Genomic DNA, 115,343 nt, shown 5'->3' on the forward strand with positions numbered 1-115,343 from the left:
AGAATCTTTCCGTAATAGATACAGAAGATTATATTGAAAAGATTATTAAGGAAGTGGCAGTATACTGTTTATCTGTTCAGAAATCAATATCGTTTGTAAAGATCTTTGATGACTTGTTCGAAGTTCTTCGATTAGGATCGGATCTAATTAAAATGGATGAAGGAAATAGACACGAAGAAAAGCGACATTTAGATTTGATAAGAGAACGTATTGCAAAGTCGAATGCATCTAGTATTTCAAATTTGTTAGCAGAGATAGATTTACAGGATGATTCAAACCATATTGATCAGCTTTCAAATAAGGTAGGAGTTTCAACGTTTCACACTGCGAAAGGCCTTGAATACAAAGCAGTCTTTATAGTTGCGTTAGAAGATCATTTTATTCCTGGGAGAAATACTGGTGCAGCAAAAGAAGAACAGGAAGAACGAAGAGGGCTATACGTAGCAATCACGAGATCCGAAAGTAAATTGTATTTAACATGTTCTAAAAAACGAGAAAATTGGAATGGTATTGTTGAAAATGTTAAATTTTCTAGATTTTTTAAAGACATGGATACAAAATAGTGAAATCTTGGTCGAAAGCAAACTCAAATAGAATATGATTGGTCCACCTAAATATCTAATTGAAGTTGCTTTTCGCGAAGATCATTTTATTATGGAAAACCTCTATGAGAATTAGATTAAATTCTTTTGGAAATACACACTTATTATTGTGGTTATATTGTGATTAATTACTGAAATGAAAATATCAATTATGAATAATAAGGAGTGAAAGTGTTGCTATTTAAAGTGCTTCCTGTTGATGCAGATGTTAATAAAGAGCCTAATGGTTATATGTATCTAGTAACCGATAACTGGAATGATTGGTGGCAATACAGGGTTTTGTATCAATTGTATTATAAAGATCTGAGAGATGAAGTTACTTATATAGGCTCTGTGAAGTTTGGGGAAGTGGGGATGAAAGAAGATCAAGATAGGGTTAGTATACCAACTGAATTTGAATATCTTGAAGATAAATTTTTCTCTTTAGGGCAAGATTTCTATTATTATGAGAATCTAAATCGCCTTGGTGATGAAATTAGAGATGAACTCTTGAAAAGGATCAATGACATAGCATTGGATCTAGTATCGTTTGAACGGGTGAAGGAGCTTAATGTTACATCAGTAGCTGTCCTAAGAGATGTGAAGCAAAGAATGATTAGAGAAAAATTTCATTCTCTGGCAAAAGGGGAATCTTCATTATCTAATTATGATTTTAAATATGTTGTACCGAAACCAGCCGATGATAATATTAATTACGAATTATCATTTCTAACTGACCCGGATTCTAATCCACCAACTAATCTATATGCCATCATTGGTCGTAATGGAGTTGGTAAGACCCACTTACTTAATCAAATGGTTGAATCGCTAATAGAACCGAATGAAAATAATCCAAGGAAAAGTAGATTTTATAACAACATTTCTGATGAAAAGTTATTCAATAATATTATTTATGTTTCTTTTAGTGCATTTGATGAATCAAAATACTTAAAAAATCAACGTGGTAATAAAAAAAACATTAGGTATTCATATATTGGATTGAAGAAAAACTCTTCAGTTTCTAAAAAAAATTCAATTGAAGAAGTAAATAATGAAAGGGTAATAACAAAAAGCACTCAAAGGCTTCGAAAAGAACTTACATTAAGTTTATGGACGTGTAGAAAATTACCATCAAAGAGAGCTCGTCTTTTGCAAGCGATTGAGATGCTAAATACGGATCCGGTTTTTTCTGCCTCAGGAGTTATCGAGTTACTTAAGACTACAGAATTAGAAACTAATACTTATGGTAGAGCCAGGTTTGAAATGAGAGATTTATTGTTAGATGAATTAATCCTACTTGAAGAGGACTTTAAAGAACGGGCTATGTTATTTGCCAAAAAGTTAAGTTCAGGACATAGTATTGTACTCCTGACAATATCAAAGTTAATAGAAGAATTAGAAGAATCAACCTTAGTGCTACTAGATGAACCTGAATCTCACTTACATCCACCTCTATTATCAACGTTGACGCGAGTCCTGTCTAGACTACTAATTAAACGTAATGGGCTTGGTATAATTGCAACTCATTCACCAGTGGTATTGCAAGAAATACCTAAAAAGTGTGTTTGGATTTATCATCGAAGTGGTAATAATTTGAGTTTTGATAAACCAGAAGTCGAAACTTTTGGAGAGAATATAAATATTTTAACTAAAGAAGTATTTTCATTTGAACTTACTAACTCTGGATTTCATAAATTACTATACGATGTAGCTGAAAAGACAGATAGTTACGAAGAAGCGTTGGAGTACTTTAATAATGAACTAGGGATGCAAGCTCGCGCGATACTAAGGGCATTGATGACGGGGGAGAAAAGGAAGAAATGAGGAGGGTGAAAAAACCGAGCTATACTACAACTGATGTTTTTAATAAATGCATAAGTAGAGTAAGGAAGCGGAGTCTAAAAAAGAAGTTTAATGATGTTTTACCATACATAGAAGATGCAGCAGTTAAATATGAAGTTATGGCAGAAAATCAAGAACTTCATTTATTTTCAGATGATCTTTGTAACAATCATGATGTCACTATTAAAGAAATGGAAACTATATATACTGAACGTATGGTGGATAAAGCTTCAGCAGGTCGAGGTATCTATGATGAGATTATGAGTTTGTCTATTAATTGGACCTGTCCTGCCTGTGGTCAAAGAAAAGTATCGTCATTAGATCATTATCTACCTAAAGCATTTTATCCTTCCTTAGTAGTTACACCTTTTAATCTAATACCTTCGTGTGATCAATGTAATAAAAAGAAATTGGATCGGGTACCTGAATCGGTTGAAGAGTCGACTCTACATCCATACTATGATGAAATTGGGAATGATCGATTTTTATTTTCAAGAGTTATCAAATCTACTCCACCGGTAATCGATTTTTACATCAAACCTCCAGAAACATGGGATGAAATAAAAGCTAAAAGAGTTCAATTTCACTTTGAAACTTTTGAACTCAATTTTCTTTATAGAGTACACGCCGTTGACGAGATAATGGGGCAAATAGAATATTGGAACGATTTAAGTAAGTCAGAACTAAGTGAAGAATTGAGTAAACAGGCGAGAAGCAGATCAAAGTTTCAAGCAAATTCATGGCAAACAGCATTTTATGAAGGAATGTCAAAAAGTCCATGGTTCTGTGATAAAGGATTTAATCAATTTCTGATTTGAGTATAATTTGGAATCATCCCATAATTACTAAATTCTGGAATGATTAAGTGTAAGCGTAGTTGGAGAAAAAAATGAGGTTATTTAAATGCCTTGGTACTACTTTGTGACAGCAGTAAGTACTACACATTCTGATCGCAAAAGAATTATACTAATTATAGTAAGGTTTAAAGGGAAAAGATATAAATCTTGTTGAATACATAAACACCGGCAAACTATTACTGAAAAATAAATCCTAGACTGCCGGTGTTTAATTAATTTAACCACGTTTATGCTATGAAAAGTAACTTATAAGATTTGTGACTTTGTTCTTCTTATTTTTCGATATTTTCTACAATTGGCCGCAAATCATTTTTAATAAAGTTCCTTAATTTATCTGGCTGATCATGTATGATTGTTTTAAAGTTCCCTGTAACTAGAGAAGCTGATGTAACAACCATTGACGTAACTATATCTTGAGATAACAATCCTAGTATTGATAAAGCATTACTAATTGCCCATAAAGGCTTTTCAAATATACTTTTATGGACTCCTGTTTTTAATAACATATCATTATATTCCCTGATTAACTCATCTGTGTTTTCAAAGTTCTTCTCTTTAAATATTAATTCTCTTAATACACTTAATCCACTCTTATCACGTAATTGTAAAAATTTTTCGATATTAAAATCTCCATTTTGATAATGTTCTTTGAGATCTGGTAATCTATTGATCTCAAATATTTTTGTGCTTTGCCCTTTATCAAAATACACTTGTAAATGATCTATCTTTTCAAGAGTTTGAAGTTGGGGTGCAGAGGCATTAAAAAAATTACAATTTAAGACTCTAATTGCATCGTGTAAATCTATGAAACCACTAGTTACCTGATTACTAATTAGTTTAAGAATTAATTTTTCGTCGGTTACCCGTGTATATATATGTATCTTAGATATCAATTTTTTGGCAAAAATATCAAACTCTAGATTGGTATAATCAAAACGATCATATCTGAAGTATGGTTTCATTTCAGAAAATATGAATGATTCATCAACGTAATAAGCTATTAATTCTAACTCAGGTAGGTCTAATAATAGTTGATGATATTTTTTTGGGGTGTTCGGAAGTACTTGAGTGATAAAAGTGAAATAATCTAAACAAACCCTGTCGTAAATAAGCAAAGAAATAATAAAATGATTAAAGGCTCCTACTTTTTCCAGATTTTTTGCGAAATAAATATCTCGATTACTTTGTTCGTTCATGTTTTGTTCACTCCCTCTTATAATTGTTCATTTTATCATTTAACTCAGAGTAACATTTCTATCATAATTCCAGTAATTCGAAAAGGACAGATATTAATAAACATACATTCCTTTTCGAAGTGAAATCTAGTAATACAAATAAGAAGGATTATAGTAATTAACCGAGAATCTTGACAAAGAACATGTTATAGCCGAGGCATCAAAGGGATTTCCGCATCACTTTTGCTTGCTCATCAAATTGAATTAACTGATCAATTATTAATTGAGCAGGCAGTGCTATATGTTTAACTATTTCTAAACTGGAAATAGCTAGTCCGATTGAGTCTTCTAGTTCAATTATAGCATTGTTCATCAGATCGATTAGTATATCTTGTTCAGACTTGGAAATGAGATATCCTGTTATTTGGGAGTGGGTTTTTATGATATTTGTAATAAAAGAATGTAGTTCGTCCTTATATTCTTCAAGAAGTTCTTTTTTTAAATGACTGTGTCCCTTGAAAATCTGCTTCATACCTCGTAATAATTGTGCTATCTGTGCATTTAGTCCAAGCATATTTTGAGATAGCTTCACTAAATCCTTTGCAAAATCATCAAATACCATAGCACGATCTACTTGAACTGACGGTGGCAATGTGTCCGAGAGTGTCCATAACAACGTTTCTAATTTTCCACCTAGTGAGGGCTCAGCTACAAACAATAACTGATAGGGACCTTCATATTCATTCGATAAAATTATCCAACGATTTATTTGACCAAGAATCACAAGCCTGGCTATAATTTGCTTTGATTTAGGTAAATAGTGCACTTCTACCGCATTATAATCAAGGGTTTGTTTAGAATAGGCTGCGCAAACATCAATGACGATATTATGAGTGAGTACAGCAAAAAAGTTCCAATCTCCAATTCCATATCGACTAAAGTTTAGCACTACTTCGGAGACAGACTTTTTAAAGTTAGTGTCATAAAGGGCCATGCACTTCAAGATTGTATGAATTGTAGAACGTGTTTCTAATAGAGGGTCAATAGATGCTTGTAGTTTGACCGAGCCTGCTGGTTTTGTATGAATTTTTACTTGGCGTATATCATAATTTAATTGATTGATCTCATCTTCTCTTAGGTTTCTATCTAACTTTTTAGGAAGTTGCTCATTCAACAATCGTCTTAAAGAAGCTTTATTTGGAGCTGTACCGCTGAAGTAGAGTTTGCCATCCTCAACATATGAACTAAATGAAGGTGTTTCTTCTGGTTTGGCTCCCGGTCGAAGAACTAAATTGTCATCAGTATTAATAGTAGGTGGTTCTTTGTGTCGTTCGCCTCTTAAAGACCAAACATTCATTGGGAATATCGTATAGGGGAGAAATGCTTTATCAACTTCTAAACCAAATGCAGCATTACAATCGTCGCAGATCAAAGAACCCGTCTTATGTTTACCAGTCCAATTGGAATTGAAAATATGCTCTTTACTTCCAGCTGGAAGATGACCTTCACAATAAAAACATGCTGTCCATCTCTGTGAAGTTGGAATAGATACCTTAAGATCGTTCACTTAAAAATCCTCCTACCCTCATGACCTTCAGGGAATATTTTATATTTATATTTACATAAATCAACTCGCAGTAGCAAGTATTTTAAAATCCTATTAGTACAAAAAGATGCCAATTACTCCGTATCTGTAACTATATAGAATAGCACCAAGCCAACCTACAACTTCACTCTACGAATCTACTACTAGATTTTTGTGTAAAACGATAGATTCTTTCAAGTATGTTCATTTAATATAATCTCGACTTGGAATTTATCTGGATTTTAAGATAGACATTTTTCTCATCGTTTCAAAATTAAGATGAGAAATTTTTGTATACTCTATATGATTACTAAGAAAAATTAAATATCTCAAAAAAAACTTGCATATAACAAGGAGATGCAAGTTATATTCGAACACCGTCAGGAAAACATATATTAATTGATGGTGGAGGAACGGTACAATTTGGAAAACAGAAAGATCAATGGAAGTTAAGACAAGATCCATTTGAAGTAGGTAAAGATGTTTTAGTCCCCCTCTTAATGAAGCGGGGCGTGCATCGACTAGATGTACTTGTTATTTCCCATCTAGATTCAGATCATATCGGTGGTTTAATTGAAGTGTTAAGGACGATACCTGTTGAAGAAATATGGTGGAATGGCAGTTACAAAGAATCGGAGGATATTAAGGATTTATTTAAGCTTATTATCGATAAAAAAATTACATTACGAAGTCCAATTATGGGAGAAAAGATTGAACTTGATAAAGCAACTACATTTGAAATTTTATGGCCTTTAGTAGAAGCTACGACAGAAATTCAAATGATTTCTGAGCAAAATGAGCAAAGTCTAGTTTTTACCATGCATCTATTCGACCAGACCTTTTTGTACACTGGCGATATTGGTGAACGTGCAGAAGAAAATATTGTTAATTACTTGTATAGTAATAATGAAGAGATTAACAATATAGCAGTGATGAAAGTTGCACATCATGGAAGTCGTTATTCGACGAGCTACTCATGGCTTTCCTATTTTGAGCCAAGAACCTCAATAATATCGGTAGGTCGCTATAATGTATATGGTCATCCACATCCATTAGTCTTATCTCGATTAGAACAATATAATTCTATCATTTGGCGCACTGATCAACTCGGAGAAGTGAAGCTTCGAGTTACAAATGACGATATCTATTTTATGAACTGGAAATAAGAAGTGTACGTACGTGATATAATTTGATATGCTTTTAATGAAAGTTTCTGAGATCAAACTGAAAATGAACTGAAAATTATAAATTCAAAAAATAAAATTGAAAATAGTTGCAACCTTCTTTTATATTATTCCGTCAATAAGGTTGCATGAGAGGGGGAGCTTTCGCGTGGTAGAGCCTTCACTGATTAAAGCTGCTCAATCCGGAGATCGAGAAGCATTAGTCACTCTTTTGCGAGAGATAGAAAACCATGTGTATAGAACCGCATATTATATATTGAACAATGAGCAAGATGCTCTTGATGCTTCACAAGAAGCGTTAATTCGCATATATACCAAAATTGAAACATACGAAGAAAAAGCTCAGTTCAAAACATGGGTTCAACGCATTGTTACAAATATTTGTATTGATAAGTTCCGCAAAACTAAGCCTACAATTTCTATCGATGAACATGAAATTGTATTTCAGGATAAGAGTTGTGTTGAGCATGATGTAATGGCAGGTTTTGCAATAGAAGAAATTAAACATGCAATTGATCAATTACCTGAGCATCATCGCACAGTAGTGATTTTAAGGTATTTGCAAGATTTCTCATACAATGAGATTGCTGTATCACTTGATCTACCTTTGAACACTGTAAAATCTTATTTATTCCGAGCACGGCAACAGCTGCAACATTTACTTCAAGATTATCAGAAAGGTGGTGTAAGAGGATGAATTGCACAGAGGTTGGTGAATTGATGCAACGAAATTTAGATTACGATTTGAGTGAGTTAGAATTAGAAACATTAATGACTCATTTAAGCGACTGTGCCCAATGTACAGTTTTGTTCGAAAAATTAACGTTATTATCAGGAAGTTTAGAGCAATTGCCTCGTGTAACCCCTTCCATCAGCATTGTTGATGCTATATTGCCAGAACTTGAAAGAATTGATAAAGAGAAACGTAATTCATTAATCGTAGCTAAGCAAAGACGTACTAGATGGTTCACTTCTGTTGGTAGTATAGCTACAGCTGCAGCGATTGTTGTACTTATGGTTAATTTGAATGGCATACCGGCTACCAATAACTCGTCGGCAACTGATCTGGCGATGAAACTTAATGTTGAAAATAGTACTGCGAGCGAACCAACTACAGATCTCTTTATTGCAAGTCAAGAGGACGCAGAAAGTGAAGATGCCTTATCACCTAGGTTGAGAGCATCAGATTCTGTGGAACAATATGCTCTTGAATCGGGCTCAACCCATAACTATGCTCAAAGTGATGATGTTTCAGATAAGAATCAAGGTGTAGAAAGCACCGCTGTAGCTCCTACATTACCTAGCATTAAAAAAGATTCTTCTACAGAAAGACCAAAGGATACTTTATCTACTGCTTTTGTCCCTACATTAACAGGATCCTTAACGGAAAAAGTAGATAAATTAGGAGTATTGAATGAACTTGCTACTACAATTCAAGCTCAATCTGGGGAAGCTGAAGAAGTAAATGTGCAACAATATTTAAGTAATGATGAAAAGGTCTATTTAAAGTTTGAAGAGCATACAATATCGGTGTATGAGACAAGTTCAAATCAAATAATGAAGCAATGGGATCTACCACAACAAGGTTTATTTGAATTTATTGAATGGGATAATGAAGGCAAAAACTTTACTTTTCAAGTAACTGATGAAGCGGGACAAATTACTAGTTATACTTGGAAATTAATTGAACAACAATAGTCACACAAATGAGCTACTATGCGTATACTACACTATGTCAAAGTCTACGACAGGGTCTACCGTCGTATGACCATTCTAAAGCTAGTACCATGGATCTAGCTAAGAATGTTAACATAATAACAAAGGGATGTTTTCATTATTATGAAACATCCCTTTGTTTTGTATGTCATGCTTACTGCAACACATTGTTGCTATGGATGTGAGGAAGTTGTCCCAGCAACAACAAGTTTTAATTAGCAAGTTTAAGATATAATAAACACTGGAGCTGTGATATGAAATTAGATCGTTTATTATCAATTGTGACCATGCTTTTAAATCGCAATATTATCCAGGCAAAGGAACTGGCTGATCGTTTTGAAGTTTCTGTGCGTACAATCTACCGGGACATCGAAGCGATTAATCAGGCAGGTATCCCCATTGTCACTTTTCAAGGAATGAACGGGGGAATCGGACTTGCCAAAGGATACCGGCTTGATCGCAATGTATTAACAAATGATGAATTAGCGGCTATAATCACAGCGCTTCGGGGCATGTCCAATTCGTACATTAGCCAAAGTAATGAACAGCTTGTTGAGAAAATAAATAGTATCATCTCTCCAGCTCGAGCAGCAGAATTTCACTTGAAGTCGAATCATTTAATTATCGACCTTACTCCTTGGGGTAGCTCCGGGAGTCTTGAATTTAAGTTGCAGTTAATCAAGCAAGCAATTGAACAGCAAACACGTATGAGATTTAATTATTCCAACGCCAATGGGGAGCTGACGTTTCGAATTGTCGAACCTTATACTCTCATATTGAAGGGAAGGCATTGGTATCTTGAAGCCTTCTGCCTCAAACGAGGTGAATTTCGCTTGTTCAAGCTACTTCGAATAAAAGACCCAATTCTTTTGGAGCAAGTCTTCACAAGAGACTCAATGCCCATACGAGAGAATAGTGTAGGTGAGGAGTGGGTTTCATCGCAAAACTCAATCGAAATTACACTTTGTTTTCAAAAAAATAGGCAGCATCTTGCTGAGGAGTGGTTTAGTATTGAGGAAATTCTCATCCAGGAAGATAGAAGCATCCTTGTTCGACCAATTTTCCCTGAGAATGAATGGTTGTATGGATTTATTCTTAGTTTAGGTCCTGATGTCGAGGTGCTTGAGCCACTACATTTACGTCAAATTATTGAGAGTAGAGCTAGGAAAATAGCAAATATATATGGATCGTTAGAACAAACCTGACAGATAGTTGTCAGGTTTGTTCTTTTATAATTGCAATATAACTAAGAAGGAGTGATACAATGACTACTGAGATTCAATATGGAGGACATCAAGATCCGAAATCGACCCATCTCCAGCCATTAAAAATTGAAGAAAAGGATAGCATAATATTAGCAGGTATTAGTGTCATAACGACTAATGCAGAAGAAGTTAGTGGAAAAGGACAGCTTGGGGCGTTATGGACAAAATTCTATACGGATGATGTTAGCTCACTTATAGCGGAGAAAGCAAGTGATGGCGCTATTTATGGATGTTACACTGATTATGAGAATGGTGCTGAGGGACGGTATCGGCTGCTCATTGGTATGAGAGTTCAGAATATAGATAACAAGCCAGCTGGGCTGGACTTTGTCATAACTCCAGCAGCAAAATATGCTGTGTTTACAACATCACGTGGTCCGATTCAAGAGGTAGTATTTCAAGCGTGGAATGCTATTTGGCAATGGTCGGAAACATCCAGTATGAAGCGGACCTTCACAGGTGACTTCGAATATTATGATGAGCGCAGCGCAGATCCGGCTAATGCACAGGTCGATATCTATATTGCGATTGAATAAAATAAGAAGGTCGTCGTAAATAAAGAAGTGCTATCGCGCAAGGTAATAGACCGTACGGGATAGCACTTTAATTTTAAATATCCAGTATTGCTTTCCTCATACTTTCAAAGCTTATTGCACCTACTTGCTGTTTTTGAATGATTCCCTTTTCATTCAAAATAAATGTGGTTGGATAAGCAGATACTTTATACTTCTTACTGACCGTGCCTGTTTTATCAAGAATAACAGGAAAACTTAGTGATCTCTCATCCACATATTGTTCAACGTCACGTGTATTATTTTCTTGACTCGTTACATTTACAGATAGTATCGCAACATCCCCGCCTTGATAATGCTCGTATAGCTTCTCAATATGTGGCATTTCTGCTTTACATACACGACACCACGTAGTCCAGAAGTTAATGATGACTTTTTTCCCTCGATAATCGGCCAAATTCACAGAATTTCCTTGTACGTCTATAAGCTGGAAGTTTGGAGCACTCTGTCCATTACGAATACCGATAACTGCATGGTTCTCCTCATCTACAAGTTGAGTGGATGTTCGATCTGAGAATATTCCATCTTGTATCTGATCATGCACCATACTACCAATGAGCCCTATGACAAAGGCTAGAGAAAGTAGCTGAACTGTGTAACGAGCTGTTATTTCTCTAGAAGGATTATGCAATAATAGCAACAGCAAGATAGAAAGAAGCAGAATTACATAATGTAAGAGCTGTGAAGAGCTAGCTAATAAAAGCTGTGCCGCACTAAATAGCAAGGTCCAGCCCGATATCATGATTACTGTGAACGCAGCAGCATGACGATGCCCTAGTTTAAACTTGAAACGATAGCCGATATAAATAACGGCTACTACAGTAGCTAGCCAGAAGCCTTTAGAACCTCCGTCAAAGAAAAGAAGTGCCTGCGGATTACGAATAAAGCTCAACGGGTCGAAGAGAAGTAGACTGCCCTTCCAGATGATCATCCATATGAAAACGGAATTCCATGCATATGACTGTAATATTTCCTTTTCTGAATGTCCCCTGCTTCTAATACGAACTGCCAGAACACCCATTATTCCAGCCATTAAATAGATAAGCAAATCCATATTTAATACTAAAGGACCAAGTTGAAGGTTTTGCATCTCATATTCTCCTTTCTTAGCCTTTGCGTTTGATTAATAATCTTTAAGTGGTAAAGGTAAACTGATGTTCTTCGTTGTTATTGGTTGCTATTTAATCTTGTAGAGGTTCGTTATCTGAAAATAAATCTGGATTTTGCAGTAGCATATCGGTCAGTATATGTGTTAATTTCACAGTGTCGCATACCCACATATCTGCATCGCCAAATGGTGCTTTGTAAATTGCACCTTGCTGCTCAAGTAGACTTTCTACCTTCCAAAAATGCTCTGACCAAGATAACCCGTGGTGTCTTCGAGATGGAACCTCTATTTCCGTTCCATCAGGTAGAATCGTATATAGGTTCTCATGACCAACTGTCATCCTTCCTGGTATGTCGATCCATTCCTCTATTCCGTGAATGAATGTATTCCTCCGTTGGTCAACACCTACTAACAATATCTGTGCTTTTCGATCAAGTAGTTTTCCCCAAGCTGATTCGCGGTGGCAAGGTGTATCGAACCTCTCCGCACCAGTTATAAATGACTCTGCATCCTGGCCTAAAGCAGCGACGGAATGAGTCGGATGGAGTGAGCGTAGCACACCTTCTCGTTGGCGAAACAGTTCAGGTAAAATACCTACACATACTGGAGACGATTCAACATAGAACTTAGGGCTATCTGCATTGACGTAGGACCATGTATGTGTCGGCAAGACTAGTAGCCCCTCTTGCATATATTGTGACAGGGCATCCAAGACGGTATCTGCTCCGCCTGCAACGTCGCCGATGCGTTTCATCGAGGAGTGCATTAGGATGGTACCATATTTATCAATTGCTGCATTTTCAAGTTGTTTCATTAGACTATGTTTAGTGTGCAAATCAATTCCTCCAATGTATATAATGAATGGTTAACTTCCATTATACCTAAATGTATTGGAACAAACGACCTTTAGCTTATGTGCTAGAACAAAAATGAAGTTGCTATTATATCTAAACCGAACAATTATTGCACTTTTAGTAAGACAGTGTTACACTTTGTGTCGTTAAAACCAATTAGATAGGTTTTAGTTAAAGATAATGATAAAATTATTAATATAAGTATAAGTTCAAAAAGCGGGATTTTTGAACAACCTCTATATAACATGAGATAATTTAGGTGGTGGTAAGGTGGATGCAAAAGATGTGATCAAAGATGTTCAAAATGGTAATTTCAAACCATTTTATGTCGTATACGGAAAAGATCGTTATCGAATGGAACAATTTATAGATCTAGTCAAGAACAAAGTATTTACTGATGAAGAACAAGGTATGGGAATTATTAAGTTTGATACGTCTGAAACGCCATTGGAAGAAATTGTACTTGAAGCGGAGTCTCCTTCATTTTTTCTTGATAAAAAATTAATTATTGTTAGAGATAGTTCAATTATGTGTGCTGCTATTAAGGAGAGTAACAAGATAGAACATCATGCTGACTCCCTTTTGAAGTATATGGAATATCCACTTGAGAGTTCGATCATTGTTTTTGCAGTGTATGCAGAAAAATTAGATGAACGTAAAAAACTTGTAAAGCAGATGAAGGAAAGAAGATGTGTTGTTCATTTCCCAGAGTTAGATCATAATCAGTTGAAACAGTGGCTAACTAAACTAGCAGGTGATCAAGGCAGATCAATGCAAGTTGAAGGAGCAGAGCTACTTATTAGTCGTGTTGGTGTATCTATGCAACAGCTCTCACAAGAGTTGAACAAGCTTTGTTTGCATGTTGGTGATGGTGGGAAGATCACTGAGGAATTAGTGGCACAGTTGACAACGACTACTGTAGAAGAGGATGTATTCGCTCTAGTAGATGCTATCGTCAATATTAAATTAACTCCGGCACTTTCTATGTATCGTCAACTATTAATTCGCAAAGAAGAGCCAATTAAGCTAGTAGCGCTAATAGCTCGCCAATTGCGGATGATGCTACAGATTAAAGAATTAGAACAGCATCATTATAGCCCCCAGCAAATGGCTGGTATTCTTGGTGCACATCCGTATAGTGTGAAGCTTGCTGCAGAAAAGGCAAGACATTATGAGATAAAGCAGCTAGCCCTACTATTAAGTTCTTTAGCAGATCTAGATTATGGTATGAAAACAGGTCAAGTTGATAAAGCACTTGGGTTGGAGTTGTATATACTATCACTAGGGAGTACATATCGAATGCAATTCTCTCATAGATGAAGTTCAAAACAGTCACTTGTGATCACGATGATAATGCTTACGTAGCTTAGTCTGCGTCGAATATGCCCCCCATCGAAAGCCTGCGTGTGCTCACGTACCAATAACGTACGCTGTGCTACTCGTTTTCGCTGTGGGGCATCTTCTTGGTGCTGACAAGCAAATGTTTTGAACCTTTATTTTAAGATAAACGTCAAATAGCGGACTTTGATAATGATGATTGACTTCGTCGTATATTCAACATGGAATATGAAGCGAAAAAACTAAAAATAAACATAAAAAAATCCTCTCCTTGAATAAGGTGAGGATTTTATCGTTCATCAGCTATTATGCTTGAGCGCTAAGAGCGTTAAGTTTTTTAGCAAGACGAGATTTTTTACGAGCAGCAGCATTTTTATGAATTAGGCCTTTAGTAACAGCCTTGTCCAATTTTTTTGAAGCATTGATCAAAGCAGATTTAGCTACTTCAACATCAGTGCCTGCGATTGCTACATCAGCAACTTTAACTGCAGAACGAAGAGCAGAACGTTGAGAAGCGTTCAAAGCACGACGTTTTTCATTCGTTTTAACACGTTTGATAGCGGATTTAATGTTTGGCATGGAATTCACCTCCTAGACTAGTCAAGCGTTTCTTTCCAGAAACCTTATCAACACAACTTAAAATATATTATCATGATGGATACTAAAAAGCAATAGCAGAGCGGTTCTTAATCAATAAAATCAATATTGCATGAAATGGATATATATCGCTAACAATATGCTTACAACGTAATGAGAAGGTGGGAAAATAATGACTTCAATTGATATGCAACAATATAATGTGAGAACTGATCTTGCCTTGGAAGCCGTTGAAATGGCAGTGGAACTAAGTGGCGATGCAATAGCAGGCGTTGCAATGGAAACTGATGAGGATAATGGAATTAAAATCACTAGACTTCATGTTCAAGATCAAATAGGTTCTAATGCAATTGGAAAAATGATCGGCCACTATGTCACTCTTGAAGTTCCTGAACTACGTAATGGTGATACAACCTTGCAGGATAGAGTTGCAACAGCTATGGCCAAAGAATTTGAGCAATTCCTTGTTCGCTTAGAAATTCCCAAAGATGCAAAAGTACTTATTGTAGGACTGGGCAACTGGAATGTAACGCCAGATGCACTTGGTCCTATCGTTGTAGAAAATGTGATGGTGACGAGACATTTCTTTGAACTAATGCCCAATGATGTTGCTCCTGGTTATCGTCCGGTAAGTGCTGTCTCCCCTGGTGTGTTAGGCATAACAGGAATTGAATCCAGTGAAATCGTAAAAGGTATTGTGGATCAGTCGAAACCTGATCTAATTATAGCAATCGATGCCCTCGCTTCTAAGTCAATTGAACGAGTAAATACAACGATACAAATCGCAGATACTGGTATTCACCCTGGATCTGGTATCGGAAATAAACGTAAAGGACTTACACTTGAAAGTCTAGGGGTTAAGACGATTGCGATTGGAGTACCAACAGTACTCTATGCAGCAACGATTGTGAACAATACTATTGATCTAATGCGCAATCATCTATCTAAAGAAGATGGAGACAATGATCGGATTTTTGGATTGTTGAACAAGATGAGTGAACAGGAACGTTTAACGTTTGTAAAAGAAGTATTAGACCCAATTGGGCATAATATGCTCGTGACACCGAAAGAAATTGATGAATTTATTGAAGATGTAGGTAATATTATTGCAAGTGGATTGAATGCTGCATTACATGATGCGATTGATACAAGTAATGTAGCAGCCTATACACACTAATGATTCGCATGTTGGCCACTAGAAAGTAGCGATTTGCTATTACTCTAGTGGCTTTTTCATTATAAATGAGGATGTTTGTAAATAAGTAATATCGTCTACCGAAGTTATATCTATAAAAATGTAAATATCTGTTCTACTATAATCTGAAAATTCATAGAGTATTAATAGATTACTAGACTAGTGGTAGAGAGAAAGGGGAGACCCGCATTGGAAAGAAGAATGACAATTCCACATAATGAACAAGATTGGAACGAATTGAATGAAATATGGAAGTTTGCAAAACGATTTTTAATAATGGTACTTGTTACTATGGTTGCGGTAGTAGTTATCGGAGCTGGAGCATTAATACGAGTTAATTTGGCAGATACTAATACGACAACAGAGTCAGGACTTACCCTCCAAGTCGAAAATAAATATGTGCAAGGAATGTTAGCTGAAGAATTGCCCATATATGCTTCATACCAACCAACGCAATCATTTTCAATGAGTCAACTAGGTATATGGCTATTTAAACAAATAACTGGTGTCAGTAAGACTAATACTAATGTTGCAGCTATTGATAATAGTCTTGATCAACAACAGATGAATGATTTACTTGATGAATGGAATGAACCAAAAGATGGTGTAGATTCTAATGGAATAGTACCTGTAGAACCAACAGCGAAACCTAGTGATGTTACTTCAGTAAAAGGGGATGATAGTGTAGTTTTTATCTATCACACTCACAATAGAGAATCATGGAATAGCGAGATTCAAGAAGGAGAAAGCAATGCTAGCTCCAAATCGAAAAATATTACATTAGTCGGAAAACGTATAGCGCAACAACTTGAAGACAAAGGTATTGGCGCAATGGTATCAGATACAGATTATCCAACAGTGATACCTAATTATGAATGGAGTTATAGTTACAAATATTCAAAAAAGACAGTAAAAGAAGCTATTGCCAGCAATGATAATCTCAAATATTTCTTTGATATACATCGTGATTCGCAAGCGCGTAAATATACAACTGCAGAAATTGATGGAGTCAGTTATGCACAAGTGTTTTTTATTATCGGACAACGCAATACTAATTGGAAAGAAAATGAAGCATTTGCTAAGAAGATAAATGAAAAGATAGAAGAGAAGTATCCAGGTTTATCACGAGGTATATTAGGGAAAACTGCTGCTACTGGTAATGCAGAGTACAATCAATCTCTAGCTGAACAAAATGTACTCATTGAAGTGGGTGGAATAGAGAATACGCTAGAGGAATCATACCGTACGGCAGATGTGCTTGCTGAAATTATATCTGAAATATATGAAGAAAGTAAAAAATAGGTACATATTACATTGGTAATGAGAGGGAGCGTGAACGAGATGTTTCGAGGTAAAGCTTGGAAATGGCTATTAGTAGGAAGTGCAATGACGATCATTGTGCTTTATATGTTGGAGATGACCACGACTGGAATTGAGCGAGTATATGGTCCACTATCTCCTCAACAATCTGTTGCTCTTCAACAAAATGAAGCATATGAAGCTCCTGATACAACCAATCCATCCTCAGAAACAGTAACGATAGATCCTTCACTTTCGCCAATTGAACAGGAGATTGCGGCACTTGAACAAGAGGTTGCTCGCTTGAAGAAGCAAACTTTGGAAAATGAAAAGACACATCTACAATCGCAATTGTTACTTAATGAAGCTGCAGAGCAACCTGCTGTGAATCGTTTAGCGGATACAACTTCTGGTGTTCTTCAAAATGCTTCTAGTTCAGGGATGCAGTACATCGCTCAATTGTTCAGCAAGGTCATAAATTAATAGGGGTAGTTCAAAAAGCGAACTTTGATAACGAGTATGCTAAAGTAGCCTATTCGACATCGAATATGAAGCGAACTTGGGAAGTCCGGGCCGCGTGTACCAATAACGTACACCGGCGCTTCCTCCTTCTTCAAGAAGCTCTTCATCTTCTCGACTTGCGAAAGCCCCCTTTTTGAACTCTCATTGGAAGATGTAGTTCAAAAAATCATATTTTTACGCAAGCGACGCTCTATTTGTGTGTCGCTTGAAAAGTTTTCACCTTCTCCATTGATGTACCCAACGCTTACTGTTATAATAGGTTGATTGATTTCATTCAAGGATTGTGTGGGGGTTTGGCATGACCGACGTTCGTGAAAGACAGAAGAAAATTAGAAATTTTTCTATTATTGCTCATATTGACCATGGTAAGTCAACATTAGCAGACCGCTTATTAGAAGTAACGGGCTCGTTAACTTCCCGTGAAATGCAAGCTCAGTTTCTAGATAATATGGATCTTGAGCGTGAGCGTGGGATAACAATTAAATTGCAATCCGTTCGATTATCGTATCGTGCAAAAGATGGAGAAGATTACATTCTTAATCTCATTGATACGCCAGGGCATGTCGATTTTACATATGAGGTTTCACGAAGCTTAGCAGCTTGTGAAGGGGCATTGTTAGTCGTGGATGCGGCACAAGGTATTGAAGCACAGACTTTGGCGAATGTATATTTGGCATTAGACAATAACCTTGAGATTCTTCCGGTTATTAACAAGATTGATTTGCCAAGTGCAGAGCCTGAGCGTGTTAGGCAAGAGGTAGAGGATGTTATCGGGATTGATGCTAGTGAGGCAGTACTCGCTTCAGCAAAAGCAGGTATCGGAATTGTTGAGATACTTGAACAAGTTGTTGAAAAAGTACCAGCACCTACGGGTGACCCTGACCAACCATTGAAGGCACTAATCTTTGACTCGCATTATGATGCATATAAAGGCGTTATCGTATATGTTCGGGTAATGGATGGTGGAATTAAAGCAGGTCAGAAAATTCGGTTTATGGCAACTAAAGCGGAATTTGAAGTTATCGAAGTAGGAGTATTCTCACCTCGAGCTACTGTAATCGATGAATTACGCGTTGGTGATGTAGGTTTTGTTGTGGCAGGTATTAAAAATGTGAAAGATACTCGTGTCGGTGATACGATTACTGACGCAATTAAACCGGCCCCAGAAGCATTGCCTGGTTACCGTCGTATTAATCCTATGGTATACTGTGGTCTTTATCCAATTGATTCTCAAGATTACAACGATCTTCGTGATGCTCTAGAGAAACTTGAACTTAATGATGCATCTTTACGTTACGAACCAGAATCTTCAACAGCATTAGGATTTGGCTTCCGTTGTGGTTTCCTAGGTCTATTGCATATGGAGATTATTCAAGAACGTATTGAGCGTGAGTTCAATATTCCACTAATTACAACAGCACCAAGCGTAATTTACAAAATTACTTTAACAAACGGTGAGACGTATAATATCGACAATCCATCTAACTATCCAGAAATCGGTAAATTAGATTTTGTTGAAGAGCCATTCGTTAAAGCAAGTATAATTGTTCCAAATGATTATGTTGGAGCTATTATGGAACTTTGTCAGAACAAACGCGGTGAATTCGTTAATATGGAATACTTAGATGAAAATCGAGTAACGATTATTTACGAAATGCCTTTAGCAGAAATAGTATATGATTTCTTTGATCAATTGAAATCTAGCACAAAAGGATATGCATCATTCGATTATGAGATTTCTGGCTACCGCCGCTCTAATCTAGTGAAGATGGACATTATGTTGAATGGAGAACAAGTCGATGCTTTATCTGTCATTGTTCACCGTGATCGTGCATTCCATCGTGGTCGCATCATTTGTGGTAAACTTAAAGGTCTTATTCCTAGACAAATGTTTGAAGTTCCAATTCAAGCTTCGATCGGAACGAAAATTATCGCTCGTGAAACAGTAAAAGCGATGCGTAAAAACGTTCTAGCAAAATGTTACGGTGGTGATATTAGCCGTAAACGTAAATTGTTAGAGAAGCAAAAAGAAGGTAAGAAACGTATGAAGCAAGTAGGTAGCGTTGAAGTGCCTCAAGAAGCTTTCATGGCGGTTCTGAAGATCGACGAAGATTAATGGAATAACATACACTTCATGCAAAGATGAAGTATCTATTGAGGGTTGCCCAATCGTCGTTTCGAGGAGCGATAATGGGCAGCCCTTTTTATATAGTATATTGAATGCTTACGAAGTAACTTTTCATTCTCTTGAGAGTTACAAGAAGTATCATGAAAAGTAAAGTCAATGCTTACGATGTTACTTTTCATTCGATTCAAGAATTACAAGAAGTATCATGAAAAGTTTTAGGAGGTTAGCAAATGCAACCGATACCACAAGCTTTATATATTCACATCCCGTTTTGTACGAATAAATGTCATTATTGTGACTTTACTTCTTATATATTGAAGGGACAACCAGTTGATGCTTACTTAGATGCACTTGAGCTTGAGATGCAACGAACAGTGGAGATATGGAAGCCAGAAACGATCAAAACCGTATTTGTTGGCGGTGGAACACCAACTGTTTTAACGCCTCCTCAGATGGAGAAGTTTCTTGCGTCTGTTAGACGTTGGTTCCCACTTGCTGATGATGTTGAATTTTCGATGGAAGCTAATCCTGGCACAACAGATAAGGATAAGTTACAAGCAATGTTCGATGGTGGTGTCAATCGATTGAGTTTTGGCGTGCAGTCGTTTGATAATGAATTATTGAAACGAATTGGACGTATACATGAAGTAGAAGATGTGTATCGTAGTCTTGAAAATGCGAGAGCAATTGGTTTTACGAATATGTCGATCGACTTAATGTTCGGCTTGCCTGGTCAAACTGTCGAATTATTAGAAGATAGTGTACGTAAAGCATTAGAACTTGATTTGCCACATTACTCACTTTATAGCTTGAAAATTGAAGAGAATACATTGTTCCACAAACTTTATGAAAGTAACCAATTAGTACTTCCTCATGAAGATGATGAATATGCAATGTTTCTCCTATTAATGGAGAGAATTAAAGAGCGTGGCTATAAACATTATGAGATCAGCAACTTCGCTAAGCCTGGTTTTGAGAGTAAGCATAATTCTACCTATTGGCGTAATGAGCCGTATTATGGACTAGGAACTGGTGCGCATGGTTATGTCAATCGAGAGCGACATGTCAATATTAAAGGTGTTCAACCTTATATTGAGGCCTGCAAAACAAAGTTACCTCGTCTAGATCAATTTGAGGTATCTGAACAAGAAGCGATGGAAGACTTTATGATGGTTGGTTTACGTCTCGCAGATGGTGTTAAATCATCCGTATTCCATGCTCAATTCCCTAATGAAACGCTAGATTATCATTTTGGAACGATAATTAACGATCAAATGGACAAAGGCTTGTTAGAACGTGTAGAAATACAAGATGATATCATCTACCGATTAACCGATAAAGGGCTGCTACTGGGCAACGAAGTGTTTGCAGCATTTCTTGAAGATAGGGAATAAATAGGATTGCATAATCCTCCGAAATGATGTATATTCATTCATATTGACTGTATAATTATGAATGAGTACTTTTCGGAGGTGAAGGCAGCTATGCAAACACTACATGTTTTATGTAGAAATGCTACGTCAGATGATGTAGAATCTTTGTATCAATTAATTAAAGGTTACGCTGAGAAAGGAATCATGCTGCCTCGATCGAAGGAAGCACTTATTCGCAGCATAGACACTTTTGTTGTTGCCGAAGTGGATGGAAAATTCGTTGGATGCGGAGCATTAACGAGACTAGGTGATGATTTAGTAGAAATTCGTTCACTTGGTATGACCGAGGGTTATAAAGGTTATGGCATTGGTGGGAAAATTGTAGATCGCCTTATTGAAAATGCGCAAGCACAAGGCATTAGTAAAATAATGGCGTTAACATATGCGGTATCATTTTTTTTGAGAAATGACTTTACGGTTGTTGAAAAAGAGATTTTTCCTGAGAAAGTGTGGACAGATTGTATTAGCTGTCCAAAACGTCATGCATGCGATGAAATCGCAGTTATGAAAAAAATCCTATAAATTATTAATATAAATACCAAATCGACTTGACAATAATCAGACCGATTTGGTATTTTTGTATTAACGATTAGCACTCGGGGTTGATGAGTGCTAACGAAATAGATTATAATAAGTTTTACACCTTAAGAATGGAGGAATGAGAAATGCTAACAGAACGACAAAGGTTGATTTTAAAAGCGATAGTGGATGATTATATCCGATCAGCAGAACCGGTCGGATCAAGGAGCATTTCTAAGCGTGATGATATTGGTTATAGTCCAGCTACTATTCGTAATGAAATGGCGGACTTAGAAGAACTTGGATTTCTTGAACAACCACATACATCTGCAGGTCGAATTCCTTCAACAAGAGGTTATCGTTACTATGTAGATCATTTAATTAATAAAACCGAGACTTCTGAAATTGATCATTCCGTCATTCGCTCATTTGTAACAGATGAGATGAATCGTATGGAACAAGTTATCCAACATGCTGCACTTGTACTATCGAACTTAACCAATTACACATCTATTTTATTAGGACCTGAATTATTTACTAATTCATTACAGCATTTTGGTTTAATCCCATTAACTGATACGAGTGCCGTTGCGATAATTGTTACGAATACAGGGCATGTTGAAAATCGTACAATACAATTGCCTCAAGGATTATCCATGGACCAATTACAGCAAGTGACGAATATTTTGAATGCGAAGCTTGCAGGTGTGCCACTGTTCCATTTGAAAGCAAAACTGTACGCTGAGGTAGGCCAGGAACTTGAACGCTATGTCGGTCATTTTGAAGGTCTTCTTAACGTTATCGATGATGCGTTGAAACAAGGGGACGAGCATCGCGTATTTATGAGTGGTGCAACCAATATGTTGATACAACCTGAGTTCAAAGATGTTGATAAGGTTAAGACGATTCTGGATATGCTAGAGGAGACGCCTACAGTGATGAAGTTGTTTTCTGCATCTCCACAAGGGATACAAGTTCGTATTGGATCGGAAAATGATCATATAGCCATCACAGATTGCAGTATAATTACAGCAACTTATGCGCTAGATGGAAATGTGCTTGGTACGATTGGAATTCTCGGCCCAACTCGGATGGAATATGAAAAAGTAATCCGTTACTTAGATCTAATCTCCAAAGATGTGGGTACAGCAATGAGTCGTTGGTATAAATGAGTAAGTTCTAACTAATTCAAGGAGGTGATAGGGTGAGTACTAAGAAGCAAAATAATGAATTCGTTGATACTGCGACTGAGCAGGTCGATTCAGATATGAATCACGATGAAGTGAATGAGACTACCCAACAAGCTGCCCAAGAGCCGCAAGTTAATGAGGTGACTGAGGAAAATTCGCAAACAGTTGAATTGTTAGCACAATTAGACGAGGCACAGCAAAAATTACTTAGAGTTCAAGCAGACTTTGATAATTTCCGTCGTAGAACTCAGAAAGAAAAAGAAGAGCTTGCGAAATATGCATCAGCTAAACTAGTCGAAAATCTACTTCCAACTGTTGATAATTTTGATCGTGCTATCGCAGCTTCAGCTGCTAATCAAGACTATGACGCATTGGCAAAAGGTGTAGACATGATCTTCCGTCTACTTATGAGTACGGTGGAAGCTGAAGGTTTAATAACGATGGATACGATTGGTCAACCATTCAATCCTGAATATCATCAAGCGGTTATGACTGTTGAAACTGATGAATATGAAGAAGGTATTATCGTTGAGGAACTTCAAAAAGGTTACTTGATTAAGGATAAAGTAATAAGACCAGCGATGGTTAAAGTTAGTGGCTAACAGTAGATGTAGTTCAAAAAGCGGACTTTGATAACGAAGATTAGGCTAACGTAGCATATTCGACATCGAATATGAAGCGAACTTGGAAAGTGCGGTTCGCGTGTACCAAAAACGTACACTTGCGCTTCCGCCTTTCTCAAGTAGCGCTTCATCTTCTCGATTCTGAAAGCCCGCTTTTTGAACCTCTATTTTAAGGGTAGTTCAAAAAGCAAACCTGAACACCTATAGAAACAATGCTTCAAAAACAATATAAAAAGTTTAGATTATGGTTACGTAGTAACTTTTTGTTACATGGAAGTTACGTCGTGAAGCCACAAAAAGTTTAATTAATGCTTTTGAAGTGCTTTATATTAAAGGAAGCATTTCAAGAAAAATATAAAAAGTTTTAGGAGGAAATTAAAATGAGTAAAGTTATTGGTATTGACTTAGGTACAACAAACTCTTGCGTTGCTGTTATGGAAGGCGGAGAAGCAGTCGTAATTCCTAACCCAGAAGGTAGTCGTACGACTGCATCTGTTGTAGGTTTCAAAAAAGATGGTGAGCGTATTGTAGGTGAAACTGCAAAACGTCAAGCGATTACTAACCCAGATCGTACAATTATGTCTATCAAGCGTCACATGGGTAGTAACCATAAAGAAACGATTGATGGAAAAGAATATTCTCCTCAAGAAATTTCTGCAATTATTTTACAAAAACTAAAAGCTGATGCAGAAGCTTATCTTGGCCAAACTGTAACTCAAGCAGTAATTACAGTTCCTGCATACTTCAATGATAGCCAACGTCAAGCAACTAAAGATGCTGGTAAAATCGCTGGACTAGAAGTTCTACGTATTGTCAACGAGCCTACTGCTGCAGCACTTGCATACGGTATGGAGAAATCAGAAGATCAAACAATTCTAGTATATGACCTTGGTGGCGGTACGTTTGACGTATCTATTCTTGAACTTGGTGATGGTTTCTTCGAAGTTAAAGCAACAAGTGGTGATAACATGCTTGGTGGCGATGACTTTGACCAAGTGATCATTGATTACATCGTTGCAGAATTCAAAAAAGAACAAGGCGTAGACCTTTCAAAAGATAAATCAGCTGTACAACGTCTAAAAGACGCTGCTGAAAAAGCTAAAAAAGAACTTTCTGGCGTATTAACAACGACAATTTCATTGCCGTTCATTACTATGGTAGATAGCGTACCTCAACATTTAGAGTTAAACTTAACTCGTGCGAAATTCGATGAGATTTCTGCTGCTCTTGTTGAGCGTACAATGGTTCCTGCTCGTCAAGCATTGAAAGATGCTGGTCTTTCTACAAGTGAGATCGATCGTGTTGTACTAGTTGGTGGTTCTACTCGTATTCCAGCTGTACAAGATGCAGTTAAAAAACTTATCGGTAAAGACCCACATAAAGGCGTTAACCCGGATGAAGTTGTTGCTCTAGGTGCTGCTGTTCAAGCAGGTGTCTTAACTGGTGATGTTAAAGATGTTGTTCTTCTAGACGTAACTCCACTATCTCTTGGTATTGAAACAGCAGGTGGCGTATTTACTAAAATGATCGATCGTAATACGACGATTCCAACTAGTAAATCTCAAGTTTATTCCACATATGCTGACAACCAACCTGGTGTAGAAATTCATGTTCTACAAGGTGAGCGTTCTATGGCAGCTGGTAACAAAACATTAGGTCGGTTCCAATTAAACGATATTCCACCAGCACCACGTGGAGTACCTCAAATCGAAGTAACGTTTGATATCGATGCGAACGGTATTGTTAATGTTTCTGCACTTGATAAAGGTACAGGTAAGAGCCAAAATATTACAATTACATCTTCTGGCGGCTTAAGCGACGCTGATATCGAAGCTATGATGAAAGAAGCAGAACTTCATGCTGAAGAAGATAACAAACGTAAAGAGTTAGTTGAGGCGAAAAACAGTGCTGACCAACTTGTATACCAAACAGAGAAAACATTGAAAGATCTAGAAGGTAAAGTTGATGAAGCTGAAGTTGCTAAAGCTAACGAAGCAAAAGAAAAAGTTACAGCAGCTATTGCTACTGATGATCTTGAAGCAATCAAATCAGCTACTGATGCATTGATGGAAATCGTACAACAACTGTCTACTAAACTTTATGAACAAGCGGCGCAAGCTGAAGGTCAAGGCGAACCAACTCAAGCAGAAGGTTCTGCAAAAGGTAAAGACAATGTTGTAGATGCTGATTATGAAGTAGTAGATGACAACAAGTAATATGTAACGGGTGAGAGGTCAAAGACAGGCTACCCCTGCCTTTGACCTCTTTTTACCTGTGATCACGGTGTTACCTATTATCACGAAGATTAGGCTAGCGTAGCTTCTTCGGCGGCGAAGATGCCATTCATCGTTTGTTCCGGTGCTCATGTACCAATAACGTACATTCCGCTCCTCACTGCTCTAGCTTCATAGCATCTTCTTCGTGCTGACAGGTAACGATGTTACCTTGTGCTCCTAGCTTGATGGCAATTTCTTTGTACTGACAAATAACAATATTGCACTTATATTAATAAAATAGATGGAGGTGAGATCAATTGGCAAATAAACGTGATTATTATGAAGTGCTAGGTGTTGGTAAAGACTCCTCGGCAGAAGATGTGAAGAAGGCGTACCGTAAATTAGCGCGTCAATATCATCCAGACGTTAATAAGGAAGCAGATGCAGAGACGAAGTTCAAAGAAGTGAAAGAAGCTTACGATGTACTAAGTGATGATAGCAAACGCGATACTTATGATCGTTTTGGTCATGTTGATCCAAACCAAGGCATGGGCGGCGCTGGTGGCGCTGACTTCGGAGGCGGTTTTGGAGATATATTTGATATGTTCTTTGGTGGTGGCGGAGGTAGACAACGTGATCCTAATGCCCCGCAACGTGGTAATGACTTACAATATACGATGACAATTGAATTCAAGGAAGCGGTATTCGGTAAAGAAACTGAAATTACGATTCCTCGAACAGAAAATTGCGATACATGTTCTGGTTCAGGTGCGAAACCTGGAACGACACCAAAAACATGTTCAACTTGTCATGGTTCAGGACAACAAGAAGTGGTTCAGAATACACCATTTGGTCGTATTGCTAATCGTCGTGTATGTCAAACTTGTCGTGGTACTGGTAAAATCATTCCAGAAAAATGTACAACTTGCCAAGGCGAAGGTCGCGTGAAGAAACAACGCCGTATTAAAGTTAATATTCCTGCAGGTGTTGATGAAGGCTCTCAAATTCGCATTAGTGGTGAAGGTGAGGGTGGATCAAAAGGTGGCCCAGCGGGTGATCTTTACATCGTTCTGCGCGTGAAGAGTCATGAATTCTTTGATCGTGAAGGAGATGACATCTATTGTGAAGTACCGATTAACTTCGTGCAAGCTGCATTAGGTGCTGAGATCGAAATTCCGACACTGAATGAACGTGTGAAACTGAAAATTCCAGCGGGGACACAAACAGGCACATACTTCCGCCTGAAAGGCAAAGGTGTACCTAAGCTTCGTGGGATTGGTGCTGGTGATCAACATGTGAAAGTTACTGTTGTAACGCCAACTAAGCTATCAGATGAGCAAAAGGAATTACTTCGTCAATTCGGTGGTTCGAGTGAACCTGCTACTGTAACTGAAGAACACCATGAATCGATTTTTGATAAAATGAAAAGAGCTTTTCGTGGAGAGTAATCAATCCAAATAAGGGAGAGGATTCTGTACCTATACGTAGGTAGAGGTCCTCTTTTTGTTATTTAATACAAGATGTCTAGCCTATGGAGATGAATAGTTCTCGACAGTATGTTCATACTAAAGTTGATGAAATAATTTGCTTCTGATGAAACTAATCAAACGGAGAAGTTTACTAGTGGATTAAGGGAGGGCATCATTATGTATAACGAGAAAAATGAAATAAAAAAGGTTAACTTCGGTGATTTACCAGTCAATTGGGATGAAGAGGAATTTGCGGAAGAATTGACGGTAGATGATCAAGAAGACCGTCGATCATTAGATGTGAATAGTAGGGCAAGTGATACAGAGCGAAAGTCTAATAAGTTCTAGAAATATAACGAGCAATAAAAAGATAGGGTTCTTAGAATTATCCTCTTATGGTAGACAGTGGTAAAAGGGTTCAGATATGATGGACTTAACATTGTTAACGATAGGGGGATTTTTTAATGGATAAACAGAAAGTAATCATTGTTTTATTAGTTTTGAATTTAATAGTAATGTTGTATTTCGGAAATTCTCTCGGAAAGAAAATCAATAATTACGAAGTACAAACTAATGAGATAATGAACTCCATACAAAATAATATGATCTCATTAGAAAATGGAATTATTAACGGAGTGGGTAATGAGCTGAGAGCTCAGGCTGACAAGATTGCCCGGGTTGACTATACTTTGATTGATGTTGATCCCGTGCAGAAAAAAGCACAGATCGGGATAGTGATTACCTTAAAAGAGGTATCTCCATTAGCCGAAATTTCTATCTCCTATAGTGCTCAGGATGACGAAGAATCAAAGGAGGCAGTTCTAGTTAACCAAAGTGGGTTGATCTACGGTAGTAAGTTAGAAATGTCACTTGATCATAATTATCGATTTGATGTATGGGAGAAAAGCGCCTCTACAGGGCAAAAAAAATTGAATGTATCCGAGCAACTGCTTCCGCTTTTTGACGATATTTATGCAAACCGTGTTACCATGAACGGCAGCGGAACTGGAATTTCACAGGATCAGCTTGATGTGGACTTTTCATTTTCTATTAAGGATTTGGGATTTACAGGAATGGAAATGGAACAGGTGCTTATGCAAATATTGAAAGACAACGAGCAGTACGATGAAATCGATGTGACAGGACAAATAGAGCAGCATGCGGGCAATTACGCTCAAATAGAAAATAAATACAAGGTTTCAATTGCTGCTGGGCAAATTGATCAATCCGTCACTTTGGAGCAATTCGCGATCGACAATGGGTATGAACCTGAACAAGGTGAGCAAGACGTTAACTTGCAATACTCATATAAGCATCACATTGTGTTAGCAAATGACTACCCGGAACTTAAACTAGATGCTGCATCAGCTAAACAATTAAGCTTCAAATTAATCATCAAGTTCAAGGACGGGTATACTTATACAATGTAAACACGACACAACGATACTAATAAAACAGGCAGTGCAAAAGTCAGTTTCCTCGATGACTTTTGCACTGCCTTAATTCATTTATTCTTCCGTATATTGTCAAGGCAGATGGGCTTTAACATCATACATTTGCACAGAACTACTGATGATGTAGCTAGGCTGTTCTTGACCACGTTTTTCACGATGTCCTGCAATATGTTCAGGTGATTTCTCCCAACTTTTCCAATCCTCTGTAAACTCCTAACGAATCAATACGACGACTTCCTCTTGTTCCTAAGAACGGCGGTTAACCATAACAGTACGATCAATGAAGCCTTTCATTTTATCGACTAATCCTTGACTACTTTTCAGTGCAATCATAATCTTTCTATAGTAACGATAATCATTCTCAACGACAAATAAAAAAAGCCAAGTAACTCTTTCAAGATTTCTAGCTAGCCTTTGTCAATAGCATCTAGCTGTTGTACAATAGACATTAGGCTTAATGTAAATGTGCCGTAAAGAGATGGAGGGTATACATAATGAAATGGTATGAACTTACGATTGCAACAACAGAGGTTGCAACTGAAATGATATCGAATTTTTTGCATGAGAATGGTGCAGGTGGCGTATCGATCGAGGAGTCAGAGAATATGAACAAACCTCGTGATACGAAGTATGGTGAATGGTATGATCGTGCACTTAATGATATTCCTGAAGGTGTTGCGATTATTAAAGGTTACTTCACCGAAGAAGTAAATATGGATCAGCTAATTGCTGACATAACACCTCGTGTAGAAGAACTTAGAGAATTTGGCATCGACCCTGGTAATGTCGAGTATACTTACGTGGAAGTTGATGACGATGATTGGGCTAATGCATGGAAAGAGTTTTTCCATCCGATTAAAATTACTGATCGTATAACTATTAAACCAACTTGGGAGCACTATGAATCATCTGAAGGTGAAATCATTATTGAGCTTGACCCGGGAATGGCTTTCGGAACGGGTACACATCCGACGACATCACTTTGCTTGAAAACACTTGAAGCAGTCATTCAAGGCGGAGAGGAAATGATCGATGTAGGTACAGGTTCAGGAGTGCTAGCTATTGGAGCGTTGAAGCTTGGTGTGAAAAATGTATTAGCTCTTGATCTTGATCCAGTTGCCGTGTCTAGTGCGATCGAAAATATTAACTTAAACAATTTATCTAATCGTGCAGAAGTGAAACTAAGTGATCTGTTAGGCGTACTTAGAAGTAATGATGATACAGATGGTTTAACTGTCAAACCGCCAGTAGATCTTGTTGTCGCGAATATTTTGGCAGAAATTATTATGCTATTTGTTGATGATGTATTCGAAGCGTTGAAACCAGGTGGTACTTATATCGCTTCTGGTATTTGGAAAAACAAAGAAGAATTAGTAGAACAAGGACTAATTGCAGCAGGATTTGAAATTGCGGACAAACATCGTGATGAGGATTGGCTTGCTTTCGTTGCTCGTAAGCCACAGGTGAACTAATGAACTTTAGTAATTTTCCATTTGACGAACTGCCGTTTATCGTATTGGTTTTACTTATTGCATTTACTGTGCATGAGTTTGCTCATGCGTATAGTGCTTATAAATTTGGTGATGACACGGCTTATCGTGAAGGACGTGTCTCACTGAACCCAATGGTTCATTTGGATTGGTTAGGTTTTATTCTAATCATTATTGCTGGATTTGGATGGGCAAAGCCCGTACCAGTTAGGGCTAGTCGGTTTAAAAATCCTCGCGTCATGAGTGTTATAGTGTCACTAGTTGGACCACTGAGTAACTTAATTTTAGGTATTATTTCGATTATTGGATTTGTAATATTAGCTAAAACAGGGGTGCTTTATGCAGGTTCTGAAGGTGTAACGAATGCACTTATTTTGTTTTTTGGATTAATGATTCAATATAACTTCTTGTTATTCGTGTTTAACTTAATTCCATTGCCACCACTTGATGGCTATCGCATCGTAGCGGAATTCCTTCCATTACGTACACGCTACAAAGTGGAACAAAATGCTCATTGGGGTTCAATTATATTTTTGTTAATTGTATTTATTCCACCATTGAGAGCAGTTACCATTAGTCCAGTGTTACAGCTTGGGGAGAACATGAGTGCAAGTATTCTTACTTTCTTTATGTCAATTTTATAGAATCAATTTAGAAGTAATTAAATTCAATAACGGCTAGTTATATTGGTTAAAGGATGAATGGAATGCAAAGATATTTTGTAAGCAAAGAGCAATTTATACAGAATGGTATTGTCATTCAAGATGAAGATGCTCATCATATGATTCGAGTGATGCGTATGAAGGAAGGCGATCAAGTTATTGTAAGCGACGGACAAGAGCGAACGGTTCTAGCAGAAATTACAGAACTTGAGTCCAAGCAGGTTCAACTTACGATCGTTGAGCAATTGCCACTAGATGCCGAGTCGAAGTGGAAAGTTTCCATTGCACAAGGGCTACCTAAAGGTGACAAGATGGAACTTATCGTACAGAAATGTACAGAGATAGGAGCAGCTTCATTTATTCCATTTGAGTCTGAGCGAGTCATTGTTCAATATGATCGGAAGAAAGAAGCCAAACGGATTGAACGCTGGAGTAAAATTGCTAAAGAGGCAGCGGAGCAAGCGCATCGAAATAGTATCCCAACGATAGCTGAGCCGCATAGTTGGAAGCAGTTGCTCAATAGTTTTGAACAATATGATCTTGTTCTTTTCTGTTATGAGAAAGTAGATGGAGAAGGTCAAGGTATTCATCTTAAGAATGTACTGTCACCATTCAAAGAACAATGTACAGCTGAGGGAATTAGTTCTCCGACGATATTGCTTATAGCGGGTCCGGAAGGTGGATTTGCAGAGCGAGAGGCAGAGCAAGCCGAAAGTGCAGGAGCTAAGCTAGTTGGGTTAGGGAAAAGAATATTGCGTGCTGAAACAGCGGGAATAGTGGGTCTATCCTGTGTACTATATGAATCGGGTGAGATGGGAGGCGTGTGACCTATGTCAACGGTCGCATTTTATACGCTAGGCTGTAAAGTAAACTTTTACGATACAGAGGCAATTTGGCAAGTTTTTAAGGACAATAACTATGAGCAAGTTGATTTTGAATCAACCGCTGATGTATATCTTATTAATACTTGTACTGTAACGAATACTGGTGACAAAAAAAGTCGCCAAATCATTCGTCGTGCAGTTCGTCGTAATCCTGATGCAATTATTGCTGTTACAGGTTGCTATGCTCAAACTTCTCCAGCGGAAATAATGGCGATCGAAGGCGTTGATCTTGTTATTGGTACACAAGATCGCGACAAAATAATGACATATGTACAACAAATCCAAGAAGAACGTCAACCAGTTAATGCTGTACGCAACATTATGAAAACTCGTCATTTTGAGGAACTTGATGTGCCAAGTTTTACGGAACGCACTAGAGCATTTCTGAAAATACAAGAAGGCTGTAATAATTTCTGTACATTTTGCATTATTCCATGGTCACGTGGCCTGTCTCGCTCTCGTGAGGCACACATTGTTATCGAGCAAGCGAAGCAATTAGTTGCTTCTGATTATAAAGAAATCGTACTTACTGGCATTCATACAGGTGGTTACGGAGACGATATAGAAGATTACAATCTAACCCGTCTACTATGGGATTTAGATAAAGTAGACGGTTTGGAACGTATTCGTATTAGCTCTATCGAAGCTAGTCAGATAGACGATGAGATGATAGAGGTATTGAACAAATCTTCAAAAATGTGCCGTCATTTACATATTCCACTTCAAGCAGGTGAGAATAGTGTCTTAAAGCGAATGCGCAGGAAATATACAACGGAGCAATTTGCAGAGAAAGTAAGACGTTTGAAAGAAGCGATGCCTGGCGTAGCCATTACAACTGATATTATCGTTGGATTCCCTGGCGAAACGGATGAATCATTTGAAGCGGGATATCGCTTTATGGAAGAACTAGGTTTTTCTGAGATGCATGTATTTCCATATTCCAAACGTACAGGTACTCCTGCTGCACGTATGGTTGATCAAGTTGATGAAGAAGTGAAAAATGAACGTGTTCATCGTCTCATTGAACTATCTGAAAAAATGCAATTGCAATATGCTCGGAATTTCGTTGGGGAACTATTAGACGTCATTCCAGAACGAGAGCATAAAGGTTATGAAGGTAGTGGTCTAATTAGTGGGCATTCTGATAACTATATTACCGTTGTATTTGAGGGATCTGAAGATCTTATTGGTCAGATTTGCCGAGTGAAAATTACCGAGGCGGGCGTGAACGAATGTAAAGGTCAGCTTGTTCGTGTGTTACAGAGTTATTCCGATGTAATTGACACACCTCATATTGCAATACAGGCCTAATATTAAATTAATCCTTCAGTGAATACAGATTAAGGATTTCTTATACTTCTTTCTTAAGAAGAGGATAGGGAATCCTTTCTTGCTTATTTTTAGAGGTAGTTTTTTTTTTTTGAACTTCCTCAAATACAATGAGAGTTCAAAAAGTGGGATTTCAGGATCGAGAAGATGGAGCGCTACTTGAGAAAGGTGGAAGCGCAAGTGTACATGTCTAGTACACGCGAACCTACAATGTTTCTGCAAGAAACATACATCGGAAGCGTATGCTAGACTGCCCAAGTTCACTTCATATTCGATGTCGACTAAACTACATAGCCGATCATCGTTATCAAAGCCTACTTATTGAACTACCTCTATTTCAATCTAATCGTTTGAACCATTTCATATAACATATAGGCAGCGCAATGAAAGAACAGATGATGTTGAATAGAGTTTGAGCATGTGCGATGGCTGTTGCGATAGATGACGTAGTCCACATAACTGCTGTTGCAAGCATATCGATAAATGGGAAGAATAGTAATGCTCCTCCTATATTAAGGACTAGATGTGCCATGGCTACGTATCGTCCTCCTTTTGAACCTCCAAGTGAGGCGATGATCGCAGTTACACATGTACCAATATTACAACCTAGAACTATAGCAATACTAAGATCAAGTGGGAGTACACCAAGTGCGGCAATACCCATAATCATGCCGATTACAGCAGCTCCACTATGGATAAGTGCTGTTAGGACAGCACCTGAGAGTATGCCCCACCAAAGGGTAGTTTGCGCTTGAGCTAGAAACCATTGAAACATCTCAGTATTTTGAATGAATGGACCAATTCCTTGCATAACAGTTAATCCAAGCAGTAGCGTGCCAAATCCGAATATTACAATGGACAGCGAACGGATATACTCGCTACCTTTCCATTGATATAGTGCTGGTATAATGCGATACTCGACGAGTAGGACGGTTATTCCCCATAAAATTAGAGCGCTGAACATTAACGGTTTTGCAAGGTGATTAATATCTAATCCGATTAATTCAGTGGTAAGGCATGTACCGATATTAGTGCCGAGAATGATACCTAATGTACGTGAAAATGGCAGTAATCGACTATTAACGAAACCAATAGATAATACTGTAACAGCAGTACTGCTTTGTAAAAAGGCACTACTAGCTGTACCAAGTACTAGACCGTGAAGTGGAGTCCGAGTAGAACGTTCTAATAGACGTATAAAAGTTGGTCCACCTAGGCGGAATAACGCTAATTCCATTAATTTCATGCCGCACATAAAGATTGAAAACCCTAAAATACTATGAAAGATTATTGCACTTATCATGTCTCTTTTCCTTTCAACGTCATAATGTCTTTCGTTTAACCTATGCGCTGAAGGAGACAAGCATGACAAGCATTCCTTTAAATGGAAGTTCAAACAGCGGACTTTGATAATGATGATTATGCAAATGTAGCTTACTCAACATCGAATATGTAGCGAACTTGGGAATGTAGCATACGCTTCCGATGTATGTTTCTTGCAGAAACATTGTAGCATACGCTTCCGATGTATGTTTCTTGCAGAAACATTGTAGCATACGCTTCCGATGTATGTTTCTTGCAGAAACATTGTAGGTACGCGTGTACCAAAAACGTACACTTGCGTTTCCTCCTCCCTCAAGTAACGCTCCATCTTCTCGGTTCTGAAAGCCCACCTTATGAACTTTTATTGTAAGGGGAAATTCAAAAAGCAGACTTTGATAACGTACGATATACCAAATTGAGAACAAGAGAGGAATGTTTAGAATGGCGAATGCAATAGTAAAACTAATAAAAGCACGTAAGAAGAGAGTAGAGGAAGCTCATCCTTGGGTATATGCAAGTGAGATAGAACATGTAGCGCAGGAAGGTCTTGAACCTGGTAGCTTGGTAGACGTCGTCGCCCACAATGGGAAATATTTGGCGACAGGATATTGGAACCCTGCTTCTCAAATAACAGTACGAATCGTTTCTTATGAACCAATTGAAACAATGGATCAACTATTTTTTGTAGAACGCCTTACACGTTGTAAAGTTCATCGTGCACGTTTTGTGAAAGATCAGGATTGTCGATTAGTGTATGGTGAGGCTGATTTCTTACCAGGCTTAATAGTCGACCGTTTTGAAAATGTATTAGTGTTACAAATTTTATCACTAGGTATGGAAAAACATAAGGAAGCTTTAATCGCAGCTCTTATTGAAGTATTTCAACCAAAAGGTATTTACGAGCGCAGTGATGTAAGTGTTCGTAAACTTGAAGGGTTAGAAGAACGCACTGGTGTTATTTATGGTGAATGTCCTTCCATTGTTGAAATAAGTGAAAATGGGTTATTGATGGAAGTAGATATCGTTCAAGGTCAGAAAACGGGATACTTCTTCGATCAACGCGAAAACCGTGCATCTCTTGAACCTTTAATGAAAGGTTGGGGAGACCGAAGTGGAATTGCATTATCTTCATTGGAAGATGGTCGTATTGCGCCTGTTAATCGCAATGGCAAAGAAGTTACATTCCCTTATTGGGATGGAGCAACCGTATTAGAATGTTTTGCACATACAGGTAGCTTCACATTGCATGCTTGCAAATATGGTGCTAAGCAAGTCACTTGTTTAGATGTATCTGCACATGCTATTGATACGGCAAAACGTAATGTAGAGCGCAATGGTTTTACTGATCGTGTAGAATTTGTAGTTGCTGATGCTTTCGAATATTTGCGTACACAAGTGAAAGGTCTAGATGATCGCAAACAACGTGCTAACGGCGGCGTTGATACATCTAAAAAACTTGAAAATGAAGGTCGTTCATGGGATGTTGTTATACTTGACCCTCCAGCATTTGCAAAAACTCGTTCTGCAGTTGAAGGAGCAAAGCGAGGATATAAAGATATTAACTTACAAGGACTGAAGCTAGTCAATGAAGGTGGTTATCTTGTAACGGCTAGTTGTTCATACCATATGAGACCTGAATTGTTCCTTGAAGCGATTCAAGAAGCAGCCAAAGATGCTGGTAAAGTGCTACGCCTTGTAGAATGGCGTGCAGCAGGCAAAGATCACCCACAAATTTTAGGGGTCAATGAAAGTCATTATTTAAAATTTGCAATCTTCGAAGTGACTTCAAAACGAAATTAATATAACTATCTATTTAATAAAAGTTCAAAGAGCGGGCTTTCGCAAATTGAGCAGGTGAAGCGTTACTTGAGGAAGGCGGAAGCGTAAGTGTACATGTTTGATACATGCGGACCTACAATGTTTCTGCAAGGAACATACATCGAAAGCTTATGCTATTACTTTCCCAGTTCGCTTCAGATGTGATGCCGAGTAATGTACGTTAGAACAATCATCGTTATCAAAGTCCGTTTTTTGAACTACCTATAAAGGAAGGGGAGAGAGAATGGCGATTAGATTTGTACTTGGTCGAGCAGGAAGCGGTAAAACACATTACTGTTTAGAACAAATAAGAAATGAATTAAAGAGCGATCCACTCGGTTCTCCCCTCATTTTACTGACACCAGAGCAAGCTTCATTCCAAATGGAATATGAATTAATAGATCAGGGTGAACCGCGAGGGATGCTACGAGCGCAAGCTCTTAGCTTTCGTCGACTAGCATTTCGAGTTATGCAAGAAACAGGTGGCACTGCGCTTGTTCCGATTACGGAGACTGGGAAGCATATGCTTCTATACAAACTAGTTAATCGTTATGCCTCTCAGCTTCAATTATTCAAAAATAGTGAAGATCAAGCAGGCTTTATCGAGCGACTCGTTAATATGATTACAGAATGGAAACGGTATGGTGTTTCCGCGGAGCAAGTGCAGCAATTAATCCAAACGGATAAGTCTGATTATTCTCAGCTACTCCAGAAGAAACTTCATGATATGGGATTGCTCTATCAATATATGGAGCAAGAACTACATCACAAGTACGTTGACTCGGAAGATTACTTATCTTACATGGTACAGGGACTTCCACATGCTAGTTCGTTAAAGGGTTGTAAAGTATGGGTCGATGGTTTCCATGGTCTAACACCGACTGAATATGAAGCGCTAGGTGCTCTTATGGCTAATAGTGAGCATATGACAATCGCATTAACTCTGGATCGAGAGTACGGAATAGATGAACCACTTGATGAATTGAATTTATTCCATCAAACAGCAGAGACTTATCAAAGAATTACACAATTAGCTGAGCAGTTTGGGGTTGAGGTGGAAGAGTCGATCATTCTAGAATCCACTGCTGTTTCTAGATTTGGAAATGTAGAGGCACTTGCTTTTTTGGAGAATAACTACGGTAGACGCAAAGTATACGAACCGTCGAATACGCAATGGAGCGAGGATTCAGTCATACAATTAGCAGCATCGGCAAATCGTCGTGCTGAAATTGAGGAAATAGCTAGACAATTGTTAATGCAAGTTCATGAACATGGTTATCGTTGGCGTGACATGGCAGTGTTAGTTCGAAACTTAGATGGTTATTCTGACTATATTGAGCTTGTTTTCCGTCGCTATCAAATTCCATTCTTTATGGATCAGAAGCAGAAAACATTATATCATCCCTTTGTAGAATTTATTTCTTCTGCTTTGGAAAGTATTGTTCATGGATGGCAATACGATGCGATGTTCCGCTGCATTAAGACGGAAATACTATTCCCCCAGGATGAGACAATACCTAGAGAATGGTTTGACATCCTAGAAAACTATGTGCTCGCTTCCGGAATTAATGGTTGGAAGTGGAACGATACCAACTACTGGAAAGCGCTAGCTACCGTATCGCTCGACGAAGAAGAAGAGACTGCTTATCATATTTCGGATAAAGCGCAACGTGAATTAGACATTTCCTTAGCGGCTAGAGGGAGTATTATTCCACCACTAGAACAGTTATCGGAAAAGTTAACGAAAGCAAGTAATGTACGTCAGATGTGTCAAGCGTTATATGAGCTACTTGATCACGCACAAGTTGCACAGCGGTTAGAGCGATGGAGTGATGAAGAGCAAGCACGAGGTAACTTGATGATGGCTCGTACTCATCGACAGCTCTGGGGTAATGTTATGAGTCTATTAGATGAACTGGTTGAATTGGCTGGTGATGAGCAAGTTTCAACTGAGTTATTTGCGGGCATGATTCAAGCTGGATTAGACAGTTTGCAATTAGCATCTATTCCGCCAGCGATGGATCAAGTTGTAATAGGAACGATGGAGAGAACACGGTTGTCCAATGTGAAGGCTTGTTACATTATTGGAGCATCAGATGGCGTATTGCCGATGCGATTACAAGAAGATGGTTTATTGTCTGAAGCAGATCGGGAACAATTAGCTACGGATGGTCTTGCAATGGCACCAAGTTCACGCCGCAAATTACTAGATGAGCGCTTTTTAATCTATCAAATATTAACGAGGGCCTCTTCTAAGTTATGGATTAGCTATCCACGTGCTGATGAAGAAGGGAAAAGTATTTTACCATCAGAAATTATTCGCCAAATACGTAATCAGTTTCCGATGATTAATGTTCATCATATCGCTATTGAGCCTCATTTGCGGATGAGTGAACAGGAGCAACTTAATTTTCTTGCTCACCCAGACGCTGCAATGACATATCTAATTGTTATGCTTCGTGAATGGAAACAAGGAAAGAAACTGCCTTCGTTATGGTGGGATTTATATAATTGGTATGCTATCAGGCCGCAATATGGTCATAAATTAACAGCGTTGCTTCGTTCATTACAATTTAATAATATTGAAATGCCATTGCAAATTGAGACAGCTAGAGGGTTATACGGCGCGCAAATGAGGATGAGTGTATCGCGAGTAGAACGTTTCGTATCTTGCCCATTCCAACATTTCTCAATCTATGGACTGCGACTGAAAGAACGGAAGCAGTATCGGTTAGAAGCGCCTGATATGGGGCAATTATTCCATGCAGCACTCGGAAAGCTCGCCAATGAACTAGGAAGTAGTTGGGGAAGAATGTCTCATGATAAGGTTAAGCAAGAAGTTAGTCTTATCGTTGATCAACTTGTACCTAGACTTCAATCTCAAATATTACTAAGTAGTGAGCGATTCCGCTACATTGCTCGTAAATTGAAAGAGATCGTGATGCAAGCTGCAATTATGCTTGGAGAACATTCTGGAAGAGCTGAATTTATCCCTGTTGGTACAGAAGTTGATTTTGGTCCTAATGGCAGTATGCCTGCACTGCAAGTACAGCTTGATAACGGCAATATTGTAGAAATTGTAGGTCGCATTGACAGAATAGATGCTGCTGAAAGTGATCAGGGTCTCTTACTTCGTGTATTAGATTATAAATCCAGCAGTAAAGCACTGAAGTTGGATGAAGTTATTCACGGGTTATCGCTTCAGATGTTAACCTATCTTGATGTATTGATGACGCATGGAGAAGGTTGGTTGAAACAGAAAGTATCTCCTGCTGGGGTTCTCTATTTCCATGTGCATAATCCATTATTGCAAGTGAAAAATAGAATTAGTAGCGAAGAAGCTGATGAGCTTATGTTGAAACGCTATAAAATGAAGGGTTTATTAACTGCTGATACAACAGTCGTACGAATGATGGATAGTGAATTAGAAACAGGTTATTCTCAAATTCTTCCAGTTGCCGTGAAAAAGGATGATAGCTTCTACAGCAGTGCATCCGTTGTCAGTCATGATCAATGGGATATGTTGCGTGGATTTGTAAAAACGAAAATTAAGAACATAGGTCAAGAGATCCAAGATGGAGTCGTTTCTGTTGAGCCATATCAGTTAGCAGATCGCACACCTTGTCAATTTTGCGACTATAAAGCAGTATGTCAATTTGATCCAATCATTGAAGGTAATCATTATCGTAAATTAGCTAAAACATCGGAGCCTGAGATTTGGCGTGAGTTAGGGGAGTGACTGTATTGAGTGGGCAATCATCAGCAAATGCACCTCGTTGGACAGATGAACAGTATGAAGCGATCGTATCTGATGGATCTAATATATTAGTAGCTGCGGCTGCTGGTTCTGGAAAAACAGCTGTATTAGTTGAACGGATAATTCGTAAAGTCGCTTCTAACACTGACGTTGATCGATTACTCGTAGCGACGTTCACACATGCGGCAGCAGCAGAGATGAAAGATCGACTGAAAATTGCTTTAGAGAAGAAACTTGAAGAAGAGCCAGATTCCGATCATTTGCGTAAGCAGTTAGCGTTAATGGGTAAATCATCGATTACAACGCTTCACTCCTTCTGTATGGAAGTTATTCGCAAATATTATTCACTCATTGATCTTGATCCGGGCTTTCGTATTGCAAATGAGACGGAGATTGAGTTAATTCGTGCTGATGTTATGAATGAACTGTTTGAGCAGCGTTACAGTGGTGTGGATGAACCGGGAGGCGGAGATTTTCTTAAACTAGTCAATAGTTACGGTGGTGAAAAAGGTGATGATCCATTATTTCAACTCGTTGAACGGCTATATCTCTTCTCACGATCTCATCCTTGGCCAGCCCAGTGGCTTAATGATACATTGAAGCCTTATCTCATCTCAAGTATCGATGAGCTAGAACGCAGTAAGTGGGTACAACAAATTATTGATGATGTTCATTTGAAGCTTGAAGGCGCGATAAGTGCTTTCGAGCAAGCTTTATCATTAACTAAACTACCAGCTGGTCCGTTTGCGTATGCATCAACTTTTGAAGCTGATATTACAGTGATTACAACACTGCAGCATCAATTACTACAATCGCCTTGGCGAGAGTGGCCAGATATTTTTGCTAATGTGCAATTTGATAAATTAGCACCATTACGCGGAAAAGACCATGATAAAGATCTGCAAGATCGCGCCAAAAACTATCGTGAGCAAGGAAAAGATACGATTCAATCGATTGCGAATGATTACTTTGGAAGAAGTGCAGAGCAATTTTTAGAAGAGTTACATGAACTTGCCCCACTGATGAAAGCGTTGATAGCTCTAATTCACGATTTTAGTTCGGCATTTGATGCGACAAAACGTGCAAAAGGATTACTTGATTTTGGTGATTTAGAACATTATAGTCTAGCTATTTTACTAGATAAAGATTCAAATGCTGAACAACTTATTCCATCAGAAGCAGCGAAAGACTATCAGCAACAATTTGATGAAATATTGTTAGACGAATATCAAGACACGAATATGGTGCAGGAAACGATTGTACGATTAATAGCTAATCAAAACATTGGTAATCGATTTATGGTCGGCGATGTGAAGCAAAGTATATATCGTTTTCGCTTGGCAGAGCCGAAGTTGTTTCTAGAGAAATATAAAAAATATAGTTCGGAGTCAGCCTCCACTATTGAAGGTGGAAAACGTATTGATCTTGCTCGTAATTTCCGTAGTCGATCTCAAGTTGTAGATGCAGTTAACGAGGTTTTTCGGGCAATTATGAAAGAGAAAGTAGCTGAGATGGAATATGACGGGCGTGCAGAGCTTGTTCACGGTGCAACTTATTATGAAGCCCCAATTTCTTTGGATCAATGTAAAGTTCAGTTAACGATCATTGATCGTGGAGAACGTGTTGCAGAGGAGCAATCGAGTGAGCAAGAAGAGCAAGTTGAACCATCTGCAGATGATCAGTTAGAAGAATTGAATGTTGCACAACTAGAAGCTCGCTATATCGCACAGCAATTGTTAAAGTTGTCTGAAGATAATAGTATGGTTTTCGATAGTAAATTAGATACGTATCGTCCTATGAAGTGGAGAGATACCGTCATTTTATTACGTGCAACTTCAGCATGGGCTCCTATTTTTCTTGAAGAGTTACAATTAGCAGGAATACCTGCCTATTCTAGCATTGGAAGTGGTTATTTCGATGCTGTTGAAGTACAGACGATGTTATCCTGTTTACAAGTTATTGATAATCCATATCAAGATATACCGTTAGCAGCGACGTTGCGGTCGCCGTTATTCAGTTTAACTGCTGAGCAATTATCTGGTATTCGGATTCTATCAATGGATAGTAATTTTTATGATGCGATCATACATGCAGCTGGTAGTGAAGATTATGAACTAGATGGTCGTCAGAAATTGTCATTCTTTTTACATAAGCTAGACCAATGGCGTAATCTAGCTCGCGAAGGTTCATTGTCTGATCTATTGTGGTTGATCTATGAAGAAACGGGCTATTATGACTTTGTAGGTGGTCTACCTGCTGGAATTCAGCGTCAAGCTAATTTACGCGCGTTACATGATAGAGCTAGACAATATGAGGCTACTTCATTCCGCGGGCTGTTTCGTTTCTTAAAATTTATTGAACGTATGCGTGCAAACGGTAATGACCTTGGTACTGCACTAGCTATCGGTGAACAAGAAGATGTCGTAAAGATTATGACGACACATGCAAGCAAAGGGCTGGAATTTCCAATTGTTTTCGTTGCAGGTCTAGGTAAAAAGTTCAATGAGCAAGATTTGAATGCATCATTTCTTTACCATAAAGAATTAGGTTTTGGTCCGAAATATGTGGATGCAACAATGAGAATTAGTTATCCATCATTGCCTTATTATGCGATTCGTCGTTCTATGAAAATGGAGCTGTTAGCAGAAGAAATGCGCATATTATATGTTGCATTAACAAGACCTAAAGAAAAGTTATATTTGCTAGGGACTAGCGGAAGATTACTGAAACAACTACCCAAATGGAACTCTTCACTAGAACTTGATGGTACATTACAGCAATCTAGTATCGCTGCAGCATCTTGTTACTTAGATTGGATTGCACCACTTGTTGCGACTCAATTGCAGTTGTCTATGGAAGAGCCAGACAAAGGGCATGTCATTAGTCCGCACGATTGGATAATCTCAGTTGTGGCAGCCGAGTCACTTTCAGTAATCGACGAAAATCAAGTAGAAGTAACTGCTGAAGATGAGCTAGTAAAAATTGAAAGAATGACCGCATTACAAGCATTAGCGCTATTAGAAGATGTTGCTGAAGATCAACAATTACGGAATAATCTGGAACGTAATTATCCGTTTATGGGGGCAACAACGATTGGTTCAAAAGCTTCTATTACGGAGATGAAACGGATTCAAGCTGCCTTTGAAGAGGAAACGGAAACATTCTATCAAGGGGGGAGCAATGAAGCTGGAACTGATACCGATGTAATGGACACTGTTGTAACGAAAGAGTACACATTACATCTGGAACGGCCTTCTTTTATGGAAGAGAAGAAGATAACAGCTACTGAAAAAGGTTCAATTAATCATCTAATGATGCAACATATTCCTTTGACGCTTAATATAGATGAGCAGACGATTGAACAAAGTATAGAGCGGATGAAGCAGCTGCAAATTATTACGCTAGCACAAGCCGAGGTCATTAATATAAAAGCAATTGTAGAGCTGTTTCGATCGGAACTAGGCTATCGTATGCAGCATGCAACTTGGCTGAAACGCGAGCTTCCATTCAGTTTTATGTTACCTGCACACGAAGTTCATCGTAATATTGATGAAGTAACAGGTAGCGAAAAAGTATTCATCCAAGGTATTATTGACTGCATATTTGAAGATGAGCGTGGTCTCGTATTAGTCGATTATAAGACGGATCGAATATTTAATGGCAACTGGGCGCAGAAGGCAGAGGAACATCGATTCCAATTAGAGATGTATGCTAGAGGCTTAGAGATGATTTTGCATCGTAAAGTTGATGAGATTTATGTATTTTTCTTCGACGGAGGTCGAGCAATTCAATTATAATAATATTATTCTTAATCATCGGAGGGAAGAAAGTGAGTCAACAGGTATCAGAAAAGCAAGTTGAACCAACAGGGAAAAAGTCGATTGCATTTGCAGTAACGTTAGTTCTATTAGTAGCAAGTATTATGCTCAATGTGTTATTTTCAACAAAGAATATGAGCTATGGACAAGATCAAAAAGCAGATTCAGGAGAACATATTTTTCAACATTTAGCGTCGTTTAATGAGAAAAATACGCTGTTAATAAAGTATGTATACGACATTGTAGACTTTTCACCAGAAAATAGTAAGCTCGCAAGATTAACAGCAGCTCATGCTCTTCCTCTAGTCGGTGAAATGAAAAAAGAACTGTCTGAATTAATTACAATAGCTCAAGATTTTGATGAAGTAGCTTTCTCTACACAAGACAAAGACAACCATGAATGGTACAAATTGATAGAAGAGCAACTTCAATTAATTGCTAATCAAGAAGGGGAACTCTCTCAAGCAGAGCTTGATGAGTTAAACGCGATGATTGAAGGTTCTGAATATTTGGCTCAGACCGTGAATAGCTTTAACTTCAAAGTTGAAGGCAACAAAAATGCGATGATCAGACTTGGTAACGGATTTGATTGGATTGAGCAAGTGCAAGCGATCGAGCTATATGTAAATATTGAAGGCGTGCAATAAAATCAACTAGAATAGATGTATAGGTTACATAATGATAACCGACAATAAGGAGGAAAAAGAATGGATTGCTTATTTTGCAAAATAATCGAAGGTACGATTCCTTCAACTAAAGTATTCGAGAATGAGCATGTACTTGCGTTCAGAGACATTACGCCGGCGGCACCTACGCATATTTTAATTATTCCGAAGAAGCATATTGCTACGATGAATGATGTAACTCGCGAGGATGATTTGGTTGTTGCTGAAATCTTTGCAGCAGCTCGTCATATTGCAGAAGAAGAGGGTTATGCTGAAGCGGGGTATCGTCTCATTAACAATATTAATGCTGATGGTGGGCAAGTAATATACCACCTACACTTCCATCTGTTAGCAGGAAAAATGATGGGTCCATTATTAGCGGAATAAGTTCTTATTAAGAAGTTGACATAGACTTATTTTTTAACGTATAATTAAGGTTGATGAACCGTGTAATAAACTCTGGACGGTCTGTTTCGGAGGGAGGGATAACTGGTGTCTGAAATTAAAGTTCGTAAAAACGAAACTATTGATGCTGCGCTTCGTCGCTTTAAGCGTTCCACTGCAAAAGATGGTATCTTGGCAGAGGTTAAGAAACGTAAGCACTATGAAAAGCCAAGCGTAAAGCGTAAGAAGAAGTCTGAGGCTGCGCGCAAGAGAAAGTTTTAGGAGGATCCTTCCATAATGAACCTGAGCGATAGATTGACCGATGATATGAAACAAGCAATGAAAAGTCAGGACAAGTTTAAACTCAGCACAATTCGTATGATGCGTGCATCGATTAAAAACTTGGAAATTGATCTAAAACGTCCATTGGACGATAGCGAAGTGCTTGATATATTGAGTCGTGAAATCAAACAACGTAAAGATTCCCTCCAAGAATTTGAGAAAGCTGGTCGTAATGACCTTGTCGTAAATCTTGCAACAGAAATTGATATTATTAGTAAATACCTTCCCGAACAGCTAACTGAAGAAGAGATTCAAGAGATAGTAAGGCAGACCATCCAAGAACTCGGTGCTTCTTCGAAAGCCGACATGGGGAAAGTGATGGGCGCCCTTATGCCAAAAACTAAAGGACGCGCTGACGGTAGACTAGTAAATAATGCAGTGCAACAATTTCTGCAATAGAATACGTGCGGACTCAAAAACACCCCTAACGGGGTGTTTTTTTTATTGTTGTAATTAACGAACAATATGTGAACATTATGTTATAATAGATGAAACATTTCACTAAGATATACGTATATAGAGGAGTAGCAAAAGAGGAGGGATAGCATGTATAGCAAATTCTCGATTCATCGCTTTCGTGAAATGCTTACTGTTTTTGTTATAAGTTTATTTGCGATATTACTTGTTACTGGATTAATAGCTCCATCATTCGTTCAGGCAGAGTCCAAGTCAGTGGGTCCAGCAGTATATGAAATTCCTCTAAAGGGAACAGTTGACCAGAGTATGGTTACCTTTCTTGAAAGAGCTTTCAGCGAAGCTGAAGAGGCACATGCAAGTCATATCGTTATCGTCCTTAATACATATGGGGGCCGAGTAGATTCAGCTAATGAAATAGGTGAATTAGTACGGGCTCAAGAAATTCCTGTTACGGTATTCGTCGAAGGGAAAGCAGTATCTGCGGGTACTTATATTGCTCTGAATGCTGATTATATTGCGATGCAATCAGGAAGTACGATTGGGTCAGCTGCAGTTGTGGACTCCAATGGAACTCTAAGTGATAATCCGAAAACAATTAGTTTCTGGGTAGATCAGATGCAAGAGGTGGCAAGGCTTCATGGGAGAGATACGAATGTTGCAGCAGCGATGGTTGATCCTCGCGTAGAGATTGATCTTACGGACACTTTGGGGAAAGTTAAGTCTGTAGGTGATGTTATAGCAATCTCAGCAAGTGAAGCATTACGAATTGGTTATTCTGATTTCAATGTTGAAACGGTTGTTGATGTATTGAATTTTCACCAACTTGGTGGTCGAGATGTTATAACGATAACACCTAGTGCAGCTGAAAATGTAGCAAGTTTTCTTGTTAATCCAATTGTATCCACTATATTATTAATATTGGGTTTTGCAGGTCTAGCGATTGAATTGTTTGTACCTGGCCTTGGATTACCTGGTATTCTAGGAGGGATTAGTATGGGCTTGTTCTTCTTTGGTTCTTTTGTTTCAGGGCTTGCTGGTATGGAAACAGTCGTACTCTTTATCGTTGGACTTATTTTGATTGTATTAGAATTAATAGTTCCGGCTTTTGGTATACTGGGATTATTGGGAGGAGGAGCTATAATTACTGGAATATTACTTGCCTCACCAGATTGGGAATCTGGACTAACGTCCATTGGTATTGCATTAGTCATTGCTATCATCTTAGTCGTCATCGTTTCACGTACGAAAAAAGGTCGAAGTGTTTGGAACAAACTTGTTCTACGTGAGAACCTTACAACTGAAGAAGGATTTATCTCTGCTGAATCGAAAGATTCGCTATTAGGTTTACAAGGGGTTACAGTAACACCGCTACGACCAGCAGGAGCAGCGCTCATTGACAATAAACGCGTTGATGTTGTAACTGAAGGTGGATTCATAGAGTTAAATCGCCCAGTCGTTGTCATTAAGGCTGAAGGCACGTGGGTAGTAGTTAGAGAAGTGAAGGAAAACGTTTAATTTGATTACAAATTGAGAGGAATGATTAGATGTCAGGTTTTAACTCTGGATTGATGGCAGTATTTGGTTTAGACCCAGGTTTGGTAGCAGTAATTTTTGTAATATTGGCAGTTATCGTAATTAGCGTGTTATTAAGTTTCTTCCCAATAATGTTGTGGATATCAGCACTTGCTTCAGGAGTTAGAGTAGGGATTATAACACTATTCGCGATGAGATTACGTCGCGTAGTACCTAGTCGTATCGTAAATCCATTAATTAAAGCTACAAAAGCAGGACTTGGCTTATCTATTAATCAGTTAGAAAGTCATTTTCTAGCAGGTGGTAATGTTGACAGAGTAGTTAATGCATTGATTGCAGCACAACGTGCTAATATTCCATTGCCATTTGAGCGTGCAGCAGCTATTGATTTGGCTGGTCGTGATGTTCTACAAGCAGTACAAATGAGCGTTAATCCAAAAGTTATTGAAACACCAATTGTTTCAGCTGTAGCAAAAGATGGTATCGAAGTTAAAGTAAGAGCACGAGTTACTGTTCGTGCAAACATTGATCGTCTAGTCGGTGGTGCTGGTGAAGATACAATTATCGCACGTATTGGTGAAGGTATTGTATCAACAGTAGGTAGCTCGAATTCACATAAAGACGTTCTAGAAAACCCTGACAAAATTTCTCGTACTGTTCTTGAAAAAGGACTTGATGCAGGTACCGCATTCGAAATTCTATCAATTGATATCGCTGACGTAGATGTAGGTAAAAACATTGGTGCACACCTTCAAACTGAACAAGCGGAAGCTGACAAGAAAATTGCACAAGCTAAGGCAGAAGAACGTCGTGCAATGGCTGTTGCTCAAGAGCAAGAAAACAAAGCTAAAGTTGTTGAGATGGAAGCTCGTGTAGTTGAATCTGAATCTCAAGTACCTCTAGCAATGGCAGAAGCACTACGCAGTGGAAAACTTGGTGTTATGGATTATTTGAATATGAAAAATATTGAAGCTGATACATCTATGCGTTCATCACTTGGTGATTCAACAGATCCGAAAAATAAATAAGGCTAATTCTTATCTCAATCGTTAACAAAGTGTGTAACACATTTGAGGTAGATAGGAGGTGCTAGCCTTGAACATTATTGAATTTATACAAAACAATATTATTTTTGTAATCGGTGCTGTTTTTTTCATCTATAAGCTGTTCTCTAGATCGTCACCTGAAAAGGGTAATTCGATGCCTACTTTTGGTGGTGGAACGAATCAGACGAATCGTCATCAGAATGAACGTGATGATGACGACGAGGAAGATGATTATTCTCGCCCGCAATATGACGATTATAATAGTGAAGAGCAGAGACGTAGAGCGGAATTACAACGTCTGCAAGAAGAGGAAATGCATAGGGAACGACAAATGCAACGTGCCGATCAGTTGCGTGAAGAGCAAAGATTACGTTATGAGCAACAACAGCGACTTCAACAAGCCGCTACAATGCTTCAGACGCGACGCGACGATTCGTCGGTTGATTACTTCGCACAGAATGAATTAGGTCGTGAATCAACGGCTAAGCAGCCTGTGGACCCGTTTGCAACCCGAGAGGATAGACATCATGCCGCAACACTATCAGCTGAAGAGCTACGTAAAGCGGTATTATGGTCAGAGGTATTGAGTTCTCCTAGAGCAAAACGACCATTTAGACGATAGATAACGTTAATAGGGTTTGGATCAACATGTAAAACGTCGTAGGTTGAAGGTATTCCTTCTCCTACGACGTTTTTTGTTGTGTTTTATCTATATCATTTCACTTAGCGAGATTTTCGACGATTTAATTGTCGAAGATCTCGCTATTTTTATTTATTTATGTGTACCCAATGATTAGTGGTACCCCAAACGTTTTCGTCATGAAGTTGAAACTATTACATTTTCTCATATTTATAATGATTGCTGCATATTTTGGTATAGTACCGATGTGTCTCTTGGCAGGTAACAAATCGAAGTTTTAGAAAGGGGAACCTTCATCAATGAGACAAATTAAAAGGAAATTACATAGATTAACAGCGACTTTGCTTGATATGCCAGAGGACGTTGTTTTTGAATTGCCTAGAATGACATTGATCGGAGATCGTCAGCTATATATTGAAAATCATAGAGGAGTTATCCATTTTAGTGAAGATTTATTACGGCTTTCACTAAGTAAGGGCGAATTAGAAGTTACAGGTGAAGGGTTAATCATTCGTACAATATGGACGGATGAAGTATTTGTTGAAGGTGTTATTAAAGGAATTAAATTGCTCCCGTAAATTTAAGATGCTTATGAATTTTCATTCCAAATTAAGTAGAAGGATCAAACAGTCATGTAAAGTTGAAGGAGGGTTTGTAATGAAAGGTACAATGGTAGAATGGTTGAAAGGTCGAGTTGAGATTGAATTGCACGGAGGAGACGTTGCACGTTTCCTCAACGAGGTACTGTCTGCAAAATTATCGCTTGCTAATATTCGTTGGACAAGCTCTGAAAAAGTCAGATTTGAAGTGAGTTTGGCTCAATACTTCAGTCTCAAAAAATATATTCGAGCGGCTGGAAGTACAATGCGCATTGTACGTAAAGAAGGATTCCCATTTTTATTAAGTCGCATGGAGAAACGGATTTGGTTTTCTGTAGGAATCGCTTTGTTCTTCACAATAATCTTTCTTCTTTCTTCGTTGGTGTGGACTGTTGATGTTGAAGGGAATGAGCGAATACCGAAAGACGAGATCATTGCAGCTGCGAAAGCAGAAGGGCTCTATCCATTACAGTGGTCTTTCCGTCTACAAGATACTGATATCATCTCGAAAAAATTAGTGAATGCAATACCAGGAACGAATTGGATTGGTGTAGTGAAAAATGGTACAAAAGTAAAAATTCAAGTTGTTGAAATGACAATTCCAGAAGAACGTGAAAAGTATAGCCCTCGTCATCTAGTTGCAACAAATGATGCAGTCATAACGTACATTATAGCAGAAGCAGGAAAACCGCTTGTTCGTAAAAACATGCGTGTAAAAAAGGGACAAACATTAATATCAGGTATTATTGGAACAGAGGCACATTCAGAGGTTGTTGTTGCCCAAGGAAAAGTTAAAGGTCTTGTGTGGTATGAATATAATGTCTCTACACCGTTAATACAGAAATATAGAGCGTATACTGGTGAGAAGCAAGAGCGAAACTACTTTGTCATTGGTAATCGTGCTATGCAGATTTCAGGATATGGTCAAACACCATATGAGAAATCAGAAATACTGACAACGAGAGATCAACTTCATCTTTGGAATTTTGAATTACCGTTTGGCACGATGAAAGAAAGTGAACAAGAATCACGATTTGAACAAATAGAAATATCGGTTGATCAAGCGAAACAAACAAGTTTAGAACAAGCTAGGATCAATGTTCGATCAGTTGCAGGTGAAGATGCACGTATTGTTAGTGAAATTGTTTTGCATGAAGAGTCGGACAATGGTAAAGTTGTAATGAAGGTGCTTTTTGAAGTGAATCAGTCAATTACGAAGGAATTACCAATAGTCCAAATGCAGGGAGATTGAGTATAGTTGCAAACTGAAGCGAAAACAGTCAAAATTCCAGTCCAAAATGCGGAAGAGGCTTTAGCTATCTTTGGTCCGCAAGATAAATATTTACGTCTAATTGAACAACGAGTTAGTGCGAAAATATCTTCAAGAGATGCAGAAATCACGATTAGTGGCCCTAGTAATGAAGTAGATTCTTTGGAGCAGTTGTATCAAGTACTTTTACAATTAGTTCGAGAAGGATATTCACCCTCTGAACGAGATATAACGTATGCACTTGATCTTGCCATGAAAATGCAAGCCGAAGAACTGTTAGATTTGTTCAAAAAACCGTTAGCTACGACTTATCGCGGGAAAAAGATTATGGTCAAAACAATTGGCCAACGTCATTATGCGAAATTAATTCGTAAGCTTGACATTGTTTTTGGAATCGGTCCAGCAGGAACAGGTAAAACATATTTAGCTGTTGTACTAGCAGTTGCCGCTCTGAAAGAGAATTTAGTAAAGCGTATAATATTAACTCGTCCAGCGGTAGAAGCAGGTGAAAATCTAGGTTTCTTACCCGGTGATCTGCAAGAAAAAGTAGATCCATATTTACGTCCACTATATGACGCACTGCATGATGTATTAGGAGCAGAACAAACGGTTAAAGCGATTGAACGTGGTATGATTGAGATTGCACCACTTGCATATATGCGTGGTCGAACACTAGATGATGCGTTTATTATTTTAGATGAAGCACAGAATACAACGCCTGAACAGATGAAAATGTTCCTTACTCGTCTTGGCTTTGGTGCTAAAATGGTTATTAACGGTGACGTTACGCAAATTGACTTACCAAGAGGGAAAAACTCTGGATTAATCGAGGCAAGACGTATTCTTTCAAATATCGATGAAATAGGCATGATGATTTTTACGGAACAAGATGTTGTTCGTCATACTCTTGTCCAAAAAATTATTATGGCATATGATCGTGATGCTGAGTCCCAATCGTAATCGACATAAATCTAGATTTTTAAGGAGAGGATGATCGTGAATGACACATCAGAATAATAGCCGAAATGTTAAGGAAAGCCATTTGAATTTCACTGGCTGGAGACAAAGTAATCTAGTTAAGTGGTTGTTGATGGCGTTGTTCGTCATCCTTTTCTATTTCAATCTAGCGCCTCATATTATCCCTGAGACGTATAATATTACTGAGGGATCAGTGAGTGACAAAGATATAAAAGCACCAATACAAATTAGAGATGAAAAAGCAACGAGAGAAGCAGAAGAAGCAGCTGCTAATGAGATTGAAGATTCTTATTCTATCGTTGCACTACGTAATGATTCATTAGTAGAGTCTATCTTTCTAAGAATTGAACAATTGAATGCGGACGATCAAGTTAGTAAAGAGGATAAAATAGACATATATCGTTCAGAAATTCCTAACCGATATGATCAACATATTCAAACTTTTGTAAAATCAAGTAGTGCTACTACTACTTATAATGCTTTGTTGCTAGAAGAAATGAGCAATGTAGCAAAGGATCAACGTTATACAATTCCTGAGGAGACATTCTACAAATTGCCACAGCTAACCCAGGAACAACTTACAGAAATGAGAATGGTGGCAAAAGAGATCGTTAGAAAGTTAACTAGCGACCCAATTCGTAATGCAGAAACTGTTCGAACTCAAGTAGCTGAAATGGTAAATTCTAGTACAATTTCTAATCGTACAGCTCGTGAAATTGTTCAAGAAATTGCTCGTTTCTCCATCATGCCTAATAAGTTTTTCGATAAAACTATGACAGATGAGGCAAGGGAAGTAGCTCGAAATAATACGGCCCCTATCATTTACAAAGAGAATGAAGTGATCGTGCAAAAAAATCAGGTAATAACACCAGATCTCTATGCGCTGTTATCGGAAGCGAATGTTTTACAAGGTACTAATCATAATTGGTCACGAGTTGGCGTAGTTTTATTGTCATTTATACTGTCTGCGTTTCTATACGTGTATTTATCTCAGTCATCAGGTGTAGGTTTGAAACGTGCTAGATACAACAATACACAACTACTTATGCTGTTACTTATTTTTCTAATTAATTGTGGAGTTATTCAAATTACTTCACTAATACAGTCGGAAACAGCTAATATTGCAGGTTATTTTGCTCCTGCAGCACTTGGTATCATGTTGATTACATTACTTATTGATGAACATTTAGCAATGGCGAGTACTTTTATTTTCAGTATTGTTGGTTCGGTCATCTTAAACACGAGTACTTCGATGTTGCTTGATTTCAAATTCGGAGTATATATTATTGTTATTTCATTAGCGGCGATCTATTCCATTAAGCATGCAAGTCAACGATCTGCAATATTAAAAGCAGGAATAATGGTTAGTTTATTTGGCTCTTTCACTGTACTCACTATGTTATTAATGTCGGAGCAATTAGAACGTATGCCTATGTTATACTCACTAGGTTTAGCTTTTGGTGGTGGATTAGTTACTTCCATTCTTGTTGTAGGTCTTATGCCATTCTTCGAAATTTCATTTGGCATATTATCTGCTTTAAAACTTGTGGAATTATCAAGTCCGAATCATCCATTACTACGTAAATTACTTACTGAGACACCTGGTACTTATCATCATAGCGTAATGGTTGGTAATCTAGCAGAGGCTGCAGCAGAATCGATAGGTGCAAATGGATTATTATGTAGAGTAGGTTCCTTCTATCATGATTTAGGTAAGACTAAGCGTCCTAGTTATTTCATAGAGAACCAAACTAATATGAGTAATCCACATGATACGATTGATCCAATGTTGAGTAAGTCAATTATAGTTGCGCATGCTAAAGATGGTGCTGAAATGTTGAAAGCCTATAATATTCCTAAACAATTACGTGATATTGCTGAGCAGCATCACGGTACTACTTCTTTGAAATTCTTCTATTATAAAGCATTGAAAGAAGCAGAGGAACAAGGTATTGAGCCTGATTTCAAAGAGGAAGATTTCCGTTATCCTGGCCCTAAGGCTCAGTCTAAAGAAGCGGCAGTTGTTGGAATCGCAGATTGTGTAGAGGCTGCGGTCCGAAGTTTACGTAATCCTACGATTGCACAAGTTGAAGATATGATTCACAAAATTATTAAAAATAGAGTAGATGATAATCAGTACAATGAATGTGATCTTACAATGAAAGAGCTAGACAAAATAGCTCAATCTTTGAAAGAAAGCCTTATGGGCATATTCCATTCGCGTATTGAATATCCAGATGATGTAAAGCTGAAAGCTAACGAGAAGGAGTAGATCTAATGAGCATAGTATTAGATTGGAACAATAATCAAAGTGAATTCGAAATTTCTGATGAATGGATAGAGAAATTAACAAACATCTTACAAATAGCTGCTGAAAATGAAGGATTAACTTCAGGTGAAGTTACATTAACATTTACAAATAATGAAGAAATTCATGAATTGAACAAGCAGTACCGTAATATCGATCGTCCAACTGATGTTCTATCTTTTGCGCTAAATGATGACGGTGTAGATGAATTAAACATCATTTTTGAAGTTGACAGTGAAGATGAGATCGATCCTATATCAGGTATGCTAGGAGATATTATCATTTCTGTGGAGCGTGCAGAAGAGCAACGGATTGAATATGGGCATTCTCTTGAACGTGAAATTGGTTTCCTGTTTGTTCATGGTTTTCTGCATTTATTAGGCTACGATCATCAAGACGATGAAGCTGAAGAAGTTATGACTCAAAAACAAGAAGCTGTCCTACAACAAGTTGGTTTAACACGCTAATGTTTAAGGTTTTTCGTAGTATAGGATACGCAGTTGAAGGAATTTGGTATGGAGTTTCTACACAACGTAATATGAAAATCCATTTGACAGTGGCACCAATTGTTCTTATACTTGGTGCCATTGTTTCACTTAAATGGGTAGAATGGTGTATTATTATTTTGGTTATCGCAGCAGTCATGAGCTTAGAATTAGTAAACACTGCCATTGAAGCTTTAGTAGATATAGAAAGTCCACAGTACCAACCATTAGCCAAAATAGCGAAAGATGTAGCCGCAGGAGCGGTACTATTAATGGCTATTGGCTCTGTATGTATTGGAAGTATTATCATTGTACCTAAACTTTGGGAACTGTTATTCTAGTTGGTACGAAAGCACTGGAGCAAATGATGAATGACATATTCGCCGTCCAGTAAGCGGCGAAGTAACAGATCCTAATCACAATCGATAAGGAGCATAATTATGGAACTTTCTGAACAAAAGAATCTCCTCTCTCAAGCAAAAGAAGCGATGAAGCATGCTTATGTACCTTACTCACAGTTTCGAGTAGGAGCTGCCCTTTTAGATCAAGATGGACATGTCCATCTTGGATGTAATATTGAAAATGCTGCTTACGGTCCTACGAATTGTGCTGAACGTACAGCACTTTTTAGTGCTCTTGCTTCAGGGGTTGCTCCAAGAACATTTACAGCGATTGCAGTCATAGGTGATACCATTGATCCTATATCACCCTGTGGTGTTTGTCGTCAAGTGATGATAGAGTTATGTGAACCAGATACATTGGTCATTATGGGGAATTTAGCAGGGGATTGTAAAGTGATGACGGTGGGGGAACTATTGCCAGGAGCATTCACACCATCCTCCCTACTTTAGTTGTAGTTCAAAAAGCGGACTTTGATAACGATGAGTATGCTGACGTAGCGTATTCGACATCGAATATGCCACCCATCGAATGCCTGCGTGTGCTCACGTACACAAAACGTACGCTGTGCTACTCGTTTCCGCTGTGGGTCATCTTCTCGATTCTGAAAGCCCGCTTTTTGAACTTTCATTAAAAGAGCAGTTCAAAAAGCGGACTTTGATAATGATGAGTCTGCTAAAGTAGTGTATGCGACATCGAATGTGCCACCCATCGATTAATTAATAGTTTTAAGCGTATGCTTACGATGCAACTTTTTATTTGCAAGAAAGGCATATCTGGTAGTTAATAAAAAGTTTTAGAAGGAGCAATAATTAATGAGTCAACAAACAACAAACAACAAGAATAAATTTCGCTCAGGTTTTGTAGCCATTATCGGTAGACCGAATGTAGGTAAATCTACACTAATGAATAATCTTATCGGTCAAAAAATTGCAATTATGTCTGACAAGCCGCAAACTACACGTAACAAAATACATGGTGTGTATACGAAGGATGATATGCAAATCGTTTTTCTTGATACACCTGGTATTCATAAACCGAACTCAAAACTTGGAAATTACATGATGAAATCAGCGGAAAGTGCATTGCGTGAAGTTGAAGCAGTAATGTTTCTAATTGATGCATCTGAACCAATTGGTGGCGGTGATCGATATATTATTGAACAATTACAAAAGGTTAAGACACCAGTCTTTTTAGTTATCAATAAATTAGATAAAGTTGATCCAGAATCTTTAATGAAAACAATTATGAAATATAAAGATCTATATAACTTCGCAGAAATCGTGCCGATCTCTGCATTGAACGGTAATAATATAACAACGTTGATGGAACAATTAGGTAGATATTTACCTGAAGGTCCTCAGTATTATCCAGCAGATCAAGTTACGGATCATCCTGAACAATTTGTCTGTGCAGAAATGGTTCGTGAGAAAATTTTACATCTAACTCGTGATGAGATCCCGCATTCAATTGCAGTAAATATTGAAGATATGCGTGTTCAAGATAACGGAGTTGTCTATATCGGTGCAGTTGTGTTTGTTGAACGCGATTCACAAAAAGGGATCATTATTGGTAAACGTGGTGCGCTTCTGAAAGAAGTCGGAAAAAACGCGCGTATCGATATTGAGAATTTACTTGGATCAAAAGTTTTCCTTGAAATTTGGGTAAAAGTTAAAAAAGATTGGCGTAATCAAGACCGGGTGCTAAATGATCTTGGTTTCAAACATGATTAGTAAATGACGTAATTTACTAAGGATAGTTTTCGCTAATGTGTTCATCCTAATACCATCTGGAGTAGCAATTCCAAGGGCGGAAAGGATGGATACGAATGAGAGAATTTTCGTGGAAATATTTTGCGTTAACCGGGGATGTCGAGTCTTACTTGCTGTTCAAAGCAATGGAGGAACAAAAAGATTCGATCGATACCGATGCAATTGGCATTCAGGATGATTTGGAAGAATTACCGCTTGAAGAAGGGAAACTATAGTATTCGAGTGTGTTAACTTTTGGTTGTCCGTGGTTGGGGGAAGCAATACAATGCTGTATCGAGTTGAAGGTATCGTGTTAAGAACGATGGACTATGGTGAGACACATAAAATAATAACACTCATTACGAATAATTCTGGTAAGGTAGGCGTGCTTGTGCGCGGTGCCAAAAAGGTCCGTAGCAAGCATGCTTCGCTTGCTCAGCCTTTTACATATGGAGAGTTCTCATTTGTACGAAATACAGGATTAGGCACGTTACAAACTGCTGAAATTATTTCTTCAAATCATTCTCTGCGGTCAGATCTTGATCTGTCCGCCCATGCATCCTACATTGCAGAATTAACCGATCGAGGTATTCTTGAAGATGAAGTGAACGTTCAACATTTTGAACAATTGAAAGCATGTTTTGCTGCACTCTCAGATGGTAAAGACTTCGAAGTAATTACTCAACTGTATGAATTGAAAGTGTTGCAAATGACGGGCTACAGTCCCGTTGTTGAGGAGTGCATTCATTGTGGTAATCATGTTGGCCCATTCAAAATGTCATTTTATTCAGGTGGGATTATGTGCTCCAGATGCTCTTCTAATGATGCTTCCCTAGTACTGATTAGTGATTCTGCCTTGAAACTGCTAAGGTTTTTCAAAGGGATTGATATGCGTCGAATCGGAAATATTACGATTTCAGCGGAGACTAAAAAGGAATTAACGTTTCTTATTCGTGGATTAATAGATGCTCAATTAGGTTTAAAGTTGAAATCTCGTCAGTTCTTGGATAACTTAGGCAAATTAGTTTGACAATTGCCCGATAGTTGAATAGAATATGAGAATATCAATATGAGGCAGAGAAAGAGAAACGTATAGATGTGTTCGCTCGAATAGCGAGTTAGGGGTGGTGAAAGCCTAACAGGTCGAACTCAATACGTGGCGCTCTGGAGCCGTTCGAATGAAAGTGGATTATTCAGTAGAATAGTCAAGTAGGGTGGAACCGCGGGAATATAACTCTCGTCCCTATGTCTGGTAACAGGCGTAGAGGCGAGAGTTTTTTTGTTTGCCAAGATGACCTGAACCAAAGAAAATGAAAAGATTAAGGGGTTGAACGTGAATGAACTTTCAAAACATGATTTTAACACTACAACAATTTTGGGCTGAGCAAAACTGTATTCTAGTACAGCCGTATGACGTTGAAAAAGGTGCTGGAACGATGAATCCAATGACGTTTCTACGCTCGATTGGTCCAGAGCCTTGGAATGTAGCCTATGTTGAGCCTTCCCGTCGTCCTGCTGATGGTCGTTATGGCGAAAACCCTAATAGACTTTATCAACATCATCAATTCCAAGTAATCTTGAAACCTTCTCCAGACAATATTCAGGAGTTATATCTTGAAAGCTTGAAACGTCTTGGTATCGATGCAAGAGAGCATGATATCCGTTTCGTAGAAGATAACTGGGAATCTCCGACACTAGGTGCTTGGGGACTTGGATGGGAAGTATGGCTTGATGGTATGGAAATTACGCAATTTACGTATTTCCAACAAGTTGGCGGTATCGATATGAGTCCGATCGCAGTTGAGATTACTTATGGTATGGAGCGTCTAGCTTCATATATTCAACAAAAAGATAATGTGTTTGATCTTGAGTGGGTAGATGGTGTTACTTATGGTGATGTATTCCACCAACCTGAGTTTGAACATTCCAAATATACATTTGAAACTTCAGATACAGCGATGTTATTCTCTCTATTCAATATGTATGAAGAGGAAGCCAAAAAAACAATGGAACAAAGTCTTGTGTTCCCTGCCTATGATTACGTATTGAAATGTTCCCATACATTTAACTTGTTAGATGCACGTGGTGCTATTAGTGTTACCGAAAGAACGGGATACATTGGTCGTGTGCGTAATTTGGCGAGAACAATTGCAGCAACTTACCTAGAGGAACGTGAACGTCTAGGATTCCCGTTATTGAAGAAAGGAGAGAAATAAGATGGCTAAAGACTTATTATTAGAGCTTGGTTTGGAAGAAGTTCCAGCTCGTTTTGTACGAGGGGCAATGGAACAATTACAACAAAAATTCGAAAAATGGTTAATTGACCATCGGATTTCTTTTACTGCAGTTAATAGTTATGCGACACCTCGTCGATTATCTTTAATTGTTACGGACGTAGCTGACAAGCAAAGCGACATAGAAGAAGAAGCAAAAGGACCAGCTCGTAAAATCGCAAAAGATGATGCTGGAAATTGGAGTAAAGCAGCGCTTGGTTTCGCTCGAAGTCAAGGTGTTGAGCCTGAAGCATTGTATTTCCAAGAGCTTGCTGGTGTGGAATATGTATATGCGAAGAAAAGTAGCATTGGCGTGGAAACATCTAGTTTACTATCTCAAGGCTTCGTAGATGTGATTACGTCTATGTCTTTTCCCAAAAATATGCGTTGGGGTAATCATGAGATGCGTTTCGTTCGTCCGATTCGTTGGATGATAGCGTTGTTCGGTAATGATATTGTTGATTTTGAACTTGCTGGTGTAGCAACTGGCCGTGTTTCTCGTGGACATCGTTTCCTAGGAGAAGAAACGACGATCGATAATGCTAGTGATTATATCGCTAAGCTTCGTCAACAATCCGTTATTGTAGATGTAGAGGAGCGTCAACAATTAATCGTTAAGCAAATTGATACTCTTGCATCAGAAAAAAATTGGAAAATCGCAATTAAGGAAGATCTTCTCGAAGAAGTGTTATTCCTTGTAGAATATCCAAGTACATTGTTTGGAACGTATGAAGAATCGTTCTTGCACATTCCGCAAGAAGTTCTAATTACTTCAATGCGTGAACATCAACGATACTTCCCAGTGCTAGATCAATCAGGCAAGTTACTTCCTTTCTTTGTAACTGTACGTAATGGTGATACTCATTCCATTGATGTAGTTGCTAAAGGTAATGAAAAAGTGCTTCGCGCACGTCTATCTGATGCGAAATTCTTCTATGAAGAAGACCATAAATTAAGTATCGAAGCTGCATTAGCGAAGCTTGAAAATATTGTATACCATGAAGAACTAGGTTCAGTTGGCGATAAAGTTCGTCGTACAGTAACAACAGCTAATCTTATTGCTCAGCAATTACAAGTTGAGAAGTCTACGCAAACGAAAGTGGAACGTGCGGCAGCTATTTGTAAATTCGACCTAGTGTCACAAATGGTTTACGAGTTCCCTGAACTACAAGGCATTATGGGCGAAGATTATGCGAATCGCCTTGGTGAAGACGCTGAAGTAGCTAAAGCAATTAATGAGCATTATCAACCACGTTTCTCAGGTGATGCAGTTCCTTCCCAAACGGTAGGAGCAATTGTCAGTCTAGCGGATAAAATTGATACTATTGTCGGATGCTTCTCAATTGGAATTGTACCTACAGGATCTCAAGATCCGTATGCTCTTCGTCGTCAAGCTACCGGTATTGTACAAATATTATTAGCACATGATCTTCAATTATCTTTGAAGCAGCTATTCGAGCTTAGTCTATCCGTTCATGAAACACGTGGAATGAAACGTGCGATTGAAGAAATTGCAAAAGACTTGCAAGATTTCTTCGGATTACGTGTAAAAAATTGGTTGTCTGAGCAAGGTGCCAAATATGATGTAATCGATGCAGTTATGGTTGCTGGTTTCAGTGACTTGCTACTTACGAAGAAACGTGCGAAAATTTTAATGACTCAACTAGAAGAAACGAATAAAGCGAGTTTCAAAACAAATGTAGAAGCATTTAATCGAGTATGTAATTTGGCTTCCAAAGCAGAAACAAAACAAGTCGATGAGTCACTGTTCCAAGAAGCTTCTGAACAAGCGCTATTTACTGCTTGGAATAATGCACATCCGCAATTTGTTACAGCAATGTCTGAACGTAATGTTGAAGCAGCTTATGATCTACTTACATCTTTACGTGAAGCAATAGTTGCTTACTTCGATTCTGTAATGGTTATGGCAGAAGATGCTGCAGTAAAACGCAATCGTCTAGCTACTTTAGCTTTAATCGCTGATGATATTCATCAAATTGCCGATCTTTCTAAATTAGTTTGGTAGAGGAAGTTCAAAAAGCAGACTTTGATAACGAAGGTACTCTGTGAGAATAATCGGCACCGAATATGAAGCGAACTTGGGAAGTATTTGCATAAGCTTCCGATGTATGTTTCTTGCAGAAACATTGTTGGTACTCGTGTACCAACAACGTACACTTGCATTTCCTCTTTCCGCAAGTAGCACTCCATCTTCTCGATTCTGAAATCCTACTTTTTGAACCTTTATTTGAAGAAGTAGTTAAATAGCAAGCAATAAAAAGTTTGGCTTATACTTACGATGCAACTTTTCATTGCAATGAAGTAGTTTAAGAAGTTATGAAAAGTTTTAGGAGGGAATATCAATGCCAGATTCACAATCTGATGTCATTGTCTATGTCGTATCTGATGCAGCAGGTGATACGGGCGAGCTTGTAGTTAGGGCGGCAATCGCACAATTTCATCCTATTCATGCGGATATTCGCCGAGCGCCATTCGTTACGAATGAAGCAGCTATTGATCAAGTAGCATTAAAGGTGAAGCAGTTAGATGCTATTGTCATGTATACGCTAGTCATTCCGCATTTGCGTGAGCGAATGAAAATGTTAGCTGAACAATTAGACATTCAAGCGATTGATCTGCTTGGTCCCTTTATTGAGACGTTAGAAACTCGAACGGGTAAAAAATCTCGTCAAGAACCTGGGCTTAACCACGTTCTTGACGCTGATTATTTCAAAAAAGTCGAAGCGGTAGAATTTGCAGTGAAGTACGATGATGCGAGAGATACTTCTGGTGTAAGGAAGGCTGATATCGTTCTTGTTGGTGTTTCGCGTACGTCGAAAACTCCTTTATCTATGTATCTAGCACATCAAAAGTATAAAGTAGCAAATGTTCCGCTTGTACCTGAAATCAAACCTCCTGATGAATTGTTTCAAGTGAATAGATCCAAAATAATTGGTCTTACGATCGATTTAAATTATTTGAACGTTATCCGCAAAGAGCGCCTAAAGGCATTAGGTTTGCCTGATACAGCATCTTACGCTACTACTGAACGGATACAATATGAACTTAATTATGCATCAGCTATTATGGAACGATTGCAATGTACCATTATTGATGTATCACATCGTGCCGTAGAAGAAACGGCAAGTCTTATTATGGAAAAGATCAGAAAAGGCTAATTAATAATAAAAGGATTTTTTGCTGACGTAGCGTATATAATATTAAATACATTGTATTTGAGTCTGATAGATCTAAGAAGGTGAATGAGATGAAAATCATCGTTGATGGTGATGCATGTCCTGTCAAAAATGAAATTATTGAAACTGCTCGTAAATTTCAGACTTCAGTGTGTATGGTCGCATCATTTGATCATCGCTTACCTGATGTGGAAGATGTCGAAATGATTCAAGTAGATCGAAGTGATCAATCAGCTGATATGTACATTGCCAACTATGTAAAGCGAGGAGATCTTGTAATAACACAAGATTTTGGGCTGGCATGTATTGTCATGGCAAAACATGCGATTACGATCTCATTTCGTGGAGAACAATATACTGACGACAATATCGACTACTTATTAGAGCGCAGAGCAGAATCAGCTAAAAGACGCAGACAAGGCTTGCGTAGCAAGGGTCCGAAGCCATTTTCAGATGAAGATCGAAAAAGATTTCAACAAAAGTTGACAAAACTTTTAGGAAATTAGCAGGAGAACTGTGAAGTTTAGCGAATATTATTATGGTGTTAATAAGTGAAGGTGATGAACTATGGCTGGAGACTTAATACCAGATGAAGTCATTGATGCAGTAAGAAGTCATCATGACATTGTAGAAGTGGTCGGGAAATACGTTCATTTAACTAAAAACGGTAAATACATGAAGGGGTTATGCCCATTTCATTCTGAAAAGACTCCTTCATTCACTGTTACCCCAGAGTTACAAATTTATCATTGCTATGGCTGTGGTAAAGGAGGTAACGTGATTCGATTCGTCGAAGAAATGGAGGGATATACTTTTCCGGAAGCGGTACGGATGCTTGCGGAAGATGCTGGACTACCAGTCACGTGGTCTTCTAACACTAGTGCTCACTCTCATGAACAAGATAGTATTCGCAATAAAATTATTGAGGCTCATGAACTAGCAGTTAAGTTCTATCATTACTTGTTGAATAATACTCAACAAGGTGCCGAGGCCAAGAAATATTTAATAGCGCGAGGAATGAGTGATAAGCTGATTGATCAATTTATGATCGGCTTTGCACCAAGTGATTGGGACGTTTTGACGCGTTTTTTGACAGGTCGTGGTTTTGATCATGCATTGTTGGAAAAAGCAGGATTAATTTCTGCCAAAAATGACGGTGATAGTTATTTTGATCGTTTTCGTAATCGGATCATGTTTCCGATATGGGACAAGAATGGCAAATCAATCGCATTTGGCGGCAGGATAATCGGAGAAGGACAACCCAAATATTTGAATTCTCCAGAAACGATGTTGTTCACCAAAAGTAAAATGCTCTATAACCTTAATCTAGCAAGACCCGCCATCAAAAAGTCGAAGCAAATAGTGCTATTCGAAGGATATATGGATGTCATAAAGGCTTGGTCTGCTGGAGTAATTAATGGAGTTGCTACACTCGGTACAGCATTGACAGATGAACATACATTGTTGTTGAAGCGTCATGCAGATGAGGTTATTGTTTGTTACGATGGCGATTCAGCTGGACAAGCGGCTGCCTACAAGTCCATTCCCTCACTAGAAGCGGCGGGAATTGTAGTAAAAGTGGCTTTACTTCCGAAAGGAATGGATCCAGATGAATATATAGAAGCATATGGAGCAGAAAACTTCCTCTATCAAGTTATAGAAGAACCTGTCTCAGTTACAAAATTTAAGCTTATATATTCCAGAAAGAACCATATACTTTCTAAAGAAGAAGGCAAACGGCAATATATCGTTGATGCAATAAAAATCGTTGCTGAGTTAGATTCATCTACTGAGCGAGAAATTCATCTTAAGGAACTGTCAAAAGAATTTGAACTTTCATTAGATGTTTTGAAGCAAGATTGTAATGAATATCGAATTCAACAGCAAAATTTAAAGCCTCAAAGGGATAATAACCAATTTTCGTGGAATAATGGTAGGAATGAAAAGCGGAAAACAGAGATACTTTCAACTGTATTGCCTGCTTACGTGAATGCAGAGCGTCGTTTATTGCATATCATGATGCGAAATCGTGATGTTGCAATGGCGGTCCATGATAAATTAGGTGATTCCTTTAATGTATACAATCATGCTGCCATAGCTGCATATTTATATGTGTACTATGCTTCAGGCTATGATGCAGATGCTTCACGCTTTATAGCTACATTGGAAGATGAGCAATTAGAGCGAAAAGCCTCTGAGTTATTGATGATGGACGGCGGATTTCCTTTCGACGATGATATTATGAATGCTTGGATACAAGATATACGAAAAATCCCGAGGCAGCAAGAGCTAGAACAGAAAAAAGAGTTGATGGTACGTGCCGAACGTGCTGGTGATTCTAGGTTAGCAGCACAATTAGGTATTGAGATTATATCCCTAGAAAGAGATCTAAAGAACTATCTTAGTTAATCTCTAGGGAGGAGGGAGTCGCAAAATGGCGAATGATCAGCATACTGAATTAGATACTGAGCAAAAGTTGGATCATGCGAAGGATCAACTGATTGAAATAGGTAAGAAGAGATCTTCTTTAACTTATAAAGAGATAATGGAGAAGCTTTCTCCCTTTGATCAGGAACCAGAGCAAATCGATGAATTTTTCGAACAATTAGATGACCTTGGTATTGAGGTGTTGAACGAAAAAGAAGAAGAAAATCCACTTGCGCCTGCTGGAGAAGATCAGGAGCGTGAAGGGGATGACTTTAATTTTGATGATGATCTAGCGTTGCCGCCAGGTATCAAAATTAATGACCCTGTACGTATGTATCTTAAGGAGATTGGTCGAGTTCCATTGCTATCTTCAGAAGATGAGATTGAGTTAGCTATTCGTATTGAGAATGGTGATGAAGAAGCGAAGAAACGCTTAGCTGAGGCTAACTTACGACTTGTTGTAAGTATAGCAAAACGTTATGTTGGGCGTGGAATGCTATTCCTTGACTTAATTCAAGAAGGTAATATGGGTCTTCTTAAGGCAGTTGAGAAATTTGACTACGAGAAGGGCTTTAAGTTTAGTACGTATGCTACATGGTGGATTCGTCAAGCCATTACGCGTGCGATAGCTGACCAAGCACGTACGATTCGTATCCCTGTTCATATGGTGGAAACAATCAATAAACTAATTCGTGTTTCTCGTCAATTACTACAAGAACTTGGACGCGAACCAACTCCAGAAGAAATTGCTGCTGAGATGGAATTAAGCACTGAAAAAGTTCGTGAAATAATGAAGATCGCTCAAGAGCCGGTTTCTCTTGAAACACCTATCGGTGAAGAAGATGATTCCCATCTTGGAGACTTTATTGAAGATCAGGAAGCACTTGCACCCGCAGATGCCGCTGCTTACGAATTATTAAAAGAACAGCTTGAAGATGTTCTAGATACTTTAACTGAACGTGAAGAGAATGTACTTCGCTTACGTTTTGGTCTAGATGACGGTCGTACGCGTACGCTAGAAGAAGTAGGTAAAGTCTTCGGTGTTACACGTGAACGTATTCGTCAAATCGAAGCGAAAGCACTTAGAAAGCTTCGTCATCCAAGCCGTAGCAAACGTCTTAAAGATTTCCTTGAATAGATGATTTATGATGAGATGACCTTTCTGCGCTGCAGTTAGGTCATTTTCTCAATAAACCTAAGGAAAGGATCATGCGAATGAAAGCTGAACGCAGAACGATAATTGTTCGAGAAATTGAACATTGGCGAAGATCAAAACTATTGCCTGATCATTATTGCGATTTTTTAATTAATTTGTATGCTGATCCAGTAGCCGCTCCAAAATCGGAAGTTCCAGATCATATTGTAGGAAAAGCAATTATGGCTGTTTCTAAAGCTACAGGAAAACAATGGTTTCTAACTTTTGGAATTTTCACCTTGATTTCGTTTGTTGTGCTTTATTTTAGCGTTTTTCACATTGCATTGCAAATCGCTCTAATCTTGGTTGGAACAGGGCTGTTATTATGGCTCGGAGAAAGAATCCGAGTGAACAATCCACCTATCGGATTTTTAACGATAACGTTAGGTCATCTATTGTTTTTATGCGGCGGATTATTTATCATTCATGATCAGGAGTTTACAGAATGGTATTGGAATGGCGGATTAATAGTCATTTGTGCATTGATATGGATTGTATATGGAATTAAACAAAAATTAAGTGCATTGCACTTTTGCGGATGGCTTACATTTCTCTTGGCATATTCTTTGTTGCTACATCAACTTACAACAGGACAAGAGTGGTATGAGGTTCAATTGTACTGGGTTCCACTAGCAATTCTGTATGGTTGGGTGAGTTGGTTTATTCATCGCTTCAGTAAGCCTGTAGCGGGCGTAATGTTATTAACAGCAATTTGCACTTGGTTTATGCCAGAAATATTCCAATTTATGTTCATTGATCAAACGGACTTTATTCATCTTCAACTTATTGCTAAAATGATTATTGGTGGATTAACTTTATTTTTACTTCGAAAACAATGGATGGTGTGGGTAATTTAATGATTCAACTTTCTAAAAGACTTCAAACAGTCGCAGATTACATAACAGCAGGAAATAAAGTAGCAGATATAGGTTCTGATCATGCTTTATTACCAGTTTATCTTATTCAGTCAACTAAATGCCCTTCTGCTATTGCAGGTGAATTGAATGAAGGACCATGGCAAGCGGCGCGTAAACAAATCGCAAATGCAGGTTTATCGGTAAAAATTGATGCTAGACGCGGAAACGGCTTAGCTGTCATTACTCCCAATGAAGTTGATACGATTACCATTTGTGGCATGGGTGGCGTATTAATGTCGGATATTCTTGAAGAAGGTCTTCAAACGGGCAAATTAGAAGGTGTTAAGGAATTAGTACTTCAACCGAATGTAGGTGAAGATACAGTTCGTAGATGGTTAGTTCAAAATCATTGGGCTCTTATTGATGAGATTATTATTGAAGAAGATGGAAAAATTTACGAAGTTCTTCATGCCATCAGATCAGATGAAGCAGACCAACATAATAAGCAGCTATTTAGCGGTAAGCATATATCTTTTCCTTTTAGCGAATCACAGAATGAAACAATTATGTTCCGAATGGGGCCACATCTATTGCCAAAACGTAATAATGTGTTACTCAAAAAATGGCAATCAGAAATACAGAAACTTGAATATATCATGACTTCGCTGCAACAATCTACACTCGATTCAGCTAAGGCGAAGCTTGAGGCAACCGAGCAAGAGAAAAATCAAATTTCGGAGGTGCTGAAATGGCTGTTCACGGACAAACAATAATACAATATATGGAACAGTTCGCACCGAAATATTATGCAGTTGAACATGATACTATCGGTTTACAATTAGGAACACTAGATAAGAAAATCGATACTGTACTTATTACACTTGATGTTACATTAGCGGTTGTTGAAGAAGCGATTTCTATTGAAGCACAATTAATTATCGCTCATCATGCGATCATTTTCAGACCTATTGCCAAAATTGATACATCTACGCCTGCGGGAAAATTGTATGAGCTACTAATTAAAAATGATATTGCTGTATATATATCACATACCAATCTTGATGTTGCAATAGGTGGCGTGAATGACTTATTAGCAGATGCTGCAGGGATGATATCAGAAGGGCGTAAAAACCTAGAAACAACTTATGTGGACCCAATGTATAAGCTAGTCGTGTTCATTCCTGAGAAGTCAGTAGAGAGCGTTCAACAAGCGATATGGCGCGCAGGTGGGGGACATATCGGTAACTACAGTCATTGCAGTTATCAATCAGCGGGCGTAGGTACTTTTATGGCTGAAGAAAATAGTAACCCCTTTGTAGGGAAAAAACATGAGATACATCATGAACAGGAAGTAAGGTTTGAATGTATTGTTCAGGGCAGCAATCAACGTAAAGTAATTCAAACAATGATTAAGGCACATCCATATGAAGAAGTAGCGTATGATCTGATTCCCATTCACAATCAAGGAACTAATTATGGGTTGGGAAGAAGTGGTGCTCTTGCAGAACCAACAACACTTGGTCAGTTAGCTGAGAAGTTGAAAAAGGTCTATGATGTGCCTTCACTTCGTGTTGTAGGTGATCTTAACACTCCAATAAAAAAAATTGCTGTGCTTGGTGGTATGGGCGCTAAATATGTGAAATCCGCAAAATTTTCAGGTGCTGATGTACTAATTACTGGAGATATAGATTTCCATACTGCTCATGATGCGCTTGCAGACGGAATGACCATTATTGATCCAGGTCATCATATCGAGAAGGTTATGATTCAAGGTGTCACTATTTGGCTTACGAACAAATGTGGTAAAGAAAAAGTTGATGTGAAAATTATTGCATCTTCAGTTCATACTGAACCTTTTACTTTTGTTTAGATATAGTTATTGTAAAATAGATATTACTTAAAGTGAAAGTTCAAAAAGTGGGCTTTCGAGAACCGAGAAGATGAAGAGCTACTTGAGGAAGGAGGAAACGCAAGTGTACATGTTTCGTACACGCGTACCGGACTTCCCAAGTTCGCTTCATATTCGATGCCGAATAAGCTACATTAGTATATTCATCGTTATCAAAGTCCGCTTTTTGAACAACCTCTAAAATAATTTCCAACCTTTTCTCTTGAGTTATTGCTAAGAAATAGGTATACTGTAATCTGCATCGGAAAGTTTGACAGACAATCGCTGGTAGCCTAGATGCTACGAGAGGAAAGTCCGGGCTCCGCATGGCAGGATGCTGGATAACGTCCAGTCGGCGCAAGCTGAAGGATAGTGCCACAGAAATGGACCGCCGATGACTGACTTATGTCAGAACAGGTAAGGGTGGAACCGTGGTGTAAGAGACCACGAGGTGCGTAGGTGACTACGTTCCTGGTAAACCCCATCTGGAGCAAAACCGAGAGAATGCAGTAGCTTCGTGCTACAGCCTTAGCCTGAGGCGCGTTCGGGTGAGTTGCTTGAGCCATATAGCAATGTATGGCCTAGATAGATGATTGTCGCTTGTAGTGGGAGGGTCGTTCCCGTTATTACCACTTATAGTACAGAACCCGGCTTAAGGCAAACTTTCCGCACGACTAATGCTAACAACAAAGAGCCATCCACATACCAATTTCGCTAACGCGAAATGGTATGTGGATGGCTCTTATTGCTTTACTGATTAATAAGTTTATCTAATTTATTCTTAACAGACTGAGGATAAGTTTGTAATGTTCCTTCAAATCCAGCTGCCATCGTTAATGCGCGATAGACGTCGATTTCACCGTAGCCAAAGTAATCATCTTTACCAGTATCGCCTAGATCAGTTGCACTTTGTCGCATAATTTCCATCACTTGAACATTAGTAAGTGATGGATTAAGTGTACGAATTAGTCCTGCTAACGCAGCGACATGAGGAGATGCCATGGAAGTTCCAGATAAAGAAGCATACTGGCCGCCAATATATGTGCTTGCTATAGAATCACCAGGGGCAACTACATCGATATAATCACCATAATTGGAAAATGATGCTCGTTCTCGGTTATTTGTCGTAGCTCCAACCGCGAAAACTTCTGAGTATGCTGCGGGATAACCTGGGCGGCTCGTATTGTCATTACCGCTTGCTGCGACAAGAACGACATCATGATTATATGCATATTGGATTGCTTCGTGCAAGAAATCAGCTGATGCATAATTACCAAGACTCATATTAATAACTTTCGCACCATGATCAGTAGCCCATATAATCCCTTGAGCAACACTATACGTAGAACCAGAACCACTACTATTGAGTACTTTAACTGGCAAAATTTTATTGTACCAAGAAACTCCTGCTACACCTTCATCGTTATCTACTGTTGCACCAATAATTCCTGCTACATGTGTACCGTGACCAAAGTCATCGTTGGAATTAGTAGAAGAATCATTCACATTATACCCTTCAAGCAGTCGATTAGTTAGATCAGGATGATCTGATTGAACTCCAGTATCTAGAACAGCGATAATAACATCTTCACTACCCTTTGAAATGTTCCAACCCGTCACAGCTTGTATATCTGGAATATTCCATTGATATTTCTCGAATAATACATCGTTAGGAATAGTTTCAACATTAGTCTCTTCGTTTGTCATATACAAATAGTGAGGTTCGATAAATTTAAGCTCATAGTTTTCTTTGAAATATGCGATTAATTGTTCTGTACTTAATTCATTCGATTTAAATATAAAAGTGGTCCCTATTTGCAGAACTTGCTCACAATGAATTTCTTCCTTTAACTTATCAAGCTGTGGTTGATCAATCTCTTTCATGAATTGTACAACAACCTCATTTTTGAAGTAATGACTTGCATCGCCATTATCTTCACCATCAATAACAGTTGTATCAACGGTGGAATTAGGTTTTACTGATTCAATTTTCATTTGTCCTTCTGCAGGATAAGGAATTAATCGCAAATTGTTTCTTTGATGTTGTTCAACTTGCGGTAAAATGGATTCTTTAACAACGGCAATGACTTTTGTATGATCTTTAATTAGACCCAGCACACGATATTTTTCATGGTCTAAGCCATAGAAACTATCAGAGTCGTATAGATCACCGTTGACATAAAGTTGATCTGCTTGCTTCATATATGAATTTGCAAGGGATTGTTCGGATGAAGGGATGTCTCCTCTCTGTATTTTTGCTTTATCGTTTTCCCACCGAATATATACATAATGAGGATGTTCACTTTGGAAGCGGGTGATGATATTAGTCGCTTCTTTTGCTTGTTTTTCTTTAGCTAGTTGCTCCAAATCAGATTGCATTTCAGTTATGACAAGTTGCAAACTATTGTCCATGTTCTTTTGTAATATACTCAATTTTTGTTCCTTCTCAATTGCCGCATGCTCGGAATCATTCTTCACATTTAGTTGAGGTAACTGTGCTATTTCATTACTCTGTTTCTCTTTATTAGGTAAAAGCTGCATCACTAAAATGACAGCTACAATTACACCAATAATGGTATACCATTTTTTGGACATCATTAACACTCCCTATTGTTCTGTTTTAACGTATCCTTATTTTTAGTAAAAGACAGTATTTTATACAGAACAGCGAGTTAAATAGTACCGTTTTGTAACAATTTGTGATAGGATATAAATGTTATAGTTTTGTTTGGAATATGAAAGGGGATCTACCAACATGCCTTCGACTAATGTTAAGGGGCTGAGTGAATCAGCTCGTGAGAAACTAAAGGAAGCGATTGCTCAACTTGAACCTTTCCTTAACAATTTCTCACTCGATCATCTAATAAGTGAAGAGAAAACAGAAGAAGAACAATTATTTTACAGAGGTTTTCTAGCTGATCTTCGCCATTTGCTTGTATATTCTGAAGTTTCGTTTGAGAAGCTAGGAGTTCTACTTAGAAGACCGAATTTTGATACTGATTTTGCTGAACGCGCATTGTATGAAGTTTATCATAATTGTGTAAATGCCTTTTTCTATCCTAAGAATGAATGTTATTCCGAGGATGGTCGTTATGCTTATACTGGACAAGATGCTATTCGCTTCCGTTACAAACCGAAGCGTGAAGCTAGAAATGTTATTATGAATATTACAAAATATTATGAAGACCTTCGCGACGAGTTGGCGTATTACGAAAGTGATTACATGACTCAACGTCGTATGATGGGGAAAAAATAGGATCGAATAAATCATCTCGTTATCAGGGCAAACTGATAGTGGAGGTGATTTTTTATGCCAAAAGGCGTAGCTTGTAGTGTAGCAAACTGTAACTATTGGGAAGAAAATAATCAATGTGGTGCAGCATCTATTCAGATTGAAATTGACGCTCATGCTAATCGGAATTTTATGAATGAGTTTGCGAGTGAATTTGTATCTGATGAACACCAGGATACTGCAAATCAATCAGCAGAGACTTGTTGCCTTACATTCAGTCCGAAGGGGTGATTGTGAATGGCAAGAAACCGTAAATATGGTGGTATGAGTCGTAATTATCGAAATCTGCCGATAACTCATCGCAGTAATATTCCTAATGACGATACGTCAGTTCTTCAACACGAACCAATTCCTCCATTAGAACACGGTGGAATTTATGAAGAGATGGGAGCTGACTTCACGTATGAAGAGATGATTGCTCATGATCATGCACCTCGAACGATTATGAGTTTTAATGATTCAGATCAACGTGTAGGTGCTATCGGCTGGTACGTCGGAACATTAGCTTTAGTCATTGCGATAAGTGCATTATTCATCTGGCCATTTTGGACAGGCTTATCAGCATTAGCATTATCTTCAATGTCTTACTCACAAGGAACTAAAGCAATCGCGTGGCTTTCAGGTACGATCGCTGTGGTTGCAATTGCATCATCGATTTTTGAATATTTCATCTTATTATAGTCAATTGATTAATTCAGCAGGCAGAAGTTCACTAAATAAAGTGAACTTCTGCCTATTTTTGTGCAATGAACAGGAGATTTTCTATTGTTCGCAGATACATTCTCCTGTAATCTTTGTTTAGAATACTTTGGTAATTTATGAGCTAATTTGTTAGGTATTTATTATTTATTATTATGGAGGAAAACTAATGTCATTCAATCAACTGAAAGATCAACCTTATGAAGCTTATCTTTTTGTATATTTTACTGTCGAGGATGAAGGTGGAGAACAAGTCTATTTTTCATTGAGCGAAGATGGACTACATTGGAAGGACTTGAATAATGGTAAGCCGGTATTAAGTTCTGCAATAGGGGAATGTGGAGTGCGTGACCCTTTCATTATAAGATCACCTTTGGATCAGAAATTTTACATTATTGCGACGGATTTGCGGATTGCGAGTAGAAAAGGCTGGGATGTCGCTCAACATAGCGGTAGCCGCTCAATCGTAGTATGGGAATCTAATGACCTTGTGCATTGGTCAAAGGAAAGAAGCGTTACTATAGATATTCCTAATGCAGGGTGTGTATGGGCACCAGAATCGATATATGACGAGGACACAGAGGAGCATCTAATATTTTGGGCTTCGATGGTCAAAAGAGACGAAAACTCTCCGAAACAAATCATCTACAGCTTTAGAACGAAAGATTTTAAAAATTTCACAAAGCCAGAAATATATATCGAACGAGAAAATCATATTATCGATACAACAATTATTAAGGATGGTAACTTTTATTATCGCTACTCTAAAGATGAAACGAAGAAATGCATTACAGTTGAAAGAAGTAGTTCTTTGTCACCTTCATCGTACATTGATATGAAATCTCCTGTTCTTGATAACATTCTCGGAGTAGAGGGACCTGCAATATTCAAATTCAATGATCGGGACGAGTGGTGTTTGATGATAGATCAATTTGCGACGCAGAAAGGTTATTTACCTTTAGTTACTGATGACCTTACCAGCGGTCATTTCCGTATTTTGAGTGAAGCTGAATATTGTTTAGGAGATAGTCTTAAAAGACACGGATCTATCTTGAATATTACTCGAAACGAATATGAATCGTTAGTCCGAACTTACAGCGTGTGAGGCTTGTAAGAAAGGGCAAAAGTATAAGGGGTGAAATCTAATTGAAATCGATTCGGTTTAAGTTGGAAGACTATATTAATAGCTACATGGAATTATGGGATTTTTTCGGAGTAGTTCAAGTCATAAAGAGAGGCGAAGTGCTTTTCGAGAAGGCGTACGGGTCTGCAAGCATCGAATTTGGTATTAAAAACGAAATTAATTCATGCTTCTCAATTGCTTCCATCTCAAAACAGTTTACAGCCTTTGCGATTATGCTCTTACATGACAAGGAAATGCTAGACATCGATAAATCTGCACAATTATATCTCCCTTCAAATATGAAGATTGATGAGTCGATCACTGTTCATCATTTACTATCGCATACTTCTGGTTTATATAATTTTTATAATTTTGATAATGATTTTTTTGCTGGATACAATAGAATGAATTATTCGAGAAGTTATTTCTTCCAGCATTATATCAGTAAAAAGCCTGCAAATCGCTCAGGTATGGAATATGATTACAATAATTCAAATTATAATTTGCTTGCATGGATTATTGAACATGTTTCAGGTCAGAAATATGCAGATTATATTCGAAATAACATCTTTCTACCACTGAATATGATGCACAGCGATGTTGATGACGGAAGTAAACCAATAAAAAATAGGTCATGTAATTATTCAAAAGATTATGATGCAAACATCAAGAGTCCATATCATAATGAGAAATTTAGCATAGGTGCAGGAGCCATAGTTTCAAACTGCGATGATTTGTACAAATGGTATGTTTGTTTGCGAGATCGTAACATGTTGTCGCTAAAAACATATACAAGGTTTTTCAAAGAGAACAACAATAATTACTGCTATGGACTGGAACATCATCATGTTTACGACACAGATAGGTACTCCCATGGGGGAGATCATCTTGGGGTCAGCGCATATGTGCAGCATTATTATGATGAAGATATATGTATTAACATTCTTTCAAATAATGAAGCTATCGATCAATACAGACTGGGTAATGCAATGTCAAATATTTTGCATCAAGTTGATGTTGATGTTCCGACTAAATATGAAGAATTGTCCATCAACGAAAACAAGCTTAAAGAATATTGCGGAACATACTTAAAAGATAAGATCGAAGTAGAGTTTATTAATGGAAAATTATACTTCACGAGATTTGCTGGAAATCTTCATATTGAGATCTATCCAATAGGTGAAGGAAGATTTGTTCGAAGACATTCTGATCAGATCCATCCTTACATAATTACAGAGAACGACAATGGAAAAATGACGTTTTTTGGTTATCAAAAAGATGATCCTGAAATATTCATCAAATAATTGAAATAACACCTAAATTAAGATTAGAAAAATAATTCAGTTTAGTTAGTGAGTATTTTAGATCTAAAATTGAGTAAACGGGAGTTCAATAAAACAGCAGCAGTCAGTGACTTTATTTATTAGTCGCTAGCTGCTGTTATTTCTATAATGGTAGGACTAGTTCTATATGCTCATTGAGCTTCAGTGTGTTCAATTAGCTTATGGATTTGAGAGCAAAGACAGATATATCGTGGTAGAATGAATATTATATAACAGCTGATATTGGAGGAATAGTCGTGATTGTACAAATAGATAATGTAACTTGGGAACGAGAAGATAAAGTAATATTACAAAATGTGAACTGGTCAATTCAGCAAGGTGAACATTGGTGTTTACTAGGATTGAACGGATCTGGGAAGACTACACTACTCAATATGATCAATGGCTATCAGTGGCCTACATCTGGTGTTATTAGCGTATTGGGTCATCGATTTGGTACCTACGATTTACGTGAGCTTCGCAAAGAAATTGGTTGGGTAAGTACTGCACTTCAACAAAAACTTTATGGCAGTGATGATGCTTTGAATATCGTATTAAGTGGAAGAGAAGCATCTATAGGAGTATACGACCAACCTTCTGCAGAAGATATAGAGAAAGCGATGGATTTATTGGTAGCATTGCGTTGCGAGTATCTCGCACACCGTGCATATCGTACGTTGTCTCAAGGAGAGAAGCAAAGAGTACTAATTGCTAGAGCATTAATGAATGAACCCAAATTATTAATATTAGATGAGCCATGTACTGGACTAGATATTATAGCAAGAGAGCAATTGCTTGATATGATTAATAATATTTCTAATCAGCCTAATTGTCCGACATTAATCTATGTAACACATCATGTAGAAGAAATATTACCGTGTTTTAGTCATACGTTGTTATTAAAGTCAGGTGAAATATTCGCACAGGGTGAAACCTCTGAAGTATTAACACCTCAGACTATGAGTCAATTTTATGAAGTTCCTGTACATTTAGAAAAGGAGAATGATCGGTTTTGGTTAACGATTTCGAAGAGATAACGGAAGAACCAATTGTTCGAAAATCACTAAAAGTTAGATTGTACGAGTGGATGAAAAGAAGATGGCAATTCATGCTTATGAAGGAGTCTGCTTTCGTTTATTCTTTTTCGTTGATCTTCCTGCTAGCACTTTGTATAGAATGGGTAGTAGTTATACCGGGAATACCAACAGGACTAGGAATTATTATTGATTACTTAATATTTGGAAGCTTATATGTAATTTTATTAATTATCGCTTTCACTTTATTGAAGTCTATATTGGCTTTTTTCTATTTGCATAAATGTGCAAGTATGATCGCTAGTATAGCCATATTGGTTTCACAAAGTTATATATTAATGCTGAAATCGAATTGGGGATGGAAAGTATCCTTGTTCATGACAACGATAATTATAATCATTACGACTTTGGTCGCATTATATGCATCATATTTATTTGCATACCGCAAAAAAACATTCACTTATATTACGTGCAATCTGGTTATCCTATTTCTAGTTATTGCGTTAGGAAATGAGGCTCGCGAAAATTTTTTCGGTGATGATAAGGATCTAATTACTCAGTTATATGAAGATGTTTTGTTAAGTCCAGACATGTCATCAGATGATAAAGATAGTAGTGCGGATGTGAATCATGATGGAAGTACACAACAAGTACTTTTATCGCTGGACCGATTTAGTAACGACCCTTCCGAAGTTGGAAGCTTCGAAGTTAGACATTACGATTACGAAAGTTATGCGGACGATACTGATTTTATGACTGGAGAAGTAGAAAATATTATCTATACTGCACCGATGGATGGATCAGATGTATTAAAGGATTGGAAATGGACGAAAGAATTATATTGGGGTTTTTCAGAAAATCAGATTCCGATTAACGGTCAAGTATGGACTCCTGTTGGAGAAGGCGAATTTCCAATCGTATTCATAATGCATGGTAATCATGTAGGTGAAGAAGATTCCTCAGATGGTTATGCTTATCTAGGTGAATTACTAGCTTCACAAGGGATGATTGTTTGTTCAATTGATGCAAACTTTCTGAATTACTCCGTTTGGTCTGGAATCGTTGATGATGACCAATTGTTGCGCTCTTGGTTGATGCTAGCCCATATAACTTCATTTTACGAGCATCAATACGATCAACTTTCGATTGATTGGGATCAAGTAGCTTTAATAGGTCATTCGCGTGGTGGTCAAGCAGCAGCGATGGCTGTAGATGCGAAAAAATGGTTAGTAGACAATGAGATGACAAGTATATTAGATGAAGTATCTATTAAAGCTGTCGTTGGCATAGCCCCTACAGATTATCGAGTCGATAGTAAGCAAGCAAACTTGCACAATGTAAACTATCTAACTTTACATGGGACGATGGATTCAGATCTTACGGAATCATTTGGTGATAGACAATATGAACGAACCAAATTCAATGAAGAGGGTCACTTCAAGGCTACAGTTGAATTGTATCATGCCAATCATGGTCAATTTAATACCATATGGGGAAAATATGATGAGCAGTTTCCTGGAGCGATATTACTTAATACTGCTGACCTAATGTCAGGTATTGACCAACGAAAGGCTGCTCAAATCTTTATTAGTAGTTTCCTACAGGCAAGCTTATTGCAACAAGATCAGTATAAAGCGATATTTCAAGATTTTCGAACAGTAGGACAATATTTGCCCCCAACAGGATATGTTACTCGTTATAGTAGTTCGAATGAGTCGTTGTTATTCAATTTTGAACAAGACTATACTGATTCTCCATGGAGTACATCACCTGATCTAGAGGCAGAAGTTATTGAACTTAAAGGTAGAAGTGATGGAGTGAAGCAGAACAGTGCTTTATGGTTGCAATGGTTTGGGGAGCAACAACATATTACGTTTAACCTGACAAATCAGCAGCAAATTATATTGAATAAGAACATCGAGGCGATCACGATTTCGTTTGCCCGAACAGATTATCGTCAAGTCGCTGTTACAAGTGAAGAGAATGACTTAGAAGCGACGACGACTGATCAAAGTACAGATCCCATATTAGAAATCGATAAACTGGACGTAACGTTACCTATTGAGTTAGAATTGTATTCCGACATATTTGGAACAATTCAGTTAGATCTAGCTTCTTACTTCAGTTTATTAGCGCCTGCGGAAGATGATTTCACAAAATCGAGCATACTTGAAGAGCGCATTAAAAAGGGGAAGTATGATGTTAAGGTGGAACCATTATTACAAACCTATATCATTCCAATGAATTTATTTGGCGAAAATATAAATTTATCCGACATGCAACAAATCTCGTTATATTTCAACCAACCATCAGGAAGTTTAATTGTTGATAACATAGGAGTTATTACAGAGGGAGGAACATATGTCCAGTATAACAGATGATCGAAACAGTGAAGAGCGGCGTGTACGAGATATTATACAATTAGTTCGCAAGCGCTTAGAGCATATAGAGGATGAGAAAGGTGATGTCAAATCAGAAATAGTAGATATTAAAACCAATTTCTGGGACGATGTTACTTTAAACTTTGAGGATTCTGCGGAATCTGCCGAAAGTCATGCGAGTATGAAACAACAAGCAGAATTGCTTTCAGAACGAGAACGTAGTTATAGACTACTGTCTGAACAAATTCGATTGCTGCATAAATTTGAGCAGAGTCCTTATTTTGGAAGAATTGATGTTTCAGAAGCTGGCGGACCTGTGGAGGCTATATATCTCGGAGTAGGCTCACTGCTCGATGATAATAATGAGAACTACTTGATCTACGATTGGCGGGCTCCGATAAGCAGCGTCTATTATGATTATGGACCTGGACCGATTACTTACCGTACGCCTAGTGGTGACATTGATGGCGAAATGACATTGAAGCGTCAATATAATATTCGTTATGGCAATTTAGTAAGTATGTTCGATACTGGAGTAACGATCGGAGACGAGATTTTACAAGAAGTTCTTGGCAAACATTCCGATGCTCAGATGAAAAGTATTGTTGCTACAATTCAACAAGAACAAAACGCCATTATTCGCAATGAACAAGCGAAATTGTTAGTTGTTCAAGGTTCAGCGGGAAGCGGGAAAACTTCAGCTGCACTGCAACGTGTAGCGTATTTACTATATCGTTACCGTGAAAGTTTGAACGCAGATCAGATTGTCCTTTTCAGTCCCAATCCAATGTTCAATAGCTATGTCTCAACGGTGTTACCTGAACTCGGCGAGCAAAATATGCAACAAACAACATATCAACAATATTTAGAACATAGATTAGGTCGTAAAATTCATCTAGAAGATCCTTTTACACAAATGGAATACAGCTTAACTCAGTATGAGGATGAGCATTATGAAGCTCGTATGGCAAGTATTCATTTGAAATCCTCTACTGAGTTTATGAATGTCATTAATGATTACGTCAAGTATCTAAGTGAGCAAGGTATGAAGTTTAAAAATATCGTATTCCGTGATAAAGTACTCATCTCACATGAGCAAATAACGGAACAATTTTATCGATTAGATCCAACGCAATCGATACCACTGCGCCTGAAGGAATTAACAGATTGGTTGCTCAAGGAATTATATGCATTAGGGAAAGTAGAGCAACAAGAAGCTTGGGTTGATGAAGAAATAGAGTTACTTGATACTGAGCAATATGCCGAAGCATTCCAACATCTAATAAAAAAGAAGAAGTTCAATGAAAACTCATTCGATGATTTTCAAGCTGAGCGAGATTACTTAGCGACTAAAATTGTTCAACAGCAGTTCAAAAAACTTAGAAGCCATGTGAAGCAGCTTAGATATGTAGACGTAAAAGGTGTCTACAAAAAAATGTTTATTCAGAAGCAATGGGGTAATGCTTCCAACCCGCTTTGGTCTGACATTGCAAAATTAACATTAGATGCTTTATCGCGAAACATTATGTTGTATGAAGATGCGACACCATATTTGTATCTAAAAGAAAAATTAGAAGGATTCCAAACGAATACGAGTGTAAAATATGTATTTATTGATGAAGGTCAAGATTATTCAGCTTTTCAACTGCAATACATGAGGAAAATATTCCCTAGAAGCAAGATGACTATTGTAGGAGATTTGAATCAATCGATATTTGTTCACTCTTCTTTGCAGGAGAAGTTCACTCCTTTCGAGAATTTATTCTCAGAGGAAGAAACGGAACGTATGACATTGCTTCGTAGCTATCGCTCTACTCATGAGATTATCGAATTCACAGCATCGATGATTGAAGGTGGTGACCAGATTATCCCGTTCAATCGCCATGGCGAAGTTCCAGAAGTTACTGTACTTGATTCAGTCGATCAGTATGATCAACAAATCGATGACAAATTACATCATTGGATTCGTGAAGGCTATACCTCTATTGCAATTATTTGCAAGACGGCTCATGAAAGTAAGTTGGTCTTTGAACGATTACAAGATAGGTGGAAAGTATTACGCTTAGTCGATCAAGAAACAGTTACATTCCAGCAAGGTATTATGGTCATTCCTGCTTACTTAGCTAAAGGTGTAGAATTTGATGCTGTTATGATCTATGACGCGAGTTCCAAACAATATCATTTGGAACGTGAACGGAAATTGTTCTATACAGCCTGTACAAGAGCAATGCATGAATTACATCTATTTTCACTTGGAAAACCATCGCCATTTATTCCAAACAAATAACTTCAATGTTATGTTTGCAAGCTATACGATATTTATTTTATGTAAATCGTATAGCTTGTTTTAATTCTATGTTGTAATAAATGGGGATTTTCTCTTTAATATGATGTATAGTGCAAATGAATGGGCTAGTGGTTCATGTTCTAATGATTATGTAAATAATATAATAGATTTATAGCCAAACCTACTGGGGGTGAAGTGATGGATACTGCAATGTTCGGTATTACAGAGCAGGATCTCTATTTATTCAATCGTGGTTCATCGCATCATAGCTATAGGTTTATGGGGGCACATCCTGTCTACTGGGAAGGCGAAGATGGTATTCGATTTGCTGTATGGGCACCTAATGCAATAGAAGTCTCGGTTGTTGGTGATTTCAATCAATGGAATGGTCATCATCATAAATTGAGTAGAGTAGCGAGATCTGGTGTTTTTGTAACATTTATTCCCCATTTGAAAGTTGGCACACTCTATAAGTATGAAATCTTAACTAATTACAATGAACGAAAAGTGAAAAGTGATCCTTACGCTTTTTATAGTGAGCGACGACCTAATACAGCATCTATTGTAGAAGGTTTACCAGCCTTTAATTGGACCGATCAGAACTGGTATCGTGAGCAATCTATAAAGCCATCTTATGAAAAACCGATGTTAATTTATGAGGTTCATGCAGGATCATGGAAAATAAAAGGTAAAGAAGATTACTATACGTACACCGAGTTAGCAGAACATCTCGTTCCGTATGCAGCAGATTGGGGATATACTCATATTGAGTTATTGCCAATTACAGAGCATCCACTCGATCAGTCTTGGGGGTATCAAGTTGTTGGATTTTATAGTCCAACGAGTAGATTTGGATCTCCGGAACAACTGAAGCAATTGATTAATGAATGTCATAGACATCATATTGGTGTTATCTTGGATTGGGTTCCTGGTCATTTCTGTAAAGACGATCATGGCTTAAGATCATTCGATGGTACACCAATTTTTGAAGGTGCAGATTGGAAGCGAGCTGAGCTACCGTTATGGGGCACATTAAGCTTCGATTACAGTAAACATGAAGTTCAAAGTTTTCTTGTTTCAAACGCTATTTATTGGTTAGATCAATTTCATTTTGATGGCTTACGTGTTGATGCCGTTGCTTCTATGCTCGACCTTCACATGGATAAGCCACCTGAATTGCATACATTAAATGCTGATGGCGGTCATATTAATTTACACGCTATCGCATTCCTCCACAAATTAAATGAAACTATATTTCATTATTACCCCGACGTATTGATGTTAGCGGAGGATTCCTCATCCTACGCATCCGTAACAAAGCCAACTTATATGGGAGGCTTAGGATTTAACTACAAATGGAATATGGGCTGGATGAACGATATGCTCAAATACATGTCTCTCCCGCCGTCAACCCGCACAGAACGTCATCAACTCATAACTTTTTCTATATGGTACGCTTTCAACGAAAATTATGTATTACCACTTTCTCATGATGAAGTTGTTCATGGGAAACGTTCCCTACTTAATAAAATGTGGGGGAATTACGATCAAAAATTCGCGCAATTGCGATTATTTTATGGATACTGGATGACTCATCCTGGTAAAAAATTGCTCTTTATGGGTAGTGAATGGGGCCAATTCGATGAGTGGAAAGATCAAGATATGCTTGATTGGATTGTTCTGCAATACGATGCACATCAAAAAATGCATCATTATTCTAAACAATTGAATTGGTTATACCGTAACACACCTATTCTTTGGGAAAATGAGTTTAATCCGAGCACATTTGACTGGATTGATGTAAATAATGCAGAGCAATCTGTCATCTCTTTCAGCAGGAAAAGTCAATCTGGAGTGCTTGTAGTTGTCGTAAATTTCTCTCCGCATTATTACGCTCCTTATCGTATTGGAGTGCCACAAAAAGGCATATATACGATCCTGTTGCATAGTAATGAACTGGAGTACGGTGGTACAACCGAACATGTTCAGCGAGAGGTACATAGCGAATCGATCGGTATTCATGGTCGTGAGCAAAGTATTTCTATTGAACTCCCCCCATTTACATTCATGCTATACACACTTCATTCGGGGGACACCATTTAACAAGGAGATGATGTCCATGGTTCGAAAAGAAATGATAGCAATGTTATTAGCCGGTGGTGAAGGTAAAAGATTAGGTGTATTAACGAAAGATTTAGCAAAACCCGCTGTTTTTTTTGGTGGGAAATATAGAATTATAGATTTTACACTTAGTAATTGTGCACATTCAGGGATAGATACTGTTGGTGTCCTTACACAGTATCAACCTTTAGAACTTAATCGGTATCTCGGAATTGGCACACCATGGGGACTTGATCGTCGTGATGGTGGGATGACAATTCTACCTCCTTATATGCAAAAAGAAGGCGGCGTCTGGTACAAGGGAACAGCCAATGCCATTTATCAAAACATTTCATTTATTGAACGATATGATCCGGAGTATGTGCTAATCATTTCAGGTGATCACATCTATAAGATGGATTATGATCTTATGTTGCAAAATCATAAAAAAACAGGTGCAGCAGTTACGATCGCTGGTTTTGAGGTTGATTGGAAAGATGCTAGCCGATTTGGATTGATGCATATTGATGATGATTCCGTCATTACTGGTTTTGAAGAGAAGCCGAAAAATCCAACTAGTAATTTAGCGTCGATGGGCGTTTATATATTTAATTGGAATGATTTGAAACAGTATTTGGTTAACGATGAAGACAATGTCTTATCGAGCAACGATTTTGGTAAAGATATCATTCCGGCAATGATGGATGATAGTTTATTATGTTCTTGCTATATTTTTGATGGATATTGGAAAGATGTAGGAACGATTGATAGTTTATGGGAAGGTAATATGGACTTGTTAGAAGATGAACCTTCGCTTGATCTTGGTGACCCTAACTGGCGTATTTACTCAGTAAATCCTAATCAACCTGCACAATTTGTAACTGCAACTGCAAAAGTAACTTCTAGTCTTATTACAGAAGGATGTTTTGTCGAAGGTGATGTTGACCGTTCTATATTGTTCTATGGTGTAACGGTTTCTGAAGGTAGTGTTGTGAAGGAATCTGTCATTATGCCTAAAGTAAAGGTGGGAAAAAACGTTCAAATCTATCGAGCGATTATCGGTGATGGGGCAATTATTGAAGATGATGCTGTTATAGGTACAGCTGATAGTGATGAAATAACGGTTATTCCAGTTGGTGAGCATGTGTATCCACAGGATCAATTGATGGGGGTGGAGTAATGAAGAAGCAAAAGATTATGGGCGTTATTAATCTTATTCATGAAAAAGATGATCTTGATGCATTAACACTAGGCCGTTGTACCGCAACTGTTCCATTCGGATCTCGCTATCGTATTATTGATTTTACATTATCCAATATGGTTAATTCACGAATCAATGAAGTAGGTATCTTTGTCCATCGCAAATATCGCTCGCTAATGGATCATATCGGAAGTGGGAAAAGTTGGGACTTACAACATCGTCAAAGTGGATTATTTGTATTACCTCCTATAACTGACGACGTCCAAGAATTAAGTCGTGGTGATCTATTTCATTTTTACCAAAATCGTGATTACTTCTTACGTTCACAGCCAGAATATGTGCTAATTACACGTAGTCATATGATTTGTAATATTGATTATCAACAAGTGCTTGCTTTCCACCTAGAGCAAGAAGCCGATATTACTGTTGTATGTAAAGAAAGCATTGAACCATTACTTGGTAGAGCTAGAAAAGTACGTATGAATGAGTCAGGTAGAATTACTGAAATTCAAGATTCTTATGGTCCTATGATAAGTGATTTTTCGAATATGGAAATGTATTTGATGAAGAAAGAGTTACTTATGGATCTAGTTGAAACATCATTAGCTAAAGGGCAAGATCATCTTGTAAGACATGCTATTTTCTCTAAATTAGATCAGTTGAAAGTGTTTGGTTATATTCATGATGGTTTCCTAGCATGCGTGAATACGATAAATAGTTACTATGGTAATAGTATGAAATTGCTTAATCCTCAAGTGTGGAAGGAGCTATTCTACGAGCCAGGTCCGATCTATACAAAAGTAAAAGATGGTCCTCCAGCCAGGTATAAGCAAGATGCTGTCGTTGAACAGTCTATTATTGCAAATGGTTGTCTAATAGAAGGTACTGTACGTAATAGTATCCTGTTCCGCGGGGTACATGTTCATAAAGGGGCAGTTGTTGAAGATAGTATTATTATGCAAAATGGAGTCATTCTACCAAATAGTATTGTGAAATGTAGCATCTTCGATAAGGATGTTGTCATTGAGGAAAATAGGGAAGTTCGGGGCGTTGAGACTGGACCTTACCTTGCACCAAAGCGTCGTATTATCTAAAAATTCCAATAAAGGTTCAAAAAGTGGGCTTTCAGAATCGAGAAGATGAGACGCTACTTGAGAAAGGCGGAAGCGCAAGTGTACGTGATTGGTACACGCGAACCTACGATGTTTCTTTAAGAAACATACATTGGAAGCTTATGCCGTACTTTCCAAGTTCGTTTCATAGTCGATGTCGAGCATGCTACAACATGTTACTTCGTTATCAAAGCCCGCTTTTTGAACTACATTTAGGAGGTAGAGAGAATGAACGTACTGTTTGTAACTTCTGAAGCTGTGCCTGTTGCTAAGAGTGGTGGATTAGCTGATGTTGCAGGTGCACTGCCAAAGGCATTAGATGTGCAAGATGTAAAGACAAGCATTGTATTACCTAAATACGGTTCCATTAAGCCTCAATACTTAGAACATTTCTCGCGCATAGCAGAATTTGAGGTAGGTTTTGGTTGGCGCAATCAATATTGCGGATTATGGAGGGGCGAACTTGAGGGAATAACTTATTATCTGATCGATAATGAGCATTATTTCAAGCGAAGTGGCTTATACGGATATGGCGACGACGCTGAACGATTCGTGTTCTTCTCAGCCGCAGTTCTCGAGGCAGGACCATATTACGGACAAAAGTTCGATATCGTCCATTGTAATGATTGGCAAACAGGACTAATCCCATTCTTACTGCGTACGAGATATGAATTTCATCCCGATTGGTCACAGTCTCGTTCCGTATACACCATACATAATCTGATGTATCAAGGTATATACAGTATTGATAATATGAAAGAATTGCTAGGCATTGGAGATAAATATTTCAATGCTGAAGGACTTGAATTTTTCGGGAATGCAAGTTGTATGAAGGCAGGATTACAATATGCGGACAAGCTTACAACGGTGAGTCCTTCGTATGCAGAGGAAATTCAAACCGCTTATTATGGCGAGAAGATGGAATCTTTACTTCAATATCGGCGTGAAGATTTGATTGGAATCGTTAATGGAATTGATGAGAAAATGTTTGATCCAATGACGGATACCCATCTTATAGCACCTTATCGTCACTCGCTTTCTCGTAAAAAGAAAAATAAGACAGATTTACAAGCTGAAATGGGATTACCACAAGATGCTGATGTTCCTTTACTCGGTGTTGTTTCTAGATTGGTAGAGCAGAAAGGCTTCGATCTAATCATTGCTACATTGGACGAGCTATTACAAGACGATGTACAGATAATTATTCTAGGTTCTGGCGATGAGAAGTATGAGAAGTATTTCTACGAAGCTTCATTAAGGCATCCTACAAAATTAAGATTTTGGTTAGGTTACAGTGATCGAATAGCAAGTAGGATATATGGTGGAGCGGATTTGTTCTTGATGCCATCACGTTTTGAACCATGTGGTTTAAGCCAATTAATCTCACTAAGATATCGTACTGTTCCAATTGTGAGAGAAACTGGTGGGTTACGGGACACGGTTATTCCTTATAATGAATATACTTATTCTGGGAATGGATTCACATTTACGAACTATAATGCACATGATTACTTATATACCGTTCGTCATGCACTCCAATTATACAGTGATCAAGAGGTATGGAAACGAATTGTAGATAATGGTTCTCGAGAAGATTATAGTTGGAATCGCTCAGCGAAACTATATAAAAAGCTATATCAACAACTTAGCTAAAGGAGAGGGGATAGCTTCATGGCACGTCACTTAGTTGTAGGTAATGGAAAGATGCTGCTTAATATGGATCAGCACGGTTTTATTAGGGATATCTATTATCCGTATGTAGGGCAACTGAATCATGTCGGAGGACATTATTGCCGAGTTGGAATTTGGGTACAAGGTGAGTTTTCATGGTTAGATCATGCGGAGTGGAAGTTTGAACATGATTATATGGAAGACTCGCTAGTTACCAACGTTATAGCTAGGCATGATCGATTAGGCATTGAATTACAAATTAATGACGGAATTCATCAAAGAGAATGTATTTTCATTAAACAGGTGACAATACGCAATCATCGTGATGAAGCTCGTGAAGTGAGACTTTTCTTCCATCAAGATCTAATGATCGAGGGGACAGAAGTCGGAGATACAGCAGTATATTATCCTGAAAATCATACGATCTACCATTACAAGCGTTCTAATTACTTTATGTTTAATGGTTTCTCAGATGAAGGTGGAATCTTACAATATTCTACTGGTGTGAAACGATTCAATACAGCCGAAGGAACATGGCGGGACGCCGAAGATGGTACACTTATGGGAAATACGATTGCTCAAGGTTCAGTTGATAGTACCCTTAGTTTCCGAACCATCGTTGGTGCCCATAGTGAAAAGACTATTTTTTACTGGATGTCTATCGGTCCTAACCTGGAAGAAGTAAAACGACTAGATCAATATGTTCGTGAACATCATCCAGAAAAACTATTAAGTCGTGTAGTCGTATATTGGAATCATTGGTTACAGCGCGCAGAGTCTGATCTTGGAGATTTGCCGAATGAGGTACGCAAATTGTTCAAATTAAGCTTATTGCTTGTTCGAACACAGACAGACGAGAAGGGCGCTATTCTGGCTGCAAATGATACAGATATTTTGCAGTACAATCGAGACCACTATAGCTATATGTGGCCACGAGACGGAGCGCTAGTGGCTGATGCAATGTCATTAGCAGGGTATCAAAGTATGATTGCACCATTCTTCCAATTTTGTGCGAATACGATTTCGTCCGAAGGATATTTGTATCACAAGTACAATCCAGATGGAACGGTGGGTTCAAGTTGGCATCCTTATATCGTTCAAGGAAGTCGTCGACTACCAATCCAAGAGGATGAGACAGCATTAGTTCTCTTTGCATTATGGCAAGATTACTCTCGCCATCAAGTAATTGAGCTACCCCAAGGTTTGTATACAAAACTTATTCGGAAAGCAGCTAACTTCTTAAGTAGTTATATTGAAGAAGACATGAATTTGCCCAAACCAAGTTATGATTTATGGGAAGAACGCTACGGAATATGGACGTACACTGTAGCGTCTGTGTACGGAGGATTAATATCAGCAGCTTCATTCACCGATTTATTCGGAGACTATGAGCGAAGCGATCATTATCGTAGTACTGCTGAAAGAGTAAAAAGAGGAATGCTTGAACATTTGTGGGATGAAGAAGCAGGACGTTTCGCTCGTGGTCTAGTGATGAAAGATAACGTATGGGTGAAGGATATGACACTAGAAAGTAGTATGTTTGGCATTCTAGATTTTGGCGTACTTCCTGTAGATGACCATCGCGTACAAAAGACAATGTTAGCGATTAAGCAAGGGTTACAGGTAAAAACAGAAATAGGCGGAATTGCTCGTTATATGAATGACTACTATTTCCAACAATCTGGTGATATTGAGCGTATACCGGGAAATCCATGGATTATATGTACATTATGGGTAGCTAACTTTGAGATAGAGTCTGCCAAAACCATTGCTGATCTTGAAAGTCCAAGGCGTACGTTGGAGTGGGTATCACAACATTCCTTATCTAGCGGAGTATTGCCCGAACAATTGAATCCATTTGATGGAACACCATTGTCTGTAGCGCCGTTAACATGGTCACATGCTACGGTTGTTCAATCGGTATGCAAATACGCAGCGAAATATAAGCAATTAAGCCAAACAGTGTAGCTTATTTACTCTGAATTAAGTAATAACTATATGACGAACAGATGGTCCATTCAATCGAATAACAAAAAGAGTATCCTCTCTTAACCGTTATGGTGAGAAAGGATACTCTTTTTTGTGTGGTTTGGAAGTGAAATATTGCTCAAAGCTTTTCGAGCGGTACTCAGAATTAAGACGCTTGCCATTACCTATCTGGATATTCGACGCGTCAGAGTTAGATATTACTTTCAGTCGACCGATGGTGATATCTGGTATAGCATTTAGATCCAACGGTTGTTCTATATTAGATTCTCGCTCAATAATCCGACTAGGTGAGAGGAAGCATTGTAGATTAAGAGATGGCCGACAAAATATATGATATTGATTAAAGTTAGGCTCATCTCCCGTATTTCTTGTTATGTCTTGTAATACGACAATACTTCTACTAAACAACGAAGTGTTGTCGCGATCACCAACTTGAATGATGGAACTCGAGGAATTACTAATAATATTTAACTTTGTAACGCTTGAGAGCGTATTATGACTCATGGCGATATTTCCCCTTACTAACTATGGGCTCAGGTAATTGAATTAACTTGCCAGATGGACATAAAGCAGGCTTTGAGGCTGAATTAAATGGTCCAATTTGAATACCATCGGGTGGTGATTCAATGATTGAATAAAGTACAACTTGGTCGTTATCTCCTATTTGGATATTAGAACAACTTGAGTTGGCTATGATATCAATCTGTTCCACATGTAGATGCTGCTCTTGAATAATTATTTTCATCGGATATCTCCTATCGCTCGGCTTGCTCTTGCAAATAGTATGTGATAGCAGTCTCTACATCGTGCCATGTGCGCTCACTTACTGATTTCTCAATCTGTTCCCATTCACGTTGTAGCTCTTGATCAGAAGATGAATCAATTCGGTTCAATGAAGGTGCTTCATCGGCCACGTAATGATGAATTCGTGCCTCAATTTGCTTTTCCAGATCAACTATGATTTGAGAGATATGATCATCATCCACGGGACTACGCAATTGTGAACTCATTTTGCGAATAAAGGTTACTCCCTGTTCATGGAGATAATTGCGTAGTTTTTCATACAAATACTGCTCAAATCCAGCAGGCAGGTTCGGTAAGTTTTCTGTTGGCGGGGCATTATTTGCTGCAGGGATGCTATTATTCACGGTTGTTTTAATTGGTTTGGATAGATCATGAGCTGAATTACCTTCCATAGTTTTAACCTTAGATTTTAGATGTGATGAATTACCATGAACATTTTTCTGTTTCATTGCTAAATCTTCTATCATCGTTGGCAATTGACTGCCACTTGCTGTCGACATACCAATTTGTAAGGAACCTTCTAATGTTTCTACTTTTAATTGATCAAAATGATATTCGATTTTATCAACATGAAATACTGGAGGGTTACTGGAGTTTTGATTTTGTTGATGATTTGTTAGCTGTTGCTCAAGTTGGGATATTGTTAACTGTAATGTATCAATCGTATCTTGTTGTTCTTGCAGTCGTTGTTCGATACGGAACGCCCATTGTTGCCATGGGTTTAACTGCGAAGATGTCGAAGATTCAGAGTTATACATCGTAGATCAAGCCCTTCTATAATTAAATTATTATTATCTAGGATTTGGAAGCGGGACTAGAAAAGGTGTGAATTGGTCAATTGGGTAAGGTAAATGATGTCCTGTTGTTGGAGGTAATGTTTGTGTAGAGACATGAGAAATAGCAGAAATAGCTCCTGAAGTACCAATTTGAAAAACGGAGCTATTCGAAATCGTCTCAATATGAATACTATGAATGTTGATTTGTTGCTGTACAGTTAACATATCGATCACAAGACTCCACTGACGTTGTCGACAAGATCATTATCTAATGAATTGGTAGCACTTAGTCCCGTATTAGAATTTGCTAAGCTACCCGTTAAGAAGGAACCTGCTCCAGCATAGGTTTTGGAAGAACTAGAAGGTGATACTTGAACAGCATCGCCAAATTGTACAATTCCACTAGACCCGTTACTCACTACATTTACAAAGCCGACTATTGATGGCATGAACTCACCTGCTTCGAGTGTTTTATTGTAGTTTATGCATCAGTTGCCTAAGAGTTCCTAGATTGACAATGATAGTAGCCTACTTGTTGGCTCGTGCATAAGATAATCAATAAATGAATCGAACGAGGTGAGATTATTGAAAAATTGGGATGATTTCGAGAAGTGGTTTAGCAACGCTAATTTTCCGAAAAATTTGGAGAGCCTAAGGGAAATTCCAGTGCTCGATAATTGGATTAATCAGATAAAGCAAGCAACTACCGCTACACCTACAAATAAAAACGAGTATGCACCTAAAAGTAACGTTCAGATTAAAGAAGGAAAAGATGTGCTAGAAATAACGTTTCAACTACCAATAGGGTATGAACAAGATGAGATTCTGCTATTTGTGAGAGAAGACTTTGTAAAAATAGAAGGTTTACCGGATCAGCATATTGAATTGATAAAACTTCCGAAATTAGTGAAATCTAAAGAGTGCAAAGCAAAAATTGAGGAAGATAAGCTAATTATTCGACTTACTAAACGACCTAGACCAATAAAATTTTATCGACATTTTATAACAAACTAGCTAATAATCTCATGATCTAGTATAATGTCTAGTGATTACGATTAGATCGTGAAGGAGTGTCCACCGTGTCAGTAGTAGATGTAAGCGATGTTTCTGCGGATTTATTTATCATTGCTGTTGTATTTATTTTACTTATTTTTGGTTTATTAAGCTTTGGTATTTTGCAAATGTTTCAACAAAGATTCCGCTTGGGCTGGTACAATTTTGCAGGTGCTCTAGTAAGCTTTATTGTCCTTATGATTATTCTTAATATTTGGTATTTATAGCAAACGGGGGTTTCAGCATGTATTGGCAAGCAATATGGTTCGGCATTAATATATTGTTCGTCGCTTCACTTATTACGACGTTGTTTCTTCACCGATCTGTTTCAATGGCTCGTTTAACGCAAGCACCTGAGTCCAAGATCCGTCAATTGACAATTATTCGTAGTTTGCTATGGGGATTAACAACGGTATTTTTCTTAGGTATGTCTGGTGCTTTTATAGCTGATATGCATTATAACGGGTAAATACGAAGCTCTCTTAATGCAAGGGAGCTTTTCTCAATACATGACAATAACTTTTTAGTTAGGAGGGCTTTAGATGCAAACATTTGATGAGATTGTTACGCTTATGTCAGCAAGAGGTTTACGAGTTACAGATCAGCGTAAAACATTAGCAAAACTTTTCTCGGAAGCGATAGGCTATTTATCACCGAAAGATGTTTATGATCACATGGGAAAAACGTATTCAGGGCTTAGTTTTGATACGGTATATCGAAACCTTCGTGTTATGGAGGAATTAGGTGTGCTCGAACAAGTGATGTTTGAAGAAGGCGTGAAGTTTAAAATTCATTGCCGTGAAAATGATCATCACCATCATATGATCTGTCTCGGTTGTGGTAAAACTTATCCGATTAAGTTTTGTCCGATGGATCAAACGAATGTACCTACTGATTTCAAAGTGATCCGACATAAATTTGAAGTTTTCGGTCATTGCAAAGCTTGTGCTGAGGAAGAGCAAGTTCAAGGCGGCGAATAGGGATGAGTACGATTAATGTTATGAAATCAATCGCTCAAGCTCCGATTAAATTTTATCGTTTATTCATCTCGCCTCATAAGCCACCGACTTGTCGATTTTATCCGACTTGTTCAGCATATGGTCTTGAAGCGATAGAAAAACATGGTCCATTCAAAGGATCATGTTTAACCGTGAAGCGGATTAGCAAATGTCACCCTTTTCACCAAGGTGGCATAGACTATGTACCTGAACCAAAACCAAAGAATAAATAGCCTCACTTGACATTGACGTGTACATTTTTTATATTAGATATATAATAGTTCAAGTTCAAAATCTATAACATAATAACCAATGAAGAGATGAGTACAGTAACCTTCCTTTGTAGAGAGTACGGCGCTTGGTGGAAGCCGACATGTTGAAGGTATTGGAATATGGTCTTGGAGGTTCTTTGTTCGAGCGTATAACGTGAGGGCAAGGCGTATGTCTGCGATAAAGATATTGCCAGTTGGCAATCTAAGAAGCAAGACAAGCAGCTTTTTTGCAAGTCTTGGAATTTGGGTGGTACCACGTGAGTATTAACTCTCGTCCCATGTTGGACGAGAGTTTTTTGCGTTTTTTTCTGTATATAAAACGTTACATCGTGATCACAAGTGAGTATTTTGAATTACAATTTCAATGAAGGTTCAAAATACTTGCTTGTCAGCACCAAGAAAATGGTATGAAGCTAGGAAACGAGAAGCGGAGTGTACGTTATTGGTACACGAGCATCGCAGGCTTCCGATGAATGCCATCTTCGCCGTCGGTTATGCTATAAAACGTTACATCGTGATCACAATTGAGTATTTTGAACTACAATTAGGAGGGTGATACAATGTCCAGCAACAACAGCTTCTACATCACAACACCAATTTATTATCCGAGTGATAAGTTACATATCGGTCATGCATACACAACGGTAGCAGGAGACGCTACAGCACGTTACAAACGTCTACGTGGCTATGATGTATGGTATTTGACAGGTACAGATGAACATGGCCAAAAGATCGAGAGAAATGCTTTGAAAAGTGGGAAAACTCCTATTGAATTTGTTGATGAAATTGTTAGTGGAATTCAAAAGCTTTGGGCTAAGCTAGAAATCTCGAATGATGATTTCATTCGTACAACGGAAGAGCGTCACAAAGTCGTTGTTGAAAAACTATTCAAGCAATTACTCGATCAAGATGATATTTACAAAGGTTCCTATGAAGGATGGTACTGTACACCTTGTGAATCGTACTTCTTAGAAAATAAATTAGTAAACGGAAACTGTCCTGACTGTGGTCGTCCAGTTGAGCTTCTAAAAGAAGAAAGCTATTTCTTCCGTATGAGCAAATATGCAGATCGATTGCTTCAATACTATGAAGATCATCCTACGTTCATTCAACCGGAATCAAGACGTAATGAAATGATTAACAACTTCATTAAGCCAGGTCTAGAAGATCTAGCCGTATCTCGTACATCGTTCGATTGGGGAATTAAAGTTCCTGGAGATCCAAAGCATGTCATCTATGTATGGATTGATGCACTATCCAACTATATTACAGCTATCGGTTATGGTGATGATGCCAAAAAAGATATGTTCGAGAAATATTGGGCTGCAGATGTTCATCTCGTAGGGAAGGAAATCGTTCGTTTCCATACAATTTACTGGCCGATTATGTTAATGGCGCTAGACTTACCACTTCCGAAGAAGGTATTTGCACATGGTTGGTTACTAACGAAGGAAGGTAAAATGTCTAAATCTAAAGGGACAGTTATTGATCCTGTCGTTCTTATCGATCGTTACGGTCTAGATGCACTTCGTTATTACTTACTACGTGAAGTGCCGTTTGGTTCTGATGGTGAATTTACTCCTAATAACTTTATCGAACGTATTAACTTCGACCTTGCCAATGACTTAGGTAATTTATTGAATCGTACAGTGGCGATGATTGATAAATACTTCGATGGCAATATTCCAACAGACTTTGGAGTAACTTCTACATTCGATGAAGAATTAGAAAGCTATGCTAAATCTACTTTGAAACAAGTAGAGGAGGCTATGGATAATATGGAGTTCTCAGTGGCGCTAACTGCGATATGGAAATTTGTAAGTCGCACGAATAAATATATCGACGAAACTCAACCTTGGGCATTAGCGAAAGATCCAGCTGAAGTTACTAAGCTCGCTTCCGTAATGGGTCATCTAGCTGAATCACTTCGTTCGATTAGCATCATGATTCAACCATTCTTGACACATGCTCCGCGTCAAATGTGGTCACAACTAGGTATTGCTGATGGTGAGTTAACGGCTTGGAATAGCATTGCAGACTATAATAAAATTCCATCAGGTACGAAAGTCGTAAAAGCAGATCCTATTTTCCCTCGACTTGATCTAGAAGAGGAAGTAACATTCATTACTAGTTCAATGAAGGGCGGCAGTGCTACTGCTGAACCTACTCCTGCTATTGAAAAACCTGCTGATAGTAAAGAAGAGATCGGGATTGAAGATTTTGCTAAAGTAGAATTACGTGTTGCACAAGTGATTCAAGCTGAACCTGTACCAAAAGCTGATAAATTACTGAAGTTACAACTTGATCTAGGTTACGAGCAACGACAAGTTGTATCTGGTATTGCTAAGTTCTATAAACCAGAAGATCTTGTAGGCAAAAAGGTTATTTGTGTAACGAACTTGAAGCCAGTGAAACTACGTGGAGAACTATCTCAAGGAATGATTCTTGCTGCTTCTGTAGATGATCAACTTACGTTAACAACGGTACCAGACAGTATGCCTAATGGTGCAATTGTGAAATAATAAAATGTATGAAAGAGCTGTTTATTGCTAATGATGGCAATAAACAGCTCTTTTTTTGTTGGTATGAAACAGTTGACACTATTCTATTGAGCTACTATAATGAAAAGCGTAATAGTAACGATTACTATTAACAAAACGCATTTATAGGAGATTATAAGATGATTAAGAAAACAAGCAAGCGTTTAAGTACACTTGTTATTATCGCAATGATTGTTATGATTACAGGTTGTGGTAATGATACGGGATCAACAAATGCAAGTAAAGATCCCTCACATATTCAAGTTGTAACGAGCTTTTATCCTATTTATTACTTAACGAAAGAAATTGGTGGAGAGCAAGTGGATGTTACTAACCTTATCGCAACAGGTGTAGAACCACATGATTGGACGCCAAAGAGTAAAGATCTTATTACTGCTTCCAATGCAGATCTTTTGCTATATCACGGAGCAGGGCTTGAAACCTGGATTGAAAATTTCAAGCAAGGTCTGGAATCTGATAGTAAAGTAAAAGTGAAAGAAGTTAGTGTAGGCATGACGTTGATCGATACTGCCAGTGAGGAAGCTGATCAAGATCACGAGTCTACAACTGAAGAAGAGCATGACCATGATCATGCAACGGAAAACGATCACGATTCTACTGCAGATGAAGGTCATACTCATAGTCATACAACTGATCCACATACATGGGTTTCACCTAAGTCAGCGTTAGTGTTAGCAAGCAATATTAAAGATAGCCTCATTGAAGTTGATGCAGAACATGCAGCGCAATATGAAGTAAATTATAATGCGATTGTTGCGAAACTAACAAGTATAGACAAACAATATACCGATGCATTGTCTAATCTTACAAAGCGTACCATTGTTGTATCACATCAGTCATTTGGTTATGTAGCACGCGATTATAATTTAGAACAGATATCAATTATGGGTCTTAGTCCTAATGCAGAGCCTAGAGCACAAGATATTCTAGAAATCGCTAAAACAGTTAAGGCGAACGATGTGAAATATATATTCTTTGAAGAGCTAGTATCGGATAATTTAGCAAAAATGCTTGCATCTGAAGCTAAAGTTGATACGATGGTACTATATTCTCTAGAGGGTCTAACAACAAGGCAAGAAAAAGCAGGAGAAGATTATATTAGTTTAATGGAGCTGAACTTGCAAAATTTAGTTCAAGCATTACAATAGTAGTATTGGATTGGCTACGGAGCTTAATAAGCTCCGTTTTGCTGTCTTGATGCTTTAGAAGTACTTTTCATTGACGAGAAGTATAATAGATAGCTACACGAAAAGTTAGTCTATGCTTCCGTAGTGACTTTTGTAGTCTAGAAGTCACTTTCGAGAAGTAACAAAAGTTTTAGGAGGAAATATGGCTACTCAAATAGATGCTTCTTGCCACCGAGATATTATTACGGTTGATTCGGTATCGTTCTCCTATCAGCAACGTGAAATATTGAAAGATGTAAGTTTTAGTGTGAAAGAACGAGATTTTATTGGCTTGATTGGTACTAATGGAGCGGGGAAAACAACGATGCTTCGTATTATTGTAGGATTGTTAAAGCCTACGTCTGGTGAAGTTAAACTATTCGGTCAACCGCTGTCGCAATTCAAAGCGTGGGAGAAGATAGGTTATGTGCCGCAAAAAAATTCATTGAATCCACTATTCCCTGCTACGGTTAGAGAAGTAGTTATCTCGGGATTAGTTGGGAAACGTAAATGGTTTGGTAGAAATTCTAAAGAAGATTATATTAAATGTGATGATGCTCTTATGGCTATGGGAGTAGAAGATTTGGCCGATAAGAAAATTGGACAATTATCTGGTGGTCAACAGCAACGAGTGTTTCTAGCGCGTGCACTTATTAATAATCCGTCTTTACTAATTCTTGATGAACCAACGGTAGGAATTGACGCAGAGACTCAAGCTAGCTTCTTCCATATGATCAAACATATGCATCAACATCACAATATGACCTTCTTAATGGTCTCTCATGATATGGACATGATTAAAGGCTATTTAGGAGATAAGCCAGCTGCAAGCTCTGGAAAATTGAACTTCTATATTCGTCATTCTCATGAAACACAAGACTGTGTGGAACAAAACTTAGCCCATAGCTTGCGACATTTGCGTACTCAATTGGAAAGTAAGAAAGAGGGAATATAGGTTGGATATTTTGATGAGTGGATTTTTTCAACGTGCGCTAATCGGAGGAATTCTAATCGGCATTACTGCTCCACTAATGGGGATATTTCTAGTATTACGTCGTTTATCTATGATAGGTGATACATTATCTCATGCAGCTATCGCAGGTGTTGCATTAGGATTCGTTGTTGGAAAATATCCAATTTTATTTGGATTAATTTTTGCCTTATTAGCTTCATTTGCTATTGAAAAACTTAGAAAGTCATACAAATCATATGCTGAATTATCGCTCGCCATCATTATGTCAGGCGGGATCGCGTTAGCATCGATTTTCTTTACTTTAGGTCGTGATTTGAATATGGACCCGAATAGCTTCTTATTTGGATTCATTTATACGTTAAATTCCAGCGATTTATGGTTGATCTTTGGCGTAACGGTTGTCGTGTTATTCATAATAGGTAAGCATATGCATGGATTATTTCTACTTACATTCGATGAGGAAGCTGCATCTGTTAGTGGTGTCCCTGTAAGTTTCTATAATATCCTTATTAGTGTAATGACTGCCTTTGTAATAAGTGTATCTATCAAAATCGTCGGAGGATTACTTGTTTCAGCATTGTTAACGATTCCTGCTGCATGTAGTCTACTACTTGCTCGAAGTTTCCGACAAAGTATATTTATCGTTGTATTAATTGGTGAATTAGCAGTTATTATTGGTTTATTAGTTGCCGGGATATGGAATCTGGCAGCGGGTGGTACGATTGTACTTGTATTGATTGCGTTCTTACTAATTATATTATTAGGAAAGAATTTATTGCTCAGAACTAGATAATAAACTGATGAGGTGACTGGAATTGAATGAGATTTCGATTTGGTTAGCGTTTGGTATAGGATTTATATCATTTATCTCACCATGTTGCTTACCGCTGTATCCATCCTATTTATCCTACATAACGGGAATTTCAGTAGCAGGACTGAAAGAGAATGAGATGGGCTCTAAAAAGAGATGGCTAATGATGAGCCACACATTCTTCTTTATACTTGGGTTTAGTATGGTATATTACGCATTAGGCTACGGTGCGAATGCATTTAGTGAATTTTTCTACGAATATAAGGATATCATTCGCCAAGTTTCAGCAGTTTTAATTATCGTAATGGGACTTTTACTAGTTGGTATTTTCCAACCACAATTATTAATGAAAGATACGCGTATGAATCTTATACCTAAAAAAAGCAGCTATATTAGCTCATTTATATTCGGTATAGGCTTTTCAGCAGGATGGTCACCTTGTATTGGACCAGCATTGGCTTCAATTATATTATTGGCGGCAGCAGAGCCAGGAACATGGTTCAAGCTGACTACGGCGTATTCCCTTGGTTTTGCAATTCCGTTCTTTATATTAGCATTTTTCTTAGGATCATCGAGATGGATATTGAAATATTCAAATCTAGTTATGAAAATCGGTGGTGCTGTTATGATCTTAATGGGTATCTTACTATTCACTGATCAGATGACGAAGATTACAATTTGGCTTAATATGATAACACCAGATTGGATGAAGTTCTGATTTTAATTAAGTAATCTACAAATAGTTGCAGGGTTCCTATGAAAAAGTGTATCATAATACGAGTGACACCAAAGGCTAGACTGGTGATGAAGTAATGTAAGGGGGTTCTTCAATGCCGACTCCGAGCATGGAAGACTACTTGGAAAGAATTTATAAGCTTATGGAAGAAAAGGGTTATGCGAGAGTCTCAGATATTGCTGAGGGCTTGTCAGTACATCCATCTTCTGTAACAAAAATGATCCAAAAGCTAGATAAAGATAATTATTTGATCTATGAGAAATATCGTGGATTGATCCTTACCCCTAAAGGTAAAAAAATGGGTAAACGATTGATGGAACGTCATCAACTTCTTGAGACATTTCTAACGACAATAGGTGTGCAAGCTGAAAATATATATGCTGATGTTGAAGGAATTGAACATCATCTGAGCTCAGATTCAATTACTTGCATCGAGACTCTAGTAGAATATTTCCGTAGAGACCCTGCTCGCATGGAACAGTTTCAACAGTTTAGAACTGAATTGGATAACGAAGAATAAGAAAAAATACAAATGAAGAGGCTGTCCCAAAAGTCATTGTTCTGACTTTTAGGACAGTCTTTTTTATAATGCTATCTAGAAATCACCCCATAAAAAAGTTTGATTGAAGCAATAGTATTGTGTATAGTTATACATACAAAGTAATAAATATTCATTTTACATTTGCGTTTAATTCGTTTTAGGGGGACTTTTATGAAATATAAGGTATTTGTAGACGGACAAGAAGGTACGACAGGCTTGAAGATCTTTGATTATCTGTCAGATCGATCGGACATAGAAGTTCTCAGAATAGATCCGGACAAAAGAAAAGATGCTAATGCACGAAGTGAACTCCTTAATGCAGCAGATATTGTTTTTCTCTGTCTGCCCGATGCTGCGGCAAAAGAATCCGTTGAGCTTGTGAGAAATGAAAAAACAAAAATTATTAATACTAGCACAGCCTTCAGAACGGATAAAGACTGGGTATACGGTTTGCCAGAGTTGAAACAACAAAGAGAATTAATTCGGTCTGCAACTAAAGTCTCAGTTCCAGGTTGTCATGCCACTGGATTTATTCTTACGATTAAACCGCTAATTGAGGCTGGCATTCTTCAGCCGGAGTATCCTGTTACATGTTACTCCGTGACGGGCTACTCCGGAGCTGGAAAAAGTGGAATTGAGGAATATGAGAACTCGGCATTAGCTGCCGCAAGAAAACTCAATGTTCCTAGACATTATGCGTTGCAGCTAAATCATAAACATATCCCTGAAATGGTAATGTATTCAGGACTTTTACATGAACCATTATTCACACCGATCAAAGCTAATTATGCACAAGGATTAGCGATGTCTATACCATTAATTAGTAGGATACTGCCAAAAAACTCTACAGCAAAAAATATACATGAAGTATTATCGACGTATTTTGAATCAGAGCGTTTTGTTCATGTAATGCCATACGAATCAGAAGCATACCTTGATGAAGGAGACTTCTTGATTTCAGAGTGCAATAATACGAATCGATTAGAGATTTTTGTTTTTGGACAGAAGGATAAAATAAATATTATTTCAAGATATGATAACTTAGGTAAAGGTGCATCAGGTGCTGCTGTGCAAAATATGAATCTTATCCTTGGATTAGATGAAGGGACTAGTTTGCAGAAATAAACTGGGAGCTTGAGAATGATATGCTTGTAAACCATTCTCTTTTTAATTTACTCTGTCTAGTAGGAAATAAGGAAATATTGACAAAAGGAAAGGGCATGAGTTCGGCGTAAGCCGACTCATGCCCTATTTCGTTACAAACATAAAATAAGTAGCATCACTAGTGTCATACATTAGTGATATCGAGGTGTGTCATTATCGTCTCTTCCACCTTCAATAACTTTGAAAGGAACAGTTTTTGAACGCGGGCGATCTTTTTTAGGTTTACTTTGCTTGGATGTAGATGAACTACTCCGATAATAAGTCGCTTTTTTATCATTGCGATTAAAAGTCGGAGGGCGTTTAATCAAATAATAAACTACACCGAAAATCACTAATGGAATGATAATCATAAATGGGCTATTAGAGATCGTTACACCGATACCAAGTACTAATAAAGCAAATATTAGATAACTGAACCAATGACGGAACAAATGACGGAACTTCATGCAATGATGCTCCTTTCACTTTATTTTGTAAGTGTAGCTCCTTGAGAAATTTTGTTGTCTATTTCTAGCATACGATTAAAAGAAGCAATTGATACTTCAACTTGATCATCTTTTGGTTCTTTAGTTGTTAAAAGTTGTAACCACAGTCCTGGATACCCTAGGAAACGTAATACCGGTATTTCACGAACAGAATTTGTTAAGCGAAGTACTTCATATGAAATACCAAGCACAACTGGTAGCAATGCAAGACGAATCCAGATTCGTTCCCAGATACTATCCCATACAAACATAGGCATAGAGTAAATGATGACACCGACGATTACTGTGAAAATAATAAAGCTAGAACCACAACGATAATGTAATCGAGTATATTTCTGCACATTGTCAACAGTAAGAGGTACGCCTGCTTCATACGCGGTAATGACTTTATGCTCTGCACCATGATACTGGAATAGACGCTTAATCATAGGTGTTAATGAGAGGAAATATAAGTACGCTAGTAATAAGATGATTTTAATAAGTCCTTCTAAGACAGTATGCCCGACTTTGCTTTCGAACATATTTTGAAAAATGAGCTCTTCTAATAGAGCAGGAACTGCAGTGAAGATTAGTTTGCCGAAAACAAATGATAGAACGCCAATTGCTGCTACACTTAGTACCATACCAAGATTGAATTTCCCTTCATTTTTGGCAGCTTTAGCTCGTTCTTTCTCTTTTTCCTCTTCGGTCATTTCATCCATTTGATCTTCTGCATACGCATCCGCAGAATAATTAAGATGCTGAGACCCTTTTGCACTAGATTCAACAATACCAACGACTCCACGAACGAAAGGGATTTTTTTGAGTTTTTGAACCCAACTTGTATACGTTCTAGGAACCTCTAAATATTCTATTTCTTTATTTTTTCGACGAACGGCAGTTACATTTACATGTTTACCTTGAAACATTACGCCCTCAATGACGGCTTGTCCGCCATAAATACTACGAGAATTGTCTGACAAGAAAAAGTCTCCTTCCTATGCTACGATCTATTGTTCTATTGTACTTGATTTTAATGTATATTGCCAACGACTTGATAACAACATACCATCGACTAGCAAACGGTAAATCTCCTGAGTTACTTTCGTAGACGATTAAGAATAGTTGGAATTATCCATACTAGAACAATATAACTAAGGGAGGTAAGTTCCATGAATACAATATTTCAAAATTTCAAGCGAACAGGTGTGACAAAGCCGCTAGCTTATGCATTGTATATTGGTTTTTTTGCAGGATTGTTCTGGAGTTGTATAAGAATGATAAGTTATTATTGCAACTTCACTAGTGAACCCGTGTCGTTTCTAATACGCAATTGGTTAAGTAATGAGCAAATCACGAGCGGCTTTGGTCAGACGCTAGGTAGTCTTTCTTTTATCGCATTTTCAATAGTAGCAAGTCTCATGTATATGTGGTTTTTTCGTAATTTGATTGGACCTTGGCCAGGTTTGTGGTATGGACTAGGATGGTGGGGAATTCTGTTTGGACTTGGACCTTTATTTGGATTTACTCATATTCAAACAGGCGTTGGATTTACATTAGCACTTACAGATTTGTGCCTATTTGTGGTATGGGGATTATTCATTGGATACTCTATTGCATTTGAATTCACAGATGAAGCATCACGTGAGCCGGCAAAAGCGTCTTAACCAACTAACTTTGACTTCTCAAAACGCCCGTTTTTGTGGTAAAATGTCAAAGGCTCATTGTATGAGCTATTGAAGGCAATTTGGGAGGTGCATAACGTGCATCGTATTGACGTGTTAAATGGACCAAATCTTAATATGCTTGGTATTCGTGAACCTGGTATTTACGGAGATGTATCTCTCTCAGCTATTGAGCAAATGATTACTGAAAAAGCCTCACAACTAGGGGTTCAAGTTAGTTTCTTTCAAACAAACCATGAAGGCGCAATGATTGATCGTATTCATGCAGCTTATGGAAATGTAGATGGAATTATTATTAACCCTGGTGCATGGACACACTATAGTTATGCTATTCGTGATGCACTTAGTACGGTTTCTCTCCCTGTTGTAGAAGTCCATATTTCCAATATACATAAGAGAGAAGCTTTCAGACATCACTCTGTAATCGCACCGATTGCAGTAGGACAAATCGCTGGCTTTGGACCAATTGGTTACACATTGGGGTTAGAGGCACTAGCAACACAAATATCCCAAACTAAAGATTGAACAAATGATTTTTGAAATGACTACGAAGTATTATATCGTGATCACAAACGAAAGTTTGAAAGAAGGTATTAACCATGACAAACCCAAGAACACAACAACTTCACACTCTATTAGAGGCGAAGCAATTAGAAGCAATCATCATTGATAGCCCAATAAACAGACGTTATCTTAGTGGTTTTACAGGCTCAGCAGGTACATTATTGTTGACGACATCTGCGTCATATCTATTAACGGACTTCCGTTATCGTACACAAGCGGCAGAGCAGGCAAAAGGCTATCAAGTACTTGAGTATATGTCACAACCAATGGTTGAAATTAGAACATTGCTTCAAAAACTTGGTATAAACAAAGTGGGATTTGAACAAGATCATATTTCATTTGCTCAATATAAACAATGGGAAAATGAACTTGCAGGTATTGAACTTAGTCCAACCGCAGGTCTTGTTGAACAAATTCGTATGATTAAAGATCAAGCTGAGCTTCAAATTATTCAAGAAGCAGCTGATCTTGCTGATCGTACCTTTGCTCATATATTGAATTACATTAAGCCAGGTGTTAGGGAATTAGATATCGCACTAGAGATGGAAATGTTTATGCGTTCTAACGGCGCAACAAGTTCTTCTTTTGAGACGATCGTAGCTTCTGGTGAACGTTCTGCATTACCTCATGGTATTGCCAGCGAGCGTATTATCGGCAATAATGAATTTGTTAAATTAGATTTTGGTGCTTACTATAAAGGATACTGTTCAGATATTACTAGAACAGTTGTTGTAGGTAAGCCTACTGAAAAACATCTAGAAATTTATAATATCGTACTTGAAGCACAATTGAACGCCCTAGCAAACATTAAGCCAGGTGTGACAGGTGTACAAGGCGATGCATTTGCTCGAGATGTTATTACAAAATACGGATATGGTGAGCTGTTCGGACATGGTACAGGACATGGCATCGGGATGGAAATTCACGAAGCACCTAGACTATCTCGCTTCAGCGATACAATATTAACACCTGGAATGACGGTTACAGTCGAGCCTGGTATTTACATCCCTGGTTTTGGTGGTGTAAGAATCGAGGATGATATCGTAATTACTCATACAGGCATTCAGATACTTACCAAGTCAACAAAAGAACTAATTTTATTGAATTAGAAACTTATTTCAGGAGGGAATCATTCATGATTTCAGTAAACGATTTTAAGACAGGCTTAACAGTTGAAGTAGAAGGCGATATTTTCACAGTAGTAGAATTCCAACACGTTAAACCTGGTAAAGGCGCAGCGTTTGTACGTTCGAAAATGAAAAATCTTCGTAATGGTAACACAGTAGAAAGAACTTTCCGTGCAGGTGAATCAATCGGTCGTGCGATCATTGAAAACCGTGAAGTACAGTACTTATACGGTGCTGCTGGTGAGTATTCATTCATGGATAATGAAACTTATGATCAATTCACTTTAAGTGAATCACAACTTGAGTGGGAATTGAATTTCTTAAAAGAAAATATGAATGTAAATATTACTAGCTACCAAGGAGAAATTCTTGGTATTCAACTTCCAAACAGTGTTGATTTGAAAGTTGTTGAAACAGAACCAGGCGTGAAAGGTAACACTGCTCAAGGTGCTACTAAAAATGCTAAGCTTGAAACTGGACATAACGTTCAAGTGCCATTGTTCATTAACGAAGGTGATGTGCTTCTAGTAGATACTCGTGAAGGTAAATACATCTCTCGTGCATAATTAGTAACTAACGGCTGCTTGAACTATTCAAGCAGCTTTTTTAATATAACTGTATTCATTAAATGCAATGGGTGATATAATATATAACCGTATGCATATATAATTAAAGGTTTAACTACCTATGTCAAGGTTGGGAGTGAGCAGCTTTGTCTTTGATCGTGATGAAGTTTGGTGGTAGTTCCGTGGGAACCCCCGAGAGAATGCAACGTGTTGCACAACGAATCATAGAAAGACAGCAAGAAGGAAACGATATTGTAGTTGTTGTGTCAGCTATGGGTGATACAACAGACGATTTGATTGAACAATCAAAATTGTTAAATTCAAATCCATCTGCAAGAGAAATGGATATGTTACTTACAGTAGGAGAACAAATTTCTATCGCACTTCTTTCGATGACGATTGAAGCTTCTGGCGGTAAAGCTAAGTCCTTTACTGGATGGCAAGTTGGTATGAAAACTGATTCCGTACATGGAAAAGCAAAGATTGTAGAGATTCAGCCTGAACGTTTACAAGAAGCGTTGAAACTCGGTTATGTTGCAGTTGTTGCTGGATTCCAAGGTGCAAGTGAAGCAGGAGAAATTACGACTCTAGGTCGTGGTGGTTCTGATACAACCGCAGTGGCACTTGCTGCGGCGATTAATGCTGATATTTGTGAAATATACACTGATGTTGATGGTGTATATACAACTGATCCGCGCGTCGTGAAAAATGCTCGTAAGCTTGATGAAATTTCATATGATGAAATGCTTGAGCTTGCGCATCTAGGTGCAGCAGTATTACATCCTAGAGCAGTTGAATATGCGAAGCATAATAATGTACAGTTAGTCGTTCGTTCAAGCTTTACAAAGAATGAAGGCACAAGCGTGAAGGAGGAAGCGATTATGGAACAAGGCGTAGTTGTTCGCGGTATTGCCTTTGATAAAAATGTAGCAAGAATTACAATCAATGGCGTGGAAGATGTTCCAGGTGTATTAGCGAATGTGTTTGGTGCACTTGCAGATAATGGAATTGATGTTGATATTATCGTTCAAAGTGGAACTCAAAATGGTAAGGCTGATTTTGCCTTTACTCTTGCTAGTGGCGATAAAGATAAAGCAATTTCAGTTATCGAAGGCATCAAAGATATAGTTCCATATCGTGAGACAATTTCAGAGGACAATCTTGTAAAAGTATCTATCGTAGGTGCTGGCATGGTAAGTAATCCTGGAGTTGCTGCAAAAATGTTCGCAACTATTTCTTCACTAGGAATTAGCATTAACATGGTGAGCACTTCTGAAATTAAATGTTCATGTGTAATTAGTGCTGAAAAACTTAATGAAGTAGTTGTTGCTTTGCACACAGCCTATGGTCTAGATGCAACAGAACAAGCTTTTGTAGGTGGACCATCTGAAAGAAGATAAATAGCTATTATATAAATAGGAGTTTCTGTCGCTAGCTCGTTAACATAACGAGTTAGAACGGAAACTCTTTTTTTTCATAGTTTCGATAAGTTTCTAATTGTACGTTTCATTACTCGACTTAACGACGACAACCCCATTAAGATATACGGGCACAATATCGTACACATCAAGCCGCGCACAATCTTCAATATCAGATGTCATGTCAAGTTCTTGTAAACGATTCCCTGATAAACCTCGGCTAATAACTTCAGCAATATCACTTTTATTATGTTCATATAAGGCAAGCATTGCTTTGCCAAAATCATCAATTTGTAGTATATAATCAGTATTTTTACTATGTTCTACTAAGTGGGCTAATATATAACCTGCACATAATCCATCCTCTATTGTAAATTGATCGTGACTACCCGCACATAGAATGACAAGGTCATTGTTACTATTTAGCGCGGCATTGGCGCATGCTTTTGCATTGTTTAGACTTGCAATGTATATGTTTGATGCTCTCTTAGAGCGATGAATGGCTCTCGTTCCGTTCGTAGTTGTAAGAATGACTCTTCGATCTATTAGTTGTGAACTTCGATATTCTAAAGGTGAATTTCCATAATGAAATCCTGAAATTCGCTTACAAAATCTTTCCCCTCCAAGTATATCGTGCTCTTTATATATTTGTTTTGCATCCATTACTGTCTCTACTGGAATGACACAAGTTGCACCCGATGCTAAGGCACTCACAATGGAGCTAGATGATCTGAAAACATCGATAACTATTGCAGTTTTTCCAATAAACTTCCCCTGATGTGCTTCACTTGCATTGGAAATAACTTGTACTCTCATAAACAATCCTTCTTTCTATCGCTCACCTACATATTGATATTCTATGCATGAATTATTAGGCAGGTGTCAATCCCAAATACAACTTTAATAGCAATTAGTAACTTAGTATTTACCATTCTCTCTAGCAAGCTATTAAAACGTATGAAATAAATAGGGATATTTTTGAAAAGACAAGCATAGACTTGTATCGTCAAGAGCAATTTGTAGGGAGTGACCATTACGATGTTAGCAGATATTGTTCAGCTACTTCCAATTGAGATAAAAAAGATGCTGGAGAAGTTACCTGCGGACATGAAGAACAGCATCGAAGAAATAAGAATCCGTGAACACAGACCATTAGAAATTACGCTTCAAGGTAACTTCTATTATGTAACTGAAGCAGGTCAACAAGAGAAAGATTCAAGATTAGCCTATCACCCAACGACAGAGCAATGTCGCAAATTACTTGAGAAAATCACAAACTATTCTCTGTATACGATGGAAGAAGAATTACGACGAGGTTACATTACAGTAGCAGGTGGACATCGAATTGGTATTGTTGGACGAACGATATTGGATGGTGGCTTTGTAAGAGGAATACGTGATATTGGCGGATTCAACATAAGAATTGCGCGAGAAGTGATAGGGGCATCTAAGCAATTATTGCCCAAGCTATTTTCACCGATGCGTGGTGGTCTTCAATCCGTACTGATTATATCTCCACCGCAACAAGGTAAGACAACGATATTACGAGATATTGCTAGATCGTTAAGTTATGGTGATGGACAAAGACGATTACCAATGAAAGTCGGAATTGTAGATGAACGTTCAGAAATTGCAGCTTGTGTAAGAGGGATTCCAACATTTGATGTAGGACCTCGAACAGATGTCATGGATGCTTGTCCTAAGGCAGAAGGGATGATGATGCTACTTCGATCGATGTCACCTGAAGTAATTATAGTTGATGAAATTGGACGAGTAGAAGATGCGGTATCGATACGAGAGGCAGCACATTCTGGAGTGAAGGTGATCGCTACGGCCCATGCTTACGATGTGTTAGAAGTACTTGGACGACATGAAATTATGAGACTTATTGATGAAAAAGTATTTGCTAACATTATTGAACTGCGGCGCAGTGAAAAAGGGTTTATGCATCGCATTGTACCAGTAGAAAAGGCAAGAGAAGAATTAGCTAAAGATTTTGTACTGTAGAGGTAGTTCAATAAGCGAACTTTGATAACAATGATTAGCTTCGAAGTGTATTCGACATCGAATATGAAGCGAACTTGGGAAGTCCGGTACGCATGTACCAATAACGTACATTTGCGTTTCCTCCTCCCACAAGTAGCGCTTCATCTTCTTGGCTCTGAAAGGCCGCTTTTTGAACCTTTATTGATAGAGGTAGTTCAATAAGCGAACTTTGATAACGATGTTTAGCTTCGAAGTGTATTCGACATCGAATATGAAGCGAACTTGGGAAGTCCGGTACGCATGTACCAATAACGTACATTTGCGTTTCCTCCTCCCACAAGTAGCGCTTCATCTTCTTGGCTCTGAAAGGCCGCTCTTTGAACCTTTATTGAAAGAGGTAGTTCAATAAGCGAACTTTGATAACAATGATTAGCTTCGAAGTGTATTCGACATCGAATATGAAGCGAACTTGAGGAAGGTGGATGGATAATGATTAAACTGTTGGGTGCCTTACTGATTCTGTTCTCTGGAACGGCAGTTGGTTTTTTGCAAGCTGCAAAGTATGTGGATCGAGCTAAAGAATTACGAATTCTCATACATGCATTGCAACGCCTAGAGACAGAAATCAATTATGGACGAACACCTTTACCAGTTGCTTGCCTCGTTACAGCAGAAGCAACTGAACAACCTATACGCGAACTTTTTCAGATTACCGCAGATTTGCTGCAAGGGGAGCAAGAACTATCGTTAAATGAAGCTTGGAGTATAGCGGTAGAACAATGTTGGTCCAACACTTCGATGAAAATACGAGAGAAAGAAGTTTTGCTTAGAATGGGCTCTGTGCTTGGCATGAGTGACTCAGAAGATCAGCAGAAACATCTACAACTTGCTCAATTACAATTGAAAACAGAAGAAGTAACAGCTAGAGAAGAACAAGATAAATTTGTAAGAATGTGGAGAAGTTTGGGGGCATTAGGGGCTGTTCTAATTGTGATATTGATGGTGTAAGAGGGGTAGATGATAAAGATGGATGTGACAGCAATATTTCAGATTGCAGGAGTAGGCATTATTATTGCGATTATACATTCTGTATTGAAACAAATGGGAAAAGAAGATATGGCGCATTGGGTGACTGTAATGGGTTTTGTAGTAGGACTATTCATGGTTATTGATCTACTTGGAGAGCTATTTCAAGAAATTAAGGCGATTTTTCTATTTCAGTAGGTGAACACTGTGGAAATCATTCAAATTGTAGGACTTGGTTTAATAGCGACGATCCTCGTCTTAGTCCTTAAAGAGCAGAAGCCGATGTTCGCTTTTCTTATTACAACATTTACAGGTGTGTTCATCTTTCTATTAGTCATTGGAAAAATTGATGCTGTAATTACTGTAATAAATGAGCTGGCGACGAAATCCGGAATTCCCGATATTTACTTAAAAACAGTGCTCAAAATAATTGGGATCGCTTATATTGCAGAATTTGGTGCCCAAATGGTGAGGGATGCTGGACAGGAAAGCATTGCTTCAAAAATCGAGTTTGCTGGGAAAATATTTATATTAGTACTAGCAATACCTATCATAAATGTCATTATCGAAACATTGCTATCGTTACTTCCTATGGGAAGTTGATAGGAGGAAGAGCGGATGAGAATAGTAAGTAGATTACTAACATGGACAATCATGATCTTGATACTTATTTGCTTCTCGCCAGTGGTAGAAGCTAGCAGTACACCAAGTAATGAATATTCTTCAGATATGACGTCAACTTGGGTTGAGGAACAAGTCAATTCACTTGATACAAATACAATAGAGCAGTATTGGGAGCAAATGGGTAATGAGTACAGTCAGTACTTTCCAAACAACCAGCTTCCTACCATTAATGAACTTATGTTCTCTGATCAAGGTAATAAATTTGAAGCTAGCACAATTATTAAAGGTATGTTCGCTTACTTCATTCAAGAAATCATCTATAACAGTAAACTTCTAATAATCATCGTAATGTTAGCGGTATTCAGTATGATGCTAGAAACACTGCAGAACGCATTTGAAAGAAATGCAATTAGTAAAGTTGCCTATTCCATCGTTTTCATGGTACTAGTCACAATCGCAATTAATAGTTTCAGTGTAGCCATAGGCTACGCGAAGGAAGCGATTGAAGAGATGATCACATTCATGCTGGCCATGATTCCACTTCTACTTACATTGTTAGCTTCGATGGGTGGTGTGGTTACGGTATCAGTTATGCATCCATTGATCATTTTTATGATTCATGTCGTTGGCACTTTAATCTATCTAGTTGTATTTCCATTGCTGTTCTTCTCAGCAGTTTTACATATTGTTAGTGCAATTACAGATCGTTTCAAAGTCACTCAGTTAGCCAATATGTTAAGAGGGGTCGCAGTTACTATACTCGGTATACTATTGACTGTATTTCTCGGAGTCATTTCTGTGCAGGGAGCAACGAGTTCAATTACAGATGGAGTTGCACTGAGGACTGCCAAATTCGTAACTGGTAACTTTGTACCTGTAGTTGGGAAAATGTTCTCAGATGCTGCTGACACCATTCTATCAGCTTCGTTGGTAGCTAAAAACGCAATCGGACTAGCAGGTGTTACTATTCTACTCGTAATTTGCGCTTTTCCTGCTATTAAGATTGTTGCACTAGCACTGATCTATCATGTTGCAGGAGCGATCATGCAGCCGCTCGGAGATTCACCTATAGCTGCATGTCTACAAACGATAGGAAAGACAATGCTGTATGTGTTTGCGGCGCTAGCGGCTGTAAGCCTAATGTTTTTCCTTGCAGTCACAATCATCATAACCGCAGGAAACGCCACCGTCATGGTTCGGTGACAAAGCCAAGTTATCGTAATTACAAACGAACAGTTTGAACTACCTATAAGGAGGTGAGGATAATGTGCTAACCTGGCTAGGCGAATGGCTACAAAGCATAATCGCAGTAATTTTGTTGGCGGTAATTGTCGAATTAGTATTACCCAACAACAAGATGCTACGATATTCGCGGTTAGTTATTGGGTTAATTTTGTTACTTACGATGCTCAATCCATTACTGAATATCTTTCAGAAAGATTTCACCTCACAATTGGCGGCCAGCTATTCCTTATGGGATGAACAGTTTCAAGCAGATAAACTAAACGTTCCAACACTTGATGAAATTAATAAGCGTGCCACGCAATTGAAGGCTGATCGAGAGCAAGCTTCAGAACAATTAACAAAACTGGGATTAGAGGAAGCAATGAAGCAACAATTGCTTAATCAAACGGATGCTAACGTTCAACAGGTTGCTGTCCAATTAGGTTGGAACAAAGGTGCTGGTGCAGATCAATCACCATATATTGTTTCCATTACAGTTACGCTAAAACAAGCGCAATCAGAGACGAAAGTTGAAGAGGTAGTTGTTCAAGAGCCAATTATCGTGAGTGAAATCAAGGTGCAGGTTGATATGACCGAGAGTGAAGTCTCCGAATCTACAACTGAAAATGTTGATAAATTACCCGAGCAACAGAGTGACTTCTATGCAGTGCAAGATGAGCAAGCTTTACAAATCATATCCATCCTTACAACAGGTTGGAATGTTAAAGGAAATCAAATTTTCGTGCAGGCCAAAAAGTAGCGGGTCATGAAATCGGAAGGCTTAAGGTGGTGAAATGGTTGAAATTTATTGAAAAGTGGTTTGGTGGTGGCCCTGGTGGTGAAAAACGTGTGAAAGTTATTCAGGGATTAGTCATCGTAGGAGCAATTGGCATATTCCTAATGCTTATTAACTCGTTTTTTTCATTCAAAGACATCGATACGGTTGACCAACAACCCTCTGCCGTTTCTACTACAGAGGAAGTTTTCCGTAATGGTGATACCGCAACTTCATCCTTTGCAAGTGTTGAGAGTCCACTAGAAGATAGACTCAAGGAAATACTTGAGAAGATGGTTGGAGTCGGAAAAGTAGATGTAATGGTAACCGTTGAATCTACGGAAGAAAAAGTCGTAGAGCGAGATATGAATACGAGTGAGAGTACGACCGAGGAAAATGATCGCAATGGTGGCTCAAGAAATATTACGACAGTAACCTCGGATGGAAAGGTCGTTTTGTATCAAGCCAATAACGGTGAACAACCTCTCATTACAAAAATTATCAATCCACGAATCCGTGGGATATTAATTGTAGCAGAAGGTGCAGAGGATGCAGCCGTACGGAAATTGATTATACAAGCAGTTGAAAAAGGAATGAATGTAGTGCCAACAAGAATTTCCGTAGTGCCAAGTAAAAAATAATGACTATATGGAGGGTTTTATAATGAATACAAAAAGACAAACGATTTGGTTGATTTCAATGCTTAGTTTAATGGTGGTATTATCCGCATACTATTTGTTCACACAAGATATTGGTGGTAAAGATAAAGTGACTGACGCAACTAATTTGCAAAATGTAGCTGAAGTTAGCACTCCAGAAGGTCAAGATGCGACTGCAGTATCAGGTACGAATGAGGATGGTTCTACTTACACGATTAGTGCATTAGACCAAGAAGTATTGGAACAATTACAAGCAGATGGTTATTTCAAAGCTGGAGAAATCAGCCAATTACTTACAAAACGTGAACAACAATATGAGGCGGAAAATAATCGTATTATGTCAGTTATTGCTGATGTGAGTGTCGATGAAGAAACATCTATAGCAGCATTAGCTGAAATGGATAAATTGGAAGAAAAAATGGCTAAAGTGACACAACTTGAGAACGACTTAATGCAAACGTATGAAGTTGCCCTTGTATCTGAAGAATTAAATGATAAATATAAAGTTGTCGTTACAAGTGATTTATTAGAGAAAAAGCAAGCTGCTGAAATTATTGATCAAGTGATTACTGTGATGGAAGTAAGACCTGAGCAAGTCTCCGTGCAATTTATTCCAAACCCTTAGAAAAAAAGTAATCACTTCTGTGGATAACTCCAGTTATAAGTAGACATAATCTACTTATGATGGAGTTATCTTCAAATCTCATAAAAAAAAATTCGTGTTATTGTCTATTTGTGATATAATGTTAGACGTTATGTGAAAAATGAGGAGTGATTACGTTCATGTTTAAGTTGAGCGAGATTAAAGAAATAATCAAGCTGGTAGATCAAACATCCGTTGAAGAGCTCGAGATCGAAAATGAAGGCACTCGCCTGCATATTCGTAAACCAAGCAAATCTGAAGTGGTTACTGTTCAGACGGCTCCAGTTATGCATACATATACGCAACCAGCTGTTCAACAACAGTCAACTGCAAGTCAGCCAGTCGTACAAGCTGAAGTAGCTCCTGTTCAACCAGAAGCATCTTCTGAGCAGTATCACAAAATTACATCTCCAATGGTAGGTACTTTCTACAGTTCACCAACACCAGATGCATCTGTATTCGTTAACGTTGGCGATCGAGTGAATACGAAGTCAGTTGTATGTATTCTTGAAGCAATGAAGCTTATGAATGAACTAGAAGCAGAAGTTAATGGCGAAATCGTTGAAATTTTAGTAACGAATGGCCAATTGGTTGAATTTGGTCAACCATTGTTCCTAGTGAAAGCGGACTAATCGTTTGCCACTACAAGAATTTAATGGTTGAAAGGGGTTCGTCATTCGTGAAATTCCAAAAAATATTAATTGCGAATCGTGGAGAAATTGCGGTTCGAATTATTCGAGCTTGTCGTGAACTTGGTATTCAAACTGTAGCTGTATATTCTGTTGCTGACCGTGATTCGTTACATGTCAAGCTAGCAGATGAGGCTTATTGTATTGGACCAATTGCTTCCAAAGATAGCTACTTAAATCTAACAAATATTATGAGCGTTGCCACAATTACGGAATGTGATGCTATTCACCCAGGTTATGGGTTTTTAGCTGAAAATGCTGATTTCGCAGAAATTTGTGAATCATGCAATATTACATTCATCGGACCTTCACCTGAAGCAATTAGCAAAATGGGCGATAAGGCAGTTGCAAAACTTACGATGAAGAGTGCGAATGTACCTATCATTCCTGGTTCAGATGGTCTAATTGAAGATATGGATGAAGCCATTATGGTTGCGCGCGATATCGGATATCCTGTCATTATTAAAGCTACAGCGGGCGGCGGTGGTAAAGGTATTCGTATTGCTGAAGATGAAGATAGTCTGATTACCCAAATCGCTACTGCACAACAGGAAGCTCAAAAAGCTTTCGGTAATGGTGGAGTTTACTTGGAAAAATATTTGACTGGTATGAAACATGTTGAAGTTCAAATTATGGCTGATAAGCATGGTAATGCGATTCACCTGTTTGAACGAGATTGTTCTGTACAACGTCGTCGTCAGAAATTAATTGAGGAAGCTCCTTGTTCTATGCTTTCTCCGGAACTTCGTACGGCGATGGGGCAAGCAGCTGTTCGTGCTGCGCTTGCAGTTAATTATTCTGGCGCAGGAACGTTAGAGTTTCTTCTAGGTCCTGACGATCAATTCTATTTCATGGAAATGAATACACGTATTCAAGTTGAACATCCTGTTACAGAGATGATCACGAATACGGATCTGATTAAGGAAATGATCTCGGTAGCTGAAGGTAATCCACTTTCAATATCTCAAGAAGATCTAAGTATAAATGGTTGGTCAATTGAATGTCGTATCAATGCAGAAGATTCTGAACGTAACTTCATGCCATCTGCAGGGAATATTTCATTCTACTTACCACCTGGCGGTAACGGTGTTCGTGTAGATAGCGCAGTTTATCCAGGATACACTATATCACCGCATTATGATTCTATGATTGCAAAACTTATTGTATGGGCACCAACTCGTAATGAAGCGATTAGTCGTATGAAGCGTGCTTTGCAGGAATTTGCGATTGATGGAATTAAGACAACTATTCCGTTCCATTTGAAAGTGCTTGAGCATGAGAAGTTCATTAGTGGTGACTTTGACATTAAGTTCCTTGAGGAACATGATATTAATGGTACAGCTTAAGCCATCAATACACTATGCAATATA

General features: G+C 38.1%; 109 protein-coding genes, 1 other RNA gene, 1 pseudogene and 1 other annotated feature (1 of these 112 only partly in view). Of the genes and pseudogenes, 95 read left to right on the plus strand and 16 right to left on the minus strand.

Annotated features, from left to right (window positions below; genetic code table 11):
- From NV377_RS17760 to NV377_RS17770, 3 genes are all read left to right on the plus strand, one after another.
- Positions 1–563: the 3' end of an ATP-dependent helicase gene (locus tag NV377_RS17760; protein WP_258202133.1), read on the plus strand. 1,306 nt of this gene lie to the left of the window's left edge; 563 of the gene's 1,869 nt are visible here — the last part of the coding sequence; the start codon falls outside the window, past its left edge; its stop codon occupies positions 561–563.
- Between the two features lie 213 nt (positions 564–776).
- Positions 777–2,405 carry an AAA family ATPase gene (locus NV377_RS17765; protein ID WP_258202134.1) on the plus strand — a complete coding sequence of 543 codons (1,629 nt, stop codon included), beginning with the start codon at positions 777–779 and terminating at the stop codon, positions 2,403–2,405.
- A gap of 5 nt (positions 2,406–2,410) precedes the next feature.
- Positions 2,411–3,241 carry an HNH endonuclease gene (locus tag NV377_RS17770; protein ID WP_258202135.1) on the plus strand — a complete coding sequence of 277 codons (831 nt, stop codon included), beginning with the start codon at positions 2,411–2,413 and terminating at the stop codon, positions 3,239–3,241.
- 311 nt (positions 3,242–3,552) lie between these two features.
- On the opposite strand, the gene NV377_RS17775 is transcribed toward NV377_RS17770, so the two are convergent.
- On the minus strand, positions 3,553–4,476 hold the full coding sequence (locus NV377_RS17775; protein WP_258202136.1) for a hypothetical protein: 924 nt from the start codon (positions 4,474–4,476) through the stop codon (positions 3,553–3,555).
- Positions 4,477–4,675: 199 nt separating this feature from the next.
- A complete protein-coding gene (locus tag NV377_RS17780; RefSeq protein ID WP_258202137.1) occupies positions 4,676–6,022 on the minus strand; it encodes an HNH endonuclease in 1,347 nt (448 codons plus the stop codon).
- Between the two features lie 380 nt (positions 6,023–6,402).
- Between NV377_RS17780 and NV377_RS17785 the strand changes: the two are divergent.
- The 5 genes and pseudogenes from NV377_RS17785 to NV377_RS17805 form a co-directional block, all read left to right on the plus strand.
- Positions 6,403–7,206: pseudogene (locus tag NV377_RS17785) on the plus strand (ComEC/Rec2 family competence protein); the annotation flags it as partial.
- A gap of 166 nt (positions 7,207–7,372) precedes the next feature.
- Positions 7,373–7,921, plus strand: a complete 549-nt coding sequence (locus NV377_RS17790) for an RNA polymerase sigma factor (protein WP_258202138.1) — start codon at positions 7,373–7,375, stop codon at positions 7,919–7,921.
- Complete coding sequence (locus NV377_RS17795) at positions 7,918–8,922, plus strand: anti-sigma factor family protein (RefSeq protein ID WP_258202139.1); 1,005 nt, start codon at positions 7,918–7,920, stop codon at positions 8,920–8,922. Before NV377_RS17790 ends, NV377_RS17795 begins: the two co-directional genes overlap by 4 nt.
- Positions 8,923–9,194: 272 nt before the next feature.
- On the plus strand, positions 9,195–10,145 hold the full coding sequence (locus tag NV377_RS17800) for a helix-turn-helix transcriptional regulator (RefSeq protein WP_258202140.1): 951 nt from the start codon (positions 9,195–9,197) through the stop codon (positions 10,143–10,145).
- A gap of 59 nt (positions 10,146–10,204) precedes the next feature.
- The gene (locus NV377_RS17805; RefSeq protein WP_258202141.1) at positions 10,205–10,741 is read left to right on the plus strand and encodes a GyrI-like domain-containing protein; all 537 of its coding nucleotides are present in this window, start codon (positions 10,205–10,207) and stop codon (positions 10,739–10,741) included.
- A gap of 73 nt (positions 10,742–10,814) precedes the next feature.
- On the opposite strand, the gene NV377_RS17810 is transcribed toward NV377_RS17805, so the two are convergent.
- Both NV377_RS17810 and NV377_RS17815 read right to left on the minus strand, forming a co-directional pair.
- A complete protein-coding gene (locus NV377_RS17810) occupies positions 10,815–11,867 on the minus strand; it encodes a TlpA family protein disulfide reductase (RefSeq protein ID WP_258202142.1) in 1,053 nt (350 codons plus the stop codon).
- Between the two features lie 91 nt (positions 11,868–11,958).
- Positions 11,959–12,720 (minus strand): AAC(3) family N-acetyltransferase, encoded by a 762-nt coding sequence (locus NV377_RS17815; RefSeq protein ID WP_258202143.1) that lies wholly within the window; start codon positions 12,718–12,720, stop codon positions 11,959–11,961.
- A gap of 289 nt (positions 12,721–13,009) precedes the next feature.
- Between NV377_RS17815 and holA the strand changes: the two genes are divergently transcribed.
- Complete coding sequence (gene holA / locus NV377_RS17820) at positions 13,010–14,059, plus strand: DNA polymerase III subunit delta (RefSeq protein WP_258202144.1); 1,050 nt, start codon at positions 13,010–13,012, stop codon at positions 14,057–14,059.
- A gap of 324 nt (positions 14,060–14,383) precedes the next feature.
- Here holA and rpsT read toward each other — a convergent pair whose 3' ends face one another.
- Positions 14,384–14,656 carry a 30S ribosomal protein S20 gene (gene rpsT, locus NV377_RS17825; protein WP_258202145.1) on the minus strand — a complete coding sequence of 91 codons (273 nt, stop codon included), beginning with the start codon at positions 14,654–14,656 and terminating at the stop codon, positions 14,384–14,386.
- Positions 14,657–14,846: 190 nt separating this feature from the next.
- On the opposite strand from rpsT, the gene gpr reads away from it, so the two are divergent.
- The 16 genes from gpr (at position 14,847) to mtaB (ending at position 33,069) form a co-directional block, all read left to right on the plus strand.
- Positions 14,847–15,851, plus strand: coding sequence for a GPR endopeptidase (gene gpr, locus NV377_RS17830; protein WP_258202146.1), 1,005 nt, complete (start codon positions 14,847–14,849; stop codon positions 15,849–15,851).
- A gap of 207 nt (positions 15,852–16,058) precedes the next feature.
- The gene (gene spoIIP / locus NV377_RS17835) at positions 16,059–17,171 is read left to right on the plus strand and encodes a stage II sporulation protein P (RefSeq protein WP_258202147.1); all 1,113 of its coding nucleotides are present in this window, start codon (positions 16,059–16,061) and stop codon (positions 17,169–17,171) included.
- A 39-nt stretch (positions 17,172–17,210) separates the two neighbouring features.
- Positions 17,211–17,651, plus strand: a complete 441-nt coding sequence (locus NV377_RS17840) for a hypothetical protein (protein ID WP_258202148.1) — start codon at positions 17,211–17,213, stop codon at positions 17,649–17,651.
- Positions 17,652–17,988: 337 nt separating this feature from the next.
- Entirely contained in the window at positions 17,989–19,806 is a 1,818-nt protein-coding gene (gene lepA, locus NV377_RS17845) for a translation elongation factor 4 (RefSeq protein ID WP_258202149.1), read from the plus strand.
- 242 nt (positions 19,807–20,048) lie between these two features.
- Complete coding sequence (gene hemW, locus NV377_RS17850) at positions 20,049–21,212, plus strand: radical SAM family heme chaperone HemW (protein ID WP_258202150.1); 1,164 nt, start codon at positions 20,049–20,051, stop codon at positions 21,210–21,212.
- 90 nt (positions 21,213–21,302) lie between these two features.
- A complete protein-coding gene (locus NV377_RS17855; protein ID WP_258202151.1) occupies positions 21,303–21,773 on the plus strand; it encodes an N-acetyltransferase in 471 nt (156 codons plus the stop codon).
- A 143-nt stretch (positions 21,774–21,916) separates the two neighbouring features.
- Entirely contained in the window at positions 21,917–22,942 is a 1,026-nt protein-coding gene (hrcA, locus tag NV377_RS17860) for a heat-inducible transcriptional repressor HrcA (protein WP_258202152.1), read from the plus strand.
- A 32-nt stretch (positions 22,943–22,974) separates the two neighbouring features.
- Positions 22,975–23,562 (plus strand): nucleotide exchange factor GrpE, encoded by a 588-nt coding sequence (gene grpE, locus NV377_RS17865; protein ID WP_258202153.1) that lies wholly within the window; start codon positions 22,975–22,977, stop codon positions 23,560–23,562.
- Positions 23,563–23,963: 401 nt separating this feature from the next.
- A complete protein-coding gene (gene dnaK / locus NV377_RS17870; RefSeq protein WP_258202154.1) occupies positions 23,964–25,799 on the plus strand; it encodes a molecular chaperone DnaK in 1,836 nt (611 codons plus the stop codon).
- Between the two features lie 317 nt (positions 25,800–26,116).
- Complete coding sequence (gene dnaJ, locus NV377_RS17875; protein ID WP_258202155.1) at positions 26,117–27,247, plus strand: molecular chaperone DnaJ; 1,131 nt, start codon at positions 26,117–26,119, stop codon at positions 27,245–27,247.
- A gap of 198 nt (positions 27,248–27,445) precedes the next feature.
- Complete coding sequence (locus tag NV377_RS17880) at positions 27,446–27,616, plus strand: pilus assembly protein PilM (RefSeq protein WP_258202156.1); 171 nt, start codon at positions 27,446–27,448, stop codon at positions 27,614–27,616.
- 116 nt (positions 27,617–27,732) lie between these two features.
- Complete coding sequence (locus tag NV377_RS17885; protein ID WP_258202157.1) at positions 27,733–28,698, plus strand: hypothetical protein; 966 nt, start codon at positions 27,733–27,735, stop codon at positions 28,696–28,698.
- 518 nt (positions 28,699–29,216) lie between these two features.
- A complete protein-coding gene (prmA, locus tag NV377_RS17890; RefSeq protein WP_258202158.1) occupies positions 29,217–30,194 on the plus strand; it encodes a 50S ribosomal protein L11 methyltransferase in 978 nt (325 codons plus the stop codon).
- The gene (locus NV377_RS17895; protein WP_258202159.1) at positions 30,194–30,856 is read left to right on the plus strand and encodes a site-2 protease family protein; all 663 of its coding nucleotides are present in this window, start codon (positions 30,194–30,196) and stop codon (positions 30,854–30,856) included. The genes prmA and NV377_RS17895 overlap by 1 nt, the downstream gene beginning before the upstream one ends.
- A 62-nt stretch (positions 30,857–30,918) precedes the next feature.
- Positions 30,919–31,701 (plus strand): 16S rRNA (uracil(1498)-N(3))-methyltransferase, encoded by a 783-nt coding sequence (locus NV377_RS17900; RefSeq protein ID WP_258202160.1) that lies wholly within the window; start codon positions 30,919–30,921, stop codon positions 31,699–31,701.
- 3 nt (positions 31,702–31,704) lie between these two features.
- Positions 31,705–33,069 carry a tRNA (N(6)-L-threonylcarbamoyladenosine(37)-C(2))-methylthiotransferase MtaB gene (mtaB, locus tag NV377_RS17905; protein WP_258202161.1) on the plus strand — a complete coding sequence of 455 codons (1,365 nt, stop codon included), beginning with the start codon at positions 31,705–31,707 and terminating at the stop codon, positions 33,067–33,069.
- Between the two features lie 355 nt (positions 33,070–33,424).
- Here mtaB and NV377_RS17910 read toward each other — a convergent pair whose 3' ends face one another.
- Entirely contained in the window at positions 33,425–34,390 is a 966-nt protein-coding gene (locus NV377_RS17910) for a Na/Pi cotransporter family protein (protein ID WP_258202162.1), read from the minus strand.
- 461 nt (positions 34,391–34,851) lie between these two features.
- Between NV377_RS17910 and NV377_RS17915 the strand changes: the two genes are divergently transcribed.
- The 30 genes from NV377_RS17915 to rnpB all read left to right on the plus strand — a co-directional run bounded on the left by NV377_RS17915 (position 34,852) and on the right by rnpB (position 69,127).
- Entirely contained in the window at positions 34,852–36,210 is a 1,359-nt protein-coding gene (locus NV377_RS17915; protein WP_258202163.1) for a class I SAM-dependent rRNA methyltransferase, read from the plus strand.
- Positions 36,211–36,472: 262 nt separating this feature from the next.
- Positions 36,473–39,967, plus strand: coding sequence for a helicase-exonuclease AddAB subunit AddB (gene addB / locus NV377_RS17920; RefSeq protein WP_258202164.1), 3,495 nt, complete (start codon positions 36,473–36,475; stop codon positions 39,965–39,967).
- A 5-nt stretch (positions 39,968–39,972) separates the two neighbouring features.
- Positions 39,973–43,782: a helicase-exonuclease AddAB subunit AddA gene (gene addA, locus NV377_RS17925; RefSeq protein ID WP_258202165.1), complete on the plus strand. Its 3,810-nt coding sequence runs from the start codon at positions 39,973–39,975 to the stop codon at positions 43,780–43,782.
- 32 nt (positions 43,783–43,814) lie between these two features.
- Positions 43,815–44,450, plus strand: a complete 636-nt coding sequence (locus NV377_RS17930; protein ID WP_258202166.1) for a hypothetical protein — start codon at positions 43,815–43,817, stop codon at positions 44,448–44,450.
- Positions 44,451–44,510: 60 nt separating this feature from the next.
- Positions 44,511–44,855 carry a histidine triad nucleotide-binding protein gene (locus NV377_RS17935; RefSeq protein WP_258202167.1) on the plus strand — a complete coding sequence of 115 codons (345 nt, stop codon included), beginning with the start codon at positions 44,511–44,513 and terminating at the stop codon, positions 44,853–44,855.
- Positions 44,856–44,960: 105 nt separating this feature from the next.
- Positions 44,961–45,134, plus strand: coding sequence for a 30S ribosomal protein S21 (rpsU, locus tag NV377_RS17940; protein ID WP_251666757.1), 174 nt, complete (start codon positions 44,961–44,963; stop codon positions 45,132–45,134).
- Positions 45,135–45,149: 15 nt separating this feature from the next.
- Entirely contained in the window at positions 45,150–45,593 is a 444-nt protein-coding gene (locus tag NV377_RS17945; protein ID WP_258202168.1) for a GatB/YqeY domain-containing protein, read from the plus strand.
- Positions 45,594–45,740: 147 nt separating this feature from the next.
- Complete coding sequence (locus NV377_RS17950; protein ID WP_258202169.1) at positions 45,741–47,126, plus strand: NfeD family protein; 1,386 nt, start codon at positions 45,741–45,743, stop codon at positions 47,124–47,126.
- Between the two features lie 53 nt (positions 47,127–47,179).
- Entirely contained in the window at positions 47,180–48,172 is a 993-nt protein-coding gene (gene floA, locus NV377_RS17955; RefSeq protein WP_258202294.1) for a flotillin-like protein FloA, read from the plus strand.
- Positions 48,173–48,239: 67 nt separating this feature from the next.
- Entirely contained in the window at positions 48,240–48,812 is a 573-nt protein-coding gene (locus tag NV377_RS17960; protein ID WP_258202170.1) for a YqfB family membrane protein, read from the plus strand.
- Positions 48,813–49,129: 317 nt separating this feature from the next.
- The gene (yqfC, locus tag NV377_RS17965) at positions 49,130–49,408 is read left to right on the plus strand and encodes a sporulation protein YqfC (RefSeq protein WP_258202171.1); all 279 of its coding nucleotides are present in this window, start codon (positions 49,130–49,132) and stop codon (positions 49,406–49,408) included.
- A gap of 79 nt (positions 49,409–49,487) precedes the next feature.
- The gene (yqfD, locus tag NV377_RS17970) at positions 49,488–50,681 is read left to right on the plus strand and encodes a sporulation protein YqfD (RefSeq protein ID WP_258202172.1); all 1,194 of its coding nucleotides are present in this window, start codon (positions 49,488–49,490) and stop codon (positions 50,679–50,681) included.
- Between the two features lie 6 nt (positions 50,682–50,687).
- Positions 50,688–51,659 (plus strand): PhoH family protein, encoded by a 972-nt coding sequence (locus NV377_RS17975; protein WP_258202173.1) that lies wholly within the window; start codon positions 50,688–50,690, stop codon positions 51,657–51,659.
- Between the two features lie 40 nt (positions 51,660–51,699).
- Positions 51,700–53,949 (plus strand): HD family phosphohydrolase, encoded by a 2,250-nt coding sequence (locus NV377_RS17980; RefSeq protein WP_258202174.1) that lies wholly within the window; start codon positions 51,700–51,702, stop codon positions 53,947–53,949.
- 5 nt (positions 53,950–53,954) lie between these two features.
- A complete protein-coding gene (ybeY, locus tag NV377_RS17985; RefSeq protein WP_258202175.1) occupies positions 53,955–54,452 on the plus strand; it encodes an rRNA maturation RNase YbeY in 498 nt (165 codons plus the stop codon).
- Complete coding sequence (locus tag NV377_RS17990) at positions 54,452–54,811, plus strand: diacylglycerol kinase family protein (protein ID WP_258202176.1); 360 nt, start codon at positions 54,452–54,454, stop codon at positions 54,809–54,811. The genes ybeY and NV377_RS17990 overlap by 1 nt, the downstream gene beginning before the upstream one ends.
- A 99-nt stretch (positions 54,812–54,910) precedes the next feature.
- On the plus strand, positions 54,911–55,321 hold the full coding sequence (locus NV377_RS17995; protein ID WP_258202177.1) for a cytidine deaminase: 411 nt from the start codon (positions 54,911–54,913) through the stop codon (positions 55,319–55,321).
- Positions 55,322–55,684: 363 nt separating this feature from the next.
- The gene (era, locus tag NV377_RS18000; RefSeq protein WP_258202178.1) at positions 55,685–56,602 is read left to right on the plus strand and encodes a GTPase Era; all 918 of its coding nucleotides are present in this window, start codon (positions 55,685–55,687) and stop codon (positions 56,600–56,602) included.
- A gap of 95 nt (positions 56,603–56,697) precedes the next feature.
- Positions 56,698–56,856 (plus strand): YqzL family protein, encoded by a 159-nt coding sequence (locus NV377_RS18005; protein WP_258202179.1) that lies wholly within the window; start codon positions 56,698–56,700, stop codon positions 56,854–56,856.
- A gap of 50 nt (positions 56,857–56,906) precedes the next feature.
- Complete coding sequence (gene recO, locus NV377_RS18010; RefSeq protein ID WP_258202180.1) at positions 56,907–57,650, plus strand: DNA repair protein RecO; 744 nt, start codon at positions 56,907–56,909, stop codon at positions 57,648–57,650.
- 307 nt (positions 57,651–57,957) lie between these two features.
- Positions 57,958–58,836 (plus strand): glycine--tRNA ligase subunit alpha, encoded by an 879-nt coding sequence (gene glyQ, locus NV377_RS18015; protein WP_258202181.1) that lies wholly within the window; start codon positions 57,958–57,960, stop codon positions 58,834–58,836.
- 1 nt (position 58,837) lies between these two features.
- Positions 58,838–60,919, plus strand: coding sequence for a glycine--tRNA ligase subunit beta (gene glyS / locus NV377_RS18020; RefSeq protein ID WP_258202182.1), 2,082 nt, complete (start codon positions 58,838–58,840; stop codon positions 60,917–60,919).
- 337 nt (positions 60,920–61,256) lie between these two features.
- Positions 61,257–62,072 carry a pyruvate, water dikinase regulatory protein gene (locus tag NV377_RS18025; protein WP_258202183.1) on the plus strand — a complete coding sequence of 272 codons (816 nt, stop codon included), beginning with the start codon at positions 61,257–61,259 and terminating at the stop codon, positions 62,070–62,072.
- Between the two features lie 89 nt (positions 62,073–62,161).
- On the plus strand, positions 62,162–62,596 hold the full coding sequence (locus NV377_RS18030) for a YaiI/YqxD family protein (RefSeq protein WP_258202184.1): 435 nt from the start codon (positions 62,162–62,164) through the stop codon (positions 62,594–62,596).
- Positions 62,597–62,657: 61 nt separating this feature from the next.
- A complete protein-coding gene (gene dnaG, locus NV377_RS18035; protein WP_258202185.1) occupies positions 62,658–64,499 on the plus strand; it encodes a DNA primase in 1,842 nt (613 codons plus the stop codon).
- Between the two features lie 25 nt (positions 64,500–64,524).
- Positions 64,525–65,655, plus strand: a complete 1,131-nt coding sequence (gene rpoD, locus NV377_RS18040) for an RNA polymerase sigma factor RpoD (protein ID WP_258202186.1) — start codon at positions 64,525–64,527, stop codon at positions 65,653–65,655.
- Between the two features lie 77 nt (positions 65,656–65,732).
- Positions 65,733–66,569, plus strand: coding sequence for a hypothetical protein (locus NV377_RS18045; protein ID WP_258202187.1), 837 nt, complete (start codon positions 65,733–65,735; stop codon positions 66,567–66,569).
- On the plus strand, positions 66,569–67,342 hold the full coding sequence (locus tag NV377_RS18050; protein WP_258202188.1) for a tRNA (adenine(22)-N(1))-methyltransferase: 774 nt from the start codon (positions 66,569–66,571) through the stop codon (positions 67,340–67,342). The genes NV377_RS18045 and NV377_RS18050 overlap by 1 nt, the downstream gene beginning before the upstream one ends.
- Positions 67,318–68,439 carry a Nif3-like dinuclear metal center hexameric protein gene (locus tag NV377_RS18055; protein WP_258202189.1) on the plus strand — a complete coding sequence of 374 codons (1,122 nt, stop codon included), beginning with the start codon at positions 67,318–67,320 and terminating at the stop codon, positions 68,437–68,439. The genes NV377_RS18050 and NV377_RS18055 overlap by 25 nt, the downstream gene beginning before the upstream one ends.
- A 284-nt stretch (positions 68,440–68,723) precedes the next feature.
- Positions 68,724–69,127: RNase P RNA component class A (gene rnpB / locus NV377_RS18060), an RNA gene on the plus strand.
- Positions 69,128–69,207: 80 nt separating this feature from the next.
- Here rnpB and NV377_RS18065 read toward each other — a convergent pair.
- Positions 69,208–71,055, minus strand: a complete 1,848-nt coding sequence (locus tag NV377_RS18065; RefSeq protein ID WP_258202190.1) for a S8 family peptidase — start codon at positions 71,053–71,055, stop codon at positions 69,208–69,210.
- Between the two features lie 157 nt (positions 71,056–71,212).
- Between NV377_RS18065 and NV377_RS18070 the strand changes: the two genes are divergently transcribed.
- The 13 genes from NV377_RS18070 (at position 71,213) to NV377_RS18130 (ending at position 88,647) form a co-directional block, all read left to right on the plus strand.
- Positions 71,213–71,713 (plus strand): DUF3907 family protein, encoded by a 501-nt coding sequence (locus NV377_RS18070; protein WP_258202191.1) that lies wholly within the window; start codon positions 71,213–71,215, stop codon positions 71,711–71,713.
- 54 nt (positions 71,714–71,767) lie between these two features.
- Positions 71,768–71,980, plus strand: coding sequence for a DUF1540 domain-containing protein (locus NV377_RS18075; RefSeq protein WP_258202192.1), 213 nt, complete (start codon positions 71,768–71,770; stop codon positions 71,978–71,980).
- Between the two features lie 6 nt (positions 71,981–71,986).
- Complete coding sequence (locus tag NV377_RS18080; RefSeq protein WP_258202193.1) at positions 71,987–72,430, plus strand: hypothetical protein; 444 nt, start codon at positions 71,987–71,989, stop codon at positions 72,428–72,430.
- A gap of 187 nt (positions 72,431–72,617) precedes the next feature.
- Positions 72,618–73,553 carry a glycoside hydrolase family 43 protein gene (locus NV377_RS18085; protein ID WP_258202194.1) on the plus strand — a complete coding sequence of 312 codons (936 nt, stop codon included), beginning with the start codon at positions 72,618–72,620 and terminating at the stop codon, positions 73,551–73,553.
- A 41-nt stretch (positions 73,554–73,594) separates the two neighbouring features.
- Positions 73,595–74,875, plus strand: a complete 1,281-nt coding sequence (locus tag NV377_RS18090; RefSeq protein WP_258202195.1) for a serine hydrolase domain-containing protein — start codon at positions 73,595–73,597, stop codon at positions 74,873–74,875.
- 275 nt (positions 74,876–75,150) lie between these two features.
- A complete protein-coding gene (locus NV377_RS18095; protein WP_258202196.1) occupies positions 75,151–75,930 on the plus strand; it encodes an ABC transporter ATP-binding protein in 780 nt (259 codons plus the stop codon).
- Positions 75,906–78,308, plus strand: coding sequence for an alpha/beta hydrolase (locus NV377_RS18100; RefSeq protein WP_258202197.1), 2,403 nt, complete (start codon positions 75,906–75,908; stop codon positions 78,306–78,308). Before NV377_RS18095 ends, NV377_RS18100 begins: the two co-directional genes overlap by 25 nt.
- Positions 78,289–80,595 (plus strand): RNA polymerase recycling motor HelD, encoded by a 2,307-nt coding sequence (gene helD / locus NV377_RS18105; protein ID WP_258202198.1) that lies wholly within the window; start codon positions 78,289–78,291, stop codon positions 80,593–80,595. The genes NV377_RS18100 and helD overlap by 20 nt, the downstream gene beginning before the upstream one ends.
- A gap of 198 nt (positions 80,596–80,793) precedes the next feature.
- Positions 80,794–82,698, plus strand: a complete 1,905-nt coding sequence (gene glgB, locus NV377_RS18110; protein WP_258202199.1) for a 1,4-alpha-glucan branching protein GlgB — start codon at positions 80,794–80,796, stop codon at positions 82,696–82,698.
- A gap of 16 nt (positions 82,699–82,714) precedes the next feature.
- On the plus strand, positions 82,715–83,875 hold the full coding sequence (locus tag NV377_RS18115) for a glucose-1-phosphate adenylyltransferase (protein WP_258202200.1): 1,161 nt from the start codon (positions 82,715–82,717) through the stop codon (positions 83,873–83,875).
- Positions 83,875–84,990, plus strand: a complete 1,116-nt coding sequence (glgD, locus tag NV377_RS18120) for a glucose-1-phosphate adenylyltransferase subunit GlgD (protein WP_258202201.1) — start codon at positions 83,875–83,877, stop codon at positions 84,988–84,990. The genes NV377_RS18115 and glgD overlap by 1 nt, the downstream gene beginning before the upstream one ends.
- A 246-nt stretch (positions 84,991–85,236) precedes the next feature.
- Positions 85,237–86,661: a glycogen synthase GlgA gene (gene glgA / locus NV377_RS18125; RefSeq protein ID WP_258202202.1), complete on the plus strand. Its 1,425-nt coding sequence runs from the start codon at positions 85,237–85,239 to the stop codon at positions 86,659–86,661.
- Positions 86,662–86,679: 18 nt separating this feature from the next.
- On the plus strand, positions 86,680–88,647 hold the full coding sequence (locus NV377_RS18130; RefSeq protein ID WP_258202203.1) for a glycoside hydrolase family 15 protein: 1,968 nt from the start codon (positions 86,680–86,682) through the stop codon (positions 88,645–88,647).
- Positions 88,648–88,734: 87 nt separating this feature from the next.
- Here NV377_RS18130 and NV377_RS18135 read toward each other — a convergent pair whose 3' ends face one another.
- Genes NV377_RS18135 through NV377_RS18155 form a run of 5 tightly spaced genes read right to left on the minus strand, consistent with a single transcriptional unit; the run spans position 88,735 to position 90,697 of the window.
- Positions 88,735–89,172 carry a spore germination protein GerPE gene (locus NV377_RS18135; protein ID WP_258202204.1) on the minus strand — a complete coding sequence of 146 codons (438 nt, stop codon included), beginning with the start codon at positions 89,170–89,172 and terminating at the stop codon, positions 88,735–88,737.
- Positions 89,162–89,413 carry a spore germination protein GerPD gene (locus tag NV377_RS18140; protein ID WP_258202205.1) on the minus strand — a complete coding sequence of 84 codons (252 nt, stop codon included), beginning with the start codon at positions 89,411–89,413 and terminating at the stop codon, positions 89,162–89,164. The genes NV377_RS18135 and NV377_RS18140 overlap by 11 nt, the downstream gene beginning before the upstream one ends.
- Positions 89,414–89,423: 10 nt before the next feature.
- Complete coding sequence (gene gerPC / locus NV377_RS18145) at positions 89,424–90,230, minus strand: spore germination protein GerPC (protein ID WP_258202206.1); 807 nt, start codon at positions 90,228–90,230, stop codon at positions 89,424–89,426.
- Between the two features lie 33 nt (positions 90,231–90,263).
- Entirely contained in the window at positions 90,264–90,473 is a 210-nt protein-coding gene (locus NV377_RS25815) for a spore germination protein GerPB (protein WP_308860171.1), read from the minus strand.
- Between the two features lie 5 nt (positions 90,474–90,478).
- The gene (locus NV377_RS18155; RefSeq protein ID WP_258202207.1) at positions 90,479–90,697 is read right to left on the minus strand and encodes a spore germination protein; all 219 of its coding nucleotides are present in this window, start codon (positions 90,695–90,697) and stop codon (positions 90,479–90,481) included.
- Positions 90,698–90,833: 136 nt separating this feature from the next.
- Between NV377_RS18155 and NV377_RS18160 the strand changes: the two genes are divergently transcribed.
- The 12 genes from NV377_RS18160 to argC all read left to right on the plus strand — a co-directional run bounded on the left by NV377_RS18160 (position 90,834) and on the right by argC (position 100,484).
- The gene (locus NV377_RS18160) at positions 90,834–91,262 is read left to right on the plus strand and encodes an Hsp20/alpha crystallin family protein (protein ID WP_258202208.1); all 429 of its coding nucleotides are present in this window, start codon (positions 90,834–90,836) and stop codon (positions 91,260–91,262) included.
- A 65-nt stretch (positions 91,263–91,327) separates the two neighbouring features.
- Positions 91,328–91,528, plus strand: coding sequence for a hypothetical protein (locus tag NV377_RS18165; protein WP_258202209.1), 201 nt, complete (start codon positions 91,328–91,330; stop codon positions 91,526–91,528).
- A 17-nt stretch (positions 91,529–91,545) separates the two neighbouring features.
- Positions 91,546–91,770 carry a hypothetical protein gene (locus tag NV377_RS18170; RefSeq protein ID WP_258202210.1) on the plus strand — a complete coding sequence of 75 codons (225 nt, stop codon included), beginning with the start codon at positions 91,546–91,548 and terminating at the stop codon, positions 91,768–91,770.
- 73 nt (positions 91,771–91,843) lie between these two features.
- A complete protein-coding gene (locus NV377_RS18175; protein ID WP_258202211.1) occupies positions 91,844–92,281 on the plus strand; it encodes a Fur family transcriptional regulator in 438 nt (145 codons plus the stop codon).
- 2 nt (positions 92,282–92,283) lie between these two features.
- A complete protein-coding gene (gene yidD / locus NV377_RS18180) occupies positions 92,284–92,532 on the plus strand; it encodes a membrane protein insertion efficiency factor YidD (protein ID WP_258202212.1) in 249 nt (82 codons plus the stop codon).
- Positions 92,533–92,602: 70 nt separating this feature from the next.
- Positions 92,603–92,853, plus strand: a binding site (T-box leader).
- Between the two features lie 278 nt (positions 92,854–93,131).
- Positions 93,132–95,093: a methionine--tRNA ligase gene (gene metG, locus NV377_RS18185; protein ID WP_258202213.1), complete on the plus strand. Its 1,962-nt coding sequence runs from the start codon at positions 93,132–93,134 to the stop codon at positions 95,091–95,093.
- A gap of 158 nt (positions 95,094–95,251) precedes the next feature.
- Positions 95,252–96,280 (plus strand): metal ABC transporter solute-binding protein, Zn/Mn family, encoded by a 1,029-nt coding sequence (locus NV377_RS18190; RefSeq protein ID WP_258202214.1) that lies wholly within the window; start codon positions 95,252–95,254, stop codon positions 96,278–96,280.
- Between the two features lie 181 nt (positions 96,281–96,461).
- The gene (locus NV377_RS18195; RefSeq protein WP_258202215.1) at positions 96,462–97,253 is read left to right on the plus strand and encodes a metal ABC transporter ATP-binding protein; all 792 of its coding nucleotides are present in this window, start codon (positions 96,462–96,464) and stop codon (positions 97,251–97,253) included.
- A 1-nt stretch (position 97,254) separates the two neighbouring features.
- The gene (locus tag NV377_RS18200) at positions 97,255–98,064 is read left to right on the plus strand and encodes a metal ABC transporter permease (protein ID WP_258202216.1); all 810 of its coding nucleotides are present in this window, start codon (positions 97,255–97,257) and stop codon (positions 98,062–98,064) included.
- 22 nt (positions 98,065–98,086) lie between these two features.
- Positions 98,087–98,800: a cytochrome c biogenesis CcdA family protein gene (locus NV377_RS18205; RefSeq protein WP_258202217.1), complete on the plus strand. Its 714-nt coding sequence runs from the start codon at positions 98,087–98,089 to the stop codon at positions 98,798–98,800.
- 112 nt (positions 98,801–98,912) lie between these two features.
- On the plus strand, positions 98,913–99,338 hold the full coding sequence (gene mntR, locus NV377_RS18210; protein WP_258202218.1) for a transcriptional regulator MntR: 426 nt from the start codon (positions 98,913–98,915) through the stop codon (positions 99,336–99,338).
- 192 nt (positions 99,339–99,530) lie between these two features.
- Positions 99,531–100,484, plus strand: coding sequence for an N-acetyl-gamma-glutamyl-phosphate reductase (gene argC / locus NV377_RS18215; protein WP_258202219.1), 954 nt, complete (start codon positions 99,531–99,533; stop codon positions 100,482–100,484).
- Positions 100,485–100,654: 170 nt separating this feature from the next.
- Here argC and NV377_RS18220 read toward each other — a convergent pair whose 3' ends face one another.
- Positions 100,655–100,969 (minus strand): hypothetical protein, encoded by a 315-nt coding sequence (locus NV377_RS18220; RefSeq protein WP_258202220.1) that lies wholly within the window; start codon positions 100,967–100,969, stop codon positions 100,655–100,657.
- Positions 100,970–100,989: 20 nt separating this feature from the next.
- Positions 100,990–101,970, minus strand: a complete 981-nt coding sequence (locus NV377_RS18225) for a DUF1385 domain-containing protein (protein ID WP_373425829.1) — start codon at positions 101,968–101,970, stop codon at positions 100,990–100,992.
- Positions 101,971–102,159: 189 nt separating this feature from the next.
- Here NV377_RS18225 and NV377_RS18230 point away from each other — a divergent pair, with 189 nt between their 5' ends.
- From NV377_RS18230 to NV377_RS18250, 5 genes are all read left to right on the plus strand, one after another.
- Positions 102,160–102,654: a YqhR family membrane protein gene (locus NV377_RS18230; RefSeq protein ID WP_258202221.1), complete on the plus strand. Its 495-nt coding sequence runs from the start codon at positions 102,160–102,162 to the stop codon at positions 102,652–102,654.
- 96 nt (positions 102,655–102,750) lie between these two features.
- Positions 102,751–103,197: a type II 3-dehydroquinate dehydratase gene (gene aroQ, locus NV377_RS18235; protein ID WP_258202222.1), complete on the plus strand. Its 447-nt coding sequence runs from the start codon at positions 102,751–102,753 to the stop codon at positions 103,195–103,197.
- Positions 103,198–103,271: 74 nt separating this feature from the next.
- Entirely contained in the window at positions 103,272–104,345 is a 1,074-nt protein-coding gene (locus tag NV377_RS18240) for a M24 family metallopeptidase (protein ID WP_258202223.1), read from the plus strand.
- Between the two features lie 26 nt (positions 104,346–104,371).
- A complete protein-coding gene (gene efp / locus NV377_RS18245) occupies positions 104,372–104,929 on the plus strand; it encodes an elongation factor P (RefSeq protein ID WP_258202224.1) in 558 nt (185 codons plus the stop codon).
- A 146-nt stretch (positions 104,930–105,075) separates the two neighbouring features.
- Positions 105,076–106,329, plus strand: a complete 1,254-nt coding sequence (locus tag NV377_RS18250) for an aspartate kinase (RefSeq protein WP_258202225.1) — start codon at positions 105,076–105,078, stop codon at positions 106,327–106,329.
- Between the two features lie 93 nt (positions 106,330–106,422).
- On the opposite strand, the gene NV377_RS18255 is transcribed toward NV377_RS18250, so the two are convergent.
- Positions 106,423–107,163 carry a 2-phosphosulfolactate phosphatase gene (locus tag NV377_RS18255; protein ID WP_258202226.1) on the minus strand — a complete coding sequence of 247 codons (741 nt, stop codon included), beginning with the start codon at positions 107,161–107,163 and terminating at the stop codon, positions 106,423–106,425.
- A 222-nt stretch (positions 107,164–107,385) separates the two neighbouring features.
- Between NV377_RS18255 and spoIIIAA the strand changes: the two genes are divergently transcribed.
- A complete protein-coding gene (spoIIIAA, locus tag NV377_RS18260; protein ID WP_258202227.1) occupies positions 107,386–108,354 on the plus strand; it encodes a stage III sporulation protein AA in 969 nt (322 codons plus the stop codon).
- A 34-nt stretch (positions 108,355–108,388) separates the two neighbouring features.
- On the opposite strand, the gene NV377_RS18265 is transcribed toward spoIIIAA, so the two are convergent.
- Positions 108,389–108,652 carry a hypothetical protein gene (locus NV377_RS18265; RefSeq protein ID WP_258202228.1) on the minus strand — a complete coding sequence of 88 codons (264 nt, stop codon included), beginning with the start codon at positions 108,650–108,652 and terminating at the stop codon, positions 108,389–108,391.
- Between the two features lie 170 nt (positions 108,653–108,822).
- On the opposite strand from NV377_RS18265, the gene spoIIIAB reads away from it, so the two are divergent.
- The 9 genes from spoIIIAB (at position 108,823) to accC (ending at position 115,319) form a co-directional block, all read left to right on the plus strand.
- A complete protein-coding gene (gene spoIIIAB, locus NV377_RS18270) occupies positions 108,823–109,341 on the plus strand; it encodes a stage III sporulation protein SpoIIIAB (protein WP_258202229.1) in 519 nt (172 codons plus the stop codon).
- Between the two features lie 9 nt (positions 109,342–109,350).
- A complete protein-coding gene (gene spoIIIAC / locus NV377_RS18275) occupies positions 109,351–109,557 on the plus strand; it encodes a stage III sporulation protein AC (protein WP_373425830.1) in 207 nt (68 codons plus the stop codon).
- Positions 109,558–109,566: 9 nt separating this feature from the next.
- On the plus strand, positions 109,567–109,962 hold the full coding sequence (gene spoIIIAD / locus NV377_RS18280) for a stage III sporulation protein AD (protein WP_258202230.1): 396 nt from the start codon (positions 109,567–109,569) through the stop codon (positions 109,960–109,962).
- A gap of 15 nt (positions 109,963–109,977) precedes the next feature.
- Positions 109,978–111,186: a stage III sporulation protein AE gene (spoIIIAE, locus tag NV377_RS18285; protein ID WP_258202231.1), complete on the plus strand. Its 1,209-nt coding sequence runs from the start codon at positions 109,978–109,980 to the stop codon at positions 111,184–111,186.
- Positions 111,187–111,250: 64 nt separating this feature from the next.
- A complete protein-coding gene (spoIIIAF, locus tag NV377_RS18290; RefSeq protein WP_258202232.1) occupies positions 111,251–111,967 on the plus strand; it encodes a stage III sporulation protein AF in 717 nt (238 codons plus the stop codon).
- 29 nt (positions 111,968–111,996) lie between these two features.
- The gene (gene spoIIIAG / locus NV377_RS18295; RefSeq protein WP_258202233.1) at positions 111,997–112,623 is read left to right on the plus strand and encodes a stage III sporulation protein AG; all 627 of its coding nucleotides are present in this window, start codon (positions 111,997–111,999) and stop codon (positions 112,621–112,623) included.
- A gap of 22 nt (positions 112,624–112,645) precedes the next feature.
- Positions 112,646–113,266, plus strand: coding sequence for a SpoIIIAH-like family protein (locus NV377_RS18300; RefSeq protein WP_258202234.1), 621 nt, complete (start codon positions 112,646–112,648; stop codon positions 113,264–113,266).
- A 158-nt stretch (positions 113,267–113,424) separates the two neighbouring features.
- Positions 113,425–113,916: an acetyl-CoA carboxylase biotin carboxyl carrier protein gene (gene accB, locus NV377_RS18305; protein ID WP_258202235.1), complete on the plus strand. Its 492-nt coding sequence runs from the start codon at positions 113,425–113,427 to the stop codon at positions 113,914–113,916.
- Positions 113,917–113,963: 47 nt separating this feature from the next.
- Positions 113,964–115,319: an acetyl-CoA carboxylase biotin carboxylase subunit gene (gene accC, locus NV377_RS18310; RefSeq protein WP_258202236.1), complete on the plus strand. Its 1,356-nt coding sequence runs from the start codon at positions 113,964–113,966 to the stop codon at positions 115,317–115,319.
- The last annotated feature ends 24 nt before the right edge of the window (positions 115,320–115,343 follow it).

The organism is Paenibacillus endoradicis (assembly GCF_024721975.1).

Excerpts from the sequence above, each read along its gene's own strand:
- efp (WP_258202224.1), top strand. The coding sequence starts at position 104,372 with ATGATTTCAGTAAACGATTTTAAGACAGGCTTAACAGTTGAAGTAGAA.
- mntR (WP_258202218.1), top strand. The coding sequence starts at position 98,913 with ATGCCGACTCCGAGCATGGAAGACTACTTGGAAAGAATTTATAAGCTT.
- NV377_RS18300 (WP_258202234.1), top strand. The coding sequence starts at position 112,646 with ATGAATACAAAAAGACAAACGATTTGGTTGATTTCAATGCTTAGTTTA.
- yqfC (WP_258202171.1), top strand. The coding sequence starts at position 49,130 with ATGAGACAAATTAAAAGGAAATTACATAGATTAACAGCGACTTTGCTT.
- NV377_RS18240 (WP_258202223.1), top strand. The coding sequence starts at position 103,272 with ATGACAAACCCAAGAACACAACAACTTCACACTCTATTAGAGGCGAAG.
- yqfD (WP_258202172.1), top strand. The coding sequence starts at position 49,488 with ATGAAAGGTACAATGGTAGAATGGTTGAAAGGTCGAGTTGAGATTGAA.
- NV377_RS17935 (WP_258202167.1), top strand. The coding sequence starts at position 44,511 with ATGGATTGCTTATTTTGCAAAATAATCGAAGGTACGATTCCTTCAACT.
- NV377_RS18045 (WP_258202187.1), top strand. The coding sequence starts at position 65,733 with ATGAAAGCTGAACGCAGAACGATAATTGTTCGAGAAATTGAACATTGG.
- glyS (WP_258202182.1), top strand. The coding sequence starts at position 58,838 with ATGGCTAAAGACTTATTATTAGAGCTTGGTTTGGAAGAAGTTCCAGCT.
- glgD (WP_258202201.1), top strand. The coding sequence starts at position 83,875 with ATGAAGAAGCAAAAGATTATGGGCGTTATTAATCTTATTCATGAAAAA.
- spoIIIAB (WP_258202229.1), top strand. The coding sequence starts at position 108,823 with ATGATTAAACTGTTGGGTGCCTTACTGATTCTGTTCTCTGGAACGGCA.
- gpr (WP_258202146.1), top strand. The coding sequence starts at position 14,847 with ATGACTTCAATTGATATGCAACAATATAATGTGAGAACTGATCTTGCC.
- NV377_RS18005 (WP_258202179.1), top strand. The coding sequence starts at position 56,698 with ATGAGAGAATTTTCGTGGAAATATTTTGCGTTAACCGGGGATGTCGAG.
- NV377_RS18075 (WP_258202192.1), top strand. The coding sequence starts at position 71,768 with ATGCCAAAAGGCGTAGCTTGTAGTGTAGCAAACTGTAACTATTGGGAA.
- NV377_RS18080 (WP_258202193.1), top strand. The coding sequence starts at position 71,987 with ATGGCAAGAAACCGTAAATATGGTGGTATGAGTCGTAATTATCGAAAT.
- NV377_RS18050 (WP_258202188.1), top strand. The coding sequence starts at position 66,569 with ATGATTCAACTTTCTAAAAGACTTCAAACAGTCGCAGATTACATAACA.
- helD (WP_258202198.1), top strand. The coding sequence starts at position 78,289 with ATGTCCAGTATAACAGATGATCGAAACAGTGAAGAGCGGCGTGTACGA.
- NV377_RS17900 (WP_258202160.1), top strand. The coding sequence starts at position 30,919 with ATGCAAAGATATTTTGTAAGCAAAGAGCAATTTATACAGAATGGTATT.
- NV377_RS17775 (WP_258202136.1), bottom strand. The coding sequence starts at position 4,476 with ATGAACGAACAAAGTAATCGAGATATTTATTTCGCAAAAAATCTGGAA.
- NV377_RS18265 (WP_258202228.1), bottom strand. The coding sequence starts at position 108,652 with ATGTACGTTATTGGTACATGCGTACCGGACTTCCCAAGTTCGCTTCAT.
- lepA (WP_258202149.1), top strand. The coding sequence starts at position 17,989 with ATGACCGACGTTCGTGAAAGACAGAAGAAAATTAGAAATTTTTCTATT.
- NV377_RS18115 (WP_258202200.1), top strand. The coding sequence starts at position 82,715 with ATGGTTCGAAAAGAAATGATAGCAATGTTATTAGCCGGTGGTGAAGGT.
- gerPC (WP_258202206.1), bottom strand. The coding sequence starts at position 90,230 with ATGTATAACTCTGAATCTTCGACATCTTCGCAGTTAAACCCATGGCAA.
- NV377_RS17795 (WP_258202139.1), top strand. The coding sequence starts at position 7,918 with ATGAATTGCACAGAGGTTGGTGAATTGATGCAACGAAATTTAGATTAC.
- NV377_RS17855 (WP_258202151.1), top strand. The coding sequence starts at position 21,303 with ATGCAAACACTACATGTTTTATGTAGAAATGCTACGTCAGATGATGTA.
- NV377_RS17915 (WP_258202163.1), top strand. The coding sequence starts at position 34,852 with ATGGCGAATGCAATAGTAAAACTAATAAAAGCACGTAAGAAGAGAGTA.
- argC (WP_258202219.1), top strand. The coding sequence starts at position 99,531 with ATGAAATATAAGGTATTTGTAGACGGACAAGAAGGTACGACAGGCTTG.
- accB (WP_258202235.1), top strand. The coding sequence starts at position 113,425 with ATGTTTAAGTTGAGCGAGATTAAAGAAATAATCAAGCTGGTAGATCAA.
- NV377_RS17950 (WP_258202169.1), top strand. The coding sequence starts at position 45,741 with ATGTATAGCAAATTCTCGATTCATCGCTTTCGTGAAATGCTTACTGTT.
- NV377_RS18135 (WP_258202204.1), bottom strand. The coding sequence starts at position 89,172 with ATGAGTCATAATACGCTCTCAAGCGTTACAAAGTTAAATATTATTAGT.
- NV377_RS18030 (WP_258202184.1), top strand. The coding sequence starts at position 62,162 with ATGAAAATCATCGTTGATGGTGATGCATGTCCTGTCAAAAATGAAATT.
- NV377_RS18195 (WP_258202215.1), top strand. The coding sequence starts at position 96,462 with ATGGCTACTCAAATAGATGCTTCTTGCCACCGAGATATTATTACGGTT.
- NV377_RS17980 (WP_258202174.1), top strand. The coding sequence starts at position 51,700 with ATGACACATCAGAATAATAGCCGAAATGTTAAGGAAAGCCATTTGAAT.
- NV377_RS17895 (WP_258202159.1), top strand. The coding sequence starts at position 30,194 with ATGAACTTTAGTAATTTTCCATTTGACGAACTGCCGTTTATCGTATTG.
- addB (WP_258202164.1), top strand. The coding sequence starts at position 36,473 with ATGGCGATTAGATTTGTACTTGGTCGAGCAGGAAGCGGTAAAACACAT.
- NV377_RS18230 (WP_258202221.1), top strand. The coding sequence starts at position 102,160 with ATGAATACAATATTTCAAAATTTCAAGCGAACAGGTGTGACAAAGCCG.
- NV377_RS17805 (WP_258202141.1), top strand. The coding sequence starts at position 10,205 with ATGACTACTGAGATTCAATATGGAGGACATCAAGATCCGAAATCGACC.
- NV377_RS17840 (WP_258202148.1), top strand. The coding sequence starts at position 17,211 with ATGTTTCGAGGTAAAGCTTGGAAATGGCTATTAGTAGGAAGTGCAATG.
- NV377_RS17945 (WP_258202168.1), top strand. The coding sequence starts at position 45,150 with ATGAACCTGAGCGATAGATTGACCGATGATATGAAACAAGCAATGAAA.
- NV377_RS18255 (WP_258202226.1), bottom strand. The coding sequence starts at position 107,163 with ATGAGAGTACAAGTTATTTCCAATGCAAGTGAAGCACATCAGGGGAAG.
- spoIIIAE (WP_258202231.1), top strand. The coding sequence starts at position 109,978 with ATGAGAATAGTAAGTAGATTACTAACATGGACAATCATGATCTTGATA.
- hemW (WP_258202150.1), top strand. The coding sequence starts at position 20,049 with ATGCAACCGATACCACAAGCTTTATATATTCACATCCCGTTTTGTACG.
- NV377_RS18065 (WP_258202190.1), bottom strand. The coding sequence starts at position 71,055 with ATGATGTCCAAAAAATGGTATACCATTATTGGTGTAATTGTAGCTGTC.
- NV377_RS18025 (WP_258202183.1), top strand. The coding sequence starts at position 61,257 with ATGCCAGATTCACAATCTGATGTCATTGTCTATGTCGTATCTGATGCA.
- NV377_RS18055 (WP_258202189.1), top strand. The coding sequence starts at position 67,318 with ATGGCTGTTCACGGACAAACAATAATACAATATATGGAACAGTTCGCA.
- era (WP_258202178.1), top strand. The coding sequence starts at position 55,685 with ATGAGTCAACAAACAACAAACAACAAGAATAAATTTCGCTCAGGTTTT.
- yidD (WP_258202212.1), top strand. The coding sequence starts at position 92,284 with ATGAGTACGATTAATGTTATGAAATCAATCGCTCAAGCTCCGATTAAA.
- prmA (WP_258202158.1), top strand. The coding sequence starts at position 29,217 with ATGAAATGGTATGAACTTACGATTGCAACAACAGAGGTTGCAACTGAA.
- metG (WP_258202213.1), top strand. The coding sequence starts at position 93,132 with ATGTCCAGCAACAACAGCTTCTACATCACAACACCAATTTATTATCCG.
- rpsT (WP_258202145.1), bottom strand. The coding sequence starts at position 14,656 with ATGCCAAACATTAAATCCGCTATCAAACGTGTTAAAACGAATGAAAAA.
- NV377_RS18085 (WP_258202194.1), top strand. The coding sequence starts at position 72,618 with ATGTCATTCAATCAACTGAAAGATCAACCTTATGAAGCTTATCTTTTT.
- NV377_RS17995 (WP_258202177.1), top strand. The coding sequence starts at position 54,911 with ATGGAACTTTCTGAACAAAAGAATCTCCTCTCTCAAGCAAAAGAAGCG.
- NV377_RS17800 (WP_258202140.1), top strand. The coding sequence starts at position 9,195 with ATGAAATTAGATCGTTTATTATCAATTGTGACCATGCTTTTAAATCGC.
- glyQ (WP_258202181.1), top strand. The coding sequence starts at position 57,958 with ATGAACTTTCAAAACATGATTTTAACACTACAACAATTTTGGGCTGAG.
- NV377_RS17885 (WP_258202157.1), top strand. The coding sequence starts at position 27,733 with ATGGATAAACAGAAAGTAATCATTGTTTTATTAGTTTTGAATTTAATA.
- hrcA (WP_258202152.1), top strand. The coding sequence starts at position 21,917 with ATGCTAACAGAACGACAAAGGTTGATTTTAAAAGCGATAGTGGATGAT.
- NV377_RS17880 (WP_258202156.1), top strand. The coding sequence starts at position 27,446 with ATGTATAACGAGAAAAATGAAATAAAAAAGGTTAACTTCGGTGATTTA.
- NV377_RS18130 (WP_258202203.1), top strand. The coding sequence starts at position 86,680 with ATGGCACGTCACTTAGTTGTAGGTAATGGAAAGATGCTGCTTAATATG.
- ybeY (WP_258202175.1), top strand. The coding sequence starts at position 53,955 with ATGAGCATAGTATTAGATTGGAACAATAATCAAAGTGAATTCGAAATT.
- NV377_RS17810 (WP_258202142.1), bottom strand. The coding sequence starts at position 11,867 with ATGCAAAACCTTCAACTTGGTCCTTTAGTATTAAATATGGATTTGCTT.
- NV377_RS18155 (WP_258202207.1), bottom strand. The coding sequence starts at position 90,697 with ATGCCATCAATAGTCGGCTTTGTAAATGTAGTGAGTAACGGGTCTAGT.
- NV377_RS18190 (WP_258202214.1), top strand. The coding sequence starts at position 95,252 with ATGATTAAGAAAACAAGCAAGCGTTTAAGTACACTTGTTATTATCGCA.
- recO (WP_258202180.1), top strand. The coding sequence starts at position 56,907 with ATGCTGTATCGAGTTGAAGGTATCGTGTTAAGAACGATGGACTATGGT.
- spoIIIAC (WP_373425830.1), top strand. The coding sequence starts at position 109,351 with ATGATAAAGATGGATGTGACAGCAATATTTCAGATTGCAGGAGTAGGC.
- rpoD (WP_258202186.1), top strand. The coding sequence starts at position 64,525 with ATGGCGAATGATCAGCATACTGAATTAGATACTGAGCAAAAGTTGGAT.
- NV377_RS17990 (WP_258202176.1), top strand. The coding sequence starts at position 54,452 with ATGTTTAAGGTTTTTCGTAGTATAGGATACGCAGTTGAAGGAATTTGG.
- NV377_RS18070 (WP_258202191.1), top strand. The coding sequence starts at position 71,213 with ATGCCTTCGACTAATGTTAAGGGGCTGAGTGAATCAGCTCGTGAGAAA.
- dnaG (WP_258202185.1), top strand. The coding sequence starts at position 62,658 with ATGGCTGGAGACTTAATACCAGATGAAGTCATTGATGCAGTAAGAAGT.
- dnaK (WP_258202154.1), top strand. The coding sequence starts at position 23,964 with ATGAGTAAAGTTATTGGTATTGACTTAGGTACAACAAACTCTTGCGTT.
- NV377_RS17910 (WP_258202162.1), bottom strand. The coding sequence starts at position 34,390 with ATGATAAGTGCAATAATCTTTCATAGTATTTTAGGGTTTTCAATCTTT.
- spoIIIAA (WP_258202227.1), top strand. The coding sequence starts at position 107,386 with ATGTTAGCAGATATTGTTCAGCTACTTCCAATTGAGATAAAAAAGATG.
- floA (WP_258202294.1), top strand. The coding sequence starts at position 47,180 with ATGGCAGTATTTGGTTTAGACCCAGGTTTGGTAGCAGTAATTTTTGTA.
- NV377_RS18175 (WP_258202211.1), top strand. The coding sequence starts at position 91,844 with ATGCAAACATTTGATGAGATTGTTACGCTTATGTCAGCAAGAGGTTTA.
- NV377_RS25815 (WP_308860171.1), bottom strand. The coding sequence starts at position 90,473 with ATGTTAACTGTACAGCAACAAATCAACATTCATAGTATTCATATTGAG.
- NV377_RS18170 (WP_258202210.1), top strand. The coding sequence starts at position 91,546 with ATGTATTGGCAAGCAATATGGTTCGGCATTAATATATTGTTCGTCGCT.
- NV377_RS18140 (WP_258202205.1), bottom strand. The coding sequence starts at position 89,413 with ATGAAAATAATTATTCAAGAGCAGCATCTACATGTGGAACAGATTGAT.
- glgA (WP_258202202.1), top strand. The coding sequence starts at position 85,237 with ATGAACGTACTGTTTGTAACTTCTGAAGCTGTGCCTGTTGCTAAGAGT.
- glgB (WP_258202199.1), top strand. The coding sequence starts at position 80,794 with ATGGATACTGCAATGTTCGGTATTACAGAGCAGGATCTCTATTTATTC.
- NV377_RS18220 (WP_258202220.1), bottom strand. The coding sequence starts at position 100,969 with ATGAAGTTCCGTCATTTGTTCCGTCATTGGTTCAGTTATCTAATATTT.
- mtaB (WP_258202161.1), top strand. The coding sequence starts at position 31,705 with ATGTCAACGGTCGCATTTTATACGCTAGGCTGTAAAGTAAACTTTTAC.